Annotated in this window: 104 protein-coding genes and 4 tRNA genes (2 of these 108 cut by a window edge); 69 read left to right on the top strand and 39 right to left on the bottom strand. The window is 37.9% G+C overall.

Annotated features, from left to right (window positions below; translation table 11 throughout):
• From QW060_RS15010 to dnaG, 8 genes are all read left to right on the top strand, one after another.
• Positions 1-904 carry the 3' portion of a polyprenyl synthetase family protein gene (locus QW060_RS15010; protein WP_290364275.1) on the top strand. The gene continues 77 nt to the left of window position 1, outside the view, so the window shows 904 of its 981 coding nt (coding positions 78-981); the start codon falls outside the window, past its left edge; the stop codon is at positions 902-904.
• Positions 905-970: 66 nt separating this feature from the next.
• Complete coding sequence (locus QW060_RS15005; protein ID WP_290364274.1) at positions 971-1,528, top strand: RNA polymerase sigma factor; 558 nt, start codon at positions 971-973, stop codon at positions 1,526-1,528.
• Positions 1,515-2,165, top strand: a complete 651-nt coding sequence (locus QW060_RS15000; RefSeq protein WP_290364273.1) for a hypothetical protein — start codon at positions 1,515-1,517, stop codon at positions 2,163-2,165. Before QW060_RS15005 ends, QW060_RS15000 begins: the two co-directional genes overlap by 14 nt.
• Complete coding sequence (locus QW060_RS14995; protein WP_290364272.1) at positions 2,152-3,183, top strand: hypothetical protein; 1,032 nt, start codon at positions 2,152-2,154, stop codon at positions 3,181-3,183. Before QW060_RS15000 ends, QW060_RS14995 begins: the two co-directional genes overlap by 14 nt.
• A 558-nt stretch (positions 3,184-3,741) precedes the next feature.
• Positions 3,742-5,697 carry a M4 family metallopeptidase gene (locus tag QW060_RS14990; protein ID WP_290364271.1) on the top strand — a complete coding sequence of 652 codons (1,956 nt, stop codon included), beginning with the start codon at positions 3,742-3,744 and terminating at the stop codon, positions 5,695-5,697.
• 42 nt (positions 5,698-5,739) lie between these two features.
• A complete protein-coding gene (locus tag QW060_RS14985; protein ID WP_290364270.1) occupies positions 5,740-6,705 on the top strand; it encodes a T9SS type A sorting domain-containing protein in 966 nt (321 codons plus the stop codon).
• 402 nt (positions 6,706-7,107) lie between these two features.
• Positions 7,108-8,007: a porin family protein gene (locus QW060_RS14980; RefSeq protein ID WP_290364269.1), complete on the top strand. Its 900-nt coding sequence runs from the start codon at positions 7,108-7,110 to the stop codon at positions 8,005-8,007.
• 105 nt (positions 8,008-8,112) lie between these two features.
• The gene (dnaG, locus tag QW060_RS14975; RefSeq protein WP_290364268.1) at positions 8,113-10,089 is read left to right on the top strand and encodes a DNA primase; all 1,977 of its coding nucleotides are present in this window, start codon (positions 8,113-8,115) and stop codon (positions 10,087-10,089) included.
• 1 nt (position 10,090) lies between these two features.
• On the opposite strand, the gene nadE is transcribed toward dnaG, so the two are convergent.
• Complete coding sequence (gene nadE, locus QW060_RS14970; RefSeq protein ID WP_290364267.1) at positions 10,091-10,894, bottom strand: NAD(+) synthase; 804 nt, start codon at positions 10,892-10,894, stop codon at positions 10,091-10,093.
• A gap of 86 nt (positions 10,895-10,980) precedes the next feature.
• Here nadE and gldB point away from each other — a divergent pair, with 86 nt between their 5' ends.
• Both gldB and gldC read left to right on the top strand, forming a co-directional pair.
• Positions 10,981-11,940: a gliding motility lipoprotein GldB gene (gldB, locus tag QW060_RS14965; RefSeq protein WP_290364266.1), complete on the top strand. Its 960-nt coding sequence runs from the start codon at positions 10,981-10,983 to the stop codon at positions 11,938-11,940.
• The gene (gene gldC, locus QW060_RS14960) at positions 11,940-12,275 is read left to right on the top strand and encodes a gliding motility protein GldC (RefSeq protein ID WP_290364265.1); all 336 of its coding nucleotides are present in this window, start codon (positions 11,940-11,942) and stop codon (positions 12,273-12,275) included. Before gldB ends, gldC begins: the two co-directional genes overlap by 1 nt.
• Positions 12,276-12,308: 33 nt before the next feature.
• Here gldC and yihA read toward each other — a convergent pair whose 3' ends face one another.
• Complete coding sequence (yihA, locus tag QW060_RS14955; RefSeq protein ID WP_290364264.1) at positions 12,309-12,929, bottom strand: ribosome biogenesis GTP-binding protein YihA/YsxC; 621 nt, start codon at positions 12,927-12,929, stop codon at positions 12,309-12,311.
• A 3-nt stretch (positions 12,930-12,932) separates the two neighbouring features.
• Complete coding sequence (locus QW060_RS14950) at positions 12,933-13,697, bottom strand: alpha/beta fold hydrolase (protein WP_290364263.1); 765 nt, start codon at positions 13,695-13,697, stop codon at positions 12,933-12,935.
• A 360-nt stretch (positions 13,698-14,057) separates the two neighbouring features.
• Here QW060_RS14950 and mraZ point away from each other — a divergent pair, with 360 nt between their 5' ends.
• The 17 genes from mraZ to QW060_RS14865 all read left to right on the top strand — a co-directional run bounded on the left by mraZ (position 14,058) and on the right by QW060_RS14865 (position 31,726).
• On the top strand, positions 14,058-14,516 hold the full coding sequence (mraZ, locus tag QW060_RS14945) for a division/cell wall cluster transcriptional repressor MraZ (protein ID WP_290364262.1): 459 nt from the start codon (positions 14,058-14,060) through the stop codon (positions 14,514-14,516).
• A complete protein-coding gene (gene rsmH, locus QW060_RS14940; RefSeq protein WP_290364261.1) occupies positions 14,506-15,414 on the top strand; it encodes a 16S rRNA (cytosine(1402)-N(4))-methyltransferase RsmH in 909 nt (302 codons plus the stop codon). The genes mraZ and rsmH overlap by 11 nt, the downstream gene beginning before the upstream one ends.
• Positions 15,415-15,759: an FtsL-like putative cell division protein gene (locus QW060_RS14935; protein WP_290364260.1), complete on the top strand. Its 345-nt coding sequence runs from the start codon at positions 15,415-15,417 to the stop codon at positions 15,757-15,759.
• Positions 15,750-17,762 carry a penicillin-binding protein gene (locus QW060_RS14930; protein ID WP_290364259.1) on the top strand — a complete coding sequence of 671 codons (2,013 nt, stop codon included), beginning with the start codon at positions 15,750-15,752 and terminating at the stop codon, positions 17,760-17,762. The genes QW060_RS14935 and QW060_RS14930 overlap by 10 nt, the downstream gene beginning before the upstream one ends.
• Positions 17,759-19,222, top strand: coding sequence for a UDP-N-acetylmuramoyl-L-alanyl-D-glutamate--2,6-diaminopimelate ligase (locus QW060_RS14925; RefSeq protein WP_290364258.1), 1,464 nt, complete (start codon positions 17,759-17,761; stop codon positions 19,220-19,222). Before QW060_RS14930 ends, QW060_RS14925 begins: the two co-directional genes overlap by 4 nt.
• A gap of 1 nt (position 19,223) precedes the next feature.
• Complete coding sequence (gene mraY, locus QW060_RS14920; protein WP_290364257.1) at positions 19,224-20,432, top strand: phospho-N-acetylmuramoyl-pentapeptide-transferase; 1,209 nt, start codon at positions 19,224-19,226, stop codon at positions 20,430-20,432.
• 1 nt (position 20,433) lies between these two features.
• Positions 20,434-21,765, top strand: a complete 1,332-nt coding sequence (gene murD, locus QW060_RS14915; RefSeq protein ID WP_290364256.1) for a UDP-N-acetylmuramoyl-L-alanine--D-glutamate ligase — start codon at positions 20,434-20,436, stop codon at positions 21,763-21,765.
• 9 nt (positions 21,766-21,774) lie between these two features.
• The gene (locus tag QW060_RS14910) at positions 21,775-23,034 is read left to right on the top strand and encodes an FtsW/RodA/SpoVE family cell cycle protein (protein WP_290364255.1); all 1,260 of its coding nucleotides are present in this window, start codon (positions 21,775-21,777) and stop codon (positions 23,032-23,034) included.
• Between the two features lies 1 nt (position 23,035).
• A complete protein-coding gene (gene murG / locus QW060_RS14905) occupies positions 23,036-24,130 on the top strand; it encodes an undecaprenyldiphospho-muramoylpentapeptide beta-N-acetylglucosaminyltransferase (protein ID WP_290364254.1) in 1,095 nt (364 codons plus the stop codon).
• On the top strand, positions 24,130-25,485 hold the full coding sequence (gene murC, locus QW060_RS14900) for a UDP-N-acetylmuramate--L-alanine ligase (protein ID WP_290364780.1): 1,356 nt from the start codon (positions 24,130-24,132) through the stop codon (positions 25,483-25,485). Before murG ends, murC begins: the two co-directional genes overlap by 1 nt.
• 2 nt (positions 25,486-25,487) lie before the next feature.
• Positions 25,488-26,213, top strand: a complete 726-nt coding sequence (locus tag QW060_RS14895) for a cell division protein FtsQ/DivIB (RefSeq protein ID WP_290364253.1) — start codon at positions 25,488-25,490, stop codon at positions 26,211-26,213.
• A 6-nt stretch (positions 26,214-26,219) separates the two neighbouring features.
• Positions 26,220-27,650, top strand: a complete 1,431-nt coding sequence (gene ftsA / locus QW060_RS14890) for a cell division protein FtsA (protein WP_290364252.1) — start codon at positions 26,220-26,222, stop codon at positions 27,648-27,650.
• 16 nt (positions 27,651-27,666) lie between these two features.
• A complete protein-coding gene (gene ftsZ, locus QW060_RS14885; protein ID WP_290364251.1) occupies positions 27,667-29,670 on the top strand; it encodes a cell division protein FtsZ in 2,004 nt (667 codons plus the stop codon).
• A gap of 91 nt (positions 29,671-29,761) precedes the next feature.
• Positions 29,762-30,211: a GatB/YqeY domain-containing protein gene (locus QW060_RS14880; RefSeq protein WP_290364250.1), complete on the top strand. Its 450-nt coding sequence runs from the start codon at positions 29,762-29,764 to the stop codon at positions 30,209-30,211.
• A 15-nt stretch (positions 30,212-30,226) separates the two neighbouring features.
• Positions 30,227-30,300, top strand: a tRNA-Arg gene (locus QW060_RS14875).
• A gap of 119 nt (positions 30,301-30,419) precedes the next feature.
• Entirely contained in the window at positions 30,420-31,241 is an 822-nt protein-coding gene (locus QW060_RS14870) for a zinc-dependent peptidase (protein WP_290364249.1), read from the top strand.
• A 59-nt stretch (positions 31,242-31,300) separates the two neighbouring features.
• On the top strand, positions 31,301-31,726 hold the full coding sequence (locus QW060_RS14865) for a CBS domain-containing protein (RefSeq protein WP_290364248.1): 426 nt from the start codon (positions 31,301-31,303) through the stop codon (positions 31,724-31,726).
• Positions 31,727-31,762: 36 nt separating this feature from the next.
• Here QW060_RS14865 and rpe read toward each other — a convergent pair whose 3' ends face one another.
• A complete protein-coding gene (rpe, locus tag QW060_RS14860; RefSeq protein WP_290364247.1) occupies positions 31,763-32,425 on the bottom strand; it encodes a ribulose-phosphate 3-epimerase in 663 nt (220 codons plus the stop codon).
• Positions 32,426-32,469: 44 nt separating this feature from the next.
• Complete coding sequence (locus QW060_RS14855) at positions 32,470-33,057, bottom strand: thymidine kinase (RefSeq protein WP_290364246.1); 588 nt, start codon at positions 33,055-33,057, stop codon at positions 32,470-32,472.
• 98 nt (positions 33,058-33,155) lie between these two features.
• Here QW060_RS14855 and QW060_RS14850 point away from each other — a divergent pair, with 98 nt between their 5' ends.
• The 5 genes from QW060_RS14850 (at position 33,156) to QW060_RS14830 (ending at position 38,066) form a co-directional block, all read left to right on the top strand.
• On the top strand, positions 33,156-34,115 hold the full coding sequence (locus tag QW060_RS14850; RefSeq protein WP_290364245.1) for a hypothetical protein: 960 nt from the start codon (positions 33,156-33,158) through the stop codon (positions 34,113-34,115).
• Between the two features lie 3 nt (positions 34,116-34,118).
• Complete coding sequence (gene rsmI, locus QW060_RS14845) at positions 34,119-34,817, top strand: 16S rRNA (cytidine(1402)-2'-O)-methyltransferase (protein WP_290364244.1); 699 nt, start codon at positions 34,119-34,121, stop codon at positions 34,815-34,817.
• A complete protein-coding gene (locus tag QW060_RS14840; RefSeq protein WP_290364243.1) occupies positions 34,807-35,226 on the top strand; it encodes an OsmC family protein in 420 nt (139 codons plus the stop codon). Before rsmI ends, QW060_RS14840 begins: the two co-directional genes overlap by 11 nt.
• A gap of 67 nt (positions 35,227-35,293) precedes the next feature.
• On the top strand, positions 35,294-36,991 hold the full coding sequence (gene recJ / locus QW060_RS14835; RefSeq protein WP_290364779.1) for a single-stranded-DNA-specific exonuclease RecJ: 1,698 nt from the start codon (positions 35,294-35,296) through the stop codon (positions 36,989-36,991).
• An 82-nt stretch (positions 36,992-37,073) separates the two neighbouring features.
• The gene (locus QW060_RS14830) at positions 37,074-38,066 is read left to right on the top strand and encodes an aspartate-semialdehyde dehydrogenase (protein WP_290364242.1); all 993 of its coding nucleotides are present in this window, start codon (positions 37,074-37,076) and stop codon (positions 38,064-38,066) included.
• 36 nt (positions 38,067-38,102) lie between these two features.
• Here QW060_RS14830 and QW060_RS14825 read toward each other — a convergent pair whose 3' ends face one another.
• Together QW060_RS14825 and QW060_RS14820 are read right to left on the bottom strand one after the other, a co-directional pair.
• Positions 38,103-38,237: a hypothetical protein gene (locus QW060_RS14825; protein WP_290364241.1), complete on the bottom strand. Its 135-nt coding sequence runs from the start codon at positions 38,235-38,237 to the stop codon at positions 38,103-38,105.
• Positions 38,238-38,252: 15 nt separating this feature from the next.
• Positions 38,253-39,116 carry a sigma-70 family RNA polymerase sigma factor gene (locus QW060_RS14820; protein WP_290364240.1) on the bottom strand — a complete coding sequence of 288 codons (864 nt, stop codon included), beginning with the start codon at positions 39,114-39,116 and terminating at the stop codon, positions 38,253-38,255.
• Between the two features lie 429 nt (positions 39,117-39,545).
• Here QW060_RS14820 and QW060_RS14815 point away from each other — a divergent pair, with 429 nt between their 5' ends.
• Together QW060_RS14815 and QW060_RS14810 are read left to right on the top strand one after the other, a co-directional pair.
• Entirely contained in the window at positions 39,546-39,872 is a 327-nt protein-coding gene (locus tag QW060_RS14815; RefSeq protein WP_290364239.1) for a 2Fe-2S iron-sulfur cluster-binding family protein, read from the top strand.
• Between the two features lie 170 nt (positions 39,873-40,042).
• On the top strand, positions 40,043-40,240 hold the full coding sequence (locus QW060_RS14810; protein ID WP_290364238.1) for a hypothetical protein: 198 nt from the start codon (positions 40,043-40,045) through the stop codon (positions 40,238-40,240).
• 76 nt (positions 40,241-40,316) lie between these two features.
• Here the strand turns inward: QW060_RS14810 and QW060_RS14805 are convergent, their stop codons facing one another.
• The gene (locus tag QW060_RS14805; RefSeq protein WP_290364237.1) at positions 40,317-41,495 is read right to left on the bottom strand and encodes an acyl-CoA dehydrogenase family protein; all 1,179 of its coding nucleotides are present in this window, start codon (positions 41,493-41,495) and stop codon (positions 40,317-40,319) included.
• A gap of 266 nt (positions 41,496-41,761) precedes the next feature.
• On the opposite strand from QW060_RS14805, the gene QW060_RS14800 reads away from it, so the two are divergent.
• The gene (locus QW060_RS14800; protein WP_290364236.1) at positions 41,762-41,956 is read left to right on the top strand and encodes a hypothetical protein; all 195 of its coding nucleotides are present in this window, start codon (positions 41,762-41,764) and stop codon (positions 41,954-41,956) included.
• Between the two features lie 20 nt (positions 41,957-41,976).
• Here the strand turns inward: QW060_RS14800 and QW060_RS14795 are convergent, their stop codons facing one another.
• The gene (locus QW060_RS14795; protein WP_290364235.1) at positions 41,977-42,102 is read right to left on the bottom strand and encodes a hypothetical protein; all 126 of its coding nucleotides are present in this window, start codon (positions 42,100-42,102) and stop codon (positions 41,977-41,979) included.
• Between the two features lie 15 nt (positions 42,103-42,117).
• On the opposite strand from QW060_RS14795, the gene QW060_RS14790 reads away from it, so the two are divergent.
• Genes QW060_RS14790 through QW060_RS14775 form a run of 4 tightly spaced genes read left to right on the top strand, consistent with a single transcriptional unit; the run spans position 42,118 to position 50,899 of the window.
• Positions 42,118-47,055 carry a PKD domain-containing protein gene (locus QW060_RS14790; RefSeq protein WP_290364234.1) on the top strand — a complete coding sequence of 1,646 codons (4,938 nt, stop codon included), beginning with the start codon at positions 42,118-42,120 and terminating at the stop codon, positions 47,053-47,055.
• A gap of 29 nt (positions 47,056-47,084) precedes the next feature.
• Positions 47,085-47,210 (top strand): hypothetical protein, encoded by a 126-nt coding sequence (locus tag QW060_RS14785; protein WP_290364233.1) that lies wholly within the window; start codon positions 47,085-47,087, stop codon positions 47,208-47,210.
• Complete coding sequence (locus QW060_RS28050; protein WP_317623188.1) at positions 47,167-49,008, top strand: T9SS type A sorting domain-containing protein; 1,842 nt, start codon at positions 47,167-47,169, stop codon at positions 49,006-49,008. Before QW060_RS14785 ends, QW060_RS28050 begins: the two co-directional genes overlap by 44 nt.
• Before the next feature lies 1 nt (position 49,009).
• The gene (locus QW060_RS14775) at positions 49,010-50,899 is read left to right on the top strand and encodes a T9SS type A sorting domain-containing protein (protein WP_290364232.1); all 1,890 of its coding nucleotides are present in this window, start codon (positions 49,010-49,012) and stop codon (positions 50,897-50,899) included.
• A 27-nt stretch (positions 50,900-50,926) separates the two neighbouring features.
• Here QW060_RS14775 and metF read toward each other — a convergent pair whose 3' ends face one another.
• The 8 genes from metF to QW060_RS14735 all read right to left on the bottom strand — a co-directional run bounded on the left by metF (position 50,927) and on the right by QW060_RS14735 (position 62,620).
• Positions 50,927-51,883 (bottom strand): methylenetetrahydrofolate reductase [NAD(P)H], encoded by a 957-nt coding sequence (gene metF, locus QW060_RS14770; protein ID WP_290364231.1) that lies wholly within the window; start codon positions 51,881-51,883, stop codon positions 50,927-50,929.
• A 71-nt stretch (positions 51,884-51,954) separates the two neighbouring features.
• Positions 51,955-55,662: a methionine synthase gene (gene metH / locus QW060_RS14765; protein ID WP_290364230.1), complete on the bottom strand. Its 3,708-nt coding sequence runs from the start codon at positions 55,660-55,662 to the stop codon at positions 51,955-51,957.
• A gap of 8 nt (positions 55,663-55,670) precedes the next feature.
• Positions 55,671-56,858: a trans-sulfuration enzyme family protein gene (locus tag QW060_RS14760; protein ID WP_290364229.1), complete on the bottom strand. Its 1,188-nt coding sequence runs from the start codon at positions 56,856-56,858 to the stop codon at positions 55,671-55,673.
• Between the two features lie 3 nt (positions 56,859-56,861).
• Positions 56,862-59,267, bottom strand: coding sequence for a bifunctional aspartate kinase/homoserine dehydrogenase I (thrA, locus tag QW060_RS14755; RefSeq protein WP_290364228.1), 2,406 nt, complete (start codon positions 59,265-59,267; stop codon positions 56,862-56,864).
• A complete protein-coding gene (locus tag QW060_RS14750; RefSeq protein ID WP_290364227.1) occupies positions 59,242-60,234 on the bottom strand; it encodes an alpha/beta fold hydrolase in 993 nt (330 codons plus the stop codon). The genes thrA and QW060_RS14750 overlap by 26 nt, the downstream gene beginning before the upstream one ends.
• 547 nt (positions 60,235-60,781) lie before the next feature.
• Positions 60,782-61,492, bottom strand: a complete 711-nt coding sequence (locus tag QW060_RS14745) for a tRNA1(Val) (adenine(37)-N6)-methyltransferase (RefSeq protein ID WP_290364226.1) — start codon at positions 61,490-61,492, stop codon at positions 60,782-60,784.
• A gap of 55 nt (positions 61,493-61,547) precedes the next feature.
• Entirely contained in the window at positions 61,548-62,075 is a 528-nt protein-coding gene (gene rimM / locus QW060_RS14740; protein ID WP_290364225.1) for a ribosome maturation factor RimM, read from the bottom strand.
• Between the two features lie 17 nt (positions 62,076-62,092).
• On the bottom strand, positions 62,093-62,620 hold the full coding sequence (locus tag QW060_RS14735) for a 30S ribosomal protein S16 (protein WP_290364777.1): 528 nt from the start codon (positions 62,618-62,620) through the stop codon (positions 62,093-62,095).
• Between the two features lie 230 nt (positions 62,621-62,850).
• Between QW060_RS14735 and QW060_RS14730 the strand changes: the two genes are divergently transcribed.
• The 10 genes from QW060_RS14730 to QW060_RS14685 all read left to right on the top strand — a co-directional run bounded on the left by QW060_RS14730 (position 62,851) and on the right by QW060_RS14685 (position 72,509).
• The gene (locus tag QW060_RS14730; protein WP_290364224.1) at positions 62,851-63,363 is read left to right on the top strand and encodes a DUF6252 family protein; all 513 of its coding nucleotides are present in this window, start codon (positions 62,851-62,853) and stop codon (positions 63,361-63,363) included.
• Between the two features lie 109 nt (positions 63,364-63,472).
• On the top strand, positions 63,473-67,996 hold the full coding sequence (gene dnaE, locus QW060_RS14725) for a DNA polymerase III subunit alpha (protein WP_290364223.1): 4,524 nt from the start codon (positions 63,473-63,475) through the stop codon (positions 67,994-67,996).
• Positions 67,997-68,100: 104 nt separating this feature from the next.
• Positions 68,101-68,418, top strand: coding sequence for a thioredoxin (gene trxA / locus QW060_RS14720; RefSeq protein ID WP_290364222.1), 318 nt, complete (start codon positions 68,101-68,103; stop codon positions 68,416-68,418).
• A gap of 136 nt (positions 68,419-68,554) precedes the next feature.
• On the top strand, positions 68,555-69,445 hold the full coding sequence (locus tag QW060_RS14715; RefSeq protein ID WP_290364221.1) for a PstS family phosphate ABC transporter substrate-binding protein: 891 nt from the start codon (positions 68,555-68,557) through the stop codon (positions 69,443-69,445).
• Entirely contained in the window at positions 69,435-70,313 is an 879-nt protein-coding gene (gene pstC, locus QW060_RS14710; protein ID WP_290364220.1) for a phosphate ABC transporter permease subunit PstC, read from the top strand. Before QW060_RS14715 ends, pstC begins: the two co-directional genes overlap by 11 nt.
• Positions 70,314-70,318: 5 nt before the next feature.
• Positions 70,319-71,173 (top strand): phosphate ABC transporter permease PstA, encoded by an 855-nt coding sequence (gene pstA / locus QW060_RS14705; RefSeq protein ID WP_290364219.1) that lies wholly within the window; start codon positions 70,319-70,321, stop codon positions 71,171-71,173.
• 1 nt (position 71,174) lies between these two features.
• On the top strand, positions 71,175-71,930 hold the full coding sequence (gene pstB / locus QW060_RS14700; RefSeq protein WP_290364218.1) for a phosphate ABC transporter ATP-binding protein PstB: 756 nt from the start codon (positions 71,175-71,177) through the stop codon (positions 71,928-71,930).
• A 214-nt stretch (positions 71,931-72,144) separates the two neighbouring features.
• A tRNA-Asp gene (locus QW060_RS14695) sits at positions 72,145-72,221 on the top strand.
• Between the two features lie 70 nt (positions 72,222-72,291).
• Positions 72,292-72,368: transfer RNA gene (locus tag QW060_RS14690), tRNA-Asp, on the top strand.
• A 67-nt stretch (positions 72,369-72,435) separates the two neighbouring features.
• Positions 72,436-72,509, top strand: a tRNA-Asp gene (locus tag QW060_RS14685).
• 161 nt (positions 72,510-72,670) lie between these two features.
• On the opposite strand, the gene QW060_RS14680 is transcribed toward QW060_RS14685, so the two are convergent.
• Positions 72,671-74,152 carry a catalase gene (locus QW060_RS14680; protein WP_290364217.1) on the bottom strand — a complete coding sequence of 494 codons (1,482 nt, stop codon included), beginning with the start codon at positions 74,150-74,152 and terminating at the stop codon, positions 72,671-72,673.
• 126 nt (positions 74,153-74,278) lie between these two features.
• Positions 74,279-74,779 (bottom strand): DUF456 domain-containing protein, encoded by a 501-nt coding sequence (locus QW060_RS14675; RefSeq protein WP_290364216.1) that lies wholly within the window; start codon positions 74,777-74,779, stop codon positions 74,279-74,281.
• A 45-nt stretch (positions 74,780-74,824) separates the two neighbouring features.
• On the opposite strand from QW060_RS14675, the gene QW060_RS14670 reads away from it, so the two are divergent.
• A complete protein-coding gene (locus QW060_RS14670; RefSeq protein WP_290364215.1) occupies positions 74,825-75,298 on the top strand; it encodes a hypothetical protein in 474 nt (157 codons plus the stop codon).
• On the opposite strand, the gene QW060_RS14665 is transcribed toward QW060_RS14670, so the two are convergent.
• Positions 75,278-76,231 carry a hypothetical protein gene (locus QW060_RS14665; RefSeq protein WP_290364214.1) on the bottom strand — a complete coding sequence of 318 codons (954 nt, stop codon included), beginning with the start codon at positions 76,229-76,231 and terminating at the stop codon, positions 75,278-75,280. The two genes, QW060_RS14670 and QW060_RS14665, sit on opposite strands and share 21 nt — an antisense overlap.
• A gap of 53 nt (positions 76,232-76,284) precedes the next feature.
• Between QW060_RS14665 and ruvC the strand changes: the two genes are divergently transcribed.
• The 6 genes from ruvC to QW060_RS14635 are packed head-to-tail and all read left to right on the top strand — an operon-like array spanning position 76,285 to position 80,276.
• A complete protein-coding gene (ruvC, locus tag QW060_RS14660) occupies positions 76,285-76,836 on the top strand; it encodes a crossover junction endodeoxyribonuclease RuvC (RefSeq protein WP_290364213.1) in 552 nt (183 codons plus the stop codon).
• Entirely contained in the window at positions 76,837-77,964 is a 1,128-nt protein-coding gene (gene hemW, locus QW060_RS14655; protein WP_290364212.1) for a radical SAM family heme chaperone HemW, read from the top strand.
• Positions 77,965-77,987: 23 nt separating this feature from the next.
• Positions 77,988-78,755 carry a cyclase family protein gene (locus tag QW060_RS14650; RefSeq protein WP_290364211.1) on the top strand — a complete coding sequence of 256 codons (768 nt, stop codon included), beginning with the start codon at positions 77,988-77,990 and terminating at the stop codon, positions 78,753-78,755.
• A gap of 2 nt (positions 78,756-78,757) precedes the next feature.
• Entirely contained in the window at positions 78,758-79,117 is a 360-nt protein-coding gene (locus tag QW060_RS14645) for a DUF4260 domain-containing protein (protein ID WP_290364210.1), read from the top strand.
• Positions 79,114-79,470, top strand: a complete 357-nt coding sequence (locus tag QW060_RS14640; protein WP_290364209.1) for an MmcQ/YjbR family DNA-binding protein — start codon at positions 79,114-79,116, stop codon at positions 79,468-79,470. Before QW060_RS14645 ends, QW060_RS14640 begins: the two co-directional genes overlap by 4 nt.
• A 59-nt stretch (positions 79,471-79,529) precedes the next feature.
• Positions 79,530-80,276, top strand: coding sequence for a PH domain-containing protein (locus tag QW060_RS14635; protein ID WP_290364208.1), 747 nt, complete (start codon positions 79,530-79,532; stop codon positions 80,274-80,276).
• 7 nt (positions 80,277-80,283) lie between these two features.
• On the opposite strand, the gene pncA is transcribed toward QW060_RS14635, so the two are convergent.
• Entirely contained in the window at positions 80,284-80,904 is a 621-nt protein-coding gene (pncA, locus tag QW060_RS14630; RefSeq protein ID WP_290364207.1) for a bifunctional nicotinamidase/pyrazinamidase, read from the bottom strand.
• A gap of 148 nt (positions 80,905-81,052) precedes the next feature.
• Between pncA and QW060_RS14625 the strand changes: the two genes are divergently transcribed.
• Entirely contained in the window at positions 81,053-82,651 is a 1,599-nt protein-coding gene (locus QW060_RS14625) for a class I SAM-dependent methyltransferase (protein WP_290364206.1), read from the top strand.
• A 31-nt stretch (positions 82,652-82,682) separates the two neighbouring features.
• Here the strand turns inward: QW060_RS14625 and QW060_RS14620 are convergent, their stop codons facing one another.
• From QW060_RS14620 to QW060_RS14595, 6 genes are all read right to left on the bottom strand, one after another.
• A complete protein-coding gene (locus tag QW060_RS14620; protein WP_290364205.1) occupies positions 82,683-84,722 on the bottom strand; it encodes a dipeptidyl-peptidase 3 family protein in 2,040 nt (679 codons plus the stop codon).
• A 58-nt stretch (positions 84,723-84,780) separates the two neighbouring features.
• Entirely contained in the window at positions 84,781-85,332 is a 552-nt protein-coding gene (locus QW060_RS14615; RefSeq protein ID WP_290364204.1) for a hypothetical protein, read from the bottom strand.
• 29 nt (positions 85,333-85,361) lie between these two features.
• Positions 85,362-85,766 carry a hypothetical protein gene (locus QW060_RS14610; protein WP_290364203.1) on the bottom strand — a complete coding sequence of 135 codons (405 nt, stop codon included), beginning with the start codon at positions 85,764-85,766 and terminating at the stop codon, positions 85,362-85,364.
• 48 nt (positions 85,767-85,814) lie between these two features.
• The gene (locus QW060_RS14605; RefSeq protein WP_290364202.1) at positions 85,815-86,897 is read right to left on the bottom strand and encodes an endonuclease/exonuclease/phosphatase family protein; all 1,083 of its coding nucleotides are present in this window, start codon (positions 86,895-86,897) and stop codon (positions 85,815-85,817) included.
• 64 nt (positions 86,898-86,961) lie between these two features.
• The gene (locus QW060_RS14600) at positions 86,962-87,675 is read right to left on the bottom strand and encodes a pseudouridine synthase (protein ID WP_290364201.1); all 714 of its coding nucleotides are present in this window, start codon (positions 87,673-87,675) and stop codon (positions 86,962-86,964) included.
• 64 nt (positions 87,676-87,739) lie between these two features.
• Entirely contained in the window at positions 87,740-88,345 is a 606-nt protein-coding gene (locus QW060_RS14595) for a superoxide dismutase (protein WP_290364200.1), read from the bottom strand.
• A gap of 110 nt (positions 88,346-88,455) precedes the next feature.
• Here QW060_RS14595 and QW060_RS14590 point away from each other — a divergent pair, with 110 nt between their 5' ends.
• The 4 genes from QW060_RS14590 to QW060_RS14575 all read left to right on the top strand — a co-directional run bounded on the left by QW060_RS14590 (position 88,456) and on the right by QW060_RS14575 (position 97,188).
• On the top strand, positions 88,456-91,605 hold the full coding sequence (locus QW060_RS14590; RefSeq protein ID WP_290364776.1) for a UvrD-helicase domain-containing protein: 3,150 nt from the start codon (positions 88,456-88,458) through the stop codon (positions 91,603-91,605).
• Between the two features lie 27 nt (positions 91,606-91,632).
• Positions 91,633-92,826 carry a glycine C-acetyltransferase gene (gene kbl / locus QW060_RS14585; protein WP_290364199.1) on the top strand — a complete coding sequence of 398 codons (1,194 nt, stop codon included), beginning with the start codon at positions 91,633-91,635 and terminating at the stop codon, positions 92,824-92,826.
• 117 nt (positions 92,827-92,943) lie between these two features.
• On the top strand, positions 92,944-94,368 hold the full coding sequence (locus QW060_RS14580) for an OmpA family protein (protein ID WP_290364198.1): 1,425 nt from the start codon (positions 92,944-92,946) through the stop codon (positions 94,366-94,368).
• A gap of 63 nt (positions 94,369-94,431) precedes the next feature.
• On the top strand, positions 94,432-97,188 hold the full coding sequence (locus QW060_RS14575) for a PD-(D/E)XK nuclease family protein (RefSeq protein WP_290364197.1): 2,757 nt from the start codon (positions 94,432-94,434) through the stop codon (positions 97,186-97,188).
• Here QW060_RS14575 and QW060_RS14570 read toward each other — a convergent pair whose 3' ends face one another.
• Positions 97,189-97,971, bottom strand: coding sequence for an alpha/beta fold hydrolase (locus tag QW060_RS14570; RefSeq protein WP_290364196.1), 783 nt, complete (start codon positions 97,969-97,971; stop codon positions 97,189-97,191). It abuts the gene before it with no gap.
• A gap of 113 nt (positions 97,972-98,084) precedes the next feature.
• On the opposite strand from QW060_RS14570, the gene QW060_RS14565 reads away from it, so the two are divergent.
• From QW060_RS14565 to QW060_RS14555, 3 genes are all read left to right on the top strand, one after another.
• Positions 98,085-98,489, top strand: a complete 405-nt coding sequence (locus tag QW060_RS14565; RefSeq protein WP_290364195.1) for an energy transducer TonB — start codon at positions 98,085-98,087, stop codon at positions 98,487-98,489.
• A 92-nt stretch (positions 98,490-98,581) separates the two neighbouring features.
• Positions 98,582-98,965, top strand: a complete 384-nt coding sequence (locus QW060_RS14560; RefSeq protein WP_290364194.1) for a hypothetical protein — start codon at positions 98,582-98,584, stop codon at positions 98,963-98,965.
• Positions 98,966-98,983: 18 nt separating this feature from the next.
• Positions 98,984-99,697, top strand: coding sequence for a hypothetical protein (locus tag QW060_RS14555; RefSeq protein ID WP_290364193.1), 714 nt, complete (start codon positions 98,984-98,986; stop codon positions 99,695-99,697).
• A 24-nt stretch (positions 99,698-99,721) separates the two neighbouring features.
• Here QW060_RS14555 and miaE read toward each other — a convergent pair whose 3' ends face one another.
• Positions 99,722-100,303 (bottom strand): tRNA-(ms[2]io[6]A)-hydroxylase, encoded by a 582-nt coding sequence (gene miaE / locus QW060_RS14550; protein ID WP_290364192.1) that lies wholly within the window; start codon positions 100,301-100,303, stop codon positions 99,722-99,724.
• Between the two features lie 89 nt (positions 100,304-100,392).
• On the opposite strand from miaE, the gene QW060_RS14545 reads away from it, so the two are divergent.
• Both QW060_RS14545 and QW060_RS14540 read left to right on the top strand, forming a co-directional pair.
• Positions 100,393-101,613, top strand: coding sequence for a glycosyltransferase (locus QW060_RS14545; protein ID WP_290364191.1), 1,221 nt, complete (start codon positions 100,393-100,395; stop codon positions 101,611-101,613).
• A gap of 77 nt (positions 101,614-101,690) precedes the next feature.
• A complete protein-coding gene (locus QW060_RS14540) occupies positions 101,691-102,965 on the top strand; it encodes an OmpA family protein (protein WP_290364190.1) in 1,275 nt (424 codons plus the stop codon).
• Between the two features lie 63 nt (positions 102,966-103,028).
• On the opposite strand, the gene QW060_RS14535 is transcribed toward QW060_RS14540, so the two are convergent.
• The 3 genes from QW060_RS14535 to QW060_RS14525 all read right to left on the bottom strand — a co-directional run bounded on the left by QW060_RS14535 (position 103,029) and on the right by QW060_RS14525 (position 106,226).
• On the bottom strand, positions 103,029-105,212 hold the full coding sequence (locus tag QW060_RS14535) for a polyribonucleotide nucleotidyltransferase (protein ID WP_290364189.1): 2,184 nt from the start codon (positions 105,210-105,212) through the stop codon (positions 103,029-103,031).
• A gap of 172 nt (positions 105,213-105,384) precedes the next feature.
• Positions 105,385-105,654 (bottom strand): 30S ribosomal protein S15, encoded by a 270-nt coding sequence (gene rpsO / locus QW060_RS14530; RefSeq protein ID WP_290364188.1) that lies wholly within the window; start codon positions 105,652-105,654, stop codon positions 105,385-105,387.
• 104 nt (positions 105,655-105,758) lie between these two features.
• Positions 105,759-106,226 (bottom strand): GAF domain-containing protein, encoded by a 468-nt coding sequence (locus QW060_RS14525; RefSeq protein WP_290364187.1) that lies wholly within the window; start codon positions 106,224-106,226, stop codon positions 105,759-105,761.
• Positions 106,227-106,312: 86 nt separating this feature from the next.
• Between QW060_RS14525 and QW060_RS14520 the strand changes: the two genes are divergently transcribed.
• The 3 genes from QW060_RS14520 to QW060_RS14510 are packed head-to-tail and all read left to right on the top strand — an operon-like array spanning position 106,313 to position 109,387.
• Positions 106,313-106,738, top strand: a complete 426-nt coding sequence (locus QW060_RS14520) for an HYC_CC_PP family protein (RefSeq protein WP_290364186.1) — start codon at positions 106,313-106,315, stop codon at positions 106,736-106,738.
• Between the two features lie 51 nt (positions 106,739-106,789).
• A complete protein-coding gene (locus QW060_RS14515) occupies positions 106,790-109,030 on the top strand; it encodes a TonB-dependent receptor (RefSeq protein ID WP_290364775.1) in 2,241 nt (746 codons plus the stop codon).
• 18 nt (positions 109,031-109,048) lie between these two features.
• Entirely contained in the window at positions 109,049-109,387 is a 339-nt protein-coding gene (locus tag QW060_RS14510) for a heavy-metal-associated domain-containing protein (RefSeq protein WP_290364185.1), read from the top strand.
• Positions 109,388-109,429: 42 nt separating this feature from the next.
• On the opposite strand, the gene QW060_RS14505 is transcribed toward QW060_RS14510, so the two are convergent.
• From QW060_RS14505 to QW060_RS14475, 7 genes are all read right to left on the bottom strand, one after another.
• Positions 109,430-109,813 (bottom strand): DUF779 domain-containing protein, encoded by a 384-nt coding sequence (locus QW060_RS14505; protein WP_290364184.1) that lies wholly within the window; start codon positions 109,811-109,813, stop codon positions 109,430-109,432.
• A 10-nt stretch (positions 109,814-109,823) separates the two neighbouring features.
• Complete coding sequence (locus tag QW060_RS14500) at positions 109,824-111,335, bottom strand: aldehyde dehydrogenase family protein (protein ID WP_290364183.1); 1,512 nt, start codon at positions 111,333-111,335, stop codon at positions 109,824-109,826.
• Between the two features lie 135 nt (positions 111,336-111,470).
• Positions 111,471-113,099: a chaperonin GroEL gene (groL, locus tag QW060_RS14495; RefSeq protein ID WP_290364182.1), complete on the bottom strand. Its 1,629-nt coding sequence runs from the start codon at positions 113,097-113,099 to the stop codon at positions 111,471-111,473.
• A gap of 41 nt (positions 113,100-113,140) precedes the next feature.
• Positions 113,141-113,416: a co-chaperone GroES gene (locus QW060_RS14490; protein WP_290364181.1), complete on the bottom strand. Its 276-nt coding sequence runs from the start codon at positions 113,414-113,416 to the stop codon at positions 113,141-113,143.
• A 148-nt stretch (positions 113,417-113,564) separates the two neighbouring features.
• Positions 113,565-113,912 (bottom strand): preprotein translocase subunit SecG, encoded by a 348-nt coding sequence (gene secG, locus QW060_RS14485; RefSeq protein ID WP_290364180.1) that lies wholly within the window; start codon positions 113,910-113,912, stop codon positions 113,565-113,567.
• Positions 113,913-113,915: 3 nt separating this feature from the next.
• Complete coding sequence (locus tag QW060_RS14480; RefSeq protein ID WP_290364179.1) at positions 113,916-114,875, bottom strand: tetratricopeptide repeat protein; 960 nt, start codon at positions 114,873-114,875, stop codon at positions 113,916-113,918.
• Positions 114,876-114,879: 4 nt separating this feature from the next.
• Positions 114,880-115,343: the 3' portion of an LptE family protein gene (locus QW060_RS14475; protein WP_290364178.1), read on the bottom strand. The gene runs 58 nt beyond the window's last position; 464 of the gene's 522 nt are visible here — the last part of the coding sequence; the start codon falls outside the window, past its right edge; the stop codon is at positions 114,880-114,882.

Genomic DNA, 115,343 nt, shown 5'->3' with positions numbered 1-115,343 from the left:
GAACTCTCAGGTTGCGCTACTTAACAGAATTACCCATTATCTGGTAAACCGGAAAGGAAAGCAAATGCGTCCTATGTTTGTTTTTCTAACGGCAAAAATGATCAGCAACGGTACTGTCAACGAACGAACGTACAGAGGTGCTGCTGTTATTGAACTCATTCATACGGCGACTTTAGTTCATGATGATGTGGTTGATGATTCCAACAAACGCAGAGGCTTTTTTTCTATAAATGCTCTCTGGAAAAATAAGATTGCCGTATTGGTAGGTGACTTTTTACTTTCAAAAGGTCTTTTGCTTTCCATTGACAATAACGATTTTGATTTACTTAAAATTATTTCTGTAGCGGTTCGTGAAATGAGTGAAGGAGAATTGCTTCAAATAGAAAAAGCACGCCGTTTAGACATTACAGAAGATGTTTATTATGAAATCATCAGACAAAAGACTGCCACACTTATTGCAGCCTGTTGTTCTCTCGGAGCCTGTGCTGTACAGCCGGATGATAAGGATGTAGTCGAACGCATGCGTAAATTCGGAGAACTGATTGGTATGGCCTTTCAGATTAAAGACGATTTGTTTGATTATACTGACGGACCAATAGGAAAACCTACCGGAATAGATATCAAAGAACAAAAAATGACCTTACCTCTTATATATGCTTTAAATAACTGTACAGGTAAAGAAAAAGCATGGGTCATTAATGCTGTAAAAAACCATAATAAGGACAAAAAGCGCGTCAAAGAAGTCATTGAGTTCGTTAAAGAAAAAGGAGGTCTTCAGTATGCAGAAGATAAAATGATGGCTTTTCAAAAAGAAGCTTTGTTACTGCTCCAAGATTTTCCTGAAAGCACTTATAAAGACGCCTTAATATTAATGGTGAATTACGTCATTGAAAGAAAAAAATAATTTTTTTACTTCCCTTACAACCTTTTCGGATTATTTTACGTCTATATAAATAGAAACAAGTATCTATTGAAAATAATTTCTTTACATAAAAAAGAAGAACAACTAATTGCTTTGGTAAAAAAACAGGATCGTGCTTCCCAAAAGAAGATGTTTGATCAGTTTGCACCCAAAATGTTAGGCGTTTGCAGACAGTATGTCAAAAATATTCACGATGCTGAAGATGTCATGCTATGTGGTTTTATGAAGGTTTTTCAAAACATCCATCAATTTGAACACAAAGGAAGTTTTGAAGGATGGATACGGAAAATTATGGTTTTTGAGAGTATTTCTTTTTTGCGAAGTCGTAAGGAAATGCTGTTTACAGAAGAAGTCAGTTATAAAGAAACACTTACCGAAGATCATTTAAGTTTCTATGAAACCGAAGCATTACAGCATATGATAGATACGTTGCCAGCTGGCTGTAAAACGGTTTTCATTCTATATGTTATTGAGGGTTATAAACATCAGGAGATTGCAGAGATGCTTATGATTTCGGAAGGTACCTCCAAATCACAGCTGGCAAATGCAAGAAAGCTATTACAGAATCAACTGAAAAAAAAAGAATTTTATAATGGAGCATTTTGAAAAAGATTTGAAAGAAAAATTTCTGAAAAGAGAAATTGCCCCATCTGAAAAAACAAGGAGCAGATTTGAAATGCTGTTGGACAACACCGATAAGAAACATCGATTTGCGAACAGTAAAAAAATAGTCATGGCCGTAGCTTCTGTGTTTCTTTTGGGAGGTTTGTTAATGTATTGGTTCAGTACTGTTGTGAAAGATCAAATGGCAGAACCTAATAAAACGGAGCAACAGTTAGTCAAACATTCAGATACCAAAGTTGAAGAAAAGAAAAATTTAGTAGCAGAAAAAAGTCAGGAAAGTTCACATAAGAATAATAAAAAATCTTTTATAAAAACTACTCCTGCTACTGTTTCTGAAATCATAGAAAAAGAACCAACTGAACAGGAAGAAATTCCGCAACTGGTGCAATCTGTACAGGAAATTACTACACAGGAAGCTGTATTTCACAGTCAACAAGAAGAAATTATATCGCAACGTATTAAAGTTAGTCCGCAAAAGTTGCTGAATGTTATTGAATATGAAAAGCAAATAGAGTATTTGGCAGCCAACTCTAAATCCATGCAGCAGATATTCAGAGAATTAAGAGTAAAAATGGTGAATATTAATATTGAAAAAAAGAATTCCGATGCAAAAGAATAAACTGTATACAATCATTATGTCTTTATTGTTTCTTATTTTATCTAATAAAGGTATTGCTCAGGAACAAGATGTGTTTTCTCAGCGAATCCATCAGGTTTCGGTTCAGATCGACTCTATTGTGAGTCATAATAAAGATCTTTTGAAAAAAGAAATTGAAACTATTGAAAAAAGCAGAGCTTCCGGAGAAATAACCCTGGAAGAGTATGAGGCTATGAAAATGTCAAAGTCAGAATTTTATGCTGTTGAAATAGAAAAAGCAATCACAGATAAGGAAAATGAGATTAAAGACATACTGCAGCAAAAAATTGACGGTAATTTAAAGCCAGATGCAGGCTTATTGCAAAGTATGGAAGCAGATCTGGCCGAAAAGCGGACCATGTTGGATGTGAGTTATAATATAGGCATTAATGGGGTCAATGATAAAAAAGGAGAATTTGAACTCGCAGGTACGGGGGCACTCGAAATATTGGGACGTACAAAAATATGGAAAAACAATCCGCATTATTTTATTAACTATGGAATTGGATTTACAGGAAATTATTTGAAACCCAAAAACAATTATGTACTCATAGAAGATGGCAATCAATCGATTTTAGTGGATAGCGGCAGATCATTAAAACAATCGAGAATTGATATTGGTACATTTCGACTGCCGTTTCTGTTTGAGTATGATTTTGCTTCTTCTTCTGCCGTTAAAAAAGTACATCCTCAGGTTCCGATACTTAATTCAAGACAAAGCTTCTTTATGGGTGTCGGGGGCTATATAGGTTTTACCGGGCATAAAAGCATCACACAGGTGGTTCGTTATGAAGAAGGAGGTAAAGAATATGTTGACCGTCATACCGGAAACAGAAACATAAATACGTTCCTATATGGAGTACAGGCACAGATTGGATATAAATATGTCAGTTTGTATTTTGATTATCAGTTAAGCCCTTTGTTTAAATCTAATCCGGATAGCCAACATATATACACAATTGGATTAAAGATATCTTGGTTTAATGTATTGATAAATTAAAGATTATCGAAAGGTCATACTAAAAAATACCAATGCTTTTTCTCATCAATTTAATCATCATATCCTATCGTAACCGCAGTTATTATTTGCTCTTTTGAATCATTAAAAATAGATATATTAATAGACTATGATAGGAAAACATTGTGATACAGATATATTAGGATAACTTTTTTTATCTGACAGAGATTATTTCACATATTTGGCATGCTATTTGTTTTTAATAAGTTTTTAAGGATTACACTTCCCTTAAAGAGTTTAAATAACTGATACAAAAAGGTTTAACACTATCTTTCAGAGAGTAGACCTTAGTTGCCAATTTAATAAACATAAGTAATAGTAGTGGAAGAATCACTCATCTTCCAAAATATTGTCATCCCTTAAAAGGAATCTATGTAGCGCTCATAGATTATCAGGTATTTTCTTATGTTCTATTGCATGAACTTGAAATAGTTTCTCAAAACTATTATGGGCAATATGATTTTATTCTACCACATCATAGCCTAAAAAATAGGATTAAAAAGTTTAAATAATTCACTAAAAAAAAGAAAAAATGAAAAAATGAAAAAAAACAACATTTTATTTGGTAGAAAAGTGCTGGCACTTTTATTAAGTACTTCATCTATTTTTATATTCTCTAATGATCTACATGCAAACGCATTATCCGGAATTTACAGCAGTAATGTCAGACAACTGACAGTACAAAGCAAACTTCCCAAAGTAGTAGTATTGAATACATATGGCTCTTTTATAGCAGAATTAGAAAACTATGCCATCTCTACAACAGAATTAAGAGAGGGGTTTAATGAATGGTTTGCATTAGACAGCAGACATACCTTCACGCTCGTCAAAGAGTATACGGATGCATTGGGCATTACACACCAAAGTTATCAGCATCTTTTTGAAGGATATACAATAGAAGGAGAACTGATTTTGGTACATTCAAAAAATAATCTGGTGCAGGTGGTAAACGGACAAATCAGCCAGTTTAGTGAACTCAATACCATTGCAACAATTAGTGATGAAAATGCCGTTGCTTCCTCAATAAGGCATTTTGGAGTTGAGAATGCGAAAATCAGTTCCGTTGAAACGGTGATTGCAAAAGTACCTGTAGAAGGAAAGGCACAATTAACCTTTGCAAAAAAAGTAAGCCTTTTCTCTGCTGTTCCTCTAAAAGGAATAACACTGTATATAGATGCTCAGTCCGGTGCTGTTATAAATGAATATAGCAACATTAAACATGCAGATGTACAGGGTAGCGGAACCACTTATTACAGGAATACACAGTCCATTACAGTTGATAGCTATAATGGTCAATACCGATTAAAAGATAATGCGCGGAACATACATACCTTAAACGGAAGCAATGTTAGTGATATAGATGATGATGGCAATATTATTGGTGCTACGGAATATACAAGCTCTACAACGACTTTTAATGCTGTACAAATAAAACCTGCGATAGATGTACATTGGGGTATCGGAAAAACGTATGACTATTATAAAAACATACATAATAGAAACGGGTTTGATAATAATAACTCAATTCTAAAAAATTATTATGATGCAGGTGATTTTATGGGGGACCATGCAAATGCTGGTGCATTGGATATACCCGGAGAGGTAGTAGGCATATTTTATGGGAGAGGAGAGGCTGGTTTGATGAATCCGGTTGTAGGATTAGATATTGCAGGACATGAGTTTTCTCATTTGGTAGTCTCAAGAAGCGATAATGGTGATTTGATATATCAGGGAGAATCAGGGGCTTTAAATGAAAGTTTTGCTGATATATTCGCTACTTCTGTTGAGTTTTATACTAATCTGTCTCCAAACTGGACCATAGGAGAAGGAGTGTTTATATCGACTCCAGGGTATTTAAGAAGTATGTCTGATCCGAAATCAGCAAGTGCTGCCGATGGCCTACAGCAACCAGACACGTATATGGGAACTTACTGGTTGCCAAATGGGTATGTGCATATCAATAGTGGAGTTGGTAACCACTGGTTTTATTTATTAAGTGTAGGCGGTTCAGGAACTAATGATATCAATAATCAATATAATGTAACTGGTATTACAATACAAAAAGCAGAAAAGATTGCATACAGAACGCTCAATCTGTTGACTCCAAATGCTCAATATATTGATGCTTTCAATGCTTCAAAGATTGCTGCAACGGATCTGTATGGAGCCAATTCAAACGAATTACTGCAAGTAGTGGAAGCCTGGTGGGCTGTAGGTGTCGGTGACAGAAGTGCCGGTATAGATGAAAATGACATTAATAATAAGATCTCTGCGTATCCGAATCCGGTAACAGATAAAAGCTTTACCATTAGTGTCGGATTTACAGAAACTACTTCTTTTGAAATCTATGATGTATTAGGAAAAAAAGTACGAAATGCAACTGTACTTCAAGAAGGAGAAAATACAATCAATGTATCAGAAATACAGACGGGTATATACATTTTGAAGTTCAATGTTAATGGAAAATCACTCTCTAAAAAACTGATCATCAAATAATTGTTTTTAAAGTCAAATAATACTAACTATTTATATAAAAACATGAAAAAAATTATTATTTTATTTGCATTGTGTCTGTTAATAACACAATCAAATGCGCAACAGCAATTATACACTTTCAGTGCTTTTCAGCAAGATTATACCGATTTAGTATCTCCAATCTCTGTTAATAACGGTCAGGTATGGAAATCGAATGGTTTCGGATCTTTTCAGGTGCCATTTAGCTTTGAAATAGCAGGGAATAATATTGCACAATTCTTTTTTATTGATGATAATTTTTTCTTTATGACAGATACATTCGATATGTATCTTATGACAGTTTCAGGTATTGATATTCAGGATAAGAATTATGCACAAGGAGTTTCCCAATCGCCGATTAGCTACAAGGTAGAGGGTACTTCAGGAAACAGAATTCTGAAAATAGAGGTCAAAAATGCAGGTTCAGAAACCGAGGTTGAGGTAAAACAAACGAATAACCTTTTTCTGAATTTTCAGATATGGATTTATGAAGTAACGAATGTGATTGAATATCGATACGGAGATTCAAACATTACTGCAAATGATATGACTATGTTGGAAGAAAAGAACTCTCTTTTGATAGGAATGGGTGACGAGGAGTTGAATTATGGCTTTTTTGTTTACGGAAATGAAACACCACCTTCTTTTGCTGAGCTTGTGAATGCTAATGAGGGTAGTGAAGATCAGTATAGAAACACATCCTATCCGGTAAATGGGACAGTATATCGATTTACTCCGACGACAACTGTCAGTACAGATGACTTTAACAAAACAAAATTTAACCTATATCCAAATCCGGTAACTGATGTAGTACATGTTTCTTTGGAAAAAATCACACCGGAAGAATACAGTATTCTTGATGCAAACGGAAAAACGATCAGAAAGGGTAGTCTGAATGCTTTAGAGAATACCTTAGATTTAGGAGCACTAAATTCAGGAGCGTATTTTATTAAAATAGGAAATACAACGAAAAAAATTATTAAAAAATAAACGATTAGTTCAGTTATAAAATAATCGGTTTGACGCTGTGTTCAATTCCGGATCAAACGTGCTTTCAGGAAGATGATGTTATTCTGAAAATAGGTTATACTTTTTTGAAATACAATGAAATACAGAATAGCATCTGTTTCCGATGAGATAAGAAAGTAGCACAGCATCTACCGATAAAAAATTAAATCTTTTTTCTGGAACAGCAACCTCTGCCAGGTTTAATACATATTTTGTATGAGAAAAAAAATGGATCAAAAAAGTAATTAATCGCGATTTATAAAAATTCTGGAACGGAAATTGTATTTTTGGAGCACATATAACAGAAACGTCCAATAATTAGTAGTTAGCCTCGTGCACGAGACAATCTACAAGTTAGGACTGGAGAGAAAAAATTAATTATTTATGAAAAAAACATTTACCATTTTAAGTTTGTGTGTGTATGCAGCATCAGCTCAGGCACAAGTGCAGGACTCAATTGCAGTCCAGGCACCGGTTTATTACGAAGCAGAAGTAGATTATCAAGTTGAAGCAGTTCCTGTTGAAGCAGTGCAGGTATATGATGCTGAAGCAGATGCAGTAACAGATGCGAATGGCAATTTACTGGATCAGTTAGGATATGACTTTTATGCAACAGCTGAGATGGATACTATTGTAAAATACCGCAGAGAGATTTTTCCTTTCGTAAGAGCAGGTTTTGGAAACTTATCAAAAGACCATCAGTTTGCTCATTCTGATTTCGGCTATATGAGATCTACTTCCTTTCAATGGGGATTTGATGTACGTCAGCCATTCAGTAAAGAAAAAAATCTTTTGGGATTGCGTTACGGAGTATCGTTTTCTTATAATTCAGTAGCACCTACAGACAATCGCATTTTTGTTGTTGATGGTAATAAAACCGTTTTAGATCCAGCTGGCAGAGAATTGAGAAAAGGGCGTACTTTCTTTAGAAATTCTTATGTTGAAATTCCTATTGCACTTGATTTTGATTTTTCAACCAAAACATACAATCATGCTAATAGAAAGTTTGTGAAAAACAACAAACTTAACTTTGGTCTCGGAGGTTATGTAGGGTACAATATCAACTCCAAACAATTCCTTTCGTATCGTGATGATGTAGGCAATAAAGTGTCTGAAAAGGTAAAAGGAAAATGGAATGTAGAAGATTTTAATTATGGAGTTATGGCATACATAGGCTCAAGAAATACTAAGATATATGCTAAATACGATTTGGCACCTGTATTTAAAAACAACGACAATGATATGCGTTACTGGAGTCTTGGACTACAGTTAGATTTGAGATAATTCTAATGACGTATTTATAAAATGGCCTCTGTTTACAGAGGCTTTTTTTATTTTATTACCTTTGTGTGTTTCTATACATCTCTATAATCTTAATATAAAGAACTGATGATTTCCAAAAGTACTGTTGATGCTGTTTTTGATACTGTTCGGGTAGAAGAGGTAATAGGTGATTTTGTTACATTAAAAAAATCGGGAAGTAACTATAAAGGCTTAAGTCCTTTTGTGAATGAAAAAACACCTTCATTTATGGTATCACCGGCCAAACAAATCTGGAAAGATTTTAGTTCCGGAAAAGGGGGTAGTGCCATCACTTTTTTAATGGAACATGAACATTTTACTTATCCGGAAGCCATACGGTATTTAGCAAAAAAGTACAATATAGAAATTGAAGAGACCGAACAGACCGATCAGGAAAAAGAAGAAACCAATGAAAAGGAAAGTATGTTTCTTGTTTCTGAATTTGCTAAAAAATACTTTGAAATGATTCTTCATACTACTGATGAAGGAAAATCGGTCGGAGGTTCCTACTTTAAACAGAGGGGGTTTACCGCAGATACTATTAAGAAATTCGGACTTGGGTATTCATCTGATGCATGGGATGCTTTTACAAAAGAAGCTTTGGGCAAAGGGTATCAGTTACAATATCTGGATAAAACGGGATTAACTATTGTAAAAGAAGACAAAACGTTTGACCGCTTTAAGGGGCGTGTTATGTTTCCGATACAGAGCCTCTCAGGCAGGGTGTTGGGATTTGGAGGGCGTATTCTTACCAATGATAAAAAAGCGGCTAAATATCTCAATTCTCCGGAAAGTGAAATTTACCACAAGAGTAAAGTCCTTTATGGTATCTATCATGCGAAACAGGCGATTGCCAAACAGGACAATTGTTTCCTTGTAGAAGGATATACGGATGTCATCCAAATGCATCAGTCCGGAATAGAGAATGTAGTGGCTTCTTCAGGAACAGCTCTTACACCGGATCAGATACGACTCATTCACAGGCTTACAAAAAATATTACCGTTCTGTTTGATGGCGATGCCGCCGGATTGCGGGCGTCAATACGCGGTATTGATCTGATACTTGAAGCCGGTATGAATGTTCGGGTGTGTACATTTCCGGATGGCGAAGATCCTGACAGTTTTGCAAAGAAAACACCACATGATGAACTGGTAAAATACCTCTCAGAAAATGCTACGGATTTTATCCGCTTCAAGGCTTCATTGTTAATGGATGAAGCAAAAGGAGATCCTATTAAAAAAGCGGATCTTATCCGCGATATCGTTGTGAGTATTTCTAAAGTACCGGATAACATTCAACGAGAAGTGTATATTCAGGAATGCTCCCGTATAATGGATATTTCAGAAGAGGTGCTTTTCAATACGCTGGCACAGATAGGAAAAAAGGAACTGGCAGAGGCAAATAAAAAATTCCATCAGGAAAAAAAACTGGAGGTTGTCAAAAATATTGAGTCCGAAGAAAAAACAGCAGTTGATATTATGTACCTTCTGGAGCGGAAACTTATAGAAATACTATTGCTGTATGGTAACTATGAAGAGCGGTTTGAAGAATATATATACCAGAGCAATGAACATGAAGAGGTAGAAATGGTACAGATTTTTATCACCCGTAAAGTCTTTGATCAGGTTTATCTGAGCCTTCATGAAGATGAGGTAGAATTTACCAATCCGCTGTTCAAAGCTATTTATCAGGATATCATTGCATATTATCACACCTACAATAGCTGGAATCTTGAAGATTATCTTGCACGGCTTAGACCTGAATTATCACAGGAGATCACCTCAATCATTATGGAGAATGAAAGGGAAACGCTTCATAACTGGGAAGTACAGAATATCTTCGTCAAAACAAAAGAACAGGGTATCTCACAATACGTATCTGAAACGATTATGACCCTTCGCTGGTATCTCGTAGATCAGATCGTTAGTGATCTAAGAAACAGCCTTCTGCAAAATCAATCCGATAATAATAGCGAATTGTTGTCTGAAGTAATGGATTACACCAAACTCTCCCATACATTTTCCACACAGTTAGGGAGAGTGATGTCACGTTTTTCGAAATAATCTATTTATATTCTTTGGGAATTTCACAAACCGGAATTGGCTGCATTTTATGTTGGTTAACCGCATGGAGTCGGCTATAGATGTTAAACACATCCAGCTCACGGCCTTCGAAATCAGCAGCTGTTTTTCCGCTATCATAAGCCATCATAGCTGCTTCAAGCTCATCGTAGTTAGCTCCAAGCTGGTCTTCATCTGATCGGTCGTCACCAAAAAGACCATCAGTTGGTTTTGCTTTAATAATATTTTGAGTAATACCAAGGTGATTTGCAAGACTGCGCACTTCTGACTTCATCAGATCTGCAATAGGGCTGATGTCTACGCCACCGTCACCATATTTAGTAAAAAAACCAACTCCGAAATCTTCAACTTTATTTCCGGTTCCTGCCACGAGCAACTGATGATTACCTGCAAAATAATACAGTGTAGTCATTCTCAAACGGGCACGGGTATTGGCAAGAGTAAGATTAAGTTTCACCTTATCATCAATGTCAGGTAGTGTTGTAGCTAAAAGGTCAAATGTCGATGTCAGATCTGCTTTATCGCTGGATACATTATCAAATTTTGAACGCAAAAAAGCAATGTGTTCCTGTGCTCTTGATACATGACTCTCTGCCTGATGAATAGGCATTTCCACACACAGTGTCGGCAATCCGGTCATGGCGCATAAAGTAGAAGTCAATGCGGAATCAATACCGCCTGATATACCAATCACAAATCCTTTTACATGGGCATTTTCTGCATATTTTTTTAACCATTGAACAATATGCTGAGCAATTTTTTCATTATTTATGTTGAGTGATTCCATAACAAAGTGAGGGTTTTTGTAAGCTGTATACTATATTTGTATTCTAAAATTTAAAAATAGCAATTATTATATTAATAAGCCGATTTATGAGAAAATATATTGTCCTACTGGTAAGCGGATTATTGCTTGCGGCCTGTACAAAAAAGGAAAAAATAAGCGCTGAGGTATCTGATATTCCCGTAGAAATAAACTTGAAAAGATTTGATAAAGAATTTGTAGAAACGCCTGATGAAAATCTTCCGGTTCTTAAAGCCAAATACCCGTATCTTTTTCCGGAAAATCTTAGCAATGAGGTTTGGATAGCGAAGAAAAAAGATACTCTGTTTTTAGAATTGTATAATGAAGTTCAGAAAAAATATCCGGATACAAAAGAATTGGAAAATAATCTGAAATCCCTTTTTCAGCATATCAGATACTATTTCCCGGATCAGCATCCGTCAAAAGTGATAACCGTTATTTCTGAAGTCGATATCGATGCAAAAGCGATCTATACAGACTCGTTATCTATAATTTCTTTGGATACCTATTTAGGAAAAGACCATCGGTTTTACCAGGGATTTGATACTTATTTATTAGAAGAATTCAATCCGGAAAGAATTCCTTCGGATTTGGCAGAAAGTTTCTTATTACGTACAATTCCTTTTCCTCAGGACCGTATGTTTCTTTCTCAAATGATCTATTACGGAAAATTAATGTATGCGAAAGATCTGCTGTTACCGGATACTTCAGATGCTCTTAAAATCGGATATACACCGGAACAGATTCAATGGTGCGAAGCCAACGAGTCACAGATGTGGAAGTATTTCGTGGAGAAGAAAGTATTTTTTGATACAGACACCAAACTGATTAGCCGGTTTATTAAAACAGCTCCGTTTTCCAAGTTCTACCTCGATCTGGATGCAGAATCTCCGGGACGTGTAGGTGTTTGGGTAGGTTGGCAGATTGTACGGTCTTATATGAAAAATAATAATGTAACTTTGCAGGAATTATTTAAAAAAGACGCAAAAGATATTTTTGACAACTCTAAATACAAACCCAAAAAGTAATGGCAAAAACACACAAATCAGAAATTAAGATACAGGTTGAACTCGATGAAAACAAAGTTCCTGAAATACTCAGATGGACGGCGCAGGATGGAGGTATTGCAAACGAAATAGCAAAAGCAATGCTCTTATCTGTATGGGACAGCAGAAGTCAGGAAACACTGCGTATTGATTTATGGACAAAAGATATGCCTGTAGATGAAATGAAAGTTTTTTTTCATCAGACATTGGTAGCTATGGCAGACACATTTGAAAGAGCTACAGATGAGAAAAAAATGGCGGATACAATGCGTGATTTCTGTGCATACTTCGCTGAAAAGCTTGAATTACACAAATAAAAAAGAGGTTCATCATTGAACCTCTTTTTTTATTTATACAAAACTGTCGTTTTTAAAAATATCCTGATTTATTTCATCTATATAAGTAAGAACTTCATCCCGTCCGATTTCTTCTGACGAAGAAGTTACAAAAAAAGGAGGTGTTTCTTCCCAGTTATTGGCAAGCAGCGCTTTTCGGTAAGCAGCTACGTGCTGCTGTATCTTTCCTTTACTGATCTTATCTGCTTTTGTAAAAATAATACTTAAAGGAACTCCGAGTTCTCCAAGATAAGTGATGAATTCCAAATCAATTTTTTGAGCTTCATGGCGGATATCCACCAAAACAAAAGCGGCTACCAACTGTTCTCTTTTCTCAAAATAATCGGTAATAAACTTTTGAAAAACAGCTTTGGTTTTTTTGGAAACCTTTGCATATCCGTAACCTGGTAAATCAACTAAAAACCAATTGCTGTTGATTTTGAAGTGGTTGATTAACTGCGTTTTTCCAGGCTTACTCGAAGTCTTAGCCAGATTTTTATTGTTGGTAAGCATATTAATCAATGAAGACTTTCCAACATTTGAACGCCCGATAAAAGCATACTCCGGTAACGGTTCATTCGGACATTTGGCAACGTCTGAATTACTGATTATAAATTCGGCCGTATTGATTTTCATAACTTATAAATTTCTTTTTTGAAGCCAGTCATATAATATTTCGTTGAACTCTGACGGATGCTCCATCATAGCAGCATGTCCGCATTTGTCAATCCAAAATAAATCGGAATCCGGCAACAATTCGTTAAACTCCTCAGCTACTTCCGGTGGAGTGACTATATCATTTCTTCCCCATATCAAACATGTAGGAGTAGGCATTTTTGGTAAATCTTTTGCCATGTTGTGACGGATAGCACTTTTGGCAATCGTTAAGGTTTTTATAAGTTTTATACGGTCATTTACGGTAGCAAACACATCATCAACAATCTCTTTAGTCGCAACTTCCGGATCATAAAATACATCCTGAGCTTTTTTTCGGATGAACTCATAATCGCCTCGTCTTGGATAGGAATCACCCATAGCACTTTCATAAAGTCCCGAACTACCTGTCAAAATCATTGCTTTAACATTCTGAGGATATAATTTTGTGTGCAAAAGAGCAATATGGCCACCTAATGAATTTCCTAATAAAATTGCATTGCTTATTCCTTTGTGCTTTAAAAAGTTGTCTAAAAATTTCGCAAAGCTTTTGATATTTGTTTTTAATAAACTATTGGAATAAAGCGGTAATTCGGGTAGTAAGATACGATAACCTTTGCTTGGAAAATAATCGATAACTCCATCAAAATTACTTAATCCACCCATAAGTCCGTGTAAAATAACTATAGGGGTGCCTTCGCCATATTCAACATATCTAAATTTTCCTTCTTCCTTTATTTTTTCGTCCATTTATTGTGGATGTTATATTCGTACAAATATACAATTTTATGGAAATAAATTTCCGTGATACATATAAAACCTCTGTAAATATAGCCTTATGGTAATATTGGTTCCTGAATCAGCATTGAAAAGTATTGTTTTTGAATGAGAAAGAAAAAAATATAAACCCCGGATAAAGTCTTTTGTTTTTTGGTATTTCGGAAAGGTTCTGTAAACGTTAAGTCTGCATTATGGATTGCTAATCAGTTGTTTACTGTGATTTATGTGTGAACACAGATTTCAAAAAACTTATCAACAAAGTGGTAAAAAGTGGTAGAAAGTGGTAAAAAAAAAGTACATTTGCTATAAAATTAATCTAATTCATACAGATTGAACGCAATTGTAGGGACATATGAGTGTAAAATAGATGCCAAAGGACGGGCACTGGTACCGGTTGCTTTAAAAAAGCAGCTGCCAGCTATTGCTGATGGTTTTGTGCTAAAGCGTTCTGTTTTTGAGTCGTGTCTGGAGCTATGGCCTATGCAGGAATGGAATAAGATGATGGAAAAGATTAACAAGCTCAATCGTTTCAATAGAAAAAATGATTTGTTTGTCAGAAAATTTATGGCAGGAGTTAAAAATGTGGAAATAGATGATGCAGGGCGTTTGCTTTTGTCAAAAGATCTGATTGAGTTTGCGAAAATAAATAAAGAAATTGTTTTTTCTTCCAAATTGAATGTTGTAGAAATCTGGGATAAAGATTTATACGAGCAGACTCTGGAAGAAGATATCGATTTTGCAGATTTGGCAGAAGAAGTAATGGGTAATATTGAGACAGATGAGCAATAACACAGAATACCATAATCCGGTACTGTTAAAAGAAACGGTAGCAGGCTTGAACATAACTCCTGATGGGGTTTATGTAGATGTTACATTTGGCGGCGGTGGACATTCCCGTGAAATTATGCGTCATCTCGGAGAGAAAGGAAAACTGTTTGCTTTTGATCAGGATGAAGATGCTCTGGCAAATACTATTGAGGATGAACGATTTCAGTTGATCAACGAAAATTTCAGATTTCTGAAACGTTATCTGCGCTTTTACGGCATTAAACAGGTCGATGGTATTTTGGCTGATCTTGGCGTGTCTTCTCATCAATTTGATGTGGCGGAAAGAGGATTTTCTACAAGGTTTGATGCGGAGCTCGATATGCGAATGAATCAGAAAGGAGCTTTGTCTGCTTATAACGTAATCAATGAATATACAGAGGCAGATCTGGCACGTTTGTTTTTTGATTACGGGGAGCTCAAAAATTCAAGAGGACTTGCAAGTGCAATTGTTCAGGCGAGAAAAGAAGAAGAAATAAAAAATACAGAACAGCTCAAAAAAGTCTTAGGACGTTTTTTACCGGCTCATAAAAGCAACAAAATTCTGGCGCAGATTTATCAGGCGATCCGTATCGAGGTAAACCAGGAAATGGAAGTGCTTAAAGAATTTTTAGAGCAGTCATTAGAAATATTAAAACCGGGAGGAAGACTCAGTATTATTTCCTATCACTCTCTGGAAGACCGTTTGGTAAAAAGATTTATGAAAAACGGAATGTTTGAAGGGGAGCCGGAGCGTGATTTTTTCGGAAGATTTGAAGTGCCATTTCAACTCATCGGAAAAATGATCATCCCGTCAGAAGAAGAAATTGCGGTAAACAACAGAGCAAGAAGCGCAAAATTAAGAATAGCAGAAAAAAAATAAATGAATATCTACAACATCATAAAGGCAAAATATCTGGTAGAAGGACAGTCCTTAAAAAACTGGTTCTTTATCATATATGTAATCTTTTGGGCGTTGATATTGATTGCAAACACGCATATTTATGAGCAGAAAACCATAAGTATCCGTGATTTAACCGAAGAGGTAAAAGAATTGAGATCAGAATTTGTAGACCGCCGTTCAGAATTAATGAAACTGCGAATGGAATCTACAATTTCGAAGCAAATGGAATTAAAGGAAATCAAACCTTCTTCCGTTCCGCCTAAAAAAATTAAGGTAATCGTGGAGGAAGAAAAAAAAGGATGGCTTGAGAGGTTATGGGATTAACGAGTAAAAATGAAGACGTAAAGATCTACATCGTTTTTTTAGGCCTTGTAGCTGTTTGCTTTGCTATTTTTATCAAATTGAGTCTGGTACAGTTCAAGGATGGTGATAAATGGCGTGAAAAAGCAGATAGTCTCACGGTTAAAGACGAGAAAATCGCTGCAAACAGAGGGAATATCTATTCTTCTGACGGTAGTTTGCTGGCTACTTCTATCCCTAAATACACCATTTATTTCGATCCTTTTTCACCGTCAGATGAGCATTTTGAAGCCAATGTAAAAGGACTTTCAGATTCTCTGTCGCGATTCCTTAAAAACAAATCATCAGGCGAATATGAGGCTTCATTCAGAAAAGCCCGTGCTCATAAAAAAAGATACATGCACATCGCTACAAAGTTGAGCTATACTGATTATATGAGAATGCGTTCTTTTCCGATGTTTAATTTGGGAAAATACAAAGGGGGTATGATCATCGATCAGGTAAACGTACGCGAATATCCAATGGGAATGATTGCCAACAGAACCATCGGATATGAAAGAAAAAATGATGACGGAACCTTTACCAGAAAAGGAATAGAAGCTGCTTTTACGGAAAAGTTAACCGGAAAAGACGGAAGACGGACGGTTCAAAAAATGTCTAAAAATCTATGGAAAGCAATTGGTGATGGTAATGAAATAGATCCTGTAGACGGGTATGATATCATAACCACTATCGATGTATATATACAGGATATTGCACATCACGCTTTATTAAACTCTTTGGAGTATTATGAAGCAGACCATGGAACAGTTATCGTTATGGAAACGGAAACAGGGCAGATAAAGGCAATTTCAAACCTGGGCAGAGGTACAGATGGTAAATATACCGAAACAGTAAACTATGCGGTTACAGAATCTCATGAGCCTGGTTCTACCTTCAAGCTGGCATCTATGCTGGCATTGCTTGACGATAAAAAAGCCGACACAGCTACTATATATGATACCAAACAGGGAGTAGTGCTCTTTTCGGGAAAAAGAGTAGTGGACTCCAACAGACGAGGTTATGGAAAAGTTTCACTGGCACGCGGATTTGAGCTATCATCCAATACGGTGATTACACAAGCGGTTAATGAAGCCTACAAAGACAATCCGAAACAGTTTACGGATAAACTGATGAGTTTCGGATTTAATAAACCTTTGGGAATTGATCTCAAAGGAGAAGGACGTTCTTATATTCCGTTACCGGGACAAAAAGGCTGGAGCAAAATTGCCCTGCCGTGGATGGCATTCGGATATGGAGTATCTGTCACCCCTTTACAGACATTGACGTTATATAATGCAGTAGCCAACAATGGAAAAATGGTAAAACCGCAGTTTGTAAGAGAAATAAGAGATGTAAACCATACCGTCAAAGTTTTTGAAACTGAAGTAATGAATCCTCAGATAGTAAGTACAGATGCTCTGAAAAAGATACAGGCCGTATTAAAAAATGTAGTAGTTAAAGGAACCGGAAAGAAATTGTATTCCCCGGATTTTTCTATGGCAGGAAAAACAGGAACAGCCCAGATGAACTACGGAGGCGGAAAAACACATGGAGAGGGCGGTATGTATTACGCATCTTCCTTTGCAGGTTATTTTCCCGCTGAAAATCCTAAATATTCCTGTATCGTAGTAGTACACAGACCTAATCGGGCAAAAAGCTATTATGGAGGTGATGTGGCAGGTCCGGTTTTCAAACGCATTGCACAGAAAATATTTACTGATGTACCCTCTTTAAGAGAAATAAAAAATATAAACAAACCGCTTAAAAATATAGAAGCAGAGTATAATAAATATTATGCATCTGTAAAACAAAGCGGTAGTCAGATGCCGGATGTCAAAGGTTTGCCGGCAATGGATGCAATAGCCATCCTTGAAAATCTGGGATTAAAAGTAAAAACAGTTGGTTTTGGAAAAGTTAAAAACCAATCTGTAGTAGTAGGAAATACCATACAGAAGAATCAGATCATAACATTGGAGTTAAGTTGAAAAAGCTAAAAGACATATTATATAAAGTTTCTTTAGAATCTGTGCGAGGCAATACAGATACTGAAGTAAATCTGCTTACATTCGATTCTCGTCAGGCCGGACCGGGCAGCCTGTTTATTGCTGTCAGAGGAACCGTTTCAGACGGACATGATTATATTGAAAAAGCAATTGCCAACGGAGCAACTGCAATTGTTTGCGAAAAACTGCCGCAAAACTTTCAGGAAAGTGTTACATACATTTCTGTAACAGACTCCAATGAAGCATTGGCAATCATAGCGTCCAATTTTTACGATAAACCTTCTGAAAAACTAAAACTGACCGGAATTACAGGAACCAACGGAAAAACAACCGTTGCCACCTTATTATATCAGTTATTCACTAAAGCCGGATACAAAACAGGTCTTTTATCAACCGTAAAAATACTTATCGGTGAGCAGGAATATGAAGCTACGCATACAACACCTGATTCCATTACCATCAACCATTATCTGGCAATGATGGCAGAAGCAGGATGTGAATATTGCTTTATGGAAGTCAGTTCTCATGGTATTGCTCAAAAACGTACGGCAGCGCTTCATTTTGCAGGAGGCGTATTTACCAACTTATCACACGATCATTTAGATTATCATAAAAACTTTGCAGAATACCGCGATGTGAAAAAAAGTTTTTTTGATCATTTACCTAAAAATGCTTTTGCCATTACCAATACAGATGATAAAAACGGAATGGTGATGTTGCAAAATACAGCTGCATCAAAGTTTACGTATGCCCTGAAAAACATAGCCGACTACCATGCTCAGATATTGGAAAGTCAGTTTTCGGGAATGCTTATGCGCATTCAGGAAACTGAAGTATGGGTGCAGTTAATAGGTCATTTCAATGCTTCCAATATATTGGCGGTTTACAGTACGGCGCTTCAGCTTGGTTTGGAGAAAGACGAAGTACTGGTTCACCTCAGTACATTGAAAAGTGTTTCTGGCAGATTCCAGTTCATCATCTCAGAAACTAAAATCACGGCAATTGTAGATTATGCACATACACCGGATGCGCTTGAAAATGTTCTGAAAACAATAGAAGAAATAAGAACACGTAATGAACAGTTAATCACCATTGTTGGGTGTGGCGGAAACCGCGATAAAACAAAGCGACCGGAAATGGGGAAAATTGCTGCTGAGAAAAGCGATCAGGTAATATTTACCTCTGACAATCCCAGAAATGAAGACCCTTATGAAATCTTAAAAGAAATAGAAGCAGGGGTAGAACCTCAGAACAGCAAAAAAATACTGACCATAGAAGATCGCCGTCAGGCAATCAAAACGGCAGCTACAATTGCAAAACAAGGAGATATCATACTCATTGCCGGAAAAGGACATGAAACCTATCAGGAGATAAAAGGGGTAAAACACCACTTCAATGATTTGGAAGAAATAAGAGAAATTTTAAACGCTTTAAATAAATAAAATGCTGTACTATTTACTTCAATACTTAGATCGATATTTTGATATTCCGGGAACGGGATTGTATCAGTATATCACTTTTCGTTCAGGTGTGGCAATTATTTTGGCCTTATTGATTTCTACCATTTTCGGAAAAAGAATCATCAACTATCTGCGTAAAAAACAAATCGGAGAAACGGTAAGAGAGTTAGGACTGGAAGGACAGAATGAAAAAGCCGGAACTCCTACCATGGGAGGTATCATCATCATCATCTCTACGCTTATTCCGGTATTGCTCATCGCAAAGCTGGATAATATTTACGTATTGCTATTGATACTGACTACTATTTGGATGGGGACCATCGGTTTTCTCGATGATTATATCAAGATATTTAAAAAAGATAAAGAAGGGCTCAAAGGGCGCTTTAAAGTTGTAGGACAGGTGGGACTTGGACTGATTGTAGGAGCGATACTATACTATCACCCGGATGTCACAGTAAGAGACACACCGAGCATTCTTATCGAGTCGGGGGTTACCAGCAAATTCGATGTTAAATCTACGATTACAACCATTCCGTTCTTTAAAGATAATGAGTTTGATTACGGACAACTTATTTCGTGGATGGGTGAAGGGTATCAGGAATACATCTGGCTAATATTCATCCCGATTGTAATTTTTATTGTCACTGCGGTTTCAAACGGTGCCAATCTTACAGACGGAATTGACGGTCTCGCCGCGGGTACTTCGGCTATTGCAGTACTGGCATTGGGTATTTTTGCCTTTATATCAGGAAACGTGATTTTTTCAAATTATCTGAACATCATGTACATACCCAATTCGGGAGAGATGACCATATTTATATCCGCCTTTATAGGAGGACTCATAGGATTTCTCTGGTACAATGCCTATCCGGCTCAGGTATTTATGGGAGATACAGGAAGCTTAACCATTGGAGGAATCATAGCGGTTTTGGCTATTGCTGTAAGAAAAGAATTATTGATACCTGTATTGTGTGGAATATTTTTAGCCGAAAATATGTCTGTAGTACTTCAGGTTGCCTATTTCAAATTCACCAAAAAGAGATATGGAGAAGGGCGTCGTATTTTTCTGATGGCACCGCTACACCACCATTTCCAGAAAAAAGGATACCATGAAAGCAAAATCGTAACCCGTTTCTGGATCATCGGAATCTTTTTGGCCATTTTTTGCGTAGTATCCTTAAAACTGAGATAAGATGAAAATAGCAATTCTTGGAGGAGGAGAAAGCGGAGTAGGTACAGCCCTGCTTGCCAAGCAAAAAGGATATGAAGTGTTCTTGTCTGATTTCGGTCTGATCAAGGAAAAATATAAAAAAGTGCTGGAAGAAAATGCTGTAGAATGGGAAGAAGGAACTCATACGGAAGAGCGTATTTTAGCAGCGGATATAGTCATGAAAAGCCCGGGTATTCCGGATAAAGTGACGATTGTAAAGGCAATAAAAGAAAAAGGAATTCCGGTAGTATCTGAAATAGAATTTGCCTATGCGTATGCTCAGAACATTTCTATTGGCATTACAGGGAGCAACGGTAAAACCACCACCACTCTTTTAACGCATCATGTATTAAAAGAAGCGGGATTAAATATAGGAGTGGCGGGTAATATAGGAGATAGTTTTGCAGAACAGATTGCAGTGGCTCCGGATAAAATATATGTGTTGGAATTGAGCAGTTTTCAATTAGATGGCATCGAAACCTACAAACCGCATATAGCCGTCATTACAAATCTGAGTCCGGATCATTTAGACCGGTATGATTATAAATATGAAAACTATATAGAAGCAAAATTCAGAATCACCAAAAATCAGACAGAAGAAGATTTTCTTATATATGATGATGACGATGAGGAGATAAAAAAATGGTTAAGCACACATAAAGTAAAAGCACAGCTGGTTCCTTTTTCATTAACAAAAAAACTGAATCAGGGAGCTTATTTAGAAGATAACAACATACGATCAATGATAAACGACGAAAAAGTAATTATACCAATCAAAGAGATTGCTATAGAAGGTAAACATAATGTAAAAAACGCTATGGCAGCAACATTAGTAGCACAAATGATGAAAGTACGCAAACAGACCATAAGAGAGAGTCTGTCTAATTTTCAGGGAGCGGAACATCGTTTGGAAAAAGTAGCGAAAATCAATAAAGTACAGTACATCAACGATTCAAAAGCGACAAATGTAAATGCTACTTATTTTGCCTTAGAGAGTATGAATGTACCAACGGTATGGATTGTAGGAGGTGTTGATAAAGGGAATGATTACGACGAACTGATGGCTTTTGTACATGAAAAAGTAAAAGCAATTATTTGTTTGGGAATTGATAATGAAAAAATAAAAAAAGCTTTTTCAAACGTGGTGGATATTATGATTGAAACCACTTCTATGAATGAAGCAGTAAAAATAGCAAGCAAAATAGCGGAAGAAGGAGAAGCGGTACTATTGTCGCCGGCATGTGCCAGTTTTGACCTGTTTACCAGCTATGAAGACAGAGGACATCAATTTAAAGAAGCTGTAAATAATATATAAACAACCAATATGAGAAAGTTATTATCCCGTTTTCAAGGAGATAAAGCTATTTGGGCCTACGTAATACTGTTAGCCCTGTTCTCTTTTATGCCTGTATTTAGCGCAAGTACCAATTTGGTGCATGTGGTAGGTACCGGTACCATTATTGGGTTATTGCTCAAGCACTTCTTTCATATCTTCATCGGTATTGTCATCATCTATGTGGTACACAGAATACCTTTTGATAAATTAAAATTCATTGCTCCGGTTGCCTGGTTCCCGGTTTTCCTGTTATTGGTTTTTACGGCCTTACAGGGAATGGTTATCGGCGGAGCAAATGCCAGCCGCTGGCTGAAAGTTCCGGGAGTTAATATATCGTTTCAGCCATCCTCAATAGGTTGGATTGCTTTAATGGCTTATTTAGCCTGGTTTTTGTGGCGTTTTGCAGACGAAAAATACACCTTCAAATGGTCACTCCTTTGGGTATGGCTACCGATCGGACTTATCGTCTTACCTATTTTTCCTTCCAACCTGTCAACGGCAGCCATCATATTTTTTATGGCATGTGTGTTACTGTTTATGGGGAAATATCCGGTTAAATATTTAACGAAAGTAATAGGTGCCGGTGCTATATTCGGAATAATAATGTTTTTTGCTGTAAAAGCATTTCCGGATATCATGCCCTCCCGTTTCAATACTTGGGTAGCCAGAGTAGACCGATTTGGGTCTGATGAGAAAGATGTGGACAGATATCAGATAGACAATGCTAAAATTGCTATTGCGCAGGGCAGAATGTTTGGAGTAGGACCGGGAAAAAGCATTCAGAAAAACTTTTTGCCACAATCTTCTTCAGATTTTATCTATGCCATCATTGTAGAAGAATTCGGATTTTTAGGAGGTATAGTCGTTCTGATTGTCTATGTATTGTTGTTATGGCGTTTTTTAGTAGTAAGCAGCAAGGCATCCAATCTGTTTGGTAAATATCTGGTCGTCGGGCTCGGATTTTCCATCGTCTTCCAGTCCTTTATCAACATGGGTGTGGCGGTAGAAATATTTCCGACTACAGGACAGCCGTTGCCACTGATAAGTAGTGGGGGTACCTCTATCTGGATGACTTGTGTGTCGTTAGGAATCATTCTCAGCGTATCAAGAAGAGAAGAAGAAGTACGTCAACAATTAAAAGAAAATCAAGAAAAAGAGGAAGAATTCAGACGAATTTTAGAAGAACAGGAATTACAACAGGCACAAATAGACGAATCCAATCCGATGAGTGCCGTAATAAATAAATAAAATGAAAGCAAATCCAAAATTTATAATTAGCGGAGGTGGTACAGGCGGACATATATATCCGGCTCTGGCCATTGCAAATGAAATCAAGGCGCAATATCCTGCGGCTGAGATCTTATTTGTCGGTGCTAAAGATAAAATGGAAATGCAAAAAGTACCTGCAGCGGGATATCCTATTATTGGATTGTGGATTTCGGGAATACAGCGAAAGCTAACGCTTCAGAATGCCATGTTTCCGTTAAAATTCATTTCGAGTTTATGGAAATCGCGGGCAATCATTAAAAAATTTAAACCTGATGTAGTAATAGGTACAGGAGGGTTTGCGAGCGGAGCGGTGGTAAAAACCGCAGCCTCTATGGGAATTCCAACCATTGTTCAGGAACAAAATTCCTATCCGGGAATCACCAACAAAATGCTGGCTAAAAAGGCAAAAGCCATTTGTGTGGCGTATGACGAACTCGAGCGTTTTTTTCCAAAAGATAAAATAGTAAAGACGGGAAATCCGGTGCGTTTAGATCTGTTGGAACTGTCAGATAAAAAAGCAGAAGCACAACACTATTTCAATCTTGATACAGCCAAAAAAACATTGGTGGTATTAGGAGGAAGTTTAGGAGCACGCCGTATCAATCAACTTATCGAAAAACAACTCCCGTTCTTTAAACAAAAAGAAATGCAGATCATCTGGCAGTGCGGAAGTTATTACTACGAAGAATACAAAAAATACAACAGTGAAGAAAATGTACAGGTAGTCGCTTTTATAGAACGTATGGATCTGGTGTTTGCAGCAGCAGATATCATCATTTCCAGAGCGGGTGCATCTTCTGTTTCTGAACTGGCAATAGTAGGGAAACCGGTTATATTCATCCCGTCTCCCAATGTTGCGGAAGACCATCAGACAAAGAACGCACAAAGCATAAGCAATAAAAACGGAGCGCTGCTGATAAGAGAACAAGAGTTAGAAACACAATTTGAACAACAGTTTTCAGACCTGCTCTCCAATGAACAAATGAGAAACGAGTTGTCAAAAAATATAAAAGCATTGGCATTGCCCAATGCAACAAAAGAAATAGTAAAAGAAATTTTTAAGTGGGTAAAATAATGAATCTGGCAGGCATACAAAATATCTATTTTATTGGCATTGGTGGCATTGGAATGAGCGCCATAGCCCGCTATTTTCACAGATTGGGTAAAAACGTTTCGGGATATGATAAAACCGCTACCCACCTGACGGATGAATTGGTTCAGGAAGGAATTGCTATTCACTTCTCAGACGATATCAGCCTGATTGCAGAAAACTATAAAAACAAAGAAAATACTTTAGTAGTCATCACACCGGCTATACCTAAAGACCATACCGAGTGGAACTATTTTAAAAACAATGGTTTCGAAATTAAAAAAAGAGCAGAAGTATTGGGAATCATCACCCGCAATACCTATTCTCTTGCTTTAGCAGGTACACATGGTAAAACAACGACATCAAGCATGTTGGCACATATCCTGTACCAATGCGGAGCAGATGTAACATCCTTTTTAGGAGGAGTATTGGAAAACTATGATACCAACCTCGTTGGAGAGGGTACCAAAGTTACGGTTGTGGAAGCAGATGAATTTGATCGTTCTTTTTTACACCTGCATCCGAACATTGCGTGTGTAATATCCAATGATGCAGATCATCTGGACATCTATGGGACCAATGATGAAATAAAAAAATCTTTTGAAGAATTTGCTGAAAAAGTAGAAGATAAAAAAGCACTTTTTGTAGCGGAAAGCGTAGCTATTGAAGGTGTAAAAGTCGGATTTGATTCCTCAAACGATATTGTTGCGAAAAACCTGAGAATTGAAAACGGCTACCGTTTATTTGATATTGATTTCGGAGATGAGCAGGTACATGGCATTCAATTGCTGATGCCGGGACATCATAATGTCCTTAATGCAACATTAGCCTTTTCTATGGCAAGAGCATTCGGACTGAAAACAGCCGATATTAAAAAAGCATTAGCTGATTTTAAAGGTGTTCGCAGAAGGTTTTCTTTTAAAATAAGAAACAACGATTTTGTATTCATAGATGATTATGCTCATCATCCTACTGAAATCAAAGCGGTATATCAGGCCGTAAGAGAATTATATCCTGATAAAAAAATAACAGGTGTTTTTCAGCCGCATCTGTTCAGTCGCACCCGTGACTTTATGGAAGACTTTGCAGCGAGTTTGTCAGGCTTTGATGCCTTGATATTGTTGGATATATACCCAGCAAGAGAATTGCCGATAGAAGGGGTTACCTCTGCAGCTTTGTTAGAGAAAGTGCAAAATGAAAACAAAAAGCTGTATACGAAACAGCAATTACTCCAAAATCTGAAAACCCTCAATACCGATGTTTTGGTTACGATCGGAGCAGGAGATATAGGAGAAATGATAGACGATATACATGCTGTATTAGCAGAAAGAAAAAAATAAAAATGATAAAAAAAATCAATTGGTTCGACGTTTATCTGGTGCTGGTTACAACCGCACTGATCGCTGTTTTCCTGTTTGCGAAACAACGGAATAAATTGCGTACGGTTGATCATATTGAAGTAAAATTTTTGAGCAATAACAACCATTTTCTTACACAAGAAATGGTTAATAACTTGTTGATACAAAATTTTCCGAGAGCTTCCAAAGTATTCAAAGATGATTTAGATTTGAATAGATTGGAGAGAGAACTGCGTAAAAATGAAATGATTGCCTCATCACAGGTATATTTCGATGCAAATGGTGTATTAAACGCCCATGTAGTTCAGAAAACGGCCATAGCCAGAGTTCTTACAAACGATGATTCGTATTATATTGACAGCGAGGGTCATAAAATGCCCTTGTCCGAAAATTTCAGTGCCCATGTACCCGTAGTTTATGGCAATATATTACCGGGAAATGAAGCCAGATTTGCGGAAATTATGAATAAAATATATCAGGACGAATTCTTAAAAGAAAGCGTTACAGGAGTGCTTGTCAATCCTGATCAGAGCTTGCAGTTAAGCGTTCGCGGATATGAATATTCGGTTGAGTTCGGTAAAATGACAGAAGTAGACAAAAAGTTCGATAACTATAAAGCTTTTGTTCATTATTCCCAGAACGACACCTTGATCAACACGTACAAAAACGTTAATTTAAGATTTACTCAACAAGTTGTTTGCACCAAATAAAAAGTTATGAAAAAAGACAATATCGCTGTAGGATTAGACATTGGAACAACAAAAATTGTTGCAATGGTGGGTAAGAGAAACGAGTATGGAAAGCTTGAAATCTTAGGAGTAGGTAATGCCAAAAGTTTAGGTGTTAAAAGAGGTGTGGTAAACAATATCACTCAAACCATCCAATCCATTCAGAACGCAGTTTCCCTTGCAGAGGCAGAATGCGGATGTAAAGTAAAAGATGTGGTTGTGGGTATAGCCGGACAGCATATACGCAGTATTCAGCATCATGAATACATCAGTAGAGAAAATCCGGATAATGTTATTTCGGAAGTAGATATTGAAATGCTGATCAATCAGGTGCAAAAACTGACCATGTTGCCGGGTGAAGAAATCATACATGTATTACCGCAGGAATTCAAAGTAGATGATGAAGCAGGTATAAAAGAACCTATCGGTATGTATGGTCGTCGTCTCGAAGCCAACTTCCATGTGGTAGTTGGTCAGTCATCATCCATCAGAAACGCGGGGCGCTGTGTAAAAGATGCAGGACTGGAATTATCCGGATTGACTTTAGAACCTCTTGCATCAGCAGATGCGGTACTAAGTCAGGAAGAAAAAGAAGCAGGGGTTGCGCTCATCGATATCGGTGGCGGTACAACGGATCTGGCTATTTTCAAAGACGGCATTATTCGCCATACGGCAGTAGTTCCGTTTGGAGGAAATGTTATTACGGAAGACATAAAAGAAGGCTGCTCTATCATAGAAAAACAGGCAGAACTGTTAAAAATAAAATTCGGGTCTGCTTGGCCAGGAGAAAACAGAGATAACGAAATTGTTTCAATCCCTGGATTAAGAGGACAGGAACCAAAAGAAATCTCCCTGAAAAATCTTTCTAAGATCATCCATGCCAGAGTGGTAGAGATCATTGAAATGATTTTCTCAGAAATCAAAGCATACGGATATGATAATCCGCGTAAAAAACTCATTGCCGGTATTGTATTAACCGGAGGAGGTTCAGAATTAAAACACATTAAACAACTGGTAGAATATATCACGGGTATAGACACCCGGATCGGCTACCCGAATGAGCATATTGCAGGAGACTCTGCAAAAATGGTTTCCAGGCCGTTATATGCAACCGCAGTCGGGTTAACCATGGAGAGTGAACTGAATAATTCAAGAAGTACTATCTACGTAAAAGAGCATAGGAACGATGAAGGAGATCAGCCGTTACCGACACATCATCACAAAACAAAAGCACAGCCGGCATCTGACAGAAAAACAGAAGATACGGCAGCCGGAGAACATGATGAGCCAAACATTGCCGATACAGCAGTGGTAGAAGAAGACAGAGAAGTTAAAAAATCAACTGCCGACAGCTTTAAAGAACGCTTTTTTGGAGGTTTTTTAGCAAAATTTAAAGAGTTTATAGACAAATCAGAATAATAAACAACCGCATAATATGGATAATACATTTGACAACATCGCATTCGATCTGCCAAAGAATCAATCGAATGTAATTAAAGTAATTGGAGTAGGTGGAGGCGGTAGTAATGCCATCAATCACATGTTTAGCCAGGGAATTAAAGGCGTAGACTTTATCGTCTGTAATACCGATGCTCAGGCATTGCAGAACAGTCCTGTTCCTACTAAAATTCAATTGGGACTAAACCTGACAGAAGGTTTGGGAGCCGGAGCTAATCCGGAAGTAGGACAACAGTCTGCTCTGGAAAGCATTGATGAAATTGAGAAATTATTAGATACCAATACCAAAATGGTATTCATCACTGCCGGAATGGGTGGTGGTACAGGTACAGGTGCTGCACCGGTAATTGCTCAATTGGCAAAAGAAAGAGATATACTGACAGTAGGTATCGTAACGATTCCATTTCAGTTTGAAGGAAAAGTAAGACAGGAACAAGCATTACGCGGAGTAGAAAAGCTACGTAAAGTAGTAGATTCGCTTATTGTAATCAACAATAATAAACTAAGAGAAGTTTACGGAAACCTTGGTTTCAAAGCCGGTTTCTCTAAAGCAGATGAAGTGTTGGCAACTGCTTCACGCGGAATTGCAGAAGTAATTACGCATCACTATACACAAAACATCGATTTAAAAGATGCAAAAACAGTATTGAGTGATAGTGGAACAGCCATCATGGGATCTTCTGTGGCAGCGGGTGAAAACCGTGCTAAAGAAGCTATTGTGAGTGCTTTAGATTCGCCGTTATTGAATGATAATAAAATTTCAGGTGCCAGAAATGTATTGTTATTAATCGTTTCAGGTGAAAATGAAATCACAATTGATGAAATCGGAGAAATCAATGACCATATCCAAATGGAAGCAGGTCATAATGCCAACATCATCATGGGAGTTGGTGAAGATGAAGCTTTAGGTGATTCTATTGCGGTAACCATTATTGCTACGGGTTTTAATGTAGAGCAGCAAAAAGAAATTGTAAGCTCATCAGAACCGAATAAAATCATCCACGTATTAGGAGATGAGCAAAAAGCGACAGCTGATTTAACCAAATCAAATGCACCGTCTTTTACGGCACCGTCACCTGATCAGCCATTACAGAATACACATGGTTCGTTTGCACAGCAGCCAACGCGCATTGTATACGGATTAGACGATGAGTTCAAAATGTCAACTCAGCAAAATCCGGACCTTGAAAAAAAAACAATAATTCAAACTGAAGCAGTTGCTCATGCGGTTGCAACGCCTTCAATTGAAAAAGTTGCAGCTCAGGGGTCAGATGCAGAAGCTACAATGGAACCAAAAACGGTGAAAACACATGATATCAGAAATATCGAAGTAGTTGAACCACAGTTTATTATTGTGAAACAAAATCCGGTTGTAGAAGAGACTCCGGCAATGCAGTTTACATTCAATCTGGAAGAACAGGAGCAGGAATTCAACACCAGACAGCTTTCGGCACAACAGGAAGTAAATTTCGGATTGCAAAACGAAATGTTCGTCTCTGAACCTGAAATGGCTGTACAACAACCTGTGGTAGAGGAAGAAAAAGCGAATCCGAATGAGATTGTTCGCTACTCTCTCGAAGATTATATGGAGGTAGAAGAGCAATTGATGAAATCAGAACCGAAGCAACCTGTGGTTGAAGAGCCTGAAGAATTCCGTTTTACGGTGCGTACAGAAGAGGCAATACCGACCATGTCGGCACCGATAGCGGAAGAGACATCACCAATTGATCTGTCTATCAATGAAATATTGAAAGAACGCGCTGAAGAGCGTAAACGCAAGATGAAAGATTTTAACTATAAATTCAACAGTGCCAATACACAGTTGAATGATCTGGAAAGAGAACCTGCTTACAAAAGAATGGGAGTTGATCTGGATGAAATAGCACAAAACAATGTATCGCGTACCTCTTTAGGTGTAGATAACAATAATGACCTGCAACTGAGATCAAACAATTCTTATTTACATGACAATGTAGACTAATTGTATTTATATTTACCTTTAAACCCAAAAATAGCTTTGCTGTTTTTGGGTTTTTTGTATATTTGCACTACCACTTTTAAAAACAAAAGTTATGAGCTTACAAGTACAGATTATGGACGCTATGAAAAATGCTATGAAATCGAAAGATCAGGTAGCATTGGAATCATTGAGAGCTGTAAAATCAGAAATATTATTAGCACAAACTTCAGGAAGCGGAGCTGAATTATCAGCAGAAGACGAAATCAAACTATTGCAAAAACTGGTAAAACAAAGAAAAGACAGTGCTGCTATTTTTATAGAGCAGGGAAGACAAGATCTTGCAGAACCGGAATTGGCACAGGCAGCTGTTATTGAGCAGTTTTTACCGGCTCAGTTATCAGTAGAAGAAGTAGAAAAAATCGTTGCTTCAATAGTATCAGAAGGTGGTTTTTCAGGAATGCAGGCAATGGGTCAGGTTATGGCTTTGGCAAATGCTAAAATTGCAGGAGCAGCAGATGGAAAAACAGTATCTTCAATCGTTAAAAAAATTCTGACAGCATAGTCAAAAAATAGTATCGGCCCCGTAGTTCAACTGAATAGAATATCAGATTTCGGCTCTGAGGGTTACAGGTTTGAATCCTGTCGGGGTCACAAAAAGCTTTGTATACGATACAAAGCTTTTTTGTTTTTAGTAATGTAAGCAGATGACATCTTTAACGGCTTTTTTATGATTGCATACAACCTGATAAGGAAATATTACTTATAATACCATGGGAGAAACATTAAAAGGACTACTGTATATTGGTGTCGCAGTCATTCCTGTGACAGGTTATTTGTTTATGGATATGGTGTTTTATTTTAAATCCAAAAAAAGTAAGAGAGAGATTTTCTTCAAACGAAAATTTGCATTAAAAACTATTGCCAGACCATATATTGCGCTTGTTATCCGGATTTATCCGGGATATCAGAGATTATCCGAAACGGATAAACTGCGTTTTCAGAACCGTATGGTCAATTTCTTAAACAGATATGATATCATTTCCAAAGGAAATCTGAATTTAAAGCCCGAAGATAAGATCCTTATTGCTGCTTCGTATACAAAACTCACATTTGGCTATAAAAACTATTTGATAGGTTCCTTTAATAAAATTGTAATATACCCGGATGCCTTTCTGTACAAACCCGATAACCAGTATCATATAGGCCAGTTCAATCCATCACAAAAGGCACTCGTCTTTTCGTGGAAAGACTTTCTGGAAGGATATCAGAACACAGCGGACGGACGTAATCTGGCACTGCATGAATTTACCCATGCATTGATGTTTTACTTTGCGTCTCCAAGAAAAAACAACACCAATTCGGCCACGATCTTTAGTGAAAACTATAAAGAGATTATTAGAATAACCCGTGAACCTCTGATGCAAAATCGGTTGCGAAACTCAGGGCTTATCCGCGAATATGCTTTTACCGATTCATTTGAACTTATAGCGGTTTTGGTAGAATTGTATTTTGAAAAACAAACGGCACTGAAAACCTCTTTTCCTCAGATATACCGTCTGGTAGCGATGATGCTCTCCCAGAAACCCGAATGACAGATGTCATATTCTAATCTGTATATTAGTGCTATATTTGGATATAAACATCCCATATCATGAAAGAAAATGTCCCTGTAGCTACCATTATGACCAAAAGTGTTGTGAAACTAAACATCACGGACTCACTGTCTAAAGCAGAGAATTTATTTAAAGTACACCAGATAAGACACATTCCGGTTGTGTCCAAAAATGAAATAGTAGGAATGCTTAGTCAGACTGATCTCATGAAAATCGGAATTCCTGATTTTGATGAAGAAAATGAAAAGTTGACTTCTACTGTGTACAATATGTTTACCATCGAACAGGTAATGACAAAAAATGTAGTCTGCGTAACGTCTTTTACCACCATCAAAGAAGTAACAAAAATATTTTCCGAAAACGAATTCCGTGCTTTACCAGTAGTGTATGAAGGCAAATTGGTAGGTATTGTAACCACAACCGATATCATTCGTTACTTTCTCAATCATTATAGCGAATGCTGATAGCATAAAAAATGCTTTCCTTAGGAAAGCATTTTTTTATAGAGAGGTTATTTTCTTTAACTGTGCAATTGTCTGTATCGGGTCATCAGAAGTAAAAACAAAACTTCCTGCGACCAAAACATCTGCTCCGGCTTCAACCAGCTGGGCAGCATTCTTGTCGGTCACTCCTCCGTCAATCTCAATCAAAGTTGAAGCATTGTTTCGAACGATGATTTCTTTCAGTTGTTTGATTTTTTTATACGTATTTTCAATAAAAGACTGACCGCCAAACCCAGGGTTTACGCTCATCATACAAACCAGATCAATATCCTGAATCACATCTTCCAGTAAAGCTACCGGAGTATGCGGATTGATGGCAACACCAGCTTTCATCCCTTCATTCTTAATAGCCTGAAGAGAGCGGTGCAGATGTGTTGAAGCTTCATAATGAACAGTAAGAATATCGGCTCCGAGCTCTTTAAACGTTTTGATATAACGGTCGGGATCCACAATCATCAAATGAACGTCAATCGTCTTTTTTGCGTGTTTGTTAATGGCTTGTAAAACCGGCATTCCAAAAGAAATATTAGGAACAAAAACGCCATCCATTATATCAATATGAAACCAATCTGCTTCACTCGTATTAATCATTTCAATATCGCGTTGCAAATTAGCAAAATCAGCCGCCAAAACAGACGGTGCAATCAGTGTATTTTTCATGGGGTGTGTTGTTTGTACAAAGATACGAATTTTATAAAAACTCTTTATTTCATTTGTTCGCGCATTGCTTTGTAATATGCAGCTCTGCTAAGCGGCTCATATTCTTCAGTTTCACCCAGCATAACCAGATTATCATTAGGAGATTTACGAAAGCTGTAATGAGCCAGATTTCCGGTACGGGTACACACAGCATGTACTTTAGTTACGTATTCTGCGGTAGCCATCAGGGCAGGCATCGGGCCAAAAGGATTTCCTTTAAAATCCATGTCAAGACCCGCAACAATGACGCGTACACCTGAGTTGGCAAGATCATTGCACACGGCAACAATTTCATCATCAAAAAATTGTGCTTCATCAATACCGACTACTTCACAGCCATCAGCCAGAATTCTGATGTTTGCAGCAGCAGGAACAGGTGTAGACCGGATCTCATTTCCTTCATGCGAAACCACGTGATCCGTATCATAACGGGTATCTATCGCAGGTTTGAAAATTTCAACCTTTTGTTTGGCGAATTGAGCTCTTTTCAAGCGGCGGATCAATTCTTCGGTTTTGCCCGAAAACATGGAGCCGCAGATCACTTCGATCCATCCAAATTGTTCTTTATGATTAACAGTATTTTCGAGAAACATTTTGTAAATTTCAGGTTGAAAACAATAGTTTTTTGTGTTACTTTGTAATACGCAAATTTACCAAAAAGATTGGTAAACTTTCAAACATCAAAAAAGTTATGAAAAAAATCATTGAATCGGAGCTGATCAGTATTGCCCACCGTATTTTGAAATTAAACGGGAAGTCAGATGTTACTGTTTTGTATAATGAAACACAGAAATTATATGAAAAACTCTCTGTTTTAAAGTTTTATGAAGATAATAAATTCAGACTGGATCCTTCTCTGACCGAAGAAAGACTTGAAAATCTGTTGAGCAGAAAAGAGGAAGAGTCTGTTTTCGTTGCAGAAAACCCTGTAAGTAAACAACCACAGAAACAGGCTCATGAAGATAGCCAGTACATGAGTAATGATATTATCAATGCATTGCTGGATGATGCCAACTCCGATAATGAAGCATCCTTTGAAGAAGAGATAGAGGAACCGGTGGTACATGCTGATGAAATGCCTTTTGAAGCAGCAAATGCACAAAAAATAGCAACGGATTTTGAAAATGAGGTTGAAGAACCTGTGATTAAAACAGTAGAAGAACCGTTTAATGCTGTTGTGGCTGCTGAACCTTCAGAAGTACAACCGATGGAAATTGAAATGGACGCTGTCTTCAATATCTCGTTTGATCAGATTGAATTTGAAAACAAAGCCGACATAGAGGAAACGTATGAACCGGAACAAAAAGAAAAACCGGCATACGAAAACCAGCATTTAATGACCAATACGTCAGCAAATGAGGTTAAAGACGATACCCCTTTTCACCAGGTACCTGTCAATAAAACCATAAACGATGCTTTTTCAAAAATAGTAACCATTGGTCTCAACGACCGTATTGCTTTTGAGAAACAGCTGTTCAACGGTAGTTCAGAAGATCTCAACCGTGTATTATCACAGTTAAACACCATTGAAACGTATCAGGAAGCGCAGGATTTTATTGAAGATCTTGTAAAACCTGATTTCAATAACTGGAACGGAAAAGAAGAATATGAAAGTCGATTCATGCAGCTCATCGAAAAAAGATTCTTGTAATAAATGGGGAAATTATATTTGGTGCCTACACCTATCGGAAATTTGGAAGATATGACCTTCAGAGCCATCAAAGTACTGAAAGAGGTCGATCTTATTTTAGCGGAAGATACCAGAACAAGTGCAAAACTGCTCAAACATTTTGAAATCGGTACTCAAATGCACAGCCACCATATGCACAATGAGCATCAGACCATAGAGCATATTCTTCAAAAACTGGAACAGGGACAAAATATTGCCTTAATATCAGATGCAGGAACACCAGCCATTTCGGATCCGGGTTTTCTGCTTACAAGAGCCTGTGTAGATAAAAACATAGCGGTAGAATGCCTGCCAGGAGCTACAGCTTTTGTACCGGCTCTGGTAAATAGCGGACTACCGAATGATAAATTTGTTTTCGAAGGATTTTTACCTGATAAGAAAGGAAGGCAAACACGGTTTCTGGCATTGCAGGAAGAAAACAGAACCATGATATTTTATGTTTCTCCTCACAAATTATTAAAAACACTGGTAGACTTTGTGTCGTATTTTGGCTCAGATCGTCCGGTATCCGTATCACGTGAATTGTCTAAATTACATGAAGAAACAGTAAGAGGTACTGCAGAAGAGGTGTTGAAACATTTTGAAAACAAACCTGCTAAGGGAGAAATTGTAGTGATTGTCGGAGGGAAGATAAAAATAAAAAAAGAAAAAAATGAGTCATAAAATCACGGCATCCTGGAAAGGAAATATGAAGTTTGAATCCACCAATCCCGGAGAAGGTACTTTTGTGATGGATGCAGCACCTGAAAGCGGCGGAGATGGACAAGGGCTGCGCCCGAAAGCATTGATGCTTTCCTCTCTTGCGGGGTGTTCAGGACTTGATATCGCGCACCTCATCAAAAAAATGCGTTTAGATGTTGAGGATTTTCATATTGATGTAGAAGGTTTTCTCACAGATGACGAACCTGCTGTATACTATAAAGTCATTGTTGAATATCACTTTTTTGGTAAAGAGCTTTCAGAAGAAAAGCTTAAAAGAGCGGTAGAACTCTCTGTAGAAAAGTATTGTGGCGTCATGGTGATGTTTCGGAAATTTGCCGAAGTGGAAACAAAAATAATTTATCACTCCTGAGAATAAAAAAAAATGATTATATTAAAGTACTTTATTACAAGTACTTTTTTTGCTTTATAAACAGAACATGCGCTGGTCTTATAAAAATATAACAAATAAAAATGCGGTAACGTATTTACAGCATCAACTAAGGGTTTCGCCACTTATTGCTACCCTTTTGGTACAGCGTGGCATTGAAACCTACGAACAGGCACGCGAATTTTTTCGCCCGAAGTTAGACGATCTGCACAATCCGTACCTGATGAAAGATATGGACAAAGCCGTACAAAGAATTGAAGAGGCGCTGGCTGCAAATGAACGTATTCTGGTATTCGGAGATTATGATGTAGACGGTACTACTTCCGTTGCTCTTGTCTCGGCTTATTTAAAAACCCTGCATTCAGAAATAGATACCTATATACCGGACCGTTATGGCGAAGGATACGGAATTTCCAATAAAGGAATTGATTATGCAGATGATAATGGTGTCACGCTCATCATTGCGCTCGACTGCGGTATAAAATCCATTGATAAAGTAGAATATGCGAAACAAAAAGGTATCGATTTTATCATTTGTGACCACCACTTACCCGGAGATACAATACCGGATGCCGTAGCTGTATTGGACGCCAAACAAAAAGACTGTCCATACCCGTATAAGGAACTTTGCGGATGCGGAGTAGGTTTCAAATTGATACACGCATTGGGCATGCGCAGAAACCAGCCGATAGAAGCATTCATTCCGTATCTGGATCTGGTGGCGACAGCCATAGCGGCAGATATAGTTCCTATTACCGGAGAAAACAGAGTACTGGCTAAGTTTGGTCTTGAGGTTTTAAATAAAAATCCACGGGCGGGAATCCGTGCTATGATGTCGGCTTTTAACCTCAGTACGTTTACCATAACCGATGTCGTTTTTAAAATTGCTCCGCGTATCAATGCAGCAGGGCGCATCAAACACGGTAATTATGCTGTACGGTTACTTACTGAAATTGATTATGAAGAAGCACTTGATTTTGCAAAGGAGATAGAAGCTTTTAACGAAAATCGGAAACAGCTTGACGGAGAGATTACCAAAGAAGCACTGTTACAGATTGAAACCATGCAAGAACTTGATAATGCTACAACCGTAGTCTATCACGAAAACTGGCACAAAGGGGTAATCGGTATTGTAGCTTCACGTCTTATAGAAACCCATTACCGGCCTACACTGGTTTTTACAAAAAGCGGCAACTATCTGGCGGCTTCAGCGCGGTCCGTAAAAGGATTTGATGTGTACAGGGCGTTGGAATCCTGTGAGCAGCATTTGCAACAGTTCGGTGGGCATATGTATGCTGCCGGGCTGACAATGGAAGAACAAAAGTACGCTGACTTTAAAACAGCCTTTGAAAAAATTGTCCGTGAAACCCTGCCGGATGAGTTAAAAAAACCGGAACTGGAAATTGATGCGATAATCGATTTTGAAGAACTCGATGATAAAACATTGCGATTGCTCAAACAGTTTGAGCCTCATGGTCCCGAAAATATGACACCTGTTTTTGTGACCAGAAACGTATTCGATACCGGAAATGCTCAGACAATAGGAAAAAACGGAGAGCATTTGAGATTATTTGTCAAACAAAACGGATCAAAGCCTTTTCCAGCAATTGCCTTCGGAAAGGGTGCTCTGTGCCCTCAAACACGCAATCTGCAACTGATGAATCTTGCCTATTCCATCTCTGAGAATGAATGGAAAGACAAAGTTACCCTTCAGTTACAGGTAAAAGATTTTCAGATGATGGATTGATTTACAAAAATTCTAAGTCAACAAATCTGTTTATTGTGTATTTTTGAACTACATTTCAAATAAACCTTATATATTATTAACTATGAAAGTAGCAGTTGTAGGCGCCACCGGTATGGTTGGTGAAGTAATGCTGAAAGTATTGGCAGAGCGTAATTTTCCCGTAACAGAATTAATTCCGGTAGCTTCAGAGAAATCCGTCGGAAAAGAAATTACTTTTAAGAATAAGAAATATAAGGTAGTTGGCTTGCAGACTGCGGTAGAAATGAAGCCTGATCTGGCGTTATTTTCAGCCGGAGGAGATACTTCTTTGGAATGGGCACCAAAATTTGCTGCTGCAGGAACTACTGTAGTCGATAATTCATCGGCATGGAGAATGGATACATCCAAAAAACTGGTAGTCCCGGAAATCAATGCCGGTTTGCTCACTCCCGAAGATAAAATCATTGCAAACCCTAATTGCTCAACCATTCAGTTGGTTATGGCACTGGCACCTCTGCACAAAGCTTACAAAATAAAAAGAGTGGTAGTTTCGACCTATCAGTCAATTACCGGTACTGGTCTGAAAGCGGTAAATCAGCTAAACAATGAATATGCTGGAGAAAAAGGAGAAATGGCGTACCATTATCAGATACACCGAAATGCTATTCCGCATTGTGATTCCTTTTTAGACAACGGATATACCAAAGAAGAAATGAAACTGGCCAATGAAACCAAAAAAATCATGGGTGATGATCAAATTCTTGTAACGGCTACTGCGGTAAGAATTCCTGTAGTAGGAGGGCACAGTGAATCCGTAAATATTGAATTTGAAAATGATTTTGACCTCAGAGAAGTAAGAGCATTATTACAAAATACGCCGGGTGTTACGGTTCAGGACAATGTAGATACGCATACGTACCCGATGCCGTTATATGCAGAAGGAAAAGATGAGGTTTTTGTAGGCCGTATCCGCAGAGACGAAACACAGCCAAACACACTGAATATGTGGATTGTTTCAGATAACCTTAGAAAAGGAGCTGCCACAAACGCTTTACAGATTGCAGAACATCTGGTGGCTCATAAGCTGATTGGTTAAGGTGAAGCAATATAAATCCGCTATCCATTACTTATTTTAAAGCATAATACATTTATTACCCGAACAGACAATGGAAACAAACGTCGGTTCGGGTATTATTTTTTCTACCTCAGATTTAGAAGGTCGTTTAGTACAGGCATAAAAAAATCCGCTTATAAAAAGCGGACTCAAAAAAGATGTTTAGGATTAGCCTAAATAGGTTTTTAATATTTTACTGCGTGACGTATGTTTCAGTCTTCTGATGGCTTTCTCCTTAATCTGACGAACACGTTCGCGGGTAAGGTCAAAAGTTTCTCCAATTTCTTCGAGTGTCATCGGGTGCTGGTCTCCCAAACCGAAATACAGACGAACAACATCTGCTTCACGCGGAGTAAGCGTTTCCAAAGCACGTTCGATTTCCGTACGCAAAGACTCTAAAATCAGTTCTTTATCCGGGTTTGGAGATTCACCTGAACGCAATACATCGTACAGATTAGAATCTTCTCCTTCAACAAGCGGAGCATCCATAGATAAATGACGACCTGAGTTTTTCATAGACTCTTTTACATCATTCACCGTCATGTCTAATTCTTTTGCGATTTCTTCTGCAGAAGGCGGGCGTTCATTAGACTGTTCCAGCAACGCATACATTTTATTGATTTTGTTGATAGAACCGATTTTATTTAAAGGTAAACGTACAATACGCGATTGTTCTGCCAAAGCAGATAAAATAGACTGGCGAATCCACCATACCGCATACGAAATGAATTTAAAACCACGGGTTTCATCAAAACGCTGTGCCGCCTTAATCAATCCAAGATTTCCTTCGTTGATCAAATCGGGTAGGGTAAGACCTTGATTTTGATATTGTTTTGCTACAGATACCACAAAACGAAGATTCGCTTTGGTAAGTTTTTCTAACGCTCTCTGGTCTCCTGCCTTAATCCGCTGCGCTAATTCAACCTCTTCATCTGCCGTTATTAAGTCTACTTTACCAATCTCCTGTAAATATTTATCTAAAGACGCTGTCTCACGATTTGTTACCTGTTTGGTAATTTTAAGTTGTCTCATTCTCTATGATTATTTGCTGTTTACAGAGGCAAAAAAGATTGCACTCTATTACTTATACGTAAACGCGATACAAAAAGTTACAAATAAAAATAAAATATTTTCTTATCTGTTACTCACCGGGTAACATTAACCTAATAAAAATAGCTTATCCCAGCAGAAATTTCTTTGTTTAAAAGCTGTCTGTTAACGGATTGAACAGAGCAGAAAATGGGGCACCAACAGAAATAAAAAAAGAGGTTTCCTGTTTTTCCTGCAAATCAATAAAAAAGCATGGCTGTGTATGATCCGTTTGTAAAAAGTTTAGCGTTTTTATGTTTTTTTAAAAGTAATAAAAATAGTTGTCTGTCTTAAGAGCAATATCTTTATGTGTTCTGAGAGCCTATTAAAGTCGTAATATTTCCGTAAATTTGAAGGAATATTATGTAAACCATGAGCGATATAAAAATTACAATTATCGATAGAGAGGGTGTACGCCATGAAGTAGATGCTCCTACCGATATGAACATGAATATAATGGAACTGGTACGTGCATACGAACTGGCGCCTGAAGGAACAATAGGAATCTGCGGAGGAATGGCGATGTGTGCTTCGTGTCAATGTTATATACTTAATGAGGTACCCTTGCAGGAGAAAACCCCTGATGAAGAAGCCATGCTGTGGGAAGCATTTAATGTAAAAGACAACAGTCGTCTCGGATGTCAGATTGCCATAACACCTGAAATTGAAGGATTGGTTTTAGAATTGGCACCGGAATAAAAAATAAAATAGATTTATTGTAGATCTAATTGATATATTTATTATATTTATGAAAATATTTTAGTAGATTTTACTTCATAAAAGATATTTTAATTGGATTTATTTTATTTTAGTATTGAAGAACGAAGTGTATATAATGTACACTTCGTTTTTTTTTATGGAAAATCAATATGAATACCTCACAGTTAATACATAGCTGCTCTTTTTTAGGCTGTAAATACTTCGTTTATTTCTCAACACCATTCCGGATTAATCTTACAACGACAAAAAGAATACGATCTATAAGTCATTTTCTCAATACGCTTTCATCTCAGCGCTTAATCAGGGAATACTTTGTATGCGAAGCGGACAGAAGGGTTGGGAAGTAAAATAATAAATTCTCAGACAAACACATAAAAAAATAGCTTCCGTTTCCGAAAGCTATTGGTATGCTGTGTGTCATAATTATTTAAACGCAGGGAATCCTGTTACATCCATTCCTGTAATAAGTAAATGAATATCATGAGTACCTTCGTAAGTAACTACTGATTCTAAATTCATCATATGGCGCATGATAGAGTATTCACCGGTGATACCCATTCCGCCAAGCATTTGTCTTGCCTCTCTCGCAATGTCTAATGCCATAGCAACGTTATTGCGTTTTGCCATAGAAATCTGAGCGGTTGTCGCTTTTCCTTCATTGCGTAAAACGCCCAGACGCCAGGTAAGCAATTGTGCTTTTGTAATTTCAGTAATCATCTCTGCCAGTTTCTTTTGCTGTAACTGAGTTGCTCCGATAGGCTTGTCAAACTGAACGCGCTCTTTAGAATAACGCAAAGCAGTGTCATAACAATCCATTGCAGCTCCGATAGCACCCCATGCAATACCGTAACGTGCAGAATCAAGACATCCAAGCGGTGCTCCCAATCCTGATTTGTTTGGTAATAAATTCTCTTTCGGTACTTTGACATTGTCAAAGATCAATTCTCCGGTAGCAGAAGCGCGCAAAGACCATTTATTGTGGGTTTCCGGTGTAGTAAAACCTTCCATTCCTCTTTCTACAATAAGTCCGTGGATACGTCCTGATTCATCTTTTGCCCATACTACGGCAATATCTGCAAAAGGTGCGTTTGAAATCCACATCTTAGCCCCGTTCAATAGATAATGATCGCCTTTATCTTTAAAATTAGTCACCATTCCGCCCGGGTTAGAACCATAGTCCGGTTCTGTAAGACCAAAACAACCGATCATTTCTCCGGTAGCAAGTTTTGGTAAATATTTTTGGCGTTGTTCTTCGTTACCGTATTTCCAGATAGGATACATCACCAAAGAAGACTGTACAGAAGAAGTTGAGCGTACTCCTGAATCTCCTCTTTCAATTTCCTGCATAATCAGACCATAAGAAATCTGATCCAGTCCCGCACCTCCGTATTCCTCCGGAATATAAGGTCCGAAGCCACCGATTTCGCCTAATCCTTTTACCAACTGCTTTGGAAATTCAGCTCTTTGTGCATATTCTTCTATAATTGGGGAAACTTCTTTTTTTACCCAAGCTCTGGCAGCATCACGAACTAATTTATGTTCGTCTGATAATAAATCATCTAACAGATAATAATCAGGTGCCTGAAATAAGTCTGGTTTCATATATTCCTAATGTTTAGTTGTACGCAAAAATAATTAATATTCATGGATTTGCAATACTATTAACGAGGATTAAATTTTTTGAACGAAAATTAATGAATTCGGACAGATTGGGTAAAATGAATGAAAAAAAATAAAATATTTTTTTGCCTCTGTTTTCATTGTAAAAAAACAGTAAACCCCTTTACGGGAGTTGGATTTTTTAAAAAATAAGCTGTTACGAAATTGTAAAAAATAATAGGGTATTTTGTGTTTAAATCAATAAAATAATGAATATTATTTTTTTTAAATATAAAATAATTGCTTTCTTTACAAAAAATAAACATTCTTTAACTAAGGTTAATAAAGCAGCAAACCCATCAACAGATGATTTTACATATCCTGTAGCTGTGAGCCAAAAGGCTTCTTTCCTATCACAGAAAGAGCTGATGCAAATTTTTACAAAAACCTTAAAAGAAGCGTAATCATTACGCATCGTCACACCTCAATGCAGGAGGCAATAATTTCGAAAGTGGTAAGACGAACCGATAAGTGATTGAAAGAGGAGACAGGTTCTGTTGACAGAAACCCGGTCAACAAAAAAACAACCGGAGTAACCGGTAATATTCACTAATTATGATAAACCATGAGTAAAAAAACTACGTATTATTTCTTTGTCAAAGGGTTACTTACCCTCTTTTGGCTGATCGCTTTTCAGCTGACCGCCATGGCACAAAATCCTGTAAAACTTCACTGGAATGGTGAAGTAGGGTGTCGCACCTATAAGGCTGATCCTAAAAAAGGTCTGGCTGAAGGTGTTGATGAAAACGAATGTCTGCGCGTATGCGGCGGCAGCGAAACGGTTTACACCCTCAGTGGAGATAATATAGCAACAGTAACCTGGGCCATAGGCGGCGGTACTTATATATTGTCTGATAACGATCTGGTGGCAACGGTAAACTGGGGATCTCAGCAGTCGGGCAACATAAGCCTTACCGTTGTGCTTCAGGACGGCAGTGTTCAGCAGCGCAACTACTGTGTTGAAATTTTAAAATCACCTACCGCTAATTTCTCTGTGGGTAATGCAGAACAACAGATTAGAGCCTGTTTAAATACAGAATTATACTTTCAGGACCTCTCTGTGAGAAACCAAGGAACAGATATTGTTGCGTATCAATGGGATTTCGGAGATGGAAACACTTCCAATGCTGCTTCTCCGACTCATACCTATACAAGCCCGGGGAACTATGAGGTAGAGTTGCGGGTGTGGAACGAGTGCAACTGTTCGTCTGTCATTCGTAAAACCATTCAGGTGCTGAATCGCCCTAATATAGAAATATCATGTCCTACCGTTGTTTGTTATAACAGTCTGGCAACCTATACCGTCAATGATAAAAATTGTTCCGGTGAATGGAAAGTAGACGGTGGTACCATCATAAACAATGGCGGCAATTACATTACCGTGATATGGGATAATATGGATAGTATGGATTATTGGAACGGAGTAGGGTATGTGAGTTACCGCTCAAACTGTACTTGTCCGGTCTGGACCACCGTAAAAGTCCCGGTCGTTGGAAGTGGTATTTTTAATGGTGATATAATGATCTGCGGAGTTGGCAATCAAAGCCGTATTTCACTGCCAGAATGGCCTTCTACCGATTACCAATGGCAAATTTTGTATGAGGGCAATCCGACAACCGGAGTTGAAATCGTAGAAACAGATCAGCGCAACGAAATTATTGTTAAAGGGTTGGAGGTAGGAACCTACTATATGCAATACACTGCCACAAATTCGCTGTTGGGATGTAGCGCATCCGGAGGAACCTTCATTTATGTTAATGAAAAATTTGATATTGGCGGTCCCGAACTTGTCTGTATGGGAGAAACCCACCAGTTTTCAGCGTCCAATAAAGGAGGTCCGCACAACTGGATTCTGACCTTAGACGGACAATCTCTGTGGCCTCCGGTGAACAACTGGCTGGGCAACGGAGGGCAGACCATTTCGGTAACGTTTGATCAACCCGGTGTATATCAGTTAGAATACAGACCGTTAGGAGGGTGTACGGTTCCTAAAACGATTGTAGTATATCCAAGACCTGCTGCCCCTTCGGGCAAAATCAAAGGTCCCGGAGAAATATGTGTGGGCGTACCCTATACCTACAGCTATGAAAATGAAGATCCTGAAACCGATTTAATCTGGGAAGTAAGCCCGGCTGCTACTATTCAGGGTAGTAAAATGGGCAGTGAAATCACCGTTATTTTTAACAACACAGCAAGTCATTATGTGCGCCTTAAAAAACGCCTTAAAACCAGTCCGTATTGCGAGTCAGATCCTATAATCCTACCGGTAAAAAGAGCCAATGTATCGGCAGTGATTACCAATGATGACGGATTGACAAGCTTCTGTTCATCTTCAAAAACCTCGTTTACGGCAACCTTGACCACATCGGGTGTAGACCATCTCGAATGGAGTTTTGAAGAAGAAGGAGCAGGCAATATTCTAAGTGGTAAATACACGCTCAACCCAACGGTGAGTTTTAATGAATCATCGGGTAATGCGCCTGTATATCTGGTATTGAGTCTTAAAAAATGCGGCACAACCACCAAGGTAAAATACCTCATCAACATACAGCCGACTCCGGTATTATTACCGTTAAACATGCCAGCGGAAATCTGTGCTCAGAACCCGATCGGACTGAGTTTTCAGTCATCGGTATATTTAAACAACGGTACCCTGAAATGGATACTGAGCGACGGAGGTACGCTGACACAGACCGGAGTAAGCGGAAATACCTTTACCATACCCGATGAATTGATGTTTGCTAATGTAAGTGATAATATCGGCGGTACGGTTCAGGTGATACTGACCCAGCCAAACGGATGTAATACAACGGCCATGCTGTTGCACGATATACTGATCAAACCATCGCCGGTAGTACATATTACTTCACAGAAAAGCTTTGCGTTTTGCGATGCGGTGTTTAGTGAAACACTCACAGCCAATCTGCAAAGCGACCTTAGCAATACAACCTTGCAGTGGTATAAAGAAATACCCGGAGGTAACGATCAGCTGCTTACAGCCAATGCAGGAACCGACAACCAGCAGATCACCATCACACAGGCCCATGGATTCGGAACCTATTATGTGTTGGCAACAGCTGCTAACGGTTGTACCAACAGAGATGATGCCGAATTTTTGCAGGCAGATTGTGGTAATGGAGGCACCAATTGCGGAGACTATAGTGAAGAAGTGACCATCACTCAGACAACCCTGACCAGCTGTAATACGATTGAAGTACAGGCGGTTTTTACAGGAAATCCGTTGTCGGGCAGCTGGCTGTTCAATAACAAACATCTGGTGCTGAATAGCTCCGTTGTCAATGGCAATACGGTAACAGCAACGTTTACGGCAAAAATTGCAGGAAAGCTGCAGATAGCCTATACCGCTAAATACGGAAACGCAGGCAACATTTGTGCCGCTTCGGGAGCAGCGTTGATAGAAGTTCCTTATCTGCCGGATCTGCGGTACAAAGTCATCTGTAATGCCAATAACAATACCTACACCGTTACGGTATGGAACAATTCTACGTATATCGGTGCCGAGCCTGACAGACAGCTATCGGTTGGCGGAAATACAGCCCCTCTGAATCAGTCGCCGTACACTCTGGAGCTGCAGCCGGGTACTTATGACCTGTCAGTAGTGTTGTCGAGGGCTGATTATCCGGGGATGGCGTGTGTCAAAACCATTCCACTGGTATTGGAAAATTTTCCTATGGGCAATATAGAGGTTGTGCCTGTTGAGGTATGTGCCGAAAATACGGTAAAACTCATACCGCCGGTCAACAACCCGGAGTATCAGTACCGATGGAGTTTTGGAAATACAGCGAATACGATGATAAGCCCCGAGGTTAATTTACCTGTAAACACTAATGAAGTATCGTTAACGATTACCACACCAACGGGTTGTGTATTTAGCTATTCTCAGGAAGATATCCGTGTAAATAAAGCATTGTATTCGGGTACTGTTTTTGGTGCGCGTACCGCATGTGAAGGAACGACAGTAAGTTTATCGTATCAACCGAATGTTGGTGGGTTGCCCTCTGGTTATCAGTGGATGCGGGAAAATGAAGTGATTCCGGGGGCTACGGCTCAGAATTTTCAGCCGGTTATTTCGGGCAGTTACTGGGTAGTGCTCTATGATGCAAACGGCTGTGCCAATTATGAAACACCTGCGGTCAGTATGGTGTTTACCAAACCGCCGTATGCAAGGATTGACGGCCTCCAGCGCGAATGCATCTATACACCGTTTGTGTTAAAAGCTACGATTGAAAACACCCAGTACCAGCGCCGCTGGCTGCGCAACGGAACCGCATTAAATGCATGGAATACCACAGCTGCTCTGGAACGCACGTTTACAGAAAACACCCCGGGTACCTATGTCTATACACTTGAAGTACGCAATCCGGCAGATCCAAACTGTATTTCCATAGCAACCCATACCGTGACGGTGGTGAATCCGCCGGCAACACCGACGCTGAGCTATACCATTCTGAGCTGTCATCCGTACCGCGTGGAGCTTGTGGCAAACGGTCCGTCTGCAGGCGTTTATAACTGGAGTAATGGAGAACAGGGACAAAGCATAGTAGTAAGCGAAGGCGGTCCGTATAAGGTAATGTATAGCGAGGGAGCTACGTGTTTTTCGTATCAGGAGATCGCAGTGCCTAAAAATCCGGAAGGCTTTTTATGGATTTTTCCGTCGGGCTGTATGTCGTTTTGTGTACGCGAAGACAATACCATTTTAGGGCCGTCTCCCAATGCATGGTTTGGCAATTATGCGTGGGTGCGCAATGGAGCTCCGGTAGCAACGGGCAATAACAGTTTTGTACCGGATTATACAGCGGTATTATCAGGCGATTATAAACTTCAGTTGAGCAACGGGCCGTGTGAAGCGGTAAGCAAACCGCTGAATGTAAGTACGTATGAATGCAAAGGCTGTGAAGTGATCTGGAAATACGAAATCATCAAACGCATCACAGAACCGTATGTTTCCTATGATATTTATATGGAAATGACCAATCCATATCCGTTTGAGGTATCGGTAACCTTAAGCAGTTTACAGCATCAGGGTGTTTTTCAGTCGAGTTCGTTTGTAATATCACCGGGCACCAGCAAAATACTGAATCCGCTGAAGTTTATTCCAAATGCACAGTTTGCACCGGGTGACCTGCAGGTGGGGATTGCCATGAGCAATCCGATGCGCCGATTTATGTGCAAATCAGAAAAAGCCATGCGTTTTCCGAATATGGAACCTGCTAAAGAATCAGGAACAGCCAAGCTGGCGCTGATACCAAATCCTGCTTCAGAAACCACATTGATACAGTATGAGGTAAATGGTTATGATACCAAAGAAGCAGTGGCAATTTTTGTATATGATATAAAAGGCATTATGAGATGGACCACAAAAAGAGCCCCGCTCAAAGGAGACTTTTTACTCGATGTATCGGGATGGGTACCGGGTAATTATATTGTTGTGATTGCGGTAAACGGACAAACCGTAACCCAGCAGATTTTAGTAAAAAAATAAATACCTGATGATAATCACCTGCTAAAGCCATGGCTTTAGCAGGTTTTTTTCTTATTTTTATAAAAAACCAAAAAAATGAAAACAACTATACCTCAATTCCACTGGACGGTGATGGCTTTATTGCTGACCGGCTTTTTATGGGCACAGCCGTATGACTGGCAATGGGCAAAAGCAGGCGGAGGAGACAATAGGCTTGTAGGGGAAGTCAGTTATTATGATGATTATAACTATTGCGAAGAAATCGTAGGTTTAAAAACGGACACTGAAAACAATACGTTTTTTTTAACGCATATTGCCTATGGCAACACGGCTTTTGACGGAACAGAGATCACAACCTTTAACAGCAATAATTTTGGCAACAGCAACCGCCAAAACATCCTGATTGGCAAAATGGATTGTCAGGGCAGTCTGTTATGGCACAAAGTTTTTGGCGGTGGTGGCAGTATAGGAGATATTTCGCGCTCTATCGGTATTGATGCGGAAAACAATGTGTATGCAGGGATGACCGTATGGAATGATGGCAGTCAGCCGGGTACTCCGGAATATGCCTGGGTAGAACCTCCGCATTTTAGTGATGATTATGTGATGGGAACCCCTACAGAAGACGATTCCAATGATACCTCTGCAGACAATAAAACCCTGGCATTGATCAAATACAACAGTGAGGGTGTATTTCAGTGGCTGCGTATGCCACAGCAAGATCCGCGAAGATTGAATGATAGCAGAAGTTCTATCGATTTAGGTATTTATGTAGAATCAGACGGTACCATTCATTGGATGGTAGGGCTTTTATCGGGAAGTCATTTTGATGGTGATATCGTTGTTTCCAGTGAAGAGTTGGTATATCAGTATTATGTGGTAAAGTATGACGCAGAAGGCAATTATCTGGGCTCTATAGTGGCTCCTTTTGAAGTTCCGTATGTCAGAAACAAAATGGTCTGTTTTACCTATGATCCTCAAACCGATCACTACTATTTTTCCAATTGGCGAATGCAGCAGAGTGAGCCTTCTACTACTATCAATGGAATCGAACGGCCTAATGGTTTTGTAATGTGTTTTAATACACAAGGCGAAATACAATGGATCAAAGAAGGTAATAAATTTGGAATAGTTTCTATCGGAGCTATTAAAACAGATGAAAATTCCAATGTGTATATATCCGGGCAAGGTCAGAGTACTTTAAATATGCCTTATGGTAAATTCGGAGACTATGAATTTACCCATGCAATGGGAATAGGTACTACCAGAGGAGCTTTTTTAATAAAGCTGGACAGTGAGGGAACTCTTTTATGGGGAACCAATCCTACCTTAGGTGGTGATGAAAGTGCTTTGGACATAGCCTTAAACGGAAATGAGGTTGCCATTGCTACGGGTATGGTCAACAATACCTGGGGAAATTATGAGATTACGGATCATCCTGCAAACTATCATACAGATCCGGTTGTAGCTCGTTTTGATGCCGAAACGGGTACCTGTTTGGGATTGCATCTTATTTTGGGTCCTGCGGGCTATCGGGAAGGTTTAACGGCAATTACTACGGATAACAACGGTAACTATGTAGTGGGCGGTTATATGCGGGCGTATTTGTTTGCCAATGGTCCCAATGCCCATCCGGTGGTAGGGTTGTTGAGCAAACCCAACCTGTCTATCGGTACGGACTTTTTTATCGCCCGTTTGGCAAAAAGTGCCTGTGAGACAGTATCGGTAGAGGAGTTTGATACAGCAAATACGGTGGTGTATCCGAATCCGACTACAGGCATAGTATCGTTTCAAACAGATAAAATGCTGACGGCTTATGAGATTTACGGATTGTGGGGGCAACTTGTGCAAAAGGGCAGGCTATGGGGCAGTGACCCATCGCTTTCTATGGAAAACCTGAGTGCAGGAACGTATTTTATTAAACTGCATACCGATCAGGGAACGGTAATCACTCGGCAGGTCATAAAAAGATAAAATGAAAATAACAATACCTCAATTCCGCTGGACGGTGATGGCTTTACTGCTGAGTGGCTTTTTATGGGCACAGCCGTATGACTGGCAATGGGCAAAAGCAGGCGGCGGAGACAACCGGCTTGTAGGAGAAGGCAGTTATTATGATGATTATAACTATTGCGAAGAAATCGTAGGTTTAAAAACGGACACTGAAAACAATACGTTTTTTTTAACGCATATTGCCTTTGGCAACACGGCTTTTGACGGAACAGAGATCACAACGTTTAACAGTAATAATTTTGGTAACAGCAACCGTCAAAACATTCTGATTGGCAAAATGGATTGTCAGGGCAGTCTGTTATGGCACAAAGTTTTTGGCGGTGGTGGCAGTGTTGGAGATATTTCGCGCTCTATTGGTATTGATGCGGAAAACAATGTGTATGCAGGGATGACCGTGTGGAATAACGGCAGTCAGCCGGGTACTCCTGAATATGCCTGGGTAGAACCTCCGCATTTTAGCGATGATTATGTGATGGGAACCCCTACAGAAGACGATTCCAATGATACCTCTGCAGAAAATAAAACCCTGGCATTGATCAAATACAACAGCAACGGTGTCTTTCAGTGGCTGCGCATGCCACAGCAAAATCCGCAAAAGCTTAATCAATATCGGGGTTCCATGGATTTAGGCATCTATGTAGAAGCAGATGGTACCATCCACTGGATGGTAGGGCTTCTGGCGGGAAGTCATTTTGATGGTCAACTTATGGTTCCGGAAGGAGCCCCGGCTTATCGCTATTATGTGGTAAAATATGATACAGAAGGCAACTATCTGGGCTCTGTACCAGCTCCTTTTGAAGTACAATATATCAGTAATAAAAAGACCTGTTTTACATACGATCCTAACAATAATCGCTATTACTTTGCTAATTGGAGATTACAACAGAGCGATTCAGCAAGTATAATAGACGGAATCGAACGCTCAAACGGATATGTTCTATGTTTTAATACAGAGGGAGAAGTACAATGGATCAAAGAAGGGAATTATATATGGTCAGTTCGAATTGGAGCTATAAAGACAGATGGAAATTCCAATCTTTATATAACGGGTCTTGGTCAAGCTTCGCTTGCTCCATCTGATCCTCTTCTGCTAAGCAAATTCGGTGACTATGTATTTACTCAACAAATGGGGATAGGAAATATGAGTGCTGCCTTTTTAATGAAACTGGACAGTGAGGGTACTCTTTTATGGGGAACCAATCCTACCTTAGGTGGTGATGAAAGTGCTTTGGACATAGCCTTAAACGGAAATGAGGTTGCCATTGCTACGGGTATGGTCAACAATACCTGGGGAAATTATGAGATTACGGATCATCCCGCAAACTATCATACAGATCCGGTAGTGGCTCGTTTTGATGCCGAAACAGGTACTTGTCTGGGATTACATCTTATTTTGGGTCCTGCGGGCTATCGGGAAGGTTTAACGGCGATTACCACCGATAACAACGGTAACTATGTGGTGGGCGGTTATATGCGGGCGTATTTGTTTGCCAATGGTCCCAATGCCCATCCGGTGGTAGGGTTGTTGAGCAAACCCAACCTGTCTATCGGTACGGACTTTTTTATCGCCCGTTTGGCAAAAAGTGTCTGTGAGACAGTATCGGTAGAGGAGTTTGATACAGCAGATATGGTAGTGTATCCGAATCCGACTACAGGTATAGTATCGTTTCAGACGGATAAAATACTGACGGCTTATGAGATTTACGGACTATGGGGACAGCTTGTGCAAAAGGGCAGGCTATGGGGCAGTGATCCGTCGCTTTCTATGGAAAACCTGAGTGCAGGAACGTATATTATCAAACTGCATACCGATCAGGGAACGGTAATCACTCGGCAGGTGATAAAAAGATAAAAAAAGGAAACGCTTTATGCGTTTCCTTTAAAACACCTCTTTGGCAATTTGTACAATATTATCTGATTTTCCCATAGAATAGTAATGCACAATGGGAAATCCTTTTTGGAGGAGTTCTTTGCTTTGGGCGATACACCACTCTGTACCGATTGCTTTTACGGCATCTGCATTGGATGCTTTTAATGTTTCTATCACAAGGGCATCCGGAAGATCTACTTTAAACCGGTGCGGAATCATATTGAGCTGGCTTTTAGCCGTCAGAGGTTTTAATCCGGGGATAATAGGAACGGTAATACCTTCATTACGGCATTTTCTGACAAACTCAAAGAATTTTTCATTATCAAAAAACATCTGTGTAATTATATAGTCGGCACCCTGAGCGATCTTTTGCTTTAGAAACTGAATATCAGAATCAAAATTAGGTGCCTCTATGTGTTTTTCAGGATAACCGGCAACACCGATGCAAAAATCGGTCTGCGTAGAATTTTGCAGATCTTCATCCAGATAAATCCCCCTATTAAGCTGCTGTATCTGGGTTACAAGCTCCGAAGCATATTTATGGCCATTTTTTTCGGGTTTAAAATAGATTTCATTTTTTACGGCATCTCCTCTAAGAGCTACGACATTTTCAATCCCCAGAAAATCCAGGTCGATAAGAAAATTCTCGGTATCTTCTTTTGTAAAGCCTCCGCACAGAATATGGGGCACGGCATCTATTTTAAACTTATTCTGTATGGCAGAACAAATGCCTACGGTACCCGGACGTTTTTTTACAATTTTTTTTTCGAGCAAGCCGTTTCCGGCATCCTTATATTCATATTCCTCCCGGTGATACGTGACATCAATAAACGGAGGCTTAAAGTCAGCTAAAGGTGCTATGGCATCAAAAATACTCTGAATATTCTGTCCCTTGAGCGGAGGTAATATCTCAAAAGAAAAAAGCGCTTTTCCATCGGCTTTTTTAATATGTTCGGTTACTTTCATTGTGTGTTATTTTAAATCCATTTGCAACCGGTCTGTTCCAAATGGAATGAATTTTATTATTGTCTATGATTTTACTCACTGATATTGGGACTAAGCCAGCGTGTGGCTTCTTCAATCGAAATATCTCTTCGGAGGGCGTAGTCGGCTACCTGATCTTCTTTGATGCGCCCCAATCCGAAATACCGGCTTTCGGGATGGGCAAAATAGTAACCGGATACGGAAGAGGCAGGCCACATCGCAAGGCTTTCTGTCAATGTTACCCCAATGCGTTCTTCTACCTGCAATATTTTCCAGATTGTATTTTTTTCAAGATGATCGGGACACGCAGGATAGCCCGGAGCCGGGCGGATGCCTTTATAGGTTTCCCGGATCAATTCCTCTTTGCTGAGTATCTCATCAGAAGCATACCCCCAGATTTCTCTGCGTACTTTTTCATGCAGGTATTCTGCAAAAGCCTCAGCAAGACGATCTCCGAGTGATTTGACCAGAATAGCATTATAATCATCCTGAGCTTCTTCATACGCTTTGGCTTTTTCTTCCACACCAAAGCCGGTGCTGACACAGAACAAACCAATATAATCCTGAATGCCGGAAGATTTCGGAGCAATAAAATCGGCAAGGGCAAGGTTAGGAGCAGCAGCGGTTTTCTGAGACTGTTGGCGTAGCGTAAGCAAACGATGTAGCGGTTTTAAAGAGGCATCACAAACCTCAATATCATCATCTCCGATCTGAGAAGCAGGAAAAATACCCAGTACACCTTTTGCGGTAAACCACTTTTCTTGTACAATCTGTTGCAGCATAATTTGCGCTTCCTCAAATAAAATGGAAGCTTGTTCTCCCACTACCTCATCCGATAAAATAGCCGGATATTTGCCAAATAATTGCCACGAACGGAAAAAAGGAGTCCAGTCAATATAAGGTACCAATTCCTCCAAGGGAACTTCCATGGTTCGGATTCCGATGAAATTCGGTTTTCGTATCGTTTCCTTTTTCCAGTCGATCAGCAGCTTGTTTTTTCGGGCTGCTTCCAGAGTCAGAAAGTTTTTATCCCGGGCTCTCGTTAAAAAATCATAACGCAGCTTATCGTATTCAGCCCGAAGCGTTTTTTTATAATCCTGCTTTTTATCGGGTTGTAAGAGGTTATTGATAACCGTTACGGCTCTTGAGGCATCGTTTACATGAACAACAGTTTCGGTATATTCCGGTGCGATTTTTACAGCAGTATGGGCTCTTGAAGTAGTGGCACCTCCTATCATAACCGGAATTTTACTTCCGGTTTTTTCAAGCTCTTTCGCCAGATAAACCATTTCATCCAGAGAAGGAGTAATGAGCCCGCTAAGCCCGATAACATCTACATGCTCCCGAATGGCGGTTTCAATGATTTTTTCCGGAGCTACCATCACACCCAGATCAATAATTTCAAAATTATTACAGGCGAGCACAACGGCGACAATGTTTTTTCCGATGTCATGTACATCACCGCGAACGGTTGCCATAAGAACTTTTCCTGCTGTGCTGGATTGGGTAATACCGCTTCTTACTTTTTCTTCTTCAATAAAAGGAAGCAGGTAGGCAACTGCTTTTTTCATCACCCGTGCCGATTTTACAACTTGTGGTAAAAACATTTTTCCGGAACCAAATAAATCTCCTACGATATTCATGCCGTTCATCAGATGGTTTTCGATTACTTCGATAGGGCGTTTTACAGAATTTCGGGCTTCTTCAACATCTTCATGTACAAAGGTTTCTATGCCTTTGACAAGAGCGTGCGTAAGGCGTTCCTGTAAAGGCAGGCTGCGCCATTCGAGTACCTTTGTCTCGGTATTCTTCGTACTGCCTTTGAGATGCTCTGCAAAATCCAGCAGGCGTTCTGTAGCATCTTCACGACGGTTGAGCAGTACATCTTCTACATATTGCAGCAGTTCTTTGTCTATGGTATCATATACTTCAATCATTTCAGGGTTTACAATGCCCATGTTCATTCCGTGCTGTATGGCATGGTACAAAAAAGCAGCATGCATGGCTTCACGTACTTTGTCATTACCTCTGAAAGAAAAAGAAACATTACTTACGCCTCCGGAAACATTAGCATACGGAAGGTTTTTACGAATCCAACGTGTAGCACGGAAAAAATCTACGGCATTATTGTTATGCTCATCCATACCTGTGGCTACCGGAAAAATATTCGGATCGAAAATAATATCCTGAGGAGGAAAGGAAACCTCATCTACCAGAATAGCATAGGAACGCTGGCAGATATCGATTCTGCGTTCAAAGGTATCGGCTTGTCCCTCTTCGTCAAAAGCCATTACCACTACTGCAGCACCATAGCGTTTGATGCATTTTGCATGGGCAATAAAAACATCTTTGCCTTCTTTGAGACTGATGGAGTTGACAATGCTTTTTCCCTGAGTAACTTTGAGACCGGCTTCAATAATTTCCCATTTAGAGCTGTCAATCATAACCGGAACACGGGCAATATCGGGTTCAGATGCGATGAGGTTCAGAAAATGGGTCATTGCCTGTACGCCGTCCAGCATGCCTTCATCCATATTGACATCGATGATCAAAGCACCTCCTTCTACCTGTGCGCGGGCAATGCTTAGGGCTTCTTCGAATTGTTCGTTTTTAATCAGCCTTAGAAATTTCCGGGAACCTGTTACATTGGTACGTTCTCCGATATTAATAAAATTAGATTCGAGCGTTACAAATAAAGGTTCTAATCCCGATAACACCAGAAAAGGAGGTGTTGGTTGTACTGCTTTTTTCTTTCGGAAAGCGGCGTTTTTTTCAACGGCATCAGCGATCAGGCGAATGTGATCAGGGGTGGTTCCACAGCATCCGCCAATGATTTGTACCAGATCTTCTCTGAGGTATTCTGCAATGAGTTGCTGCATCTCTTCCGGAGTCTGGTCGTATTCTCCAAATGCATTGGGAAGACCTGCATTTGGGTGTGCAGATATACTCACGGATGTATGCTGGGCAAGCTGCCTGATATAAGGTTTCAACTGATCGGCACCCAGAGCACAGTTAAATCCGATACTCAACAGCGGAATATGTGAAATGGAGATCAGGAAAGCATCGACCGTCTGTCCGGACAGTGTTCTGCCGGAAGCATCGGTAATGGTGCCTGAAATCATAATAGGAATATCAATGTTTCTGGCTTCTCGTACTTCATCAATAGCAAACAGCGCGGCTTTTGCATTCAGCGTGTCAAATATCGTCTCTACAAGCAGCAGGTCACAGCCTCCGTCAATGAGTGCTTCTGTTTGCTGTTTATAGGCCGTTTTTAATGCGTCAAATGTTATCGAGCGAAATCCCGGATTATTGACATCGGGTGACATAGAGGCTGTTCTGTTGGTCGGACCTATAGATCCGGCTACAAATCTTGGTTTATCAGGAGTCAGTACTAAAAATTCATCCGCTGTTTCACGCGCAATTTTAGCCGACTCATAGTTGAGTTGATAAACATAATCTTCCAGATGATAATCGGCCATACCAATTGTGGTGCCTGAAAACGTATTGGTTTCAATGATATCAGCTCCGGCTTCAAGGTATTTTCGGTGTACTTCTTTTACTGCTTCAGGTTGAGTGATTGATAATACATCATTGTTTCCTTTAAGCGGGTAAGGAAAGTCTTTAAATAAGCTGCCTCTGAAATCTTCTTCTGTAAACTGATACGCCTGAAGCATAGTACCCATGGCACCGTCCAGTACCAGAGTCCGGTGTTGTATCAGGTCCGTTATTTTTTGAGATAGGGGGAGAATGTCTGTTTCCATACTGATGATTAAATGTGTACTGTCAATGCCTGATCCAGATCATGAATAATATCCTTTACAGTTTCCAGACCTACAGATATACGGATGAGGCCTTCAGTAAGATTGGCTGCTTGCAGTTCTGCTGAATTGAGTTTGCTGTGGGTAGAAGAAGCCGGATGTGTCACAATGGTTCTCGTATCGCCCAGATTGGCAGATAAGGAACATAATCTGATACGGTCAATAAATTGTTTTCCGGCATCTTTACCTCCTTTTATTTCAAGTGCGATGATATTACCGCCCCATCGCATTTGCTTTTTTGCGGTTTTATACTGCGGATGCGAATGCAGAAAAGGATATTTTACAGCTGCTACTTCAGGGTGTTTTTCCAGAAATAAAGCGATCTCAAGCGCATTTTGTGCATGTTTTTCTACGCGTAAAGAAAGCGTTTCAAGACTTTTGGATAATATCCATGCGTTAAAAGGCGATAATGAGGAACCGGTATTTCTGGCAAACAGATAAATTTCCCGGATCAGGTTTTTACGGCCGACAGTGACACCGCCCAATACGCGTCCTTGTCCGTCAATGAGCTTGGTCGCTGAATGTAAAACAAGATCAGCTCCGAAAAGAATGGGTTTCTGAACAACAGGTGTTGCAAATGAATTATCTACGATCAGCAACAGTCCGTGTTTTTGAGCAATGCCTGACAACAACTCTAAGTCTATGATGTCAACTCCTGGATTTGAAGGTGTTTCTACAAATAATATTTTGGTAGAAGCACGGATTTTATCTTCAATTGTTTCCGGCTCATTCATATTGAAATAGGTCGTCTCAATTCCCCATTTTGGAAAATATTTAGTAAAGAGCGTATGGCTCGAACCAAAAATACTGCTGGCAGAAACAATGTGATCTCCCGTTGATAAAAGTGCTGCAAACGTGGTATAGATCGCCGCCATTCCTGTTGAGAAAGCAACCCCGTCTTCTGCCTGTTCCAATTGGATCATTTTATGGATAAACTCTGTCGTATTCGGATTGCTGAACCGGGAATAGATATTGCGGTCATTTTCTTCTGCAAAAGAAGCTCTCATTTCTTCGGAATCTTCAAAAATAAAGCTCGATGTAAGATAGAGCGGGGTGCTGTGTTCTGCATAGATGCTTCTTTGCGTTTCTGTTCTTATCGCTAAAGTTTCTTCCCCTGATGAAAATTGTTTTGTGTTCATGATTTATTGTTTTTCGGATAATCGTAATACATCTCCAAACACTCCGCGAGCCGTAACTTTGGCTCCGGCTCCGGCTCCCTGAATGGTGATAGGGTGGTCACCGTAGGATTCCGTGTAAATCTCAAAAAGAGAGTCAGAACCTTTGAGCTGTCCCAGAGCAGAATCTGCGGAAACAACCGCGAGTTTTGTTTCCAGTATTCCCTTGCTTTTTTGCAGATCACCTGACAGCTCACCTATATAACGCAATACCTCGTGGGGTTGCAGTGTTTCCTTAACAGCAGCATAATGTGCGTCTAATACATCTAAATTCCGAAGGAAATCGCTGGTTTCTATAGACTGAAATGCTTGAGGGATGAGATTTTCAATCTGTACCTCCTCCCATTCGTTTTCGAGTTCCAGTTCACGCGCCAGTATCAGTAGTTTTCTTCCGACATCGTTACCCGATAAATCCTCACGCGGGTCCGGTTCAGTAAATCCTTTTTCAATAGCTTCCTTTAATACCGTACTGAAGCTTTTATCCTCTGTGGAGAAATGGTTGAATAGATAACTCAGCGTACCGGAAAAAACACCTTTTATACGCGTAATGTTTTCACCGGATAAGTGAAGCAGTCTGGTCGTATCAATAAGCGGAAGTCCGGCTCCTACCGTGGTTTCATACAGATACCTGCGCTGATTTTTTTTAAGGGATTTTCTCAATTGCCGGTAAAAATCAAAGGTGTTGGTGTTGGCAGCCTTGTTAGAAGAAATCAGGTCAAAGCCATTTTCGATGAGAGGAAAATAGTTGTGAATAAAAACAGCTGATGAGGTATTGTCTATGGCAATAAGGTTTTCTAAATGATGCTCTTTGGCAAAACGGATTACATCCTGTAATTCATACGGTTTTCCGTTGTCAGACAATTCATTTTCCCATTCTTGTCCGATGCCTTTCTCGTTTAACAGGAGGTTTCGGGAATTGGCAATGGCAAAAACAACGAGTTTCAACTGTTTCTTGGTTTCAATGTTTTCAGTGTTTTGAAGTATCTGATCAATCAGTGTGCCCCCAACGGAACCATGGCCGAAGATGGCGAGATTTATTTTTTTTGAAACACCAAAAATTTGCCCGTGAATCACATTCAATGCTTTTTTGGTTGCTTCTTTTTTTACAACAATACTTACATTTCTTCCGGTAACCGTATTATTAAACAAAATCGGAATGATCTTATTTTGAATCAAAGCATTATAGGGCTTGTGAAAAGTACTGAGATCCTGTCCGATAATAGAGATAACGGCTACTTCATCATCAATAGAGATATGGTTGACATCACGCGTATAAAAATCCGTTTCGAATTCCTTTTCTAAAGCGAGAACGGCTTCGGTAGCCCGTCCTTTTTCTACAATAAATCCAAGTCCTCTTTCTGAAGAACCTTGTGAAATCACGCTGACACTGATGTTTTTTTCTGAAAGGGCGGTAAATATTCGTGCATCTACACCGGCTTTACCCAAAAGACCTCTGCCTTCAAAGTTGATAAGCGCTACATCTGCGAGTACAGACAATGATTTAATGCCCGAAAGAGTAGGCTCAGAAGAAATAAGAGTTCCGTTTTCCTCTGGTTTAAAAGTATTGAGAATGCGCAACGGAATGTTTTTTTCGATAAGCGGTACAATTGTTTTGGCGTGCAATATGGAAGCTCCGAAATTGGCAAGTTCGTTGGCTTCGTTAAAATGCAGACGTTCTATTTTCTGAGCATCACTTACCCAATCCGGATTGGCTGTAAAAATGCCGTCAACATGCGTATAATTCTGTAATTCTTCAGCCTCAAGATAATTCGCCAGTAAAGCCGCGGAATAGTTGCTGCCATTTCTGCCCAGAGTAGTGGTTTCATTATGAAGGGTTGCTCCGATAAAACCTGTAACCACAGCAGTTGTTCCTTTGTCTAAGCTGCTGAAATGCGCTATGGTTTTTTGTCTTGAAACGGATGCAATAGGCTGTGCATTTCCAAAAGTATTATCTGTTATAATCAGTGACCTGCTATCTGTAAAAACAGCATTGATCGCTTGCTCCTGAAGTTTTTTGGTAACTATTTTTCCTGAAATCAGTTCTCCCTGAGCGAGAACACTGTCTTTGATTTTAAGGCTATAATCTCCTAAAAGGTGTACACCCTCAAAAATTTTTTGCAAAAAATCAAACTCATGGGTTAGGTCAATCCCTTTATGTTGAGGTTGCTTTTTAAAAGTTTCGAATAGGAGCGTGAAATTTTCCTGCTTTGCTGCCTGCTCTAATATCTTTTCAAGAACATCAGTAGTATCTCCGAAAGCAGAGACAACTACAGCAATGGATTCTTTTTGAGCTCTGTTTTTAATAATGCTAATGACATGGTCAAAAGCACCGGTAAAGGATAGTGATTTACCCCCGAATTTTAATATTTTCATCTTCTTTAAAATGTTGGTTTAGTAAGGTATGTAACTGTTGGTATTCTATAAGAAAAGCATCGTGTCCGTGAATGGACATTATCGTGCTGTAACAGATGTTTTTATATCTTTTTTTTAGATTCCGGTAAAATTCAAACTGTTCAGCCGCTGGAAACATATAATCAGAATCAATTGATATGATATGAATTTTCATGTTTGTGGTTGCAATAAAATGGTCAATAGTCTCTTCTGTATGATGATTGCCTATTGTTTTTAGCAGATGATTCATCAGTTTATAGGAAGCCAGGGAAAAGCGTTTGTTTAATTGGTTTCCATGATAGTTGAGCCAGCTTTCAATCTCAAAAAGATTGGTTTCTTTCTGAAAATTACAATGAAATTTTTCCCGTAGTGATTCCGGAGTTCTGTACAGCAACATAGCGTGTTTTCTGGCATCTTCAACAGGATGTGAAGAATGGTTGAGAATGTTATCCTGAACCAGAACATTGCCGATAAGCCAGTCAGAAGCTTTATGGCTGCACGCTATGGGAAGCAGCTGATCAATAGCCCGTGGTTTGATAAAAGCCATTTCCCAGGCAATGGCACCTCCGATGCTCCCTCCGATGACTGCGTGTAATCTGTGTATATCCAGTTTTTCAAGGGCTTTCCAGAAAAGTTGTGCAACTATCTGAGTGCTTATTATTTTGTAATCAGAAATGATTGAAGCTTCATTTTCAGCAAAACCATTTCCCGGGATATCAAAAGCAATGATGGTATATTTCTTTACATCAATAGTGATTTCTTCTCCTATTAACCGATTCCACCAGCCTTTGACTCCGGCTACCAGACTGTTGCCTGTCAATGCGTGATTGACCAGAATAACAGGTGCCGCAGCAATTTCTTTTCCAAAAACCTGATAGGTCAGTGAAAACGTTTTTTCATAACTAAGATTAATTTCGGCTGGTGAGATATCGATTTTTTTTACATTCATTTTTCTTCAGTATTACCAACAAAAAAGTCCCTGCTTTTGCAGAGACTTCTAAAATTTCAGATTCAAAAAATTACATAGAAATACTCTGCAGCCTCAGTTGCATCATTTTGTTCATTATTTCTATGGTATTTTTCATTTTGATGATTGTTTATTACAGATGCAAAGATTATAAAAATAAAAGCTATAATCAAATATTATTTAGAAATATTTTCTGAATAATGTTTTTATAACATCTTTAAAAAGAAAAATATTCTGTTTATTGTTGTTTTTTAGATTAAAATAGGGAAAGATCTTGGGTTGCTATGATATATAAATGGAAACTGATCATAACAACAGAATAAAAAAATGATGAGGTAGGAGAGCGTTTTTAAAAAAGTATAAAATTTCAATCTTCAGTTCCTAATATTCAGTGTATCGGGAACTTATTGAATGATTTTGAATAAAACATTCTTTGCTGAGTATAATAAAAATACCCGAATTGTTTATCATCAGTTCGGGTAGTGAGTGTATCGGAAACTTGTGGGCGTTTCAATAAAAAAAGAACCCATTACATTTTGGTATAAAAATCTTTGGTAAGTTCAATATATTCAGGAGTGTATCGGTGTCTTTCTATTTCAATTGTAAGTTCAGTAATAACCGGTTCCTGCTCCATACGGGTAAAGGCAAGCAGTGAACGTTTAATTTCTGCTTCAGGATGTCCTTTTACGCGAGTGATTTTTAAAGGATATAATTCAAATTCTTTACAGATGGCAATAAGGCGTTTTTCTTCCTTAAAGGGGATGATAACAGAAAATATACCATGTTCAGAAAGTAATGCTTCAGTACATTCCACCAGTTCTTCAAAGGGAAGTGCTTGTTCAAACCGGGCTAAATCACGTTGTTGATCTCCCGACGAATAGTTTTCAGTATAAAAAGGCGGATTAGAAACAATAAGATCATAAGATTCTTCTTCAAATACTTCTTCTGTAAATTCATCCAGAGCCGCATGATAACCAAACAGGCGGTCATTCCACGGACTGTTTTCAAAATTTTCTACGCCCTGCTCAAAAGCATTTTCATCGATCTCCAGGGCATCAATTTGTTCAGCCTGACTGCGTTGTGCCAGCATGAGTGCCAGTAAGCCGGTACCGGAACCAATATCTAAAATGGTGTAAGGGTTATTGATCAGAGGTGTCCATGCACCCAGTAAAACGCCGTCAGTGCCTACTTTCATAGCACAGCGATCCTGTTGAATGCTGAAGTTTTTAAATGAAAACATATTTGAAGATTTGAACTTCAAATTTCCATATTAATATTGGCTTTAACAAAATTATTTAATTGATATATAAATCAACTAATCCGTTAGGAGTATCTAAGTGTAGGGTTTTGTTTTTACGATCAACTTTGATAATGAAATCATCAATCATAGGGACAAGGATTTCCTTGCCGTTAAAGTCAATTTCAAAAAGTGCCTGAGCATTTGAATCGTTGACTCTTACAACTTTTCCGATATAGCCAAGCCGTTTGTCCTGAACTTCGAAATCTACAATTTCGTGAAAGTAAAATTTGTCGCCTTCCAGTTTTGGCAACATCTGTAAAGGAAGATATACGTCACATCCGATGATGCGGTCTGCTGCTTCTTCCGAAAACATATCTTCAAACTGAACTCTGAGGAAGTTGTTTTTGTGAATAGAGGCAGAGAGAATAAAAAATGGAACCAGATGTCCGTTGAATTCAACGAACACTGATTCCAGATTTTGATAAATTTCAGGCTCGTCCGTATCTAAATATACGAGGACTTCGCCTTTAAAACTAAATTTTTTAGCGACTTTACCTAAATAGAAACAATCTTTTTTATGCATTATAATCGCTGAAAAAATTAAGCTTCAGTTTCTTCTGTGTTTTCTTCAGCAGCAGGAGCTTCTTCTTCAACAGCAGGAGCTTCAGCAGCAGCTTTAGCTTCTAATGCAGCTTGAGCTCTTTTTGCGTTCACTTCTTTCTCAGCTTCCAAAGCTTTTGCTTTAGCAGCCGCTTTGTTGTCAGCTAATCCTGTAGCTTTAGCAGATACTTTGTTTTCTTTTTCTTCAACCCACTTAGCAAATTTCTCATCAGCTTGTTCCTGAGTTAAAGCTCCTTTACGAACACCTCCGTTTAAGTGGTGTTTCAATAAAGCACCTTTGTAAGAAAGAATTGCTTTTGCAGTATCAGTTGGTTGTGCTCCGTTAGATAACCATTTTGTAGCAGCATCGATATTTAAATCGATTGTTGCAGGGTTAGTGTTTGGATTGTAAGTTCCGATTTTTTCTAAGAATTTACCATCTCTTTTTGCACGTGCATCAGCAGCAACAACCCAATAAAAAGGTTTCCCCTTTTTACCGTGTCTTTGTAATCTAATTTTTACAGACATAATCTCAATTGATTTAATGGAGGTACCCGACCTCCTTTTTGTTATTAAATAAGTGTGCAAAATTACGTATATTTTTGGAATTACGAAATTTTTATGCCTTTTTTTTGCTTTCTAACTGCCTGTAAATAAGATGGGTTGTTAAAGTTAAAATTTTATTAAAAAAAATAATGTTGAATTGATAAAAAAGTCTATTTTTGTTTTTTGAGTTTTAGATAAAGATTTATTCGTATATGAAAAAAATAATAGTTTTTTTAACACTTGCGCTAACATTCGCAGCTTGTGAAGATGATGTGAAATTTAATGATCCCGCATTTCAGGCATTGAGTAACTATGATTTCTGGAGAGCAGATGCAAGTGTGGCTGAAGTTAAAGACGGTACTCTGAGAGTTTACGGAACAAACGGTGCAGAATCTTTATTGCTTAGAATACCGAATTACGGTTTCGGAAAAAGATATGATTTAGGGATTGATGATAAAAATGTAGCCGTTTTCAGACGAGTAATAGAAAAAGATACTATACGGTTCAAAACAGGAATCAATTTAGGTGGAGGATATGTGGTATTTGATGAAGCTTCAAAACAGGTTCCGGGGACTGTATCCGGTAGATTTGTTGTAGATGCTCCTAATACAAATATCGCAAACGATACCATGAAAAGCGTTTATTTACATGAAGGGGTTTTCTTTCGTATAAAAATGAGTGAAATTACAAATGGAATGCCGTCAGAAATTCCGGTTTTGGAATAAGCATTTCTTATAAAAAATCTTAAAAGAGCTGTTCGTATTGAACAGCTCTTTTTTTTGTCGTAAATTTGAATCTTACTTCGATCATAAATTTAAACTTTCTGATTTACCTATGTACTTAATATTTGATACAGAAACTACCGGATTACCAAAGAGTTGGAATGCTCCGATAACGGATGTGGACAACTGGCCGAGATGTGTGCAGATTGCCTGGCAATTGCATGATGAAATGGGGAATCTGGTGGAACATCAGGATTATCTGGTAAAACCGGAAGGATATGACATTCCTTTTGATGCAGAACGAATTCACGGTATATCGACGTTGCTGGCCACAGAAAAAGGTGTGAGTCTGCAATTTGTTTTAGAGGAGTTTAATAAAGCTTTGGAAAAGTCAAAATTCATTGTCGGGCAAAACATCGGTTTTGATGTCAATATCATGGGCTCGGAGTTTTACCGTAAGTCTACACCATCACCGTTAGATCAGATGCCGGTTCTGGATACCTGTACCGAGGTTACAGCTGAGTTGTTGAAACTGCCCGGAGGTAGAGGAGGTCGTTATAAACTACCGACACTTACTGAGCTGCATGCGTATTTGTTTGGAGTACCTTTTAGTGAAGCACATAACGCTACTGCCGATGTTGAAGCTACAACACGTTGTTTTTTGGAGCTCATCCGTAAAGAAGTTTTTACAAAAGAAGAACTGCAACAGCCGGAAAATTATTTTGAAGAGTTTAAAACTCAAAACCCGCAGCCTTTTCAGCTAATAGGATTAAAACATATTAATCTTAAAAAAGCTTCTGAAGAGATTCAGCGCCAATTAGAAAAAGCAGGTGTAATTTCTGAAGAAATAGAGGTTGTTTCGGAAGAAATAATGCGCGCCTTTGAAGCTGCAAATTATGCCCATTTGCACAACCACTCTCAATTTTCTGTTTTACAGTCTACTATTGGAATAAAAGATCTTGTAACTCTTGCCGTAAAAGAAAAAATGCCGGCTGTTGCGATGACAGATCATGGAAATATGATGGGGGCTTTTCAATTTGTGAACGCTGTTATGGCACATAACAAAGCAGCAGAGGCAAAAAATAAGGAACTGACTGAAAACGGGGAATTACCTACCGAAACCATTGTGAAACCTATTGTCGGTTGCGAGTTTAATGTTTGTGAAAATCATCTCGATCGTTCAAAAAAGGACAACGGTTATCAGGTGGTGATTCTGGCTAAGAATAAAAAAGGATATCACAATTTAGCCAAGATGGCTTCAATAGCTTACACCAAAGGATTTTACTATGTACCCCGTATAGACCGTGAGGTAATAAAAAAATACAAAGAAGATCTTATTGTTTTGTCAGGAGGACTACAGGGAGAAATACCGGGTAAAATTCTGAATATTGGGGAAAAGCAGGCGGAAGATGCACTATTATGGTGGAAAGAAGAATTTCAGAATGATTTCTATATAGAAGTGATGCGGCACGGACAAGAAGATGAAGACCGGGTTAACAAAACACTCATTGCTCTTGCGAGAAAGCACAACGTAAAACTAATAGCGACCAATAATACGTATTATTCAAGAAAAGAAGATGCCAATGCGCATGATATTCTTTTATGTGTAAAAGACGGAGAGAAACAGGCAACTCCTATCGGACGTGGACGCGGATATCGATACGGAATGCCTAATCAGGAATATTATTTCAAATCTACAGCTGAAATGAAAAACCTGTTTAGAGATATTCCGGATGCTATTATCAACATCAGTGAGATAGTAGACCAGATAGAGCCTTATTCTTTATATCGTGATGTATTACTGCCAAAATTTGACATTCCTGCAGAATTTCAGCATGCAGAGGATGAGATAGACGGAGGAAAAAGAGGTGAGAACAGCTATCTGCGATACCTTACATATGAAGGTGCAAAGAAAAGATACAAAGAAATAACACCCGAGATTACGGAGCGTTTGGATTTTGAGTTGGTTACCATAGAAAAAACCGGCTACCCGGGATATTTCCTCATTGTGCAGGATTTTATAGCAGCAGCAAGAACTATGGGAGTTTCCGTGGGACCCGGAAGGGGGTCTGCGGCAGGATCTGCTGTAGCTTACTGCCTTGGGATTACCAATCTTGATCCGATAGAGTATGATCTGCTGTTTGAGCGTTTTTTAAATCCGGATCGTGTATCCATGCCCGATATTGATATCGATTTTGATGACGAGGGAAGAGGACGTGTAATGGAATATGTGATTGAGAAATACGGATCTAATCAGGTAGCGCAAATCATTACGTATGGAAAAATGGCTACCAAATCAGCCATCAGAGATACAGCCCGTGTTTTAGATTTGCCTTTGGCAGAATCAGATCGTATCGCCAAACTTATTCCGGGAATGATGCCGAGTAAATGGAATTTGTCACGCTTTATTTCTGAAGAGCTCAATGCAGTAAAACAAGCGGTAAAGAGTGATGAATTTGAAAGAGTAGCTGAACTGATACAGTTGGCAAAAACCGATTCACTGGCAGGTGAAACCATACAGCAGGCAAAAGTACTCGAAGGATCGATGCGAAATACAGGTATTCATGCCTGTGGAGTAATCATTACACCTGATGATATTACCAACTTTGTTCCGGTAACAACAGCAAAAGATTCTGACCTGTACGTTACTCAGTTTGATAACTCCGTAGCAGAAAGTGCCGGCTTATTGAAAATGGACTTTTTAGGTCTGAAAACCTTAACGCTGATCAAAGATACCTGCAAAATTGTAAAATACCGATTGGGAATTGATCTTGATCCGGATAATTTTCCGATTGATGATCAGAAGACATACGAATTGTTTCAAAGAGGAGAAACTGTGGGGGTGTTCCAATACGAATCTCCCGGAATGCAAAAATACATGCGCGAACTGAAGCCTACTGTTTTTGGTGATCTTATTGCGATGAATGCACTGTATCGTCCGGGGCCATTAGAATATATTCCTTCTTTCGTACGGCGTAAGAATGGCGAAGAACCTATTACTTACGATTTGGATGCCTGTGAAGAGTATTTAAAGGAAACCTACGGAATTACGGTTTATCAGGAACAGGTAATGCTACTGTCTCAAAAACTTGCGGACTTTACAAAAGGTGAAGCCGATGTATTGCGTAAGGCAATGGGTAAAAAACAGAAAGATGTACTTGATAAGATGAAGCCTCAGTTTGTGGAACAGGCGGCTAAAAAAGGACATGATCCAAAAATTCTTGAAAAAATTTGGAAAGATTGGGAAGCTTTTGCTTCGTATGCTTTCAATAAATCGCACTCCACCTGTTATGCCTGGGTTGCGTATCAGACAGCCTATCTAAAGGCGCATTATCCGGCAGAATACATGGCAGCTGTATTGTCCAATAATATGAATGATATAAAGCAGGTAACATTCTTTATGGAAGAGTGTCAACGAATGGGATTGGCCGTTTTAGGACCTGATGTCAATGAATCGGTATATAAATTTACAGTAAACGAAAATTATGCGATCCGTTTTGGAATGGGAGCCATAAAAGGGGTTGGTGAAGGTGCTGTGCAAACTATTGTAGAAAACCGGCAACAAGGACCTTACAGATCTATTTTTGATCTGGCAAAACGAATTGATTTAAGAGCCGCTAATAAAAAAGCTTTTGAAAATTTGGCCTTGGCAGGCGGATTTGACTGTTTTGAAGAAACGCACCGTGCGCAATATTTTTTTACGGAAGGTGATGCTATAACCTTTTTGGAAAAAGCCATGAAATACGGTGCTAAATTTCAGGAAAATGAAAATTCATCACAGGTAAGCCTTTTTGGAGAAGCAAGCGAAGTGCAGATTCCGGAACCTGTAATACCGAGTTGTGATGAATGGACAACTATGGAAAAACTTGCCAAAGAAAAAGAAGTGGTTGGAATCTATATATCCGGGCATCCTTTGGATGATTTTAAATTTGAAATGAAATACTTCTGTAATGTAAAATTGAGCCAGCTAAAAGACCTGACGCCTTTTGTAGGAAGAAATGTTACGTTTGGCGGTATGGTATCCAACGTACAATTCAGAACTTCTGCCAAAGGAAAAGATTGGGCAAGCTTTACAGTTGAAGGCTATGAAGACAGTATGGAATTCAGGATGTTTAATGAGGAATACCTCAAATTCAGACACTTTTTACTGAATAATACCTTTGTGTATTTCAAGCTCTTTGTTAAAGATGGATTCGTTAAAAAAGATTCAAATGAAAAAACCGAACCGCGCATTCAGTTTGTAGAGTTGAAACTTCTGAATGAAGTAATTCCTACTTATGCAAAAAAACTGATTATTCAGATCGATATTCAGGAGCTCAAAGCGCATCAGGTAGAAAAAATAAGAATGCTGCTTGATGAAAACAAAGGATCAAAGCCGGTAACATTTGAGATATACGAATTGGAAAAAATTCAGCAGAAAATAGAGAATGAAATGGTCAATCGTTTTCTTGAAGAAACGGATATTGATCCGATTGAACTGGATGAGAATACGATAAATGAAGAGGCTATGCTGCCCAAATTTGTTTATCAGAAAAAGAACGTATTGGAAATGCCGAGTAAGAATACGCGCATTGAGATTTCAGCCGAATTGTTAGAAGCACTGGAGAGCCTTCAGGTTCAATTCCGCTTAAATTAATAGTTTTTAGTAACGTATGTATAGAGAAAACTTATAACGATGAGCTTGACACATTTAAAATATTTAGTACATTTGTTATAATAGGAAAATAAAAATTAAAAGATATGGCATTAGAAATAACAGATGCTACATTTGAAGATGTAGTATTGAAATCAGACAAACCGGTTATCGTAGATTTTTGGGCAGAATGGTGTGGTCCATGTAAAATGTTAGGTCCGGTTATTGAAGAATTAAGCGGTGACTTTGCTGGTAAAGTAGTTGTAGGTAAAGTAGATGTTGATGCAAATCAGGATTTTGCTTCTAAATACGGTGTACGTAACATTCCTACAGTATTAATATTCCAGAACGGAGAAGTAGTAGGTCGCCAGGTAGGTGTTGCTCCTAAACAAACATATGTTGATGCAGTAAGTTCATTGCTATAATATATTTGTTAAAAATAAATACATGAAAGCAGGCTTTTTAGCCTGCTTTTTTTGTGGAATTAACCGTTTGATGTTTTTAAAGAAACTATTTCTTAATACGGGAAGGGTATTTTTGTTTTAATTTAAATAATGCATCATGTTGCGGAATTTTACAATTCTTATTCTGGTTTCTGTTACCATCATGATTTCCTGTTTTTCGAATGAAAGTAAATATGTAGCTATTAAAGTACGCGGTTCAGATTCGGAAGTAAACCTCGTTCAGGCAATTGCTGAAAGTTTTATGGATCAGGATAGTTTGGTTTCAGTTGGTGTAACCGGTGGGGGTTCTGGAGCAGGAATCGCTGCCCTGATCAATGGAAAAACAGATTTGGCAAATTCTTCAAGAGAAATTACGGATGAAGAGTTGTTTTATGCCAGACAGAGAGGGGTAGAACCTTATGCTATTATTTTTGCACAGGATGCTTTGGCAATTGTGGTAAATGAGAATAATGGAGTTGACAGTCTTACATTAAATCAGTTAAGCGATATCTACAGAGGCGCTGTGAAAAACTGGAAAGAGTTAGGCGGAAACGATCAGAAAATTACACTCTACGGCAGACAAAGCAGTTCCGGCACTTATATCTATTTCAGAGAAAATATCGTAAAGAACGAGTATGATTTATCCATGATTGGGATGAGCGGTACTGCTCAGATAGTTGATGCTATCAAAGATGATAAAAATGGTATTGGCTATGTAAGTTCAGGCTATATCAATGAAAAGGTAATGGAAAGACTCAAAGTTATCAGCATAAAAAAAGATGCCCATTCCGTTGCTTATTCGCCTTTAGATAAAGAAAAAATTATTTCAGGAGTTTATCCGATTACACGTCCTTTAATACAGTATACCAACAAAAAACCTCAGGGTAAACTACTGGAATTTGTACTGTATCAGTTTTCAGAAGTGGGAACTTCAATTATTCAGGAGAGCGGATTTTATCCGGTAGATACTCGATTAATCACCGCTAAACTGAGAAATAATGAATCATAGAGTTTTGGCTGACTGGATTATGAAGCGCTTGTTTACATTGACAGGCTATTTTACCATATTAATATTGATAGGTATTCTTTATTTGCTTTTTTCAAATGCTATAAAAGCGTTTTCCCATATTCCCTTTTCCTCTTTTTTTGATTTGCACTGGAATCCTTCTGCACATGGCGAACCATTGTACGGAGTTTTTCAGCTTCTGTGGAGCTCATTATTGGTAACATTAGGGTCTATGTTGATTGCAGTTCCTCTTGGAATAGGCGTTGCAGCCTATTTATCAGAAATAGCGTCTCCAAAAGTAAGAAAGGCAATCCGGCCGCTTATTGAAATTCTTGCGGGAATTCCGTCTGTAACGATAGGATTCATCGGGATTGTACTCATCGGTCCTTTTATTGCCGATGTCTTTCATCTGAGTAACGGATTTAATGCGCTTAATGGTTCTATATTATTGGCTTTTATGGCTCTTCCAACAATTATTAGTGTTTCGGAAGACGCCTTGCGTTCAGTTCCTCCGTCTTTCAGAGAAGCTTCTTATGCATTGGGTGCCAATAAATGGTTAACGCTTATAAAAGTTGTCATTCCTGCAGCAGGTTCGGGAATTGTTGCAGCCTGTATTCTCGGTTTCGGGCGTGCAATAGGAGAAACAATGACGGTGTTGATGGTTACCGGAAATGCTACAGCTATGCCCCATAGTTTTTTCGATCCGGTAAGAACATTGACTGCAGCTATTGCTATAGAGCTCGGAGAAGTTCCTTATAACTCACCTCATTACTATGGACTCTTTGTATTGGGTATTATCCTTTTCTTTATTAGTCTGGGGGTTAATTTTCTGTCAGAATGGATAGCTTCAAAACTAAGATATAAAATATAATGAGTGTGATTTCTAAAAACATAGCTTCTTTTATTGGTCTCCGTTTTCTGGGACTGTGTACTATAGTGGTGCTGGCATTTATATTGTTGGTTCTTATTGATATTATATGGAAAGGGGCAGGAACACTTAGTTGGGACTTTATATTCACTGTACCGCGCAAAGGAATGACTGAAGGGGGTATTTACCCGGCTTTAGTAGGAACAACAATGGTTACTGTAATAACGGCTAAATTTAGTATTCCTGTTGGAGTTGCTACAGCGGTTTATCTCAATGAGTATGCTTCGGATAATATGTTTACCAAAATATTGAGGGCATCAATCCGTAATTTAGCAGGAGTTCCGTCCATCATTTATGGTTTATTCGGAGTGGCACTTTTTGTGGAAGCATTGCGATTGGGGAATTCGGTTGTTTCATCGGGTCTCACATTAGGTTTAATGACATTGCCTTATATCATCACTGCTACAGAAGAAGCTTTGCGATCTGTACCCCATTCTCACAGAGAAGGAGCTTTAGCGTTGGGAGCAACTAAATGGGAAGCGATCAAAACAATTATTCTTCCTTCTGCGATAGCAGGTATAACAACAGGTGCTATACTTGGAGTCTCAAGAGCGGCAGGAGAAACAGCACCCATATTATTTACAGGGGTAACTTTTTACCTGAGATTTCCGCCGGATACGCTTGACAGTGAATTTATGGCATTGCCTTATCACCTGTATATATTGTCAACCCAGCATCATGCGATAGAGCAGGTAAGGCCTCTGGCCTACGGAACTGCTTTAGTTCTTATACTTCTTATTGTCGTTTTAAATATTATCGCATTTATCATTCGAAATAAATATGCAAAAGAATTGGTGAAATAGTATGGAGAATAAAATAGAAATAAAAGATATAAAGCTCAGCTTTGGAACCAAAGAGGTTTTAAAGGGAGTAACAATGCAGATTCCCAAAAATTCAGTAGTGGCGCTAATCGGACCTTCTGGCTGTGGGAAATCTACTCTGTTGCGTTCTATTAACAGAATGCACGATCTGAATCCGGATGTGAAAATTACAGGAGATATTTTGCTGGACGGAGAGAGTATTTTGCAGTCCAAAAAGGATCCGACTGAGATAAGAAGAAAAGTGGGTATGGTTTTTCAACGTCCCAATCCGTTTCCCAAATCCATTTATAACAATATCGCTTACGGTTTAAAAATTAATGAGTTAGATAAGAAAGTAGATGTGAAACAGGCAGTACAAAGTGCATTGGAAGACTGTTACCTGTGGGATGAACTCGGAGATAATCTCAAGCGCAGTGCATTGGAAATGTCCGGAGGACAGCAGCAGAGACTCTGCATAGCCCGTGCAATAGCAATCAATCCTGAAGTCATTTTGATGGACGAACCATGTTCTGCTTTGGACCCTATCAGTACTGCGAAAATTGAAGAATTAATTTTACGGTTAAAAAAAGACTATACCATTATCATTGTCACGCACAATATGCAGCAGGCAATCAGAACAGCAGATTATACCGGCTTTATGTATCTGGGTGAACTGGTAGAATACGGCACCACGCAGCAGATATTTGAAAACCCGAAAGAAGAGTTGACAAAAAGATATGTAGAAGGTAATTTTGGTTAACATAACCAGTTGTGTAGTTGGAAAGTCAGAAGCATCATTTTGTTGTTTTTGGCTTTTTTTGTTGTAGGAAGGGAAAAACAGCAAAAAAAAGTTTAAATTTAAACGATTGATAACGAGTGTTTTTTTAGATCAATTGAAAAAAAATGCGATTTAGGATAAATAAATGTTTGGATATAATAAAAAGCATTGTATATTTGCACCGCTATAACGCACTGGTTTGGTAGTTCAGTTGGTTAGAATACATGCCTGTCACGCATGGGGTCGCGGGTTCGAGTCCCGTCCAGACCGCCAGAAAGCGAAAGCTTAAATTAGGGTTTACATCGTGTAAACTTTTTCTTTGAAATATTCATTTTGAATCTTTGGTTTGGTAGTTCAGTTGGTTAGAATACATGCCTGTCACGCATGGGGTCGCGGGTTCGAGTCCCGTCCAGACCGCCAGAGATGAAAATAGCCCTTCGGTTACGAGGGGCTTTTTTGCCCTTTTATAATTGGGGTTCAATATGTTGGTTTGGTAGTTCAGTTGGTTAGAATACATGCCTGTCACGCATGGGGTCGCGGGTTCGAGTCCCGTCCAGACCGCGAGATTCGCGAGAATTAAAAATTAGTTGTGTTGTTTAGGTACATTTATGTACCTGGTTTAGTAGTTAGACCAATGAAAAGCTTTCCTTATGGAGGGCTTTTTGATTTCAATACCTTTGCTAAATAAAAAAAAGCGGCTGTTTATACAGCCGCTTTTTTTATTACATAAATTCGCTTATATCAATATGAAGTCCTTTTGCAATGCCTATTCCCAATCTTGGAGATACCCGGAACCAATGGCAGAGCTGACGCATGATTATCTGTTCTTTTTGGTCTCCTTCAATACCACTCATAGCATTTACGATATTATTTATCGTATTCTGTTTCGCTTCTTCATCCATTACTTTTTCAAAAAGAATTCCAGGTTGTGTATAATGATCGTCATCATTTTCATTTCTGTCAAAGTAAGCTACTGTTGTATCTTCCAGTTCATAAGGTATTCCTTTTGATGCCACTGATTCATGATTTCCGTCAAAAGAATTTGGGAAATAATTAGATGCTGCTCCGCCGTTTTCATTAAATTTCATGGCTCCGTCTCTGTGATAGTTATTAGTCATAAACGGACACGCATTTACAGGTAAATCCTGATAGTTGGAACCTATTCGGTAACGTTGGGCATCCGGATAAGAAAAAATGCGTCCCTGAAGCATTTTATCAGGTGAAAAACCAATTCCATCTACAACATTTGAAGGAGAAAAAGCGGCCTGTTCAACATCTCTGAAATAATTGTCCGGAATTTTATTCAGTTCAAAATAGCCTACTTCGATAAGAGGATATTCTTTTTGTGGCCATACTTTGGTAACATCAAACGGATTCCATTGAAAGTTTCGGGCTTGTTCTTCTGTCATGGTTTGTATATAAGTAGTCCATCTCGGGAAATTACTCTTATCAATAGCTTCCACTAGGTCCCTTTGAGAATAGTCAGGATCGATACCTCTCATTTTGTCTGCTGTAACGCCGTCAAAATTTTTAATTCCCTGATTACTTTTATGGTGAAACTTTACATATACGCGTTCATTATTACTATTTACCATAGAAAAAGTATGAGAGCCAAATCCATGCATATGACGATATCCGTCCGGCGTTCCTCTGTCTGACATCAGTATAAGAACCTGATGCAGTGATTCAGGGTTTAAAGACCAGAAGTCCCACATCATAGTAGCAGATTTGCAGTGTGTGCGAGGGTCTCTCTTTTGGGTATGAATAAAATCAGGAAATTTTTTTGCATCTTTAATAAAAAATACCGGAGTGTTATTACCTACTAAATCCCAATTGCCATCTTCGGTATAAAACTTTATTGCAAATCCACGCGGATCTCTCTCGGTATCTGCTGATCCCTGCTCTCCGCCAACAGTGGAGAAACGAATAAAAATCGGGGTTTCTTTTCCTATTTCTGAAAATATCTTTGCGCGTGTATAAGCTGTTATGTCATGTGTTACTACAAATTTACCGAAAGCACCAGTTCCTTTCGCATGTACAACACGTTCGGGAATACGTTCGCGGTTAAATTGAGCGAGTTTTTCATGGAGAAAGAAATCCTGTAATAGTACGGGACCTCGTCTGCCGACTGTCTGTGAGTTTTCATACTGTTGTTTTCCAATCGGAGCTCCCGAATTGGAAGTAATGTTGGCATTTTTTGACATATCTATCTTTTTTAAAGTTGTGGTATCATTTTTATACCTACAAAAGTAATAGTCAAAAACAATTGTTTTTAGTTAATACAATAGAATGTTTCTATTGTATAATAAGCAAAGTGATGTGACGATTGCTTAAAACCATATATCACGATGCATCCATACGATACGGATAAAAATTCCGAGGAAAATCATACACACCATAAACTTGCTGAACGTTGAAATAAGGAAACCAATCAATGAACCTGTAGCTGCTTTTACAGCTCTTTGGACGTTTTTGGAATCAAAAATAAGCTCACCGATAAGTGCCCCTGCAAAAGGACCTATGATAAAACCTCCGGGAATAGGAGCGAAAATACCTACAACCAATCCGATGTTAGTTCCCCAGATGCCATATTTACTGCCTCCGAAGCGTTTGGTTCCCTGGGCGGGAATTATATAATCGAGAATTACCATGAGCAGAGTGACGATTAGCGTACTGCCCAAAATCCAATAATTAAAATCAATACCCGTTGTGCAATACAGGCAAAAAAGCCCGAACCATGAAATAGGAGGTCCAGGCAAAACCGGTAAAAAACTACCGATAATCCCCATAAGGATTAAAACAAAACTGATTACCAATAAAATATATTCCATCTGTTTTTTTTTGTATTTTTGAGTATTAAAAATACTATTTATTTCATGAAGAATTACTTTTTATTACTTATTGTATTTTTATCGATAACTTCCTGCCAAAAAGCAAAAAAAGAGCTGCCTGATGCACAGGAATTATTGCGTAAAGAATTGCATACAATAGACTGGACAAAAGTAGATTCTTATCCCACGTTTGAAGCCTGTGACTCACTAAAAGATACGGAAGAAAATAAAAAGTGCTTTTTTGAAAAACTTTTTACAGAACTGACACTGCAGTTAAAAAATGATTCCCTTCTACAGACCTTACCTATAAAAGAAATTGATACTTTAAACATATTGGTAACTGTTTATCCGGATGCGCATATAAAGTTTTCTTTGAGTAAAAAAGATTCATTACCTCTAAATACAGAAATTGATCGGATCTTACAGGCAAAAGAGAGTACGTTTAAGGGAATACATCCGGCTACAAAAAGAGGCGTTCCCGTAAAAACACAATTTGTATTACCCGTTTTCCTGAAATAATTTTTTAGGCTGTATCAGCAATACAAAAATGCTGCCGATGCTTATCGGAATTACTAAGTTGAGTATCCAGATCAGAGTTGCTACAATCGTAACGACCCATTCATCTACGCCGAAAAAACCAAACAAATAAATAGCAACACTACCCTTCAGCGCGAAATCAAGTGCCTGAAAGTTGGGAAGTGAAGAAGCCAGTAAATATACTGCGGCCACAACGGCTATTAATGTAAAATAGGAAATCTCTACACCAAAGAAATGGTATAGTAAAACGTATTGGTGCAGAAGTACAAGATACCTTAGCAGAGCCAATGTAATATTTTTTAAATGCTTTTTCTGTGGGATTTTTTTTATGTTTTGCAGTAGTAACTCCAGTGAATAGGTTTTAATCGTTACTTTTCTGAGGGCAAAAAATAATACGAAAAGTAATAAGATAACTCCGAAGAGTATTACGGACGTATATGCGGGTAGAAAACCGTGCAGGCTATTGATATAAAAAACGCCTGCCAGACCAAAAGATACGGCATAAAGAACCTGAATCCCATTACAGATCATATTCAATAAAATGATTTTTCCTGTTTCGTCTTTTTTATAGAACAACGCTTTTCCTACATATTCTCCAATTCCATTGGGAGTAAAGATGCCTAATGTTATGGCGCTTAAGACCTGTTGTGTAGATTCCCAAACGGATGTGCTGCGTACTGTCTGTGCCAGGTTTTGCCATTTCAAAATTTCTATAAAGCGATTGAGAAAAGTGAGCACGAGCAGAAAAAACAGATACCAGTAGCCCTTTTTCTGAGCGATGCTCTGTGAAATAATATCCCAGTTAAATTCTTTTTCAGAAAGCTGACTTTTGATAAAATAAAATGCCAGTCCTACTACTAATAATTTTGTTATTAGTAGTAAGAATTGCTTAATTTTGGGAGATATAAATTTCATAACGCAAAGAAATTGATTTTTTCGATAACAGCGCGTTAATCAAAAGTAAAACATTGGCCACAGAAAAAATCATTTTAGGCATTGATCCCGGAACCACTATAATGGGATTTGGGCTTATTAAAGTTGTAAAAAACCAAATGGAATTTTTACAGCTCAATGAGTTACAATTGTCTAAATATGACGATCATTACAAACGCCTTCGTCTTATTTTTGAACGGACCATTGAATTAATCGATACCCATCATCCGGATGAAATCGCTATTGAGGCTCCTTTTTTCGGTAAAAACGTGCAGTCGATGTTGAAGCTTGGTCGTGCTCAGGGAGTTGCGATGGCTGCCGGATTGTCAAGAGATATTCCCATTACGGAATACGAGCCTAAAAAGATTAAGATGGCTATTACCGGAAATGGAAATGCGAGCAAAGAGCAGGTTGCCAAAATGCTTCAACAACTTTTAGGACTGAAGGAACTGCCGAAAAACCTTGATTCTACGGATGGCCTGGCAGCAGCTGTCTGTCACTTTTTTAATGCCGGAAAAGCTGAAAAGGGAAAATCATATACCGGATGGGCTGCTTTTGTGAATCAAAATAAAGAAAGGGTAAAATAAATGTCCGGTATTTATATACATATTCCGTTCTGTAAACAGGCTTGTCATTATTGTGATTTTCATTTTTCTACTTCATTAAAGAAAAAAGAGGAAATCTTGGATGCCATTTTGCAGGAAATAGTGCTTAGAAAAGCCGATTGGCAGGAAGAGCCAGTAGAAACCATCTATTTTGGCGGAGGTACTCCGAGTATTTTAAGCAATAGCGAAATCGAAACCATACTTCAGTCAATATATGAAAACTTTTCAGTAGTAAATACTCCCGAAATTACCCTTGAAGCCAATCCGGATGATCTGACAAAAGAGCGCATCATAGCATTGGCTCAAACCAAAATCAACCGGTTGAGTGTGGGAGTACAATCTTTTTTTGAAGAAGACCTACAACTTATGAACCGTGCGCACAATGCAGATGAAGCATGGCAGTCATTGGAAACAGCCCGCACGTATTTTGATAATATTTCCATTGATCTGATTTATGGCATTCCCGGAATGAGTATGGATAAGTGGCAGCAAAATATAGAGAAAGCCCTAACTCTGGGTGTTCCGCATATCTCCAGCTATGCATTGACAGTTGAGCCCAAAACGGCTTTGGCAAGCTTGATTGCTAAAGGAACGATTCCGATGCCTGATGATGGAGAAGCACATGAACATTTTCTGCAGTTAATGCAGCTATTAAAGCAAAACGGATATGTGCATTATGAGTTGTCTAATTTTGGAAAGCCGGGCTATTTTTCTCAAAATAATACAGCATACTGGATGGGAAAGAAGTACATGGGAATCGGTCCATCTGCACATAGTTTTGATGGTGTTAACCGTTCATGGAATATCTCCAATAATACACTTTATCTAAACAAAATACAGTCAGGAATACTCCCTTCAGAAAAAGAACTGTTATCGCTCAATGATCGGTATAATGAATATATAATGACGGGACTGCGAACCATGTGGGGAGTTTCACTTCAGAAAGTTCAAAATGATTTCGGGGAAAAATATCTGACTTATCTGCTCAAAAACGCTCAAAAATATATACAGTCTTTACAATTGGTCATTGAAAACAATGTTCTGAAAACCACTGCTGAAGGAAAATTTTTCGGAGATGGTATTGCCAGCGAATTGTTTATGGTTGATTGAGAGATTTTTTGTAAGTTTAAAATATGAAAGCACTCATAAACCATCAGGATCAGGAATACCAAATCGATTTGTCGCAACCCATAGATATCTCTTTGTCTTTGCAGAATAGTCCGGATAATCCGATTGCCTGGTATTTATCACAACCTGAAATAGAACCGGTACAGATGGGAGATTTTGTCGGAAGCGTCGTTTCGGGCAAGTCATCTACCAATTTTAATAATATTCTTTTTAATCCGCATGCTCACGGTACTCATACAGAGTGTTTGGGGCATATTACACAGGATTTTTATTCGGTCAATCAGACCTTAAAACAGTTTTTCTTTTCAGCAGAACTCATTTCTATTGAACCGGAACAGTGGGAAAATGATTATATCATTACCAAAGCACAAGTACAAAAACTATTGGCTCATAAATTGCCGGAAGCATTGGTCATTCGTACATTACCGAATCTGGAAGAAAAGAAATCAAAAAATTATTCTCATACCAATCCTCCGTATCTGTCTGAGTCTGCTGCACACTATATCAGAGAATGTGGAGTTCAACATTTGCTTATCGATCTGCCCAGTGTAGATAAGGAGCAGGATCAAGGAAAATTATTAGCACACAAAGCCTTCTGGAATGTGAAGGACGTGAAACAACTAAATGCTGATGCACGGCTGAATGCGACTATTACCGAAATGGTTTTTGTGAAAACATCAGTTCCGGACGGTAGTTACTTACTAAATTTACAGATGGCTTCCTTTGAGAATGACGCATCGCCGAGTAAACCTGTTTTATACGCAATTTTATAAAAATGAAAAAGATCATTCAGATTGAAGAGCTTGGTTTATTCCTCTTTGGAATATACCTGTTTGCTTTGCTGCCTTTTGCCTGGTGGTGGTTTCCGTTATTACTTCTGATACCGGATTTTTCAATGTTGGGCTATCTTTTAGGAAATAGGGCAGGAGCCGCCGCATATAATGTTTTTCACCACAGGGCTGTTGCTTTAAGTCTGTATATGATTGGAATATATATCGGAAATTCTTATCTGCAGCTGGCGGGAGTAATTATCTTCAGTCATGCATCTATGGATCGGATATTCGGTTACGGACTAAAATATGAACAAGGATTTAAATTTACCCATTTGGGAAAAATAGGAAAGGAGGAACAATGAATATAACTGATTTTTATGATTACTGTTTAGCACTCAAAGGCGTTACCGAACATTTTCCCTTTGATGAAGATATACTTGTTTTCAAGGTAGGAGGCAAGATGTTTGTTTTATCTTCCCTGTCGGAGTGGGAGAAAGAAAAGGCCTCTGTAAATGTAAAATGTGATCCCGAAGAAGCTATAGAGCTACGTGAAAGGTATCAGGGTGTAACTCCCGGATATCATATGAGCAAAAAACACTGGAACACTGTATTCTTTCATCAGGATGTTCCGGATAGAGAAGTTCTTGATATGATACGGAACTCTTACGAATTGGTTTTTGCAAGTCTTCCTAAAAAAGTAAGAGAACAGATTTAACGATAAATTAAGTCTGAGCATTGCTCTTTTTGTTATTTTTGAATTGAAAATTAATAAGAATGTTAGATAATTTTAAAAAGATATTAAACGAAGATCAGGATCCTAAAGCCGTAGAGAAAATCTCAGAAAAACTACAGGATATCCTGATGCGAAATGAAGAGGTAGGTTATATAGCGGTTCAGAAAAAACCAGCTATAACGGTTTTCCCGGATAGCATTATTATGACCAATAAGCGGATTATTATTTTTAAACCGAAGAATTTAGGATTATCTATGGATATAACCGATTATGATTGGGACGATATCGTAATCCCTTTTGTAAAAGAAAATATCTTAGGAGCTGAATTTTCATTTATGACTAAAAATGATCTGACGCTAACAATAGATTACCTGCCCAAAAATCAGGCTAAAAAACTCTATACTTTTGCTAAAGAACAATTAGATGACCGCAAAAACGTACTGGCAAAATCAATTGAAAGTATTGCAGAAGAAGTACGCACTGAAGAACCAGTTCTGGCAGAAGAAATAGAAGCAATAGAAGTTGTGGAAACAGAGGAGGTAAACAGTTTTGCTGAAATTGTACCGCGTGAGATACAACCAGCTATTGAAAGTGCTGAAGTTATTGCAGAGTTACAGGAAATTGTAGAAGAAAACAAAAACACAGAAAAACAGGAGAAAACACTGGCAGATTTTACAAAAGAAGAGCTTTTTGAAAAATTACAGAGTTATAAAAAACTGTTGGATAACGGTCTTATTCTTCAGGGCGAATATGATGCGCTAAAAAACGAAGTTCTCAAACATATATAACAACCGGCTAAAGAGCCGGTTTTTTTATAGCTTCACTTGTCGTGAAGATAACACCTTCTTCTGCCAGCATCTTTTTCTGCACCATAAAATGATCTTTATTAATAGCTTTTGTAGCATCCTCAACAAAATAAGTAGTATAGCCTAAGGAGAGTGCATCTTTTGCTGTGAAATGCACACAAAAATCAGCTGCCAGCCCACAGATGAAAACACGGGTTATTCCCATTTCTTTCAGATAGCCGTTGAGTCCTGTTGTATTTCTTTTATCATTGTCATAAAAGCCACTGTAGCTGTCAACTTCAGGGTTCATCCCTTTTCTGAAAACAGCACATATTTTTTCCTGGTGTAAAGCGGAAGATAGGGCAGCACCATGCGAGTTTTGCAGGCAGTGGTCTGGCCAGAGAGTTTGTTGTTGTCCGTTTAGTACGATTTCATCAAACGCCTTTTTATGCTCATGGTTAGAAGCAAAACTCTTATGTTGGGGCGGATGCCAGTCTTGTGTTGCAACAATAATATCAAAATAGTGTTGCAGTTCATTTATTACCGGGATGATCAGATCACCATCGGCTACTGCCAGACTTCCATTAGGTAAGAAATCATTCTGAAGGTCAACAATTAATAGGGCTTTCATCTTATTTAAGTTATTTTTAAGACACGTCTTTCCTCTAAATTTATTAAAAAAAATAATCTTTGCAAAGTAAAACACAATCATGTATCAGTAACCGCTACTGAGATTATGTACTGTTCATAATTATAAATGATTTAAAACAATTCCATCCATGGATAAAAAACAATTAAGAAGTACCATCTTTCAACATCTTGACGGATTGGTTACAGCTCCTGTCGTGGCGACTTTGCACGACAAAAACATTCTGAATGAATTTCTGGAAAAAGCTTCTTTTACATTAGATGAAGCTACTGAAAAGTTTAACGCGAATAAAGGCTATCTTAATGTAGCTTTTCGCGTATTGGCTTCACAGGGATTTATTAATTATTCGGTTGATAATAAGAATAACAAGGTAACGCTTTCGTGTAATGATAAGACGGCTTATTTTTTACAATACGCTTATCTGTACAGGGAAGTAAATGATTTTCTACGGTATACAATGGATTTTCATCCGCGTAATTTTGAAAAAGAACCCTTTGATAAATTGGCCGTACTGTTTGAAAAACATCAGCATCATTTTGGTATTACATTCTCTGACAATAAACAGGAAAGAAATATTCAATCCCAAATATTAAAGCATATTGAAGGACATCTTGTAGGGCCAACGATTGTGCGTTTAGGAATGAACGGCATGTTTCATAAATATTTTATGGAAACTTCATTCAAAGCAGAAGAGTTTCATAAAGAACCTGCTTGTTTCGAAAAGATACTGGATTTCTTAACCGGTTTGCAATGGTTTACAAAGAATAAAGACAATTACCAGTTTACGGAAACGGGATTGTTTTTTGCAAGAAGAGCAGCTTCTTACGGAGTAACAGTTTCTTATTTACCGATGTTTGCCAAGATGGAAGATCTGTTGTTCGGAGCAGCAGAAAAGATTCGTGAAACAGGTGTTGATGAAGATGAAATACATGTAGACCGTGCTATGAATGTTTGGGGCAGCGGTGGTGCTCATGCTACTTATTTTAAGGTAATAGATGATTTCATCATAGAAATATTTAATCAGCCTTTGGAAAATCAGCCCAAAGGAGTTTTAGATATGGGATGTGGTAATGGGGCTTTTCTACAGCATCTTTTTGAAACAATCGAAAGACGTACCCTGAGAGGGAAACACCTCGATGAGTATCCTTTGTTTCTGGTAGGTGCAGATTACAATCAGGCAGCCCTGAAAATAACAAGAGCCAACTTAATCAATAATGATATATGGGCAAAAGTAATTTGGGGTGATATTGGGGATCCTGAACGGTTGTCTGCAGATCTGAGAGAGAATTACAACATTGACCTGAATGATTTGCTGAACATCCGCACATTTCTGGATCACAACCGCATCTGGGAACAGCCTGCGCATATAAATCCGGATCGCGTCAGTACTTCTACAGGAGCATTTGCTTACAGAGGAAATTATCTGACCAACAATGAAGTAGAGGAAAATCTGTTGGAGCATATGAAGAAATGGCAACCTTATATCAAAAAATTCGGATTGCTTGTCATAGAACTTCATACTATTTCACCGGATATTACTTCTCAAAATCTCGGTTTGACACCAGCTACTGCTTATGATGCTACGCATGGGTTTTCGGATCAGTATATCGTGGAAGTAGATGTGTTTCATAAAATATGTAAAGAGGCAGGATTGGAACCTGATGAGAAATTGTTCCGAAAATTTCCTGATTCACAACTTGCAACCGTAAGCATTAATTTACTCAGATAATAAAAAAATCCACTCATTTGAGTGGATTTTTTTAATTCTCTAAAGGTAGAAAATTATAGTTTTTAGAATAATAAAGCATTTGCTCTGTAAAAGTCTTAGGGTAAGTAACTACAATATCAGTTATTTCACCTTTAGCATCTTTTATAGCAACAAGTACAGGATTTACAAAGCCTCTGTAAGGAGCGATGTTGAATTTTTTGTTTCTTTCCAATACTTCTTTATGTAATTGCTGATCTACTTTTACACCATAGTTTTCTACAAGATTTTTACCGGCCTCATAATCTCCTTCCGATTTGATGCGTTGTGTTTCGCGTAAAAGATCTCCGAATAAAACGTGTAGTTTTTCATAATCGTTGATTTTGAAATAGGTTTTACCGTCACGTACAATTTTTTCAATAACATTTTCAGCTTTTCCTTTTTCAAATACCCATGCACTGACCCACTGACGGTTTCGCATATGAGCTTCTTCAATATTTTTTCCAGGTTCAATTCGTACCAGTTGCGTCATTAATCCGTTGCGGATATAATCATTGTAGGCTGCTTTTCCAAGACTTTTCCAGTCATCTACCAGTCCCAGTTCCTGAATTTTAGGATTGTATAAGTAATATAAAGCTACTAAATCAGCTCTACCTTCTTCTAATGTAGAAGCATAACTTTTTAAGGTTTCTTTAGGAGTGCCAATACCTTTATTGATCTGACCAGATGCATGGCCTACAACTTCATGCAAAGCGGTGTGTAATTTATCTCCAAGTTCGCTGTAGCGTTCTGCCAGTTGTACTTCTTCTTCATCAAAAGCGAACTCTTTTAGCTTTTCACTTCCACCACTTTTGTTATAGGCTTCGATAATATTTCCTAATGAAATAGATTTAGATCCGTGTTCGGCTCTGATCCAGTCAGCATTTGGTAAGTTTACACCTATTGGCGTAGCCGGAGAAGTATCACCGGATTCTGCTGCTACAATTACCGTTTTATAAGAAATACCTACAACGTTCTTTTTCTTGTGCTCCGGTACTAAAGGAGAGTTATCTTCAAACCATTGGGCATTTTTAGAAATGACTTCCATTTTTGCAGACATATCAAAATCTTTGATTTGAACCGTACTTTCATAGGAAGCCTTGTGTCCAAGCGGATCATTATATACCTCAATAAATCCGTTGATATAGTCGATATTTCCTTCTGTCGCTTTTAGCCAGGCAATATTATAATCATCCCATGTTTTTAAATCACCTGTTTTATAATATTTGATCAGTAAGCGCAACGCATCTGCCTGAGGTTCATTTTCTGCTACTTCAACCGCTTTTTCCAGCCAAAAAACAATTTTGTCAATAGCAGATCCGTACATACCGCCGCTTTTCCATATTTTCTCTTCCAGTTTACCCGATTCGGTTTTGACAAGTTTAGAGTTCAGACCAAATGATAAAGGACGTTCTGAATCCGGATTTTTCATAGCGTTATAAAAATCCTCTACATCTTTTGCGAGGATGTTTTTACCGTAGAAATTAACTGCAGATCCTTTGACTAAACCTTTCGACTCATCAAGGTTTACTTTTTTGTCATCTACTGCATTGAAAAGAATTTCTACAATACTGCCGTCAAGATTGGTTTTAGTGTCTTTTAACAGCTGCTGGAAATAGGATTGTGAAAACCCCGGTTTTATTTTGTCATTGGAATAATGATGGTGAATTCCGTTTGAAAACCATACTCTTTTTAAGTAGATTTCAAATTTTTTCCAGTCTTCGTCATTTTTATCCCCTGTATAATGGGTATATATGTTTTCAAGTGCTGCCCGAATTTTAAGATTGAACTTATAGTTTTGATCCCAGTAGATATCTCTACCAGAATATCCGGCTTCTGCTAAATAATAAACGAGTTTTTTTTCTTTTAGCGTAAGTTTGTCCCAGCCCGGGATGTCATATTTGAGAACTTCAATGTCAGCAAATTTATCACCTTCAAACTGTACCTGTTTCAAGCTGTCAATCATAGCTGTTTCAGAAGACATATTTTCTTTTTTATTACAAGATGTCAATAGAGCCAACACAATAGCTACACCTGCAATCGTATGTTTTTTCATTGCTTTGCTGTTTTGGATTTATAACAAATATAATAATATATTTGAGAAGAAGTCAGTATCAGAAACTGCCGATGAGATTGATGAGGTTTTTTTTACCAAGAATGCCTTCTTGAAAATAGGAGATAAGCTCTTGTTCTGAGGCTACTATTTGGTTGTCGTGTTCCTGCTGAAAGAAAGCTTTTACAAGCGTTTTGTTTTTTAACTGTAATGTTATAACATTTTTGGTTCCAATGGAAAGTCTCGGACCAAAAATCTTACAGCGTTGATGTTTATATTTATAATCGCTGTTAGTGATAGAGATATTTTCTATATCCTTAATAAGATATGTTTTGTCATCACATATAATCCGGTCTTTTTCAAGAGTCAGTAAACCTTTGAAAACTCCTTTTCTGAAATCAACAGTTTTATCATTGACAAACCATTGTAAAAAGAGCATCATCCAACTTGCTGTGCATACCAGTAGAACAATTAGCTTTAATCCGCTTTTTACAGGAGGATTTATAAAGCAAAATAGCGCAAAACAAGATGTTAAAACGGATAATGATAAAAGGTAGATATCTTTTGGGAAACGATGCTTTTCTATCGGATGGAATATGCGGTATGAAGCCATAGTATAGAGCGCAGAAACCTGTAATATTCTTATTTCTGAGGCAGTATGTTTTTGAGAAATTCACTCATCTGATCGAATAGGTCTTTTGGAGAGTTGTAAAAAATATGAAAATTACTGATTCCTGAAAGAACCGGCGAAATTGTAGCACTTTCATTCTGCAGATAAACAATAGGTTTGCGTTTTGCTTTTGCATACCCGGCTTCAATACAGGAAGTTACATTTAAATGAGAGCATTCTAAAATTAAAAAATTGCAGGTATCGATTTCCTGCAAAGCTTTATGCATCAATTCAGACTCCTGACCCTCTTCCAACGGATTTTTATCAACAAAAATATGCTGCTCTACATTTGCGCTTCCCAAAGCCATTCCTAAAGCAATTATTTCTTTGTTTAGTTTTTTTCTTCCGGTGTAATCAATAGATATGTATGCTTTCATAAATTTAGTGTAAATCCATACAAATATAAAACAATTATAAGATTAGACCTATTCCGTTGCAATTGCTTCTCTGTTGCTTTCCTCTTTTTTTCCTTCTGATATCATTTCATCTACTTCCTCCATTTCTTCCTGTTCAAGATGTTCTATCTGTTCTTCCTGATCATCGTTTCTTTTGTCAATAAAAAATCTGCAATATAAAGGTAAATGGTCTGACCCGAAATTTTCTTTTGCTGCGATCTCTTCTACAAAGATATCTGTTGTATGAAACATTTGGTCTATTGGAAAGCGTAACACCCAATATCGGGCGTGAAAGGTAGAAATCAGTCCCCGACCGATTCTCGGATCAATCATGTGCGATGCTTTTCTGAAGAGTATAGAAGATTTTGCCCATGCCACATTGTTAAAGTCTCCTACAACAACACTTGTCTTTTGCTGTTTTCTTACCTTTTTGGCTACAGCCAGTAACTCTCCGTCCCGTTCTTTAGAATTGTCTTCTTCAGTTGGACTCGGTGGTGGTGGATGTACCCCAAAAAACACAAATTCGAATCCGTCTTTTGTTTTCAGTGTTGCTTCAATACTGGGTATATCGTCTGCGATAAAATAGTGTTCTTTACAGGCTGTAATTTCTATACGGGAATACAGATGCATACCATACGTATTTTCTAATCCAATCTCATGGAAATAAGGATAATCTTTTTTGAAAACCTGTAAGGCATCTTCCCACTTTTTATCGGATTCCATCGTTAAGATAATATCCGGATTTTCTTTTTGTACAAAATCAATAAAGCGCTGATATTCTGTGTTGAACTGATATACATTTGCGGAAACAAGAGATATGCTTCGCGAAGAACGCTCTGTTTTTTCCAGCTTTTCAATTTTGTATAGCGGAGTGTATTTATAAAGCAATGAAATTTCATAAATCATACAACCCAGCAATCCAGCCTGTATTATATAAAATAAATTAGACGGAGTAACTAAAAACCATGAAGTAATGAATAATATGGTTTGTATGACGAGTATCTGAACTTTTCCAAAGTCAAAAATCCGAAAAGTCCAGTGTTGATTCTGTATTAGAGGAATAAGACTGGCAAAAATAGAGAGACAGGATAAAATGTAATAGAAGGTATTCATAAAAGGAGTAGCTTTTTGTAAGTGAATATGCTATTAATAATAGAGTATTTTAGTTAAGTAGCCGTTAATTTTTATCAGAACATATTACTGGAATTTCCTTACCGAAAGCCAATATTTCATAAGCGCGCCGGAATTCAGTTTGCGGATTTGCAATAAGCGTTATTCTTTCTTCTGTAACAGGATGAGTAAATACCATCTTATGCGCATGTAACAGCATGGTGTTCATTTCAAATTTTTCAAGCCATATTTTATTCTGTTTATTGCATCCATGAGGCCGGTCTCCAATGATCGGATGGAAGATATGTGCCAGATGTTTACGGATCTGATGCATTCTGCCTGTTATTGGAGCAGCTTCAATAAAGGAATATCTGGAGGAGCTGTGTTTTCCCGATGGTATATTTATCTCTGCTCTGTCGAGTGTTCTGATTCGGGTTTGTGCCTCTTGCAGTACACCATTGTCTTTGTATAAAGGATAATCAATAAAAAGTTCATCGGGTGTATACCCTCTGATAATGGCATGATAGATTTTTTCAACAGTTTTAAGTGTCAGCTGTTCTGTGAGACTTTTGTTGATTTCTTTATCGAATGCAAAAAGCAAAACTCCTGATGTTTTCCGATCGATCCGGTGTACAGGATATACCTTTTTTAACAACTGATCCCTTAGTAACTGAATGGCAAACTCATCTGCGTCACGGGCAATAGGTGATTGATGTACCAACAGGCCATGCGGTTTATTAATGGCTACTAAATAATCGTCCTGATAAATAATTTCTAACATACAAGCATAAAAAAATCGCTTAAAAGTAAGCGATTTTTTTATAATGACTCAAAATGTCTTTAAATTATTTAGCAGCTTCAAATTTTTCAGCTACTTTATTCCAGTTTACCACATTAAAGAATGCGTTGATGTAGTCTGGACGACGATTTTGATAGTGCAGGTAATAAGCATGTTCCCATACATCTAAACCTAATATCGGAGTTCCGGAAATACCTACATTCGGCATCAACGGATTGTCCTGATTTGGTGTACCACCTACTTCTAATTTTCCATCTTTAACAACTAACCATGCCCATCCTGAACCAAATTGAGTAGCTGCTGCTTTTGAAAACGTATCTTTAAATGCTTCAAATGATCCGAAAGCTGCATTGATTGCTTCAGCAAGAGCTCCTTTAGGTTCCCCTCCTGCATTAGGTGCAAGAATTTCCCAAAATAGGTTGTGATTGTAATAACCGCCACCGTTGTTACGTACCGGTTTGTTATTCAAATCTAAATTGGTTAAAATATCTTCAATTGATTTTCCTTCCAAAGCAGTACCTTCAATAGCTGCATTTAAATTTGTCGTATATGCATTGTGATGTTTTGTATGATGGATTTCCATTGTACGAGCATCGATATGCGGCTCTAAAGCGTCATATGCGTATGGTAATTTTGGTAACTCAAATGCCATAATTTTTTATTTATAAGATTAGTATTATTTTTATTCAAATTTAGTAATATTTGTTAACTTAAAAAAGTTATGTTGCCGTAAATAAAGTTAACACAATTGTAAAAAACATCATTTTGGATAAAACATCTTTCTCTATATATAATGCTTCAGCAGGTTCCGGAAAAACGTATACCCTTGTAAAGGAATATCTGAAAATTTTATTTCTGGCTCCGACAGATGATGCATATAAGAAGATTCTGGCCATTACTTTTACCAATAAAGCGGTTAATGAGATGAAAAGCAGAGTAGTAAGCAGTCTTTATGCTTTCAGCTTGCCGGAAGTGACACAGAAGACGGCCTCTCTTATGCAGGAAATCGCTCAGGAAACAGGGCAAAATGTAGCGTTAATCAGAGAGAAATCAAAAAGGATTATTAAGAATATCATTCATAATTACGCTGCTTTTGATATATCTACAATTGATAAATTTACACATAAGGTAATCCGTTCATTTGCTCATGATTTAAATCTTCCGGTCTCTTTTGATGTTTCTTTAGAAACAGAGGCTTTATTGCAGGAAGCTGTGGATGCTATTATCGCTAAAGCGGGCTCTGATAAAGAACTTACAAAATTATTGCTCGAGTTTGCTTTGGAAAAAGCAGATAATGATAAAAGCTGGGACATAACCAAAGAACTGTTGGAAGTGGGAAGTTTACTGCTGAATGAGAATAACAGAAACGAATTAAAATCTTTTCAGGAAAAATCATTGCCTGATTTTATTGCCCTGAGAAAAAAGGTAAAGGAACAAAAAGAAAAAACACATGCTGAAATTCTGCATCTCGCACAGGAAATAATGACGCTGATTCAGCAAAATCAAATAGAGCTGAAATCTTTTAGCGGACAGTATTTTCCAAAGCACATTCAGTCTATCCTTGAAGACCGTTTCTCTACTACTTCTAAAAAATACATCAATCCCGAAGATATTAAAATAAATAAAACAGCCATTGACGGACCTGTAATCACCAGTCTTATTCCTTATTTTTTAGAAAAGACCAACGCTATCTATGCTCTGTATGGTAAATTTTATTTTTATGAAGCCTTCTTGAAAAATCTTACCCCTCTGTCTTTGCTGAATTCGATCAATCTTGAATTGAACCGTATTCAGGAAGAGCAAAATGTTCTTTCGATAGCTCAGTTTAATGCTATAATCAATAAAGAAATACAAAACCAGCCGGCTCCTTTTATCTATGAGCGCTTAGGGGAAAAATACAGGCATTTTTTTATAGACGAGTTTCAGGATACATCAGAAATGCAGTGGCAGAATCTTATTCCGTTAATTGATAATGCCCTGTCCGGACAGGATGATTACGGAGCGAAAGGCAGTCTAATGATTGTAGGGGATCCAAAACAGTCGATCTACAGGTGGCGCGGTGGAAAAGCAGAGCAGTTTATTGCGTTGAGTAAGGATGAAAATCCGTTTTCAAATCCGTCAAAAGATACCCGCAATTTAGAAACGAACTACAGAAGTTATTCCGAAGTCATTACCTTTAACAATCGATTTTTTAAACAGATGGCGCATAATTTCTCAAACTCTGATTACCATCTGTTATATGATACAGGAAGTTACCAGCATATCAATCCCAAATCAGGAGGATACGTTCAGATTACCCTCTTAGAAAAAAATACTGACGAAGCTGAGCTGTCTGAGCTGACCAAACAGCAACAGTATTTAGATGAAACCTTACGGGTAATAGATGCAGTAAGAGCGCAAGGGTTTGAATATGCTGATATCGTGATTCTTACCAGACGCAGATCCGAAGGGGTATTACTGGCAAATTTTCTGACAGAGCAGAATATTCCTATTATATCTTCTGAAACACTTTTGATTAATAATGCAACAGAAGTAAGAGTGCTGTTAAATGTACTCCGATATCTCAAAAACGACAGGGATAAGGAAGCTAAAGCCCAGTTTTTATATTTCGCAGCCAGATATAAGCAACAGGATCTGCCTGTTCATGATTTCATTGCAGCCGGAATTTCTATTGAGAATGAAATTATGTTTCAGAATTGGCTTTCCACAAATGGGATAAAGATAGACTTTTCATTTGCGCGTAAAAATTCTCTTTATGCCGCAACGGAGTATATAGTTGACAGCCTGATTAAAGAGAAAAAAACACTTTCGTATGTCCAGTATTTTATGGACCTTGTATTGGAGCGTACGGTAAAATATCAGAGCAGTATTACTGATTTTCTGACATATTGGGATTCTAATTTTCAGAAATTGAGCATCCCTTCTCCTGAAAATATCAATGCGGTACAGTTGATGACCATCCATAAATCAAAAGGATTAGAATTTCCTGTAGTAATTTTTCCGTTTGCAGAAGAAGATTACTCAAGATCAAAAGATAAGATATGGATTGATTTCGAAGAAGGAGAGACTCTTGGTATTCCTAAAGCTTTGATCGATTTAAAAAATGATGTACGGGAATACGGACTTAAGGCACAGGAGCTGTTTGATGTAAAAAAACAGGAACAGATGCTCGATAATATCAATGTATTGTATGTAGCACTGACGCGTGCTGAAGAGCAGTTATATGTGATTTCATATAAAAACATTAATAAAAGCGGATTGCCGAATAATCTTTCGTCACAATTTATACGTTTTTTGATGGACGAAGAAATGTATGATGAACAGCAAACGGTCTTTTCATTTGGAGAGCAGTCAAGAGTTTCTGTCAAAGATGATGACCAATTCAGAAAAAAACCGGTTATGATTACAGCCGTGGAAGAAGGTATTACAACTGATATGATTAAGATTGCAGAACGGGAGGCTATTATGTGGGATTCTCAGGCACAAAAAGCGATTGAATTCGGAAATTTAGTCCATGAGCTTATGGCTGCTGTACGCTACAAAAGCGATATTGATGAAGTTGTTGAGAATGCACTTAGTTTAGGCTTTCTGACAAAAGACAAAGAAATTCCCATACGTGAAATGATGGAAAAAATTGTAAATCATCCGGAATTGCAGGATTTTTATAATGAAAAAGCTGTTGTATATTCAGAAAGAACAATCTTAAAAAACAATTATAAAAATATAAAGCCCGACAGGGTAACAGTGCTGGGTAAAAAAGCCTATCTGTTGGATTATAAAACCGGAAATGAGCAGGAAAAGTATATTAAACAAGTCAATGAATATGCTATGGCTTTAGAGGAAATGGGGTATGATGTGTCTAAAAAAGTATTACTTTATTTACAGGATGATTTAAAAATAATACATTTGTAAACAATTAATCAAACACAGTAACGAAATATGTACGGAGCTATTAAGGATTACCTGCAAAAGGAACTTGACACAATAAAGGATAATGGACTTTTTAAGAAAGAACGTATTATTGTTTCTCCGCAGGGAGCTGAAATTAAAATTGATAACGGACAGACCGTTTTAAACTTTTGTGCCAATAATTATTTGGGATTATCCTCGCACCCTGAAGTGGTACAGGCAGCAAAAGATGCACTTGATTCGCATGGTTTTGGTATGTCATCTGTTCGCTTTATTTGTGGAACTCAGGATATTCATAAAAAGTTAGAAGCTGAGATTGCTTCTTTTTACGGAACAGAAGATACTATTTTATATGCGGCAGCTTTTGATGCAAATGGCGGTGTTTTTGAACCTTTATTAGGTGCAGAAGACTGTATTATCTCGGATAGTCTTAATCACGCCTCTATTATAGACGGGGTTCGTCTTTGCAAAGCAGCGCGTTACCGCTATGAGAATAATGACATGGCGGACCTTGAAAAACAACTGATACAGGCTAATGAAGAAGGCAGAAGGTTTAAGCTTATTGTTACCGATGGTGTTTTTTCCATGGACGGTTTAGTAGCGCCTTTGGATAAGATTTGTGATCTGGCAGATAAATATGATGCAATGGTAATGGTAGATGAATGTCATGCGGCAGGATTTATCGGAGCTACCGGAAAAGGAACGATGGAAGCTAAGAATGTGTTAGGAAGAGTAGACATTATCACAGGAACACTTGGTAAAGCATTAGGGGGTGCTATGGGCGGATACACAACTGCTAAAAAGGAAATTATTGAGATCTTACGTCAGCGTTCAAGACCCTATTTGTTTTCTAATTCTCTTTCACCGGCTATCGTCGGAGCTTCTTTAAAAGTTTTCGAGTTACTTTCTAAAGATACTAAATTACGTGATCAGCTTGAATGGAATACCAACTATTTTAAAAAAGGTATGAAAGAAGCTGGTTTTGATATCATTGACGGGGACTCAGCAATCGTTCCGGTTATGCTTTATGACGCTAAACTGTCTCAGAACATGGCAGATAAGTTACTTGAAGAGGGGATTTATGTAATAGGATTCTTCTTTCCGGTAGTACCAAAGGAAAAAGCAAGAATCCGTGTGCAATTATCTGCAGCTCATACTCAGGAACATCTTGATAAAGCAATTAAAGCATTCATAAAAGTAGGAAAAGAGCTTAAAGTAGTGTAATATTAACATATATAGTGCATCAGGATTAAAAATAATTAACATATTTTTTTGTTTATTACGATTAACAATGTATTTTTGTCACTATATTACAGTAAGTAAAAAAAATAAATAATAGTTATGAAGCATCTAAACAAATTATTTGCAGCTGCTGTCATGTTAGCCGGAGTTTCGGCTAATGCGCAAACAGCTGATCAACCTTGGGCAGTTTCTGTAGGGGTTAACGCAATCGACGGAGCACGAGTTAGTGCAATGGGTGGCGATGTAAGTCAACGATTCGGACAATATTTCCAAACTGATAACTGGAGTATTTTACCATCAGTTTCTACTTTAAGTGTAAACAGATACTTAGGTGGTAACTTATCTTTTGGTGTTACAGGTTCTGTAAACAAAGTGAAGAAAGTAGCAATGGGCGTTTTTGTGCCTGGAACTGAAGATCCGGTTGATTATACTTTACAATCTACAGATTTAATGTATTACGGTGTTGATGGTATGTTTAAATACAGCATCGGTGGTTTAATCGGTTCTAAATGGTTTGATCCTGTTGTGAACCTTGGTGGAGGATATACTTTCTTAGGGAAAGCTTCATCAGGACACGTAGCCGGAGGTTTAGGACTTAATATTTGGTTTTCTGACAATATCGGTTTAAGCATTTCATCTACTTACAAAAAACAATTTGAAGATGATGGTGTTGATAGAGCAAATGATATTTCAGTACCTTCACATTTACAGCATATGGCTGGAATTACTTTCCGTTTCGGAGGTAAAGATACAGACGGAGATGGTATTTTAGATAAATACGATGAGTGTCCTGAAGTTTTCGGTCTTAAAGAATTCAACGGATGTCCTGACTCTGACGGAGATGGTATTCCTGATCATTTAGACAACTGTCCATTCGAGCCAGGTCCTGCAGAATTTAACGGATGTCCTGATACAGACGGAGACGGTATTCCTGATATCAATGATGAGTGTCCTGAAGTTCCTGGATTAGCACAATTCAACGGATGTCCTGATACAGATGGAGACGGTATCCCTGATCATAAAGACGAGTGCCCTGAAGTTCCTGGTCCAAAAGAAAACAACGGATGTCCTTGGCCAGATAGAGACGGAGACGGAGTGCCTGATCATTTAGACGAATGTCCGGATGTTCCTGGTCCAGCTTCTAACAAAGGTTGTCCTGAAGTAAAAGAAGAGCACATCAAACAATTGAATGACTATGGTAAAACAATTTTATTCAACACGAATAAATCTACTTTCCAGGAGAAATCATTCGCAGTATTGGATAACATGGCTAACGTGATGAAACAATTCCCAACAGCTAAGTTTGCAATCGAAGGTCACACAGATAGTTCAGGAAGCGATAAAATCAATGATCCGCTATCTTTAGACAGAGCAAATGCAGTAAGAGATTATTTGATCTCTAAAGGAATTAAAGCTGATCGTTTAACTGCTGAAGGATTCGGATCTAAACGTCCAATCGATACAAATAAAACAGCAGCTGGTAAAGCTAATAACCGTCGTACAGAAGTTAGATTAATCAAATAATTTACGACGACTTTAATAAAAAGAAACGCCTCATATATGAGGCGTTTTTTTTATATTTAACCTATGCAAAATATTACCTTTCTTGATAAGTTAACACAGCAGCTATTTGCCGATTTTGATTCGGACTTTAGTGAAACTATTATTGTTTTACCTAATAAAAGAGCAAAAGTTTTTCTGTTGGAACGAATGAAAAAGTATGCTGATACTACTTTCTTTGCTCCTCAGATTATTAGTATAGATGAGCTGATTAAAGAAATGGCCTCAGTAAATGTATTGGATCCTGTAGCTTTATTGTTTGAATTTTATGAAGTCTATAAAAGCATCACTCCGAAAGAAAATCAACAAGCTTTTGAGGTGTTTTCGAATTGGGCAAAAATGCTCATTCAGGATTTTAATGAAATAGATCGTTATTTATTGAATCCCATCCATGTTTTTTCTTATCTTAAAGATATTGAGGATATTAAACATTGGTCCCTGGATCTTGAAAACAGAACTTCTATGATTCAGAATTATCTGAATTTCTGGGAAACACTGCCTTTGTATTATAATCAATTATATGCCCATTTATTATCTAAAAAAGCCGGATATCAAGGATTGGTTTATAGAGAGGCAGTAAATAATCTGGAATATTTCTCTAAAAACAGATCGCATTTAAAATATTATTTTTCCGGTTTCAACGCTTTGAATCAGGCAGAAGAAAAAATAATTCAGTATCTGCTGAAAAATAATCAGGCGAGAGTATTTTGGGATCAGGATATTCAGTTTTTGAATGATCCTTATCACGATGCAGGATACTTTGCAAGAAAAATAAAAGAAAATTGGGGATACTACAAAACACATCCGTATGAATGGATAGTAGACGAATTCCGACACCAAAAAGATATTCATGTCATCAGTACTCCAAAAGCAGTTGGACAGGCTAAAATCGCAGGAAAAATTATTGAAGATCTCCAGAAACAAAACAGTGATCTCACCAAAGTAGCGGTAATTTTAAGTGACGAAAAATTACTGATGCCAGTATTGTATGCGCTCCCGAAATCTATCAAGGGGTTCAATATTACTATGGGATATGAAAGTGCTTCAAATCCTATTCAAATCTTTTTGAACAAGGTATTCAAAATGCATATCAACGCTTTAAAAAGAAATCAAAAAAACTATGTCTATTATCATAAAGAAGTAGTTGAGGTATTGTCACATCCTCTGTTATTTCATCTTCTAAACGGAGATAATGTAGTAAAGAAAATCAACAGAAACAATCTTACTTTTTTCTCTAATGACACCTTACGGGAACTACAGGACAAAACAATACCATTTTATGAACTGGTTATCGGCAAATGGGATATTCCAGTAAAGGAAATCGTTGAAAGAATACAGGAAATTATACTTCATATCAAAAAATACCTTCAACAGATAGAAGACCGCCTGTCGCTTACTTTTCTTTTTAGTATGTATAAGGCAGTAAATCAAATCAAAAATTACGTAGATACGTATGAAGCTGTTGCTACACCTGAGCAGTTGTATATCATGTATAAACAAATTGCAGATCTGGCAGAAGTGTCTTTTGAAGGAGAGCCGTTGCAAGGTTTGCAGATTATGGGGGTTTTGGAAAGTCGTGTTCTTGATTTTGATACTGTAATTATAACATCACTCAATGAAGGAAAGTTTCCTTCAGGTAAATCAAATAATTCTTTCATTCCATACGATGTAAAACAGGAGTTGGGTTTGCCAACCTATAAAGAAAAAGATGCGATCTACAGTTACCATTTTTATCATATGATAAAAAGAGCCGGTAATGTATATCTGATTTATAATTCAGAAACGGAAGGTATGAACAGTGCTGAAAAAAGTCGTTTTATTACACAACTTGAGATCGAAAAGCAACCAAACCATAACCTTATTAATTCTGATTATTATTCTTTCATACCAGACAAAGCTTATGTACCGGTCACTATTCCCAAATCTTCCGAATTATTGTCTGAATTGAAAAAAATAGCGACTGAAAAAGGATTTTCTCCATCTGCTTTGTCCAATTATTTGAGAAACCCTATTCAATTTTATTTTCAGCGTATTTTACGCATTCGTGAATTGGATGAGGTGGAAGAAAATGTAGCGTTAAATACTTTGGGAACTATAATTCATAACTCATTGGAAGAATTGTTTCGTCCTTATCTGAATCAATACCTTACGTTGGAAAATATGCAACAAATTGAACAGAAGGTAGAAGCTGAAATCAACAGTCAGTTTGAATTAATTTATTCAAACGCAAAAGATAAGCTCGGTAAAAATCTTCTGGCCTATGAAGTTGCTAAAAGAAATATTATACATTATCTGAATTTTGAAAAAGAAGCCATAATAAATGGTGATGCTATAAAGATACTTGCTCTTGAGAAAGAACTGTCTTATGAAATTACAGATGAGAGATTGCCTTATCCGGTTAAGATTTCGGGTATTGTAGACCGGATTGAGATCCGAAACAATACCTTGCGTATCATTGATTACAAGACAGGCAGGGTTGAGAAAAATCAGGTGCGTATCAAAACTTTTGATGGATTGACTACAGATTTGAAATATGAAAAAGTTATCCAGCTCTTAGGGTATGCATTGATGTATCAGAATGAGGAACAGTTATACCCTCTTGAAGTTGGTATTTATTCTTTTAAAAACCGAAAAGGAGGCTTTTTGTTGTTCAATCTTGAACAGGATAAACACATACAAACGGTTATCAGCCCAGATATAATTGATGCTTTCAAAAATGAACTCATCGGACTGATTTTAGAAATATTAGACCCAAAAATAGCATTTGAAGAAAATATGGGTTAATTATTTCTTTTTCAGAAAGACGGACAGCGTATTTTGTACTTCATTCGGATGCTCTAAAACCGACATATGACCTCCGTTCAGAAAAAGAGTTTCTACTTCTGTACCAACAGTCTGATCTTTTATGTCATCTATAGCAATAACAGTATCATGTATACCATTAATCATCAGTTTGGGATAGGGGCCGAAGTGGAGTAGTACCTCTCTGTCTTCTCTGATTTTCATACCTTCAAGAGAAGCAATAATACCTTGTACCGGAGTGCGAAGACCTGTAGCAATACTTTCCTCAATTTCCTTTTTTAGCGTTTCCTGAAATTCAGATAGAAACAAATTACTGATAGCCATTTTTATAAAAGCATCACTGTTTCTTTTAACTACTTCAATGGCTCTGTCTCTATTGTTTTTTCGTTCTTCACTATCAGCTCTTGCCGATGAATTGATAAGAACGAGATTGCGTACATAATCGGGATAGAGTTCTGCAAAAGCAAGGGCAATATAACCTCCCATAGAATGACCAATGAGGCTTACTTTTCGCAAGCGTAGTTCCGTAAGCAAAGAAAAAAGCATATCGGCATGATCCTCCATTGTATGTATATACCCCAAGCAGCCCGATTGACCGTGACCTAATAAATCAACAGAAATTATTCTGTATTTTGTCTCAAATGAAGTGGCAAGGTTTTTCCACATGGTATGATCTTCCAGAAAACCATGGAGAAAGATCAGGGCATTCCCTTTTCCGGAATCCTTATAATAAATGGTAGTATTTTTGTAAATGAATGTGTTCAAAACTCTCCCGTTTTTAGCAAAAATACTTCTTATAATAGGAGTAAAAGAGGTTTTTTAATGTTTTTTTTCACTATACTATTAACAAAAGTTGTTAAATTAGCCCAAAAAATCATATGAAACATTTAACTACACTCCTAATGCTGCTTTTTTGTATGCACTCTTTTTCTCAGACTTTAAAACCATCTCCTACTTCGGAAGAAGAGCCTATATATGAAACAGTTGATAAAGTTGCTTATTATATGGCAGGTTACGGGAAATTCTATGAAAGTATTCAGGACAACATGATTTGTCAACGAGAGAAAATTAAAAAGAAGAACTTAGAGATACTGCTTCGTTTTATTGTTGAAAGAGACGGTACAATTTCAAATCCTGAAATTTTAAAATCTGATCTTTCTGCGTGCAATGCTTCTGTTTTACAGGCTGTAAAAGGGACAAAAGGTTGGATTCCGGGGAAAATAAACGGCAGAGTAGTAAGATCTTATGTAACTTTACCGATACATTTACAAAAAGCAAAATAACAATATATCAGTATAGAGACTTCATCACTCTGTTTTGCTGTTATTTTAATTTTGATTACAACTCTGTAAAACAAACTAAATTACGATCTAATATGAAAAAAGTATGGATGTTTCTTTTGTCAATTCCAGTTATAGTATCTTGTTCTGTCAATAAGGAGAAAGATGGTGTTAGGGTAGGCAAATGGCGTTATCAGACTAAAAAAGATCGTGCAGAAGGAGCGCTTATAAAAGGAAGGTATGACAAAATGGGTAATGAAAAGGGTATCTGGTTATATTATGATGGTCATAAACGTGTGCGCAAAGAAGTATATCATAAAGACTATTGTATCAATTATCTTTTTTATGAAAACGGAAATATATCGGAGTTTGGTCTTAGTAAGCAAAGAACAGATGATAAAATGATTGTCTGGGACAAAAAAGGGAAATGGTTTCTCTTTGATGAGCAAGGAACACTCGTCAAGATTATTTCATATTAATTTAAGGAGATATTTAAAATGCCGTATTCGAAACTATTAGTGTTCTTATTTTTTGGGATCACTCAAATACTTTTTGCACAGGATCCCATAACTTCCATTGTAAAAAAAGCAACTCCGGTTGTGAGCAAGGAGGAGTTTTCCAAAGAACTGCTTCAAAAACTGAACATACCTGAAGACAAATTTCTGGGAATAACCTCAGAAACATTAGATGTTAAACTTAGCTTTTTTGTTCGTCCTGACGGTTCCGTTTCCAAATTGAGGGTTGTTGAAGATGAACTTGGTTTAACTGCCTATTTTACAGAGGTTTTTGAAAAATTGCCACTTTGGAATCCGGCGGAAGATGAAAATGGAAAAAAAGTGTCGTCGCGGGTTACAATGGTAGTAAAGATTTATAACAACTTATACAGCAGTCCTTATTATAAACCAGCTATTCCTAAAGGTGGATATGAAGACCTGAATAAAAAGATACGTAAGGGAATGAATCTGAACGATAAAGACTGGGCGGTACTCAGAACGCATCAGTTAGTGCAATTAACGGTTGTAGCGTATTATGAAATTTCCGAAGAAGGAAAAGTAACCGGTATTACACTCGATAACCATATTTCTAAACTCGATTATCGCTTTTTAAAAGCTTTTGATACCAAAGAAAACTGGTATCCGGCAACTTTTAAAGGAGTGCCTGTAAAGTCTAAAGTAAGTTATGCTTATACGCTTGATTTAAACTGGTATTAAAAAAGACTCTGTAAAGAGTCTTTTTTATCCGTGTACAGTTTCATTTTTTCCATAGTTCTGTATAAGCTGACCTTCAAAATCCAACCATTCTTTCCATCGCTTATCTACATCTGTCTTTTCACTGTACTTCTTTGCAAACTTAATAAAAGTAGTGTAATGAGAGGCTTCACTAATCATCAGTTCTCTGTAAAAATCGGCAAGGCTTTTATCTTTGATATTTTCAGATAATACTCTGAAACGTTCACAACTTCTTGCTTCGATCATGGCTGCAAACAATAAATTATCGATAAAGGCATCATTTCTGCTGCCGTCTTTTTTCATGAATTTAAAAAGCTGATTTACATAATCATCTTTGCGTTGTCTTCCCAGTGAATAACCCCTTTCTTTAATGATTTCATGAACCATTCTGAAGTGTTCCAGCTCTTCTATAGCAATTTCAAGCATAGTCGTTACTAAATCTTCGTATTCAGAGTTATATGTGATGATGGTAATAGCATTGGTAGCAGCTTTCTGCTCGCACCAGGCGTGATCTGTCAAAATTTCTTCTAAATTCCCTTCGGCAATATTAGCCCAGCGTGGATCTGTCAATAATTTTAAACCTAACATATTTTGTACTTTAAAACGCTAAAATTACGAATAATATTTATCATACGTTTTATTACAGTAATGAGAGATGTTTTCGTTATTTTGCATTTATGAAACAAAAAGTACTGGTCATCGGTCTGGTCTGGCCAGAACCAACATCTTCAGCAGCCGGTTGGCGCATGACACAGCTTCTGGATTTTTTTAGAGTTCAGGGATATGCTGTTCATTTTGCATGTGCAGCCCAGAAAACACCAGCTTCCTATAATTTGACAGATGATGGTATTATTGAGCATGACATTATGCTAAATCATTCTTCTTTCGATGAGTTCATCAAAATTTTAGAACCTGATGTTATCATGTTTGACCGTTTTATGATAGAAGAACAGTATGGCTGGAGAGTAAGAGAAGTGTGTCCTGCTGCACTTACAATTCTTGATACTGAAGATCTGCATTTTGTAAGAAAAGCCCGTGAGATAAGCTATAAAAAGAAAATAGAGGTCGATTTTTATACAGAAGAGGCAAAGAGAGAGCTGGCTGCTATCTTGCGTTGTGATTTGACATTGATTATTTCAACTTCAGAAATGGAATTATTGATCAATGAATTTAAAATTCCCGCAACAAGTCTTTTACATTTACCTTTTATGCATGCTCCACTCACAACCGAAACTGTTGCAAAATGGGTACCGTATGAAGAAAGAAATCACATCATGTTTATTGGAAATTTCTGGCATGAACCCAATTATCAGACTGTCCGATATCTGAAAGAATATATATGGCCTTCATTGAAAGAAAAGCTTCCCGATGCTGAACTGCATATCTACGGTTCTTATGTTTCACAAAAAGTAATGGAACTGCATCAGCCTAAAAATCGGTTTTTTATCAGAGGAAAGGCTGAAAATGCTATAGCAACTATGTCGCAGTATCGCTTATTGCTGGCGCCAATAGTCTTTGGAGCAGGGCTCAAAGGAAAATTTGTTGATGCTGTGTATGCTGGTTTACCATCTGTAACTTCAACTATTGGAGCTGAAGGGTTGTTTAAAGAAAACTGGCCAGGTTTTATTACGGATAAAGTGGAAGAATTAGTAGAACGCTCCTCAAGCCTTTTTCAGGAAGAAGTTCTATGGAAAGAAAAACAGCATTTATCTGTATCGTTTCTCTATCAAAATTTTGATAAAGATACTTTTTATGATCAATTTGAAAATAAGTTAAGTATCATAACAGAAGATGTTATGAAATGGCGTAAGCAACATTTCATCGGACAAATTTTACTGCAACAACAGTTTCTGGCTTCACGTTATTTGTCCAAATGGATAGAAGAGAAAAATAAGTAATGATGTTTTAAAGTTAATTTTTTAGTTTTTTTCTTATTTTTTATTTAAATTTAATGTAAAATTATAAAAATGAAGCTATGGAAAATTCTATCATTCAAAGGATTAAATCCTACATTTCTCCTGAGTTAATTGACAATTTAGGGTTTACGACCAATGAGCCGGAAGCCAATATCAACAAGGGTTTTGATATCGCTATTCCTGCCATTCTCGCAAGTTTATTTCAAAAAGACAAAAATGCTTTATCGGGGTTATTTACCAGTGTAAAAAGTATTTTTACAGATGAGAATACAGATTTTGCTACCAAGATTTCAAGTATGCCTTCTGTTTTGTCAGAATTGTTTGACGGACATAAATCGGAAGTAGTAAATTCTATTTCAACTGCGGCGGGTATTGGTCATGGTTCAGCAGAAACTGTTTTGAATACATCCGCTCTTGGTGTTTTTGATTATTTAAAAGGAATTGCTCCTGATTTTGATTTGGGAACTATTAAAGAGTTTATTGGTACTAATTTTAGTTCTGTAAGTTCTTTATTACCTGCTGGTTTGGCTATACCGGGAATTACCGGTTGGACGGATACTCATAAAATTGATGTAGATCCGGCAAACAATGTGCCGCCACCGCCAGTAACTCCTCCCGTACCACCGACCCCAGTAGAAACACATCATTATGCTTCAAATGAAGAAGCCAGAAGACAAGATAAAAAAGAAGGAAGTTCTATTTTAAAAATATTGATTCCGCTATTACTTGGAATTGTATTGATTTTTATTTTATACAGATCCTGTAATGAACACTTTATCAGTACAAGCGACACAACTGACCGTACTGATACTGTAACTACCTCACCAGCTTCCACGCCATTATCAGAAAATACGACACCTGCAACACGTGAGAAACTGAAAGTAGAATTACCTGGAGGTGTTACTCTGGACGCCTATAAAGGAGGTATAGAAGATCGATTGGTGGCTTTTCTTAAGACCGATTATAAAGGAAAATCTGAAGAAGAACTGAAAAATGTCTGGTTTGATTTTGATAATCTGAATTTTGAAACCGGTAAAGCTGTTGTTACAGCAGATTCTAAAGTGCAATTGGATAATATTGTCGCTATTTTAAAAGCATTTCCGGATGCTAAAATTAAAATAGGAGGCTATACTGACAAAACGGGAAATGAATCTTATAATCTGAAATTATCGACAGATCGTGCTATGACTGTGAAAAAGTATATTGCTGATGCCGGATTGGGATCTCAGGTAACCGGAGCAGAAGGATATGGATCAGAATTTGCTACAAGAGATGCTTCTGCAAGTGAAGAAGAGAGAGCTTTAGACAGAAGAATTTCGGTAAGTCCAAGATAGTCCTGTTTATTAAAAATAAAAAATCCGCTTTTATAAGCGGATTTTTTTATATAGCGAAAGGGATTATTTTTTATCTCCTTCTTTTTTAGGCTGATTATTTGCTGAATCTTGTGATTCAGGTTTTTTATCCTCTCTTGGAGGACGAGGTAATAAAGCTTTACGGGAAACTTTTGGTTTCTTTGTTTTAGGATCTAATCCTAAATATTTTACTTCAATTACATCTCCTTCTTTAAGAATATCAGAAACATTTTCAACACGCTTCCATTCTAATTCAGATACATGGAGTAAAGAATCTTTACCCGGTACAAATTCTACCACAGCACCAAAATCTAATATTTTAGTAACTTTTACAGTGTAAACATCACCTTCAACAGGAGCAAATGTTTGGTTTTGTATGGTTTGGATCGCTTTGTCCATTCCTTCCTGAGACGTTCCTAAAATTTCAATAATTCCGAAGTTTCCTTCTTCATTAATAACAATTGTAGTTGCAGTGTCAGCCTGTAAATTCTGAATATTTTTTCCACCTGGTCCTATAACAGCACCGATGTATTCTTTAGGAATTTCAAACTTGATGATCTTAGGAGCATGTGCTTTTACCTGTTTGTTTGGTTCAGCAATTGTATCGGTCAATTTTTCAAGGATATGAAGACGTCCGTCACGAGCCTGTTTCAAAGCCTGTTCCATAATGTCGTATGCAAGACCTTCTATTTTGATGTCCATCTGACATGCTGTGATTCCGTTTGCAGTACCAGTAACTTTGAAATCCATATCACCAAGATGATCCTCATCTCCTAAAATATCTGATAATACAGCCCATCTTCCGGTCTTCGCATCAGAGATTAATCCCATAGCAATACCAGAAACTGGTTTTTCTATTTGTACACCGGCATCCATCAAAGCCAATGTTCCTGCACATACAGTTGCCATAGATGAAGATCCGTTAGATTCTAAAACGTCTGATACTAAGCGGATTGTGTATGGACAGTCATCAGGAACCATGATTTTTAAAGCACGTTGTGCCAGATTACCGTGACCAACTTCTCTACGAGATACCCCTCTTAATGGTTTTGCTTCTCCGGTAGAGAAAGGAGGGAAGTTGTATTGTAAATAAAAACGCTCTTCTCCTTGTTCACTTGGCAAATCTATTACGTTCGCTTCTCTTGAAGTACCTAATGTTACTGTTGCCAGTGCCTGAGTTTCACCTCTGGTAAATACAGCAGATCCGTGTGCAGATGGTAAATAACTTACTTCGCACCAGATTGGGCGGATTTCAGTTGTTTTACGTCCATCTAATCGAATACCCTGATCCAGGATAAGGTTGCGGACCGCCTCTTTTTGTGTTTTAGAAAAATACTTAGAAATAAGTTCATTTTGTTCCAAAACTTCTTCTTCAGTAAAAGTAGCCAGTAGTTCTTCTTTTAATAAAGAGAATTTCTCACTTCTTTCGTGCTTTGCACTCGCTTCTGAAGCAATGTCGTACAGTTTCTGATACGTGAAAGCATGTACTTTTTCAAGGATTGCTTCATCATTAACTTCAGGCTCATACTCACGGTAAGTAAGGTTTAGAGCCGCTCTCATTCTTTCCTGAGCTTCGATCTGTTTGATAATCGCTTCATGGGCAAACTTAATTGCTTCCACCATCTCCTGCTCAGAAATCTCTTTCATTTCTCCTTCAACCATAGCAACAGAATCTTTAGAGGCACCAATCATCATGTCGATGTCTGATTCTTCTAATTGTTGTTTGCTTGGGTTGATAATAAACTGTCCGTTGATTCTTCCTACTCTTACTTCAGAGATGTAATTGTAAAAAGGAATGTCCGAAACAGCCAAAGCTGCTGAAGCAGCTAAACCAGCCATTGCATCCGGCATTACATTCTCATCATGAGACAATAGCTGAATCATGATCTGAGTTTCTGCATGATAATCATCCGGGAAAAGAGGACGTAATACGCGGTCTACTAAACGCATGGTTAAAATTTCTTTGTCGCTCGGACGTGCTTCTCTTTTGAAGAAACCTCCCGGAAAACGACCTGCAGCAGAGAATTTTTCTCTGTAATCTACAGTTAATGGTAAAAAGTCAACTCCAGGATTAGCAGTTCTTGCAGAAACCACTGTAGCTAATAGCATAGCGTCTCCTGTGCGCAGAACAACAGAGCCGTCTGCTTGTTTGGCTAATTTGCCGGTTTCGATCTCAATGGTTCTTCCATCTCCCAGATCGATAATTTCTTGGGTTACTTTAGGAATCATAAAATTCTTTTAGTTCTTAAATTAAACAAAGGGTTTTTGTTTTGCCTGCCAGGCAGGCTGATTGTGTTGTTGTGTTGTTGTGTAGTTGTTTGAAACCCAATGAAAAACCAAGCTTTTTAGCTTTTGTTTTGCTTAAAAAAAAAGAGGCGCAAAGGCACCTCTTTTTAGTTGATTATTTTCTAATATTCAATTCTTTGATAATCTCACGATATCTGTTGATCTCTTTTTTCTTTAAATAATCAAGAAGACTTCTTCTTTTACCTACTAACAAAACTAATGAACGCTCTGTATTATAATCATGACGATTCTTTTTTAAGTGCTCAGTTAAGTGAGAGATTCTGTAAGTGAACAAAGCGATTTGCCCTTCAGCAGATCCTGTGTTTTTTGCATTTCCTCCGTGTTTAGCGAAGATTTCTTCTTTTGTTTCTTTAGTTAAATACATGCCAATATTATTTAATGATTTTTATGTAAGAATTAAAACTGATATTTAATTCGGTGCAAACTTACATTAATTTTTTTAATTATCAATCATTTTTTAATTTGTTTTTATCCTTGATTTTCAGGGTAATGCTTTGCAATTTCTTTGTTTAGCCATACAAGGAATTCTTCATCTGCGCTTGTAAAGGCTTTAATTTTATTAGAGTCGATGTCTATTTGACCTATGTTTTCTCCGTTTACAAACAGCGGGATGACGATTTCTGATTTTACATTTATGTTGCAGGAAATATAATTGTCTTGATTTGTCACATCATCTACAATAAAGTTTTCATTACTCACTGCTACCTGACCGCAGATTCCCTTTCCGAAAGGAATGATGGTATGATCTGTTGGCTCGCCTGCAAAAGGGCCTAATATAAGTTCTTCTTTTTTTCCGTTTCTGAAATAAAAACCTACCCAGTCATAATGTGCTATCTCATCGTGTATCAGATGACAAATCTGTAAGAGCTTTTCTTCAAACAGCAGATTGTGGTTAAGAATATCGTTTGCTTTTATTTTTAATTCTTCAAAGGTCATAATATAAGCTGGTTGTTAAAATTATTTGTAAATAGGTATAAGAGTATGATAAAAAGATTAAATTTACCAAAAAATATTTTACAATAGTGTATTTCAAAAAACAGATTGCTTTTTTACTTGCAGCTTTTCTTTTGTTCTCCAATGTAGGACTGGCTGTAAATATGCATTATTGTCAGGGAAAAATTGAAACGGTAACATTGAGTTATCACTTTGCCTCATCCCCAAAGGACCATGAGCAAGATAGTCATTCCTGCTGTAAAGAGAAACCGCAGAAGGAACAGAAAAAAAAGAACTGCTGCTCAGATGAAATTGTAAAAAAGGTGGGTGATCAGGTTATCGTTAAAGTATTAAACTTTCATGTAGATGCTTATGTGCCTTCGGGCTATTCTTCTTTCTTTTTTAATGTAACTGCTACTGAGTTTATTCCCCAAAATACATTTACTGCTTTTTATATAGATAAAAATGCACCACCGCTTTTCAAACTTTACCAACAATTTTTATTATACGCATAAGTACCGTTTTTTCAATCACAGATAGTTTATTGATTAACTTTAAGTATGTTTATAATGAAATATTATATGATGCTGTGCCTGTTGGTTCTTTCTTTGAATCTGCAAGCACAGGATGTATTGAAAGGTAAGGTTGTAGATGAGAAAAATCAACCCCTTTCTTCAGTGGCAGTGATGTTTGCTGATGCTTCTTTTGGTGTTGAAACCGATGAAGAAGGAAAATTTGAAATTCCGTATGTGGAAGAGAGTATTCTCTCAGTTTCCTATGTAGGTTTTATTACCCGGGAAATAAAAGTGGTATCTGCAGATGATCTGTTGATTCAGTTGAAGACTGAGGATACGTTAGATGAACTGGTTATCGCTGCCCGTCGGAAAAATACTCAGAGATCTCTGACATCCAATACCAATACAATAACCATGAATAGCGGAGAATTGCTCAAGGCTGCCTGTTGTAATCTTGCGGAGTCTTTCGAGACCAATCCATCTATTGATGTCAATTTTTCTGATGCGGTTTCTGGTAGTAAGCAAATAAAAATGTTGGGACTTACAAGTCCGTATATATTAATAGCTGAAGAGAATATTCCTACTGTAAGAGGAGCGTCTCAGGCCTATGGTTTGTCTTTTATCCCGGGTACATGGGTAGAGAGTATTCAGATAACCAAAGGTGCAGGAAGTGTTGTAAATGGGTATGAAAGTATTTCAGGGCAAATCAATACTGAATTGATTAAACCAGCTAATGATATTCCCTTTTATTTGAATCTTTACGGTTCTACTGATGCCCGCTTCGAAATCAATGCTCATTTTAATGAGAAAATTTCAGACAAATGGAGTTCTAGTTTATTTGTACATGGCAACAGCAGGGTAAAAAAGAACGATATGAATCACGATGGATTTTTAGACAATCCGTTGGGGAGTCAGATCAATGTGATGAATCGTTGGCAATATATCAATATGGAGAAAGGTTGGGTCGCTTTTCTAACGGCTCGCTATATGAAAGACGAAAAGCAGACAGGTGAAACTGCTTTTGACAAAGATAAGGATAAACTGTCAACTGTATTATGGGGTTCTGAAATCAATACTGATAAGTTTGACGCTAATGCAAAAATCGGCTATGTTTTTCCGGATCAGCCCTATAAAAGTTTTGGTTGGCAAAACTCATTCAGTTATCACAAACAAAATTCGTATTACGGGTTGAATCAGTTTGATATTACGCAAAGAAGTATTTATTCTAATTTTATCTATAGTTCTATCATCAGCAATACCATGCATACTTTCTCTACCGGGGCTAATTTTGTATATGATAATTATAGTGAAGATGTTGTCAATTTCGGATCTGTGAATTACGACAGAACGGATAATTCTGTAGGTGCTTTTTTTGAATATACCTATGATAATGCAGATAATTTTGCTTTGGTATTAGGGTTGCGTGCCGATCAGTCTAACCGTTTAGGTTTATTTGCTACACCAAGATTACATATGCGCTATAATCCATGGGATAAAGCCGTTTTGAGAGCGTCAGCAGGAAGAGGAAAGCGCATTGCAAACATCTTTGCAGAAAATCAATATCTGTTTGCGAGTTCCCGAAAGTTTAATATAATGGACGAAGGAGGAAAAGCATACGGGATGAATCCTGAGATTGCATGGAATTACGGAATCAGCTTTTCACAGGGATTTTTACTTTTCGGAAGAAACACAGAGATTGCATTCGATTTCTACAGAACAGATTTTCAGAATCAAATCGTAGTAGATATTGATCAATCTGCACGTAGTGTTAACTTTTATAATCTGGAAGGAGCTTCATTTGCGAATTCCTTTCAGTTTGATGTAACGTATAATCTGGCTAAACACTTAAATATCCGTTCGGCTTATAAATATTATGATATACAGACAGATTATAAATCAGGTACACTTGAACGTCCTTTGCAGGCAAAACATCGTTTCTTTACTAATATAGAGTTTGAAACGCATCAGACGGAAAGAGGCGGTTCATGGAAGTTTGATGCGACATGGAATTGGTTAGGTAAGCAACGATTGCCTTATACAGGTGATAATCTCGCTGAAAATCAGTTGCCATCTTATACCAATCCTTTTTCTACAATAAATGCACAGATTACAAAAGTTTTTTCAGAACGTCTTGAAGTGTATGTAGGAGGGGAGAATATAGGTAACTATCAGCAAAACAGGGTGATATTAGGAGCAGATGATCCCTTTGGTTCAAATTTTGATAGTACTATTGTGTATGCTCCTATTTTCGGACAAATGTATTATGCAGGTCTGAGATTTAAAATAAAATAAAATTTAAAAAATAATAAAATGAAAAATTTAGTAATGATAGTATTAGTTGCTTTATTTAGTTTAACAGCAACAGCTCAGGAAAAGAAAAATAAAAATGCAAAACACGATATCGAAGTGAAAGGAAACTGTGATATGTGTAAAAAGCGTATTGAGAAAGCTGCCTTTGGTGTAAAGGGTGTAAAGTCGGCAGAATGGCATTCAGATGACCAGACCCTGCATTTGATATTAAATGAAGAAAAAACCTCTGCTTTAGAGGTACAGAAAGCAGTAGCACAAGTGGGACATGATACGAGAGATGTTAAAGCTCCGCAAAAAACGTATGACGAGCTTCACGGTTGTTGTCAATACGACAGATAAATAAATTTATGAATGAAAAAGCCTGGCTCTCGCCAGGCTTTTTTAATGTTCATATTTTTTGACTTCTTCTAATTGGTCAAGTTCTTCGGGAGTGAATATGGTATAATTTACTTTAAACGTTTTTCCTTTTGGAATTTCCAGTGAAAATCCGCCTGTTCCGAAACCATCTAATACATCCAGTTCAAACTGAGCATTTTTCCAATATTCAAAGAGGTCTCTGTCAATCCAGAAATCAAATCCGGAAATCTGTCCAATGCATACGTCATTTAAACGCGGATAGTATCCACCTTTTGTAAAGCACATCGGCTGAGTGCCTTCACAGCATCCGCCCGCCTGATAAAACATGAGCGGTCCATGTTCTGCTTCCAGTTCTTTTATTAATTCCAGTGCTTTTTCCGTTGCTTTTAAACGTTTTACTGATCCCATAAGTTTGTGATTAAAAGAAACCTAATTTTTTCTTGTCATAAGAAATAAGAAGGTTCTTTGTTTGCTGATAATGATTGAGCATCATCTTATGATTTTCGCGTCCGATACCCGATTGTTTGTATCCTCCGAACGGAGCGCCTGCAGGATAGCTATGGTATTGATTTATCCAAACACGTCCTGCCTGAATAGCTCTCGGAATCTGATACAGTTGATGTGCATCTCTTGTCCATACCCCGGCTCCTAATCCATAAATAGTGTCATTGGCGATTTCCAGTGCTTCCGCTTCATCTTTAAAAGTAGTTACTGCTAATACAGGTCCGAAAATTTCCTCCTGAAATACACGCATTTTATTGTGTCCTTTTAACAATGTAGGTTTTATGTAATATCCGTTTTCTATGGAACCTCCCAAATGATTTGCTTCTCCGCCGATAAGAACTTCTGCACCTTCTTCTTTTCCTAATTTTATATAATTCAGAATCTTGTCATATTGAACTTTAGAGGCCTGAGCTCCTATCATGGTCGTTACATCCAAAGGATTCCCGGCTTTAATTGCTTTTACTCTTTCAAGAACTCTTTCAATAAATTTATCGTAAATAGATTCCTGAATTAACAAACGGGAAGGGCATGTACATATTTCTCCCTGATTAAGAGCAAATAAAACAGCTCCTTCAATTGCTTTGTCAAGAAATTCATCATCATGATCCATTACAGATTCAAAGAATACGTTAGGAGATTTTCCTCCTAATTCTAAAGTAACCGGTATGATGTTTTCTGTGGCATACTGCATAACCAATCTTCCTGTAGCAGTAGAACCTGTAAAAGCAGCTTTAGCTACTTTGGGATTCGTAACTAACTTTTGCCCTAATTCAGCTCCAAAACCGTTAACGATATTTACTACACCGGCTGGAAGTAAGTCCTTGATAAGGTCCATAAGCACTAAAATAGAGATAGGTGTGCTTTCTGCGGGTTTCAGAACTACGCAGTTTCCTGCAGCCAATGCAGGTGCCAATTTCCAAACCGCCATCAAAATCGGGAAGTTCCATGGAATGATTTGCGCAACTACTCCTAATGGTTCATTAACAATGAGAGATACAGTATTGCTGTCTAATTCTGATAAAGAACCTTCTTCTGCACGGATAACGCCTGCAAAATATCTGAAATGGTCAATTGCCAGTGGTAAATCTGCGTTTAATGTTTCGCGTATTGGTTTTCCGTTATCAGTAGTTTCTACTGCTGCCAGATATTCTAAATTTTCTTCTAACCTGTCTGCGATTTTATTTAAAATGATGCTTCTTTGAGTAGAAGACGTCTTTCCCCAGGTTTTAAAAGCCTCGGTTGCAGCGTCAACTGCAAGTTCCAAATCCTCTCCGCTTGAATGGGCTGCTTTAGTCATTACAGAACCATCGAGTGGAGTGATAACATCAAAATATTTTCCTTTAACCGGAGGTACAAATTTTCCGTTGATAAAATTGTCGTAGTGAGACTTGAATTCAGGTCTGTCGTAAACTGTTTTATTATTCATAATATAAAGTATATTGGGTTTCTTTACAATTTAAGGATATTTGATAGGAAAACGACTTAATCTATGTTAAGTTTTTTGTAAAAAAAAGACCTGATAAAATATCAGGTCTCTCTGTAAGAATAAGTTAGGATATGATTACATCATCCCCGGCATACCTCCGCCCATTGGCATTTGGTTACCGCCTTCTTCCTTAATATCTACTAATGCACACTCAGTTGTTAAGATCATTCCGGATACTGATGCAGCATTTTCTAAAGCAACACGGGTTACTTTTTTCGGATCAATAATTCCTGCTGACAACATATCTACATATTCATCTGTTTTTGCATTATATCCGAAATTACCTTCTCCTTCAGAAACTTTTGCCACGATAACAGAACCTTCTAAACCTGCATTTTCAACAATGGTTCTCAATGGTGATTCAATAGCACGGGCTACAATCTGAATTCCTGTTTTTTCATCCGGGTTTAATGCTTGGATGCTTTCCAGTGATTTTTTAGCTCTTAATAGCGCAACACCACCACCTGCAACGATACCTTCTTCTACCGCAGCACGCGTAGCATGTAAAGCATCATCTACTCGGTCTTTTTTCTCTTTCATTTCTACTTCAGAAGCAGCTCCTACATAAAGTACGGCTACACCACCTGCTAATTTAGCAAGACGTTCCTGAAGTTTTTCTTTGTCATAATCAGAAGTTGTAGTTTCTAACTGTGCTTTTATCTGGTTTACTCTGTTTTTGATTAAATCCGGAGAACCAGCACCATTAACAATGGTTGTATTGTCTTTGTCGATAGAAACTTTTTCAGCTGTTCCTAACATTTCAAGAGTGGCATTTTCTAAATTGTATCCGCTTTCTTCAGCGATTACAGTTCCGCCGGTTAAAATAGCGATGTCTTCTAACATTGCTTTTCTTCTGTCTCCGAATCCAGGTGCTTTTACAGCAGCGATTTTCAATGCTCCGCGTAGTTTGTTTACTACAAGGGTAGATAAAGCTTCTCCGTCTACATCTTCAGCAATGATTAACAAAGGTTTTCCTGATTGTGCTACAGGTTCTAATACAGGAAGTAATTCTTTTAAAGAGGAGATTTTTTTATCGTATAATAAAATGTACGGGTTATCAAATTCCGTTTCCATTTTTTCAGGGTTTGTAACGAAATATGGAGATAAGTACCCTCTGTCAAACTGCATACCTTCTACTACATCTACATAAGTATCAGTTCCTTTTGCTTCTTCAACAGTGATAACACCTTCTTTTCCAACTTTGCCAAAAGCAGTTGCGATTAATTCACCGATAACTTCGTCATTATTAGCAGAAATAGAAGCTACCTGTTTGATTTTGTCAGTTGTAGATCCTACTTCCTGTGATTGATTTTTTAAATCTGCAACAATAGCCTCAACCGCTTTGTCAATACCTCTTTTTAAATCCATAGGGTTGGCTCCGGCTGCTACGTTTTTAAGCCCTTCTTTTACAATTGCCTGAGCTAAAACAGTTGCCGTTGTTGTTCCGTCTCCTGCCAGATCGTTGGTTTTAGAAGCTACCTCTTTTACCATCTGAGCTCCCATGTTTTCAAGAGTATCTGCTAATTCTACCTCTTTTGCTACTGAAACTCCATCTTTTGTTACATGAGGAGCTCCGAAAGATTTAGAAATGATAACGTTACGTCCTTTAGGACCTAAAGTTACTTTTACTGCATTTGCCAATGCGTCTACACCGCGTTTTAATCCGTCACGTGCTTCAATATCGAATTTTATCTCTTTTGCCATTTTTTAAATTTTTAATTTTAACTATTCTTTTTTTAGAAAATTTAGATAATTGCAAGAATGTCATCTTCACGCATGATCAGATAATCTTTGTTCTCAAATTTTAAATCTGTTCCTGCATATTTTCCGTATAAAACAGTGTCGCCAACTTTAACGGTTAACGGTTCGTCTTTTTTTCCGTTCCCTACAGCAACAACAGTTCCTTTTTGTGGCTTTTCTTTCGCTGTATCAGGAATAATAATTCCCGAAGCTGTTTGTGTTTCTGCCGCAGCCGGTTCAATAATCACCCGGTCTGAAAGTGGTTTAATGTTTAGTGCCATAATGAAAATTTTTATGTTTATTTATTTGACTTTTATTTTTGTGTTTATCATTTTCATAAAGTATGCCATTCCAATTTTATGACAGAATGGGATAAAAAAAATGCCAGCATGTCAGTGCTGGCATTGTTATTTTTTTGAATAACGGATTTTAGTTTGCTGGTGTCTGTGGCGTTTCTGCTGGTGCAGGTTGACCTTGCGGAGCTGCTACAGGTGCTGCAGGTATGGTTGCAGCATTCGGATCTAAAATTTTAGAATCGTTGTTGTAACCGGATGTAAAGCTTAAACTTGATAACAAAATTAACCCGATTAATATGGCTGCTAAAGTCCAGGTACTTTTGTCAAGGAATTTATTTGTGTTTTGTACACCTCCAATATTGGTTGAACCTCCTAATGAAGAATCAAGACCACCTCCTTTAGGGTTTTGAATCATTATAACAATGATTAATAAAAGGGATACGATGGTTATTAGTACTAAAAAGATTGTAAACGTATTCATTTTTTAACTATTATAGTTTTGTAACATTTTAATATTGGAAATTCGGTCTGCAAATAAACTACTTTTTTCTGGATATTTCAAAATTAATATTTCATAAGCTTGAATTGCTTTTTGATATTTTTTTTGTTCCAGGTATATTTTTGCAAGGGTTTCGGTCATTAAAAAAGATTGGTCATCCTCGTTTTTCTCAATAAATACAGGCACTGAAGACATGTTTTTATTAGGGATTATTTTAGGATTTGTTTCAATAAAGCGATTGATAAGCTCTTCTTTTTTTCTTTTCTCTTCTTGAAGTTTTTCTTCTTTTTGTGGTTCAATAGCTTCCGTTTCCTCTTCTTTTCTTTTTATTGGCTCTGCTTTTGTCAGTTGCAGCCACTCAGAGAAAGAATGTTTTTCGGCTGAAGTAAATTCAATTGGAGTACCGATTTCTAATTTTTCTTCCAGTGTTTCAACAGAAGTAACTACAGTCTCTTCATCTTCTGACAAAATATCCTCCTTTTTTTCTTCAGGCTGTGTGATTTCTTCTGTTATGAGTGTCTTGTTTGCATCTCTCTGTTCGAGTTTGGACAAGATGAGAGGCTCTTTTTCTTCGTTTTCTATATATGCAAGAGTTGATAAAATTGATTTTTCAATCGATTCTTCAAGTGTGATCTCTGGTTTTTTAGTAATCAGATAATCTTCATCAATAACTTCGACATTTTCGATATTGAGGGGCTTGTACACCGTGAAATTTTCAGAAATAATAAAATCAAACAACACATCACGATCGGTAGTATAAGCAGCTGTTTTTTTGAGCTCGCTGTTATATAAGTGATTTCTTTGGGAATGCAATCCTTTTAGATACAAGGCACGAACAGATTGTAAATAAGGATACCGCTCAATAATCTGTGTGAAGTATTGATTGTCGTTCTCATTTACCGACTCAGGATGGTTGAGTTTATTGATTAAATCTGTTAGCTGCATATTCTTACCATTTTGCTAAGGAAGCATTGAAAACATCCTGTGTTATTCTTTCGTATATTTCGTCAATGGCACCATTTAACCGCGCGCCTATCAATTGTTCATTTGCCGGATAATCGTAAAAGTGGGAAAAAGATTGTTCAAAATCATCTTCCGGTTTGTTTTTGTTGGTAAAACGTACTCTTATGGAAATGTACAGTCTGTTTTGAGCTGCTGTCTGATCAGCTGTAGCGGTCATAGGTGAGATACGGTATTCTGTAATTTCACCTTCATAAACCAGATCAGCATTGGTATTGGTAAGTGTCAGCACGGTTTGATTCTGAATCAGATCCTGAAGAGCAACCGTAAAGGTTCTTTCAATACCGGGTTCTACCAGTGTAGCATTGTTAAGAAAATTGTTGACCTGGAAAGATACCGCATCAATTTTACCTGTTCCTGTAAAATTGTATACAGAGCAACTGTTGAGCAAAA

It is taken from the genome of Paenimyroides ceti (genome assembly GCF_030409925.1).
The sequence above is the reverse complement of the archived record's forward strand: the minus strand, read 5'-3'. Positions and strand labels throughout refer to the sequence as shown.

Coding starts and splice junctions, on each gene's coding strand:
- QW060_RS15000 (WP_290364273.1), top strand. CDS start 1,515: ATGGAGCATTTTGAAAAAGATTTGAAAGAAAAATTTCTGAAAAGAGAA.
- QW060_RS14995 (WP_290364272.1), top strand. CDS start 2,152: ATGCAAAAGAATAAACTGTATACAATCATTATGTCTTTATTGTTTCTT.
- QW060_RS14990 (WP_290364271.1), top strand. CDS start 3,742: ATGAAAAAAAACAACATTTTATTTGGTAGAAAAGTGCTGGCACTTTTA.
- QW060_RS14985 (WP_290364270.1), top strand. CDS start 5,740: ATGAAAAAAATTATTATTTTATTTGCATTGTGTCTGTTAATAACACAA.
- QW060_RS14980 (WP_290364269.1), top strand. CDS start 7,108: ATGAAAAAAACATTTACCATTTTAAGTTTGTGTGTGTATGCAGCATCA.
- dnaG (WP_290364268.1), top strand. CDS start 8,113: ATGATTTCCAAAAGTACTGTTGATGCTGTTTTTGATACTGTTCGGGTA.
- nadE (WP_290364267.1), bottom strand. CDS start 10,894: ATGGAATCACTCAACATAAATAATGAAAAAATTGCTCAGCATATTGTT.
- gldB (WP_290364266.1), top strand. CDS start 10,981: ATGAGAAAATATATTGTCCTACTGGTAAGCGGATTATTGCTTGCGGCC.
- gldC (WP_290364265.1), top strand. CDS start 11,940: ATGGCAAAAACACACAAATCAGAAATTAAGATACAGGTTGAACTCGAT.
- yihA (WP_290364264.1), bottom strand. CDS start 12,929: ATGAAAATCAATACGGCCGAATTTATAATCAGTAATTCAGACGTTGCC.
- QW060_RS14950 (WP_290364263.1), bottom strand. CDS start 13,697: ATGGACGAAAAAATAAAGGAAGAAGGAAAATTTAGATATGTTGAATAT.
- rsmH (WP_290364261.1), top strand. CDS start 14,506: ATGAGCAATAACACAGAATACCATAATCCGGTACTGTTAAAAGAAACG.
- QW060_RS14935 (WP_290364260.1), top strand. CDS start 15,415: ATGAATATCTACAACATCATAAAGGCAAAATATCTGGTAGAAGGACAG.
- QW060_RS14930 (WP_290364259.1), top strand. CDS start 15,750: ATGGGATTAACGAGTAAAAATGAAGACGTAAAGATCTACATCGTTTTT.
- mraY (WP_290364257.1), top strand. CDS start 19,224: ATGCTGTACTATTTACTTCAATACTTAGATCGATATTTTGATATTCCG.
- murD (WP_290364256.1), top strand. CDS start 20,434: ATGAAAATAGCAATTCTTGGAGGAGGAGAAAGCGGAGTAGGTACAGCC.
- QW060_RS14910 (WP_290364255.1), top strand. CDS start 21,775: ATGAGAAAGTTATTATCCCGTTTTCAAGGAGATAAAGCTATTTGGGCC.
- murG (WP_290364254.1), top strand. CDS start 23,036: ATGAAAGCAAATCCAAAATTTATAATTAGCGGAGGTGGTACAGGCGGA.
- murC (WP_290364780.1), top strand. CDS start 24,130: ATGAATCTGGCAGGCATACAAAATATCTATTTTATTGGCATTGGTGGC.
- QW060_RS14895 (WP_290364253.1), top strand. CDS start 25,488: ATGATAAAAAAAATCAATTGGTTCGACGTTTATCTGGTGCTGGTTACA.
- ftsA (WP_290364252.1), top strand. CDS start 26,220: ATGAAAAAAGACAATATCGCTGTAGGATTAGACATTGGAACAACAAAA.
- ftsZ (WP_290364251.1), top strand. CDS start 27,667: ATGGATAATACATTTGACAACATCGCATTCGATCTGCCAAAGAATCAA.
- QW060_RS14880 (WP_290364250.1), top strand. CDS start 29,762: ATGAGCTTACAAGTACAGATTATGGACGCTATGAAAAATGCTATGAAA.
- QW060_RS14870 (WP_290364249.1), top strand. CDS start 30,420: ATGGGAGAAACATTAAAAGGACTACTGTATATTGGTGTCGCAGTCATT.
- QW060_RS14865 (WP_290364248.1), top strand. CDS start 31,301: ATGAAAGAAAATGTCCCTGTAGCTACCATTATGACCAAAAGTGTTGTG.
- rpe (WP_290364247.1), bottom strand. CDS start 32,425: ATGAAAAATACACTGATTGCACCGTCTGTTTTGGCGGCTGATTTTGCT.
- QW060_RS14855 (WP_290364246.1), bottom strand. CDS start 33,057: ATGTTTCTCGAAAATACTGTTAATCATAAAGAACAATTTGGATGGATC.
- QW060_RS14850 (WP_290364245.1), top strand. CDS start 33,156: ATGAAAAAAATCATTGAATCGGAGCTGATCAGTATTGCCCACCGTATT.
- rsmI (WP_290364244.1), top strand. CDS start 34,119: ATGGGGAAATTATATTTGGTGCCTACACCTATCGGAAATTTGGAAGAT.
- QW060_RS14840 (WP_290364243.1), top strand. CDS start 34,807: ATGAGTCATAAAATCACGGCATCCTGGAAAGGAAATATGAAGTTTGAA.
- recJ (WP_290364779.1), top strand. CDS start 35,294: ATGCGCTGGTCTTATAAAAATATAACAAATAAAAATGCGGTAACGTAT.
- QW060_RS14830 (WP_290364242.1), top strand. CDS start 37,074: ATGAAAGTAGCAGTTGTAGGCGCCACCGGTATGGTTGGTGAAGTAATG.
- QW060_RS14820 (WP_290364240.1), bottom strand. CDS start 39,116: ATGAGACAACTTAAAATTACCAAACAGGTAACAAATCGTGAGACAGCG.
- QW060_RS14815 (WP_290364239.1), top strand. CDS start 39,546: ATGAGCGATATAAAAATTACAATTATCGATAGAGAGGGTGTACGCCAT.
- QW060_RS14810 (WP_290364238.1), top strand. CDS start 40,043: ATGAATACCTCACAGTTAATACATAGCTGCTCTTTTTTAGGCTGTAAA.
- QW060_RS14805 (WP_290364237.1), bottom strand. CDS start 41,495: ATGAAACCAGACTTATTTCAGGCACCTGATTATTATCTGTTAGATGAT.
- QW060_RS14800 (WP_290364236.1), top strand. CDS start 41,762: ATGAATATTATTTTTTTTAAATATAAAATAATTGCTTTCTTTACAAAA.
- QW060_RS14790 (WP_290364234.1), top strand. CDS start 42,118: ATGAGTAAAAAAACTACGTATTATTTCTTTGTCAAAGGGTTACTTACC.
- QW060_RS14785 (WP_290364233.1), top strand. CDS start 47,085: ATGGCTTTAGCAGGTTTTTTTCTTATTTTTATAAAAAACCAAAAAAAT.
- QW060_RS28050 (WP_317623188.1), top strand. CDS start 47,167: ATGGCTTTATTGCTGACCGGCTTTTTATGGGCACAGCCGTATGACTGG.
- QW060_RS14775 (WP_290364232.1), top strand. CDS start 49,010: ATGAAAATAACAATACCTCAATTCCGCTGGACGGTGATGGCTTTACTG.
- metF (WP_290364231.1), bottom strand. CDS start 51,883: ATGAAAGTAACCGAACATATTAAAAAAGCCGATGGAAAAGCGCTTTTT.
- metH (WP_290364230.1), bottom strand. CDS start 55,662: ATGGAAACAGACATTCTCCCCCTATCTCAAAAAATAACGGACCTGATA.
- QW060_RS14760 (WP_290364229.1), bottom strand. CDS start 56,858: ATGAACACAAAACAATTTTCATCAGGGGAAGAAACTTTAGCGATAAGA.
- thrA (WP_290364228.1), bottom strand. CDS start 59,267: ATGAAAATATTAAAATTCGGGGGTAAATCACTATCCTTTACCGGTGCT.
- QW060_RS14750 (WP_290364227.1), bottom strand. CDS start 60,234: ATGAATGTAAAAAAAATCGATATCTCACCAGCCGAAATTAATCTTAGT.
- QW060_RS14745 (WP_290364226.1), bottom strand. CDS start 61,492: ATGTTTTCATTTAAAAACTTCAGCATTCAACAGGATCGCTGTGCTATG.
- rimM (WP_290364225.1), bottom strand. CDS start 62,075: ATGCATAAAAAAGATTGTTTCTATTTAGGTAAAGTCGCTAAAAAATTT.
- QW060_RS14735 (WP_290364777.1), bottom strand. CDS start 62,620: ATGTCTGTAAAAATTAGATTACAAAGACACGGTAAAAAGGGGAAACCT.
- QW060_RS14730 (WP_290364224.1), top strand. CDS start 62,851: ATGAAAAAAATAATAGTTTTTTTAACACTTGCGCTAACATTCGCAGCT.
- dnaE (WP_290364223.1), top strand. CDS start 63,473: ATGTACTTAATATTTGATACAGAAACTACCGGATTACCAAAGAGTTGG.
- trxA (WP_290364222.1), top strand. CDS start 68,101: ATGGCATTAGAAATAACAGATGCTACATTTGAAGATGTAGTATTGAAA.
- QW060_RS14715 (WP_290364221.1), top strand. CDS start 68,555: ATGTTGCGGAATTTTACAATTCTTATTCTGGTTTCTGTTACCATCATG.
- pstC (WP_290364220.1), top strand. CDS start 69,435: ATGAATCATAGAGTTTTGGCTGACTGGATTATGAAGCGCTTGTTTACA.
- pstB (WP_290364218.1), top strand. CDS start 71,175: ATGGAGAATAAAATAGAAATAAAAGATATAAAGCTCAGCTTTGGAACC.
- QW060_RS14680 (WP_290364217.1), bottom strand. CDS start 74,152: ATGTCAAAAAATGCCAACATTACTTCCAATTCGGGAGCTCCGATTGGA.
- QW060_RS14675 (WP_290364216.1), bottom strand. CDS start 74,779: ATGGAATATATTTTATTGGTAATCAGTTTTGTTTTAATCCTTATGGGG.
- QW060_RS14670 (WP_290364215.1), top strand. CDS start 74,825: ATGAAGAATTACTTTTTATTACTTATTGTATTTTTATCGATAACTTCC.
- QW060_RS14665 (WP_290364214.1), bottom strand. CDS start 76,231: ATGAAATTTATATCTCCCAAAATTAAGCAATTCTTACTACTAATAACA.
- hemW (WP_290364212.1), top strand. CDS start 76,837: ATGTCCGGTATTTATATACATATTCCGTTCTGTAAACAGGCTTGTCAT.
- QW060_RS14650 (WP_290364211.1), top strand. CDS start 77,988: ATGAAAGCACTCATAAACCATCAGGATCAGGAATACCAAATCGATTTG.
- QW060_RS14645 (WP_290364210.1), top strand. CDS start 78,758: ATGAAAAAGATCATTCAGATTGAAGAGCTTGGTTTATTCCTCTTTGGA.
- QW060_RS14640 (WP_290364209.1), top strand. CDS start 79,114: ATGAATATAACTGATTTTTATGATTACTGTTTAGCACTCAAAGGCGTT.
- QW060_RS14635 (WP_290364208.1), top strand. CDS start 79,530: ATGTTAGATAATTTTAAAAAGATATTAAACGAAGATCAGGATCCTAAA.
- pncA (WP_290364207.1), bottom strand. CDS start 80,904: ATGAAAGCCCTATTAATTGTTGACCTTCAGAATGATTTCTTACCTAAT.
- QW060_RS14625 (WP_290364206.1), top strand. CDS start 81,053: ATGGATAAAAAACAATTAAGAAGTACCATCTTTCAACATCTTGACGGA.
- QW060_RS14620 (WP_290364205.1), bottom strand. CDS start 84,722: ATGAAAAAACATACGATTGCAGGTGTAGCTATTGTGTTGGCTCTATTG.
- QW060_RS14615 (WP_290364204.1), bottom strand. CDS start 85,332: ATGGCTTCATACCGCATATTCCATCCGATAGAAAAGCATCGTTTCCCA.
- QW060_RS14610 (WP_290364203.1), bottom strand. CDS start 85,766: ATGAAAGCATACATATCTATTGATTACACCGGAAGAAAAAAACTAAAC.
- QW060_RS14605 (WP_290364202.1), bottom strand. CDS start 86,897: ATGAATACCTTCTATTACATTTTATCCTGTCTCTCTATTTTTGCCAGT.
- QW060_RS14600 (WP_290364201.1), bottom strand. CDS start 87,675: ATGTTAGAAATTATTTATCAGGACGATTATTTAGTAGCCATTAATAAA.
- QW060_RS14595 (WP_290364200.1), bottom strand. CDS start 88,345: ATGGCATTTGAGTTACCAAAATTACCATACGCATATGACGCTTTAGAG.
- kbl (WP_290364199.1), top strand. CDS start 91,633: ATGTACGGAGCTATTAAGGATTACCTGCAAAAGGAACTTGACACAATA.
- QW060_RS14580 (WP_290364198.1), top strand. CDS start 92,944: ATGAAGCATCTAAACAAATTATTTGCAGCTGCTGTCATGTTAGCCGGA.
- QW060_RS14575 (WP_290364197.1), top strand. CDS start 94,432: ATGCAAAATATTACCTTTCTTGATAAGTTAACACAGCAGCTATTTGCC.
- QW060_RS14565 (WP_290364195.1), top strand. CDS start 98,085: ATGAAACATTTAACTACACTCCTAATGCTGCTTTTTTGTATGCACTCT.
- QW060_RS14560 (WP_290364194.1), top strand. CDS start 98,582: ATGAAAAAAGTATGGATGTTTCTTTTGTCAATTCCAGTTATAGTATCT.
- QW060_RS14555 (WP_290364193.1), top strand. CDS start 98,984: ATGCCGTATTCGAAACTATTAGTGTTCTTATTTTTTGGGATCACTCAA.
- miaE (WP_290364192.1), bottom strand. CDS start 100,303: ATGTTAGGTTTAAAATTATTGACAGATCCACGCTGGGCTAATATTGCC.
- QW060_RS14545 (WP_290364191.1), top strand. CDS start 100,393: ATGAAACAAAAAGTACTGGTCATCGGTCTGGTCTGGCCAGAACCAACA.
- QW060_RS14540 (WP_290364190.1), top strand. CDS start 101,691: ATGGAAAATTCTATCATTCAAAGGATTAAATCCTACATTTCTCCTGAG.
- QW060_RS14535 (WP_290364189.1), bottom strand. CDS start 105,212: ATGATTCCTAAAGTAACCCAAGAAATTATCGATCTGGGAGATGGAAGA.
- rpsO (WP_290364188.1), bottom strand. CDS start 105,654: ATGTATTTAACTAAAGAAACAAAAGAAGAAATCTTCGCTAAACACGGA.
- QW060_RS14525 (WP_290364187.1), bottom strand. CDS start 106,226: ATGACCTTTGAAGAATTAAAAATAAAAGCAAACGATATTCTTAACCAC.
- QW060_RS14510 (WP_290364185.1), top strand. CDS start 109,049: ATGAAAAATTTAGTAATGATAGTATTAGTTGCTTTATTTAGTTTAACA.
- QW060_RS14505 (WP_290364184.1), bottom strand. CDS start 109,813: ATGGGATCAGTAAAACGTTTAAAAGCAACGGAAAAAGCACTGGAATTA.
- QW060_RS14500 (WP_290364183.1), bottom strand. CDS start 111,335: ATGAATAATAAAACAGTTTACGACAGACCTGAATTCAAGTCTCACTAC.
- groL (WP_290364182.1), bottom strand. CDS start 113,099: ATGGCAAAAGAGATAAAATTCGATATTGAAGCACGTGACGGATTAAAA.
- QW060_RS14490 (WP_290364181.1), bottom strand. CDS start 113,416: ATGGCACTAAACATTAAACCACTTTCAGACCGGGTGATTATTGAACCG.
- secG (WP_290364180.1), bottom strand. CDS start 113,912: ATGAATACGTTTACAATCTTTTTAGTACTAATAACCATCGTATCCCTT.
- QW060_RS14480 (WP_290364179.1), bottom strand. CDS start 114,875: ATGCAGCTAACAGATTTAATCAATAAACTCAACCATCCTGAGTCGGTA.